The organism is Blastococcus sp. SYSU DS0539 (genome assembly GCF_054050855.1).
The window spans coordinates 1-110,880 of record NZ_JBJHAF010000015.1; the positions used below are offsets into that span (position 1 = coordinate 1).

At 74.4% G+C, this 110,880-nt stretch carries 116 protein-coding genes, 1 tRNA gene, 2 pseudogenes and 1 riboswitch (1 of these 120 only partly in view); of the genes and pseudogenes, 58 read left to right on the top strand and 61 right to left on the bottom strand.

Translation table 11 applies throughout. The annotated features are described in order from the left end of the window. Positions 1–220: 220 nt before the first annotated feature. The 3 genes from ACI790_RS17025 to ACI790_RS17035 are packed head-to-tail and all read right to left on the bottom strand — an operon-like array spanning position 221 to position 2,212. Positions 221–844 carry an alpha/beta hydrolase family protein gene (locus ACI790_RS17025; protein ID WP_456570976.1) on the bottom strand — a complete coding sequence of 208 codons (624 nt, stop codon included), beginning with the start codon at positions 842–844 and terminating at the stop codon, positions 221–223. Continuing rightward, on the bottom strand, positions 841–1,512 hold the full coding sequence (locus ACI790_RS17030) for an HAD-IA family hydrolase (protein ID WP_456570977.1): 672 nt from the start codon (positions 1,510–1,512) through the stop codon (positions 841–843). Before ACI790_RS17030 ends, ACI790_RS17025 begins: the two co-directional genes overlap by 4 nt. Positions 1,513–1,516: 4 nt before the next feature. Beyond that, positions 1,517–2,212, bottom strand: a complete 696-nt coding sequence (locus ACI790_RS17035; RefSeq protein WP_456570978.1) for a DedA family protein — start codon at positions 2,210–2,212, stop codon at positions 1,517–1,519. A gap of 72 nt (positions 2,213–2,284) precedes the next feature. On the opposite strand from ACI790_RS17035, the gene ACI790_RS17040 reads away from it, so the two are divergent. After that, positions 2,285–3,583 carry an amidohydrolase family protein gene (locus ACI790_RS17040; protein WP_456570979.1) on the top strand — a complete coding sequence of 433 codons (1,299 nt, stop codon included), beginning with the start codon at positions 2,285–2,287 and terminating at the stop codon, positions 3,581–3,583. Between the two features lie 15 nt (positions 3,584–3,598). On the opposite strand, the gene ACI790_RS17045 is transcribed toward ACI790_RS17040, so the two are convergent. Next, positions 3,599–4,402 (bottom strand): MBL fold metallo-hydrolase, encoded by an 804-nt coding sequence (locus tag ACI790_RS17045; protein WP_456570980.1) that lies wholly within the window; start codon positions 4,400–4,402, stop codon positions 3,599–3,601. A 63-nt stretch (positions 4,403–4,465) separates the two neighbouring features. On the opposite strand from ACI790_RS17045, the gene ACI790_RS17050 reads away from it, so the two are divergent. From ACI790_RS17050 to ACI790_RS17070, 5 genes are all read left to right on the top strand, one after another. Further along, positions 4,466–5,980 carry a TldD/PmbA family protein gene (locus tag ACI790_RS17050; protein WP_456570981.1) on the top strand — a complete coding sequence of 505 codons (1,515 nt, stop codon included), beginning with the start codon at positions 4,466–4,468 and terminating at the stop codon, positions 5,978–5,980. Continuing rightward, complete coding sequence (locus tag ACI790_RS17055; RefSeq protein ID WP_456570982.1) at positions 5,977–7,365, top strand: metallopeptidase TldD-related protein; 1,389 nt, start codon at positions 5,977–5,979, stop codon at positions 7,363–7,365. The genes ACI790_RS17050 and ACI790_RS17055 overlap by 4 nt, the downstream gene beginning before the upstream one ends. A 225-nt stretch (positions 7,366–7,590) precedes the next feature. Further along, a complete protein-coding gene (locus ACI790_RS17060) occupies positions 7,591–7,893 on the top strand; it encodes a hypothetical protein (protein ID WP_456570983.1) in 303 nt (100 codons plus the stop codon). A 59-nt stretch (positions 7,894–7,952) separates the two neighbouring features. Next, complete coding sequence (locus ACI790_RS17065) at positions 7,953–8,444, top strand: hypothetical protein (RefSeq protein WP_456570984.1); 492 nt, start codon at positions 7,953–7,955, stop codon at positions 8,442–8,444. 169 nt (positions 8,445–8,613) lie between these two features. Beyond that, positions 8,614–9,636, top strand: coding sequence for a C40 family peptidase (locus tag ACI790_RS17070; protein ID WP_456570985.1), 1,023 nt, complete (start codon positions 8,614–8,616; stop codon positions 9,634–9,636). A 117-nt stretch (positions 9,637–9,753) separates the two neighbouring features. Here ACI790_RS17070 and ACI790_RS17075 read toward each other — a convergent pair whose 3' ends face one another. Further along, complete coding sequence (locus ACI790_RS17075) at positions 9,754–9,885, bottom strand: hypothetical protein (protein ID WP_456570986.1); 132 nt, start codon at positions 9,883–9,885, stop codon at positions 9,754–9,756. Positions 9,886–10,069: 184 nt separating this feature from the next. Here ACI790_RS17075 and ACI790_RS17080 point away from each other — a divergent pair. Next, a protein-coding gene (locus ACI790_RS17080) for an IS5 family transposase (protein ID WP_456570987.1) occupies positions 10,070–10,862 on the top strand; the annotation gives its coding sequence in 2 pieces (ribosomal slippage) (positions 10,070–10,594 and positions 10,596–10,862; 792 coding nt in all). A 110-nt stretch (positions 10,863–10,972) separates the two neighbouring features. Here ACI790_RS17080 and ACI790_RS17085 read toward each other — a convergent pair. Further along, positions 10,973–11,728, bottom strand: coding sequence for an SDR family oxidoreductase (locus ACI790_RS17085; RefSeq protein WP_456570988.1), 756 nt, complete (start codon positions 11,726–11,728; stop codon positions 10,973–10,975). Between the two features lie 407 nt (positions 11,729–12,135). Between ACI790_RS17085 and gdhA the strand changes: the two genes are divergently transcribed. After that, positions 12,136–13,485, top strand: a complete 1,350-nt coding sequence (gene gdhA / locus ACI790_RS17090; RefSeq protein ID WP_456570989.1) for an NADP-specific glutamate dehydrogenase — start codon at positions 12,136–12,138, stop codon at positions 13,483–13,485. A gap of 10 nt (positions 13,486–13,495) precedes the next feature. Here the strand turns inward: gdhA and ACI790_RS17095 are convergent, their stop codons facing one another. After that, positions 13,496–14,530 (bottom strand): 5-methyltetrahydropteroyltriglutamate--homocysteine methyltransferase, encoded by a 1,035-nt coding sequence (locus tag ACI790_RS17095; protein ID WP_456570990.1) that lies wholly within the window; start codon positions 14,528–14,530, stop codon positions 13,496–13,498. A gap of 62 nt (positions 14,531–14,592) precedes the next feature. Between ACI790_RS17095 and ACI790_RS17100 the strand changes: the two genes are divergently transcribed. Beyond that, entirely contained in the window at positions 14,593–15,123 is a 531-nt protein-coding gene (locus ACI790_RS17100) for a gamma carbonic anhydrase family protein (RefSeq protein ID WP_456570991.1), read from the top strand. Between the two features lie 3 nt (positions 15,124–15,126). On the opposite strand, the gene ACI790_RS17105 is transcribed toward ACI790_RS17100, so the two are convergent. The 7 genes from ACI790_RS17105 to ACI790_RS17135 form a co-directional block, all read right to left on the bottom strand. After that, positions 15,127–16,332, bottom strand: coding sequence for a cysteine desulfurase-like protein (locus tag ACI790_RS17105; protein WP_456570992.1), 1,206 nt, complete (start codon positions 16,330–16,332; stop codon positions 15,127–15,129). 31 nt (positions 16,333–16,363) lie between these two features. Continuing rightward, positions 16,364–17,428 (bottom strand): threonine aldolase family protein, encoded by a 1,065-nt coding sequence (locus tag ACI790_RS17110; RefSeq protein WP_456570993.1) that lies wholly within the window; start codon positions 17,426–17,428, stop codon positions 16,364–16,366. A 4-nt stretch (positions 17,429–17,432) separates the two neighbouring features. Next, positions 17,433–18,587 carry a homoserine O-acetyltransferase MetX gene (gene metX, locus ACI790_RS17115; RefSeq protein WP_456570994.1) on the bottom strand — a complete coding sequence of 385 codons (1,155 nt, stop codon included), beginning with the start codon at positions 18,585–18,587 and terminating at the stop codon, positions 17,433–17,435. Position 18,588: 1 nt separating this feature from the next. Next, on the bottom strand, positions 18,589–19,881 hold the full coding sequence (locus tag ACI790_RS17120; protein WP_456570995.1) for a bifunctional o-acetylhomoserine/o-acetylserine sulfhydrylase: 1,293 nt from the start codon (positions 19,879–19,881) through the stop codon (positions 18,589–18,591). Positions 19,882–19,923: 42 nt separating this feature from the next. Continuing rightward, a riboswitch (SAM riboswitch) is annotated at positions 19,924–20,039 on the bottom strand. Positions 20,040–20,135: 96 nt separating this feature from the next. Then, positions 20,136–20,657 (bottom strand): hypothetical protein, encoded by a 522-nt coding sequence (locus ACI790_RS17125; RefSeq protein WP_456570996.1) that lies wholly within the window; start codon positions 20,655–20,657, stop codon positions 20,136–20,138. Beyond that, complete coding sequence (locus ACI790_RS17130) at positions 20,654–21,547, bottom strand: mechanosensitive ion channel family protein (RefSeq protein WP_456570997.1); 894 nt, start codon at positions 21,545–21,547, stop codon at positions 20,654–20,656. The genes ACI790_RS17125 and ACI790_RS17130 overlap by 4 nt, the downstream gene beginning before the upstream one ends. Positions 21,548–21,703: 156 nt before the next feature. After that, positions 21,704–22,492 carry a thioesterase family protein gene (locus tag ACI790_RS17135; protein ID WP_456570998.1) on the bottom strand — a complete coding sequence of 263 codons (789 nt, stop codon included), beginning with the start codon at positions 22,490–22,492 and terminating at the stop codon, positions 21,704–21,706. A gap of 143 nt (positions 22,493–22,635) precedes the next feature. Here ACI790_RS17135 and ACI790_RS17140 point away from each other — a divergent pair, with 143 nt between their 5' ends. Continuing rightward, positions 22,636–23,082: an STAS domain-containing protein gene (locus ACI790_RS17140; protein WP_456570999.1), complete on the top strand. Its 447-nt coding sequence runs from the start codon at positions 22,636–22,638 to the stop codon at positions 23,080–23,082. A gap of 43 nt (positions 23,083–23,125) precedes the next feature. Then, the gene (locus ACI790_RS17145) at positions 23,126–24,085 is read left to right on the top strand and encodes an EamA family transporter (RefSeq protein WP_456571000.1); all 960 of its coding nucleotides are present in this window, start codon (positions 23,126–23,128) and stop codon (positions 24,083–24,085) included. Positions 24,086–24,107: 22 nt separating this feature from the next. Here ACI790_RS17145 and ACI790_RS17150 read toward each other — a convergent pair whose 3' ends face one another. The 7 genes from ACI790_RS17150 to ACI790_RS17180 all read right to left on the bottom strand — a co-directional run bounded on the left by ACI790_RS17150 (position 24,108) and on the right by ACI790_RS17180 (position 30,003). Continuing rightward, entirely contained in the window at positions 24,108–25,127 is a 1,020-nt protein-coding gene (locus ACI790_RS17150) for an ABC transporter substrate-binding protein (protein ID WP_456571001.1), read from the bottom strand. Between the two features lie 85 nt (positions 25,128–25,212). Continuing rightward, positions 25,213–26,058: an ABC transporter ATP-binding protein gene (locus tag ACI790_RS17155; RefSeq protein ID WP_456571002.1), complete on the bottom strand. Its 846-nt coding sequence runs from the start codon at positions 26,056–26,058 to the stop codon at positions 25,213–25,215. Continuing rightward, entirely contained in the window at positions 26,055–27,164 is a 1,110-nt protein-coding gene (locus tag ACI790_RS17160) for a FecCD family ABC transporter permease (protein ID WP_456571003.1), read from the bottom strand. Before ACI790_RS17160 ends, ACI790_RS17155 begins: the two co-directional genes overlap by 4 nt. Further along, positions 27,161–28,216 carry a FecCD family ABC transporter permease gene (locus tag ACI790_RS17165; RefSeq protein WP_456571004.1) on the bottom strand — a complete coding sequence of 352 codons (1,056 nt, stop codon included), beginning with the start codon at positions 28,214–28,216 and terminating at the stop codon, positions 27,161–27,163. The genes ACI790_RS17160 and ACI790_RS17165 overlap by 4 nt, the downstream gene beginning before the upstream one ends. Positions 28,217–28,297: 81 nt before the next feature. Then, complete coding sequence (locus ACI790_RS17170) at positions 28,298–29,011, bottom strand: mycothiol-dependent nitroreductase Rv2466c family protein (RefSeq protein WP_456571005.1); 714 nt, start codon at positions 29,009–29,011, stop codon at positions 28,298–28,300. Between the two features lie 49 nt (positions 29,012–29,060). Then, positions 29,061–29,555, bottom strand: coding sequence for a glutathione peroxidase (locus ACI790_RS17175; RefSeq protein ID WP_456571006.1), 495 nt, complete (start codon positions 29,553–29,555; stop codon positions 29,061–29,063). Between the two features lie 43 nt (positions 29,556–29,598). Then, on the bottom strand, positions 29,599–30,003 hold the full coding sequence (locus tag ACI790_RS17180) for a DUF2237 family protein (protein WP_456571007.1): 405 nt from the start codon (positions 30,001–30,003) through the stop codon (positions 29,599–29,601). 68 nt (positions 30,004–30,071) lie between these two features. Between ACI790_RS17180 and ACI790_RS17185 the strand changes: the two genes are divergently transcribed. Then, positions 30,072–32,042: an acetoacetate--CoA ligase gene (locus ACI790_RS17185; protein ID WP_456571008.1), complete on the top strand. Its 1,971-nt coding sequence runs from the start codon at positions 30,072–30,074 to the stop codon at positions 32,040–32,042. Here ACI790_RS17185 and ACI790_RS17190 read toward each other — a convergent pair. Continuing rightward, positions 32,032–32,691 (bottom strand): NUDIX domain-containing protein, encoded by a 660-nt coding sequence (locus tag ACI790_RS17190; RefSeq protein ID WP_456571009.1) that lies wholly within the window; start codon positions 32,689–32,691, stop codon positions 32,032–32,034. The genes ACI790_RS17185 and ACI790_RS17190 overlap by 11 nt on opposite strands. 116 nt (positions 32,692–32,807) lie before the next feature. Here ACI790_RS17190 and ACI790_RS17195 point away from each other — a divergent pair, with 116 nt between their 5' ends. Both ACI790_RS17195 and ACI790_RS17200 read left to right on the top strand, forming a co-directional pair. Beyond that, positions 32,808–34,088: an acyl-CoA dehydrogenase family protein gene (locus tag ACI790_RS17195; RefSeq protein WP_456571010.1), complete on the top strand. Its 1,281-nt coding sequence runs from the start codon at positions 32,808–32,810 to the stop codon at positions 34,086–34,088. Positions 34,089–34,220: 132 nt separating this feature from the next. Further along, on the top strand, positions 34,221–35,021 hold the full coding sequence (locus ACI790_RS17200) for an alpha/beta fold hydrolase (RefSeq protein WP_456571011.1): 801 nt from the start codon (positions 34,221–34,223) through the stop codon (positions 35,019–35,021). Here ACI790_RS17200 and ACI790_RS17205 read toward each other — a convergent pair. The 3 genes from ACI790_RS17205 to ACI790_RS17215 form a co-directional block, all read right to left on the bottom strand. After that, positions 35,008–35,871: a DNA polymerase III subunit beta family protein gene (locus ACI790_RS17205; RefSeq protein ID WP_456571012.1), complete on the bottom strand. Its 864-nt coding sequence runs from the start codon at positions 35,869–35,871 to the stop codon at positions 35,008–35,010. The genes ACI790_RS17200 and ACI790_RS17205 overlap by 14 nt on opposite strands. Positions 35,872–35,905: 34 nt before the next feature. Next, positions 35,906–37,036: an FUSC family protein gene (locus ACI790_RS17210; RefSeq protein WP_456571013.1), complete on the bottom strand. Its 1,131-nt coding sequence runs from the start codon at positions 37,034–37,036 to the stop codon at positions 35,906–35,908. An 84-nt stretch (positions 37,037–37,120) separates the two neighbouring features. Beyond that, positions 37,121–38,833 (bottom strand): glycoside hydrolase family 13 protein, encoded by a 1,713-nt coding sequence (locus tag ACI790_RS17215; RefSeq protein WP_456571014.1) that lies wholly within the window; start codon positions 38,831–38,833, stop codon positions 37,121–37,123. Between the two features lie 237 nt (positions 38,834–39,070). Between ACI790_RS17215 and ACI790_RS17220 the strand changes: the two genes are divergently transcribed. Both ACI790_RS17220 and ACI790_RS17225 read left to right on the top strand, forming a co-directional pair. Continuing rightward, positions 39,071–39,448, top strand: a complete 378-nt coding sequence (locus tag ACI790_RS17220; protein WP_456571015.1) for an FKBP-type peptidyl-prolyl cis-trans isomerase — start codon at positions 39,071–39,073, stop codon at positions 39,446–39,448. A 38-nt stretch (positions 39,449–39,486) separates the two neighbouring features. Further along, positions 39,487–40,179 (top strand): DsbA family oxidoreductase, encoded by a 693-nt coding sequence (locus ACI790_RS17225; RefSeq protein ID WP_456571016.1) that lies wholly within the window; start codon positions 39,487–39,489, stop codon positions 40,177–40,179. 220 nt (positions 40,180–40,399) lie between these two features. Here the strand turns inward: ACI790_RS17225 and ACI790_RS17230 are convergent, their stop codons facing one another. The 4 genes and pseudogenes from ACI790_RS17230 to ACI790_RS17245 all read right to left on the bottom strand — a co-directional run bounded on the left by ACI790_RS17230 (position 40,400) and on the right by ACI790_RS17245 (position 42,687). Next, the gene (locus tag ACI790_RS17230; RefSeq protein WP_456571017.1) at positions 40,400–40,939 is read right to left on the bottom strand and encodes a hypothetical protein; all 540 of its coding nucleotides are present in this window, start codon (positions 40,937–40,939) and stop codon (positions 40,400–40,402) included. A gap of 223 nt (positions 40,940–41,162) precedes the next feature. Continuing rightward, positions 41,163–42,137, bottom strand: a pseudogene (locus ACI790_RS17235) (NAD(P)H-dependent flavin oxidoreductase); the annotation flags it as partial. Between the two features lie 10 nt (positions 42,138–42,147). Next, positions 42,148–42,390, bottom strand: coding sequence for an acyl carrier protein (locus ACI790_RS17240; protein WP_456571018.1), 243 nt, complete (start codon positions 42,388–42,390; stop codon positions 42,148–42,150). 78 nt (positions 42,391–42,468) lie between these two features. Continuing rightward, a complete protein-coding gene (locus ACI790_RS17245) occupies positions 42,469–42,687 on the bottom strand; it encodes a hypothetical protein (protein WP_456571019.1) in 219 nt (72 codons plus the stop codon). An 80-nt stretch (positions 42,688–42,767) separates the two neighbouring features. Between ACI790_RS17245 and ACI790_RS17250 the strand changes: the two genes are divergently transcribed. Further along, positions 42,768–43,610 carry a metalloregulator ArsR/SmtB family transcription factor gene (locus ACI790_RS17250; protein ID WP_456571020.1) on the top strand — a complete coding sequence of 281 codons (843 nt, stop codon included), beginning with the start codon at positions 42,768–42,770 and terminating at the stop codon, positions 43,608–43,610. On the opposite strand, the gene ACI790_RS17255 is transcribed toward ACI790_RS17250, so the two are convergent. Then, positions 43,595–44,014, bottom strand: a complete 420-nt coding sequence (locus tag ACI790_RS17255) for a hypothetical protein (RefSeq protein WP_456571021.1) — start codon at positions 44,012–44,014, stop codon at positions 43,595–43,597. The two genes, ACI790_RS17250 and ACI790_RS17255, sit on opposite strands and share 16 nt — an antisense overlap. Positions 44,015–44,293: 279 nt before the next feature. Here ACI790_RS17255 and ACI790_RS17260 point away from each other — a divergent pair, with 279 nt between their 5' ends. The 4 genes from ACI790_RS17260 (at position 44,294) to ACI790_RS17275 (ending at position 49,410) form a co-directional block, all read left to right on the top strand. Then, positions 44,294–46,108: a phosphoenolpyruvate carboxykinase (GTP) gene (locus tag ACI790_RS17260; protein WP_456571022.1), complete on the top strand. Its 1,815-nt coding sequence runs from the start codon at positions 44,294–44,296 to the stop codon at positions 46,106–46,108. A 157-nt stretch (positions 46,109–46,265) separates the two neighbouring features. Further along, complete coding sequence (locus ACI790_RS17265) at positions 46,266–47,480, top strand: MFS transporter (RefSeq protein ID WP_456571023.1); 1,215 nt, start codon at positions 46,266–46,268, stop codon at positions 47,478–47,480. Between the two features lie 11 nt (positions 47,481–47,491). Beyond that, positions 47,492–48,748, top strand: coding sequence for an alpha/beta fold hydrolase (locus ACI790_RS17270; RefSeq protein ID WP_456571024.1), 1,257 nt, complete (start codon positions 47,492–47,494; stop codon positions 48,746–48,748). Then, positions 48,745–49,410 (top strand): acVLRF1 family peptidyl-tRNA hydrolase, encoded by a 666-nt coding sequence (locus ACI790_RS17275; protein WP_456571025.1) that lies wholly within the window; start codon positions 48,745–48,747, stop codon positions 49,408–49,410. Before ACI790_RS17270 ends, ACI790_RS17275 begins: the two co-directional genes overlap by 4 nt. Positions 49,411–49,416: 6 nt before the next feature. On the opposite strand, the gene ACI790_RS17280 is transcribed toward ACI790_RS17275, so the two are convergent. Both ACI790_RS17280 and ACI790_RS17285 read right to left on the bottom strand, forming a co-directional pair. Then, positions 49,417–50,016, bottom strand: a complete 600-nt coding sequence (locus tag ACI790_RS17280; RefSeq protein ID WP_456571026.1) for a hypothetical protein — start codon at positions 50,014–50,016, stop codon at positions 49,417–49,419. Between the two features lie 39 nt (positions 50,017–50,055). After that, positions 50,056–51,066, bottom strand: a complete 1,011-nt coding sequence (locus tag ACI790_RS17285; RefSeq protein WP_456571027.1) for a zinc-binding dehydrogenase — start codon at positions 51,064–51,066, stop codon at positions 50,056–50,058. 386 nt (positions 51,067–51,452) lie between these two features. Here ACI790_RS17285 and ACI790_RS17290 point away from each other — a divergent pair, with 386 nt between their 5' ends. From ACI790_RS17290 to ACI790_RS17300, 3 genes are all read left to right on the top strand, one after another. Further along, positions 51,453–52,796 (top strand): HelD family protein, encoded by a 1,344-nt coding sequence (locus tag ACI790_RS17290; RefSeq protein ID WP_456571028.1) that lies wholly within the window; start codon positions 51,453–51,455, stop codon positions 52,794–52,796. Next, positions 52,763–53,227: an ATP-binding domain-containing protein gene (locus ACI790_RS17295; RefSeq protein WP_456571029.1), complete on the top strand. Its 465-nt coding sequence runs from the start codon at positions 52,763–52,765 to the stop codon at positions 53,225–53,227. Before ACI790_RS17290 ends, ACI790_RS17295 begins: the two co-directional genes overlap by 34 nt. Positions 53,228–53,347: 120 nt before the next feature. Next, on the top strand, positions 53,348–55,756 hold the full coding sequence (locus ACI790_RS17300; RefSeq protein WP_456571030.1) for a transglycosylase domain-containing protein: 2,409 nt from the start codon (positions 53,348–53,350) through the stop codon (positions 55,754–55,756). Here ACI790_RS17300 and ACI790_RS17305 read toward each other — a convergent pair. Then, entirely contained in the window at positions 55,700–56,590 is an 891-nt protein-coding gene (locus ACI790_RS17305) for a YhjD/YihY/BrkB family envelope integrity protein (protein WP_456571031.1), read from the bottom strand. The two genes, ACI790_RS17300 and ACI790_RS17305, sit on opposite strands and share 57 nt — an antisense overlap. A gap of 55 nt (positions 56,591–56,645) precedes the next feature. Continuing rightward, entirely contained in the window at positions 56,646–56,819 is a 174-nt protein-coding gene (locus tag ACI790_RS17310) for a hypothetical protein (protein WP_456571032.1), read from the bottom strand. 357 nt (positions 56,820–57,176) lie between these two features. On the opposite strand from ACI790_RS17310, the gene ACI790_RS17315 reads away from it, so the two are divergent. Continuing rightward, the gene (locus ACI790_RS17315) at positions 57,177–58,256 is read left to right on the top strand and encodes a C40 family peptidase (RefSeq protein WP_456571033.1); all 1,080 of its coding nucleotides are present in this window, start codon (positions 57,177–57,179) and stop codon (positions 58,254–58,256) included. Here the strand turns inward: ACI790_RS17315 and ACI790_RS17320 are convergent. Continuing rightward, positions 58,226–58,792 carry a hypothetical protein gene (locus ACI790_RS17320; RefSeq protein WP_456571034.1) on the bottom strand — a complete coding sequence of 189 codons (567 nt, stop codon included), beginning with the start codon at positions 58,790–58,792 and terminating at the stop codon, positions 58,226–58,228. The two genes, ACI790_RS17315 and ACI790_RS17320, sit on opposite strands and share 31 nt — an antisense overlap. 115 nt (positions 58,793–58,907) lie before the next feature. Here ACI790_RS17320 and ACI790_RS17325 point away from each other — a divergent pair, with 115 nt between their 5' ends. Both ACI790_RS17325 and ACI790_RS17330 read left to right on the top strand, forming a co-directional pair. Next, entirely contained in the window at positions 58,908–59,231 is a 324-nt protein-coding gene (locus ACI790_RS17325; protein ID WP_456571035.1) for a DUF3817 domain-containing protein, read from the top strand. A gap of 35 nt (positions 59,232–59,266) precedes the next feature. Continuing rightward, positions 59,267–60,589 carry a serine hydrolase domain-containing protein gene (locus ACI790_RS17330; RefSeq protein ID WP_456571036.1) on the top strand — a complete coding sequence of 441 codons (1,323 nt, stop codon included), beginning with the start codon at positions 59,267–59,269 and terminating at the stop codon, positions 60,587–60,589. A 55-nt stretch (positions 60,590–60,644) separates the two neighbouring features. On the opposite strand, the gene ACI790_RS17335 is transcribed toward ACI790_RS17330, so the two are convergent. Together ACI790_RS17335 and ACI790_RS17340 are read right to left on the bottom strand one after the other, a co-directional pair. Further along, positions 60,645–61,163: a hypothetical protein gene (locus ACI790_RS17335; protein ID WP_456571037.1), complete on the bottom strand. Its 519-nt coding sequence runs from the start codon at positions 61,161–61,163 to the stop codon at positions 60,645–60,647. Positions 61,164–61,204: 41 nt separating this feature from the next. After that, positions 61,205–61,822, bottom strand: a complete 618-nt coding sequence (locus tag ACI790_RS17340; RefSeq protein WP_456571038.1) for a hypothetical protein — start codon at positions 61,820–61,822, stop codon at positions 61,205–61,207. Between the two features lie 78 nt (positions 61,823–61,900). Between ACI790_RS17340 and ACI790_RS17345 the strand changes: the two genes are divergently transcribed. Beyond that, positions 61,901–62,152 (top strand): DUF3253 domain-containing protein, encoded by a 252-nt coding sequence (locus ACI790_RS17345; RefSeq protein ID WP_456571039.1) that lies wholly within the window; start codon positions 61,901–61,903, stop codon positions 62,150–62,152. Here the strand turns inward: ACI790_RS17345 and ACI790_RS17350 are convergent. Then, a complete protein-coding gene (locus tag ACI790_RS17350; protein WP_456571040.1) occupies positions 62,149–62,622 on the bottom strand; it encodes an Lrp/AsnC family transcriptional regulator in 474 nt (157 codons plus the stop codon). The two genes, ACI790_RS17345 and ACI790_RS17350, sit on opposite strands and share 4 nt — an antisense overlap. A 216-nt stretch (positions 62,623–62,838) precedes the next feature. On the opposite strand from ACI790_RS17350, the gene pdhA reads away from it, so the two are divergent. The 8 genes and pseudogenes from pdhA to ACI790_RS17390 all read left to right on the top strand — a co-directional run bounded on the left by pdhA (position 62,839) and on the right by ACI790_RS17390 (position 72,240). Then, a complete protein-coding gene (gene pdhA / locus ACI790_RS17355) occupies positions 62,839–63,978 on the top strand; it encodes a pyruvate dehydrogenase (acetyl-transferring) E1 component subunit alpha (RefSeq protein ID WP_456571041.1) in 1,140 nt (379 codons plus the stop codon). Continuing rightward, on the top strand, positions 63,975–64,955 hold the full coding sequence (locus ACI790_RS17360) for an alpha-ketoacid dehydrogenase subunit beta (protein ID WP_456571042.1): 981 nt from the start codon (positions 63,975–63,977) through the stop codon (positions 64,953–64,955). Before pdhA ends, ACI790_RS17360 begins: the two co-directional genes overlap by 4 nt. 3 nt (positions 64,956–64,958) lie before the next feature. Next, positions 64,959–66,485, top strand: a complete 1,527-nt coding sequence (locus ACI790_RS17365) for a dihydrolipoamide acetyltransferase family protein (protein WP_456571043.1) — start codon at positions 64,959–64,961, stop codon at positions 66,483–66,485. A gap of 524 nt (positions 66,486–67,009) precedes the next feature. Further along, on the top strand, positions 67,010–67,471 hold the full coding sequence (locus ACI790_RS17370; RefSeq protein WP_456571044.1) for an SRPBCC family protein: 462 nt from the start codon (positions 67,010–67,012) through the stop codon (positions 67,469–67,471). A 223-nt stretch (positions 67,472–67,694) separates the two neighbouring features. After that, positions 67,695–67,844, top strand: coding sequence for a hypothetical protein (locus ACI790_RS17375; RefSeq protein WP_456571045.1), 150 nt, complete (start codon positions 67,695–67,697; stop codon positions 67,842–67,844). Between the two features lie 188 nt (positions 67,845–68,032). Then, positions 68,033–68,542, top strand: a pseudogene (locus ACI790_RS17380) (GGDEF domain-containing protein); the annotation flags it as partial. Between the two features lie 286 nt (positions 68,543–68,828). Next, positions 68,829–70,085, top strand: a complete 1,257-nt coding sequence (locus ACI790_RS17385) for a diguanylate cyclase domain-containing protein (RefSeq protein ID WP_456571046.1) — start codon at positions 68,829–68,831, stop codon at positions 70,083–70,085. A 70-nt stretch (positions 70,086–70,155) separates the two neighbouring features. Next, positions 70,156–72,240 carry a diguanylate cyclase domain-containing protein gene (locus ACI790_RS17390; protein WP_456571047.1) on the top strand — a complete coding sequence of 695 codons (2,085 nt, stop codon included), beginning with the start codon at positions 70,156–70,158 and terminating at the stop codon, positions 72,238–72,240. Between the two features lie 4 nt (positions 72,241–72,244). Here the strand turns inward: ACI790_RS17390 and ACI790_RS17395 are convergent, their stop codons facing one another. The 14 genes from ACI790_RS17395 to ACI790_RS17460 form a co-directional block, all read right to left on the bottom strand. After that, positions 72,245–73,078: a tyrosine-protein phosphatase gene (locus ACI790_RS17395; RefSeq protein ID WP_456571048.1), complete on the bottom strand. Its 834-nt coding sequence runs from the start codon at positions 73,076–73,078 to the stop codon at positions 72,245–72,247. Next, positions 73,075–73,989, bottom strand: a complete 915-nt coding sequence (locus ACI790_RS17400) for a 3-methyladenine DNA glycosylase (protein ID WP_456571049.1) — start codon at positions 73,987–73,989, stop codon at positions 73,075–73,077. The genes ACI790_RS17395 and ACI790_RS17400 overlap by 4 nt, the downstream gene beginning before the upstream one ends. A gap of 24 nt (positions 73,990–74,013) precedes the next feature. After that, entirely contained in the window at positions 74,014–74,163 is a 150-nt protein-coding gene (locus ACI790_RS17405; protein ID WP_456571050.1) for a hypothetical protein, read from the bottom strand. Next, the gene (locus ACI790_RS17410; protein ID WP_456571051.1) at positions 74,160–74,411 is read right to left on the bottom strand and encodes a hypothetical protein; all 252 of its coding nucleotides are present in this window, start codon (positions 74,409–74,411) and stop codon (positions 74,160–74,162) included. The genes ACI790_RS17405 and ACI790_RS17410 overlap by 4 nt, the downstream gene beginning before the upstream one ends. 110 nt (positions 74,412–74,521) lie before the next feature. Then, entirely contained in the window at positions 74,522–76,366 is a 1,845-nt protein-coding gene (locus tag ACI790_RS17415; protein ID WP_456571052.1) for an acyl-CoA dehydrogenase, read from the bottom strand. A 196-nt stretch (positions 76,367–76,562) separates the two neighbouring features. After that, positions 76,563–76,931, bottom strand: a complete 369-nt coding sequence (locus ACI790_RS17420; protein ID WP_456571053.1) for a LapA family protein — start codon at positions 76,929–76,931, stop codon at positions 76,563–76,565. After that, a complete protein-coding gene (locus tag ACI790_RS17425; RefSeq protein ID WP_456571054.1) occupies positions 76,928–77,098 on the bottom strand; it encodes a hypothetical protein in 171 nt (56 codons plus the stop codon). The genes ACI790_RS17420 and ACI790_RS17425 overlap by 4 nt, the downstream gene beginning before the upstream one ends. Before the next feature lie 78 nt (positions 77,099–77,176). Beyond that, on the bottom strand, positions 77,177–77,602 hold the full coding sequence (locus ACI790_RS17430; RefSeq protein ID WP_456571055.1) for a hypothetical protein: 426 nt from the start codon (positions 77,600–77,602) through the stop codon (positions 77,177–77,179). A gap of 15 nt (positions 77,603–77,617) precedes the next feature. Beyond that, positions 77,618–78,244 carry a TetR/AcrR family transcriptional regulator gene (locus ACI790_RS17435; protein WP_456571056.1) on the bottom strand — a complete coding sequence of 209 codons (627 nt, stop codon included), beginning with the start codon at positions 78,242–78,244 and terminating at the stop codon, positions 77,618–77,620. A 162-nt stretch (positions 78,245–78,406) separates the two neighbouring features. Continuing rightward, entirely contained in the window at positions 78,407–78,541 is a 135-nt protein-coding gene (locus tag ACI790_RS17440; protein WP_456571057.1) for a hypothetical protein, read from the bottom strand. Between the two features lie 81 nt (positions 78,542–78,622). Continuing rightward, the gene (locus ACI790_RS17445) at positions 78,623–79,507 is read right to left on the bottom strand and encodes a metal ABC transporter permease (RefSeq protein ID WP_456571058.1); all 885 of its coding nucleotides are present in this window, start codon (positions 79,505–79,507) and stop codon (positions 78,623–78,625) included. Next, the gene (locus ACI790_RS17450) at positions 79,504–80,289 is read right to left on the bottom strand and encodes a metal ABC transporter ATP-binding protein (RefSeq protein WP_456571059.1); all 786 of its coding nucleotides are present in this window, start codon (positions 80,287–80,289) and stop codon (positions 79,504–79,506) included. The genes ACI790_RS17445 and ACI790_RS17450 overlap by 4 nt, the downstream gene beginning before the upstream one ends. A gap of 252 nt (positions 80,290–80,541) precedes the next feature. Next, entirely contained in the window at positions 80,542–80,697 is a 156-nt protein-coding gene (locus tag ACI790_RS17455) for a hypothetical protein (protein ID WP_456571060.1), read from the bottom strand. A gap of 65 nt (positions 80,698–80,762) precedes the next feature. Beyond that, positions 80,763–81,686 carry a ribokinase gene (locus ACI790_RS17460; protein ID WP_456571061.1) on the bottom strand — a complete coding sequence of 308 codons (924 nt, stop codon included), beginning with the start codon at positions 81,684–81,686 and terminating at the stop codon, positions 80,763–80,765. Between the two features lie 100 nt (positions 81,687–81,786). Here ACI790_RS17460 and ACI790_RS17465 point away from each other — a divergent pair, with 100 nt between their 5' ends. The 4 genes from ACI790_RS17465 to ACI790_RS17480 all read left to right on the top strand — a co-directional run bounded on the left by ACI790_RS17465 (position 81,787) and on the right by ACI790_RS17480 (position 84,662). Beyond that, entirely contained in the window at positions 81,787–82,128 is a 342-nt protein-coding gene (locus ACI790_RS17465; protein WP_456571062.1) for a DUF3140 domain-containing protein, read from the top strand. Positions 82,129–82,135: 7 nt separating this feature from the next. After that, positions 82,136–82,843: a methyltransferase domain-containing protein gene (locus ACI790_RS17470; RefSeq protein ID WP_456571063.1), complete on the top strand. Its 708-nt coding sequence runs from the start codon at positions 82,136–82,138 to the stop codon at positions 82,841–82,843. Positions 82,844–82,916: 73 nt separating this feature from the next. Then, the gene (locus tag ACI790_RS17475) at positions 82,917–83,945 is read left to right on the top strand and encodes a type III polyketide synthase (RefSeq protein WP_456571064.1); all 1,029 of its coding nucleotides are present in this window, start codon (positions 82,917–82,919) and stop codon (positions 83,943–83,945) included. A 72-nt stretch (positions 83,946–84,017) separates the two neighbouring features. Further along, positions 84,018–84,662, top strand: coding sequence for a response regulator transcription factor (locus ACI790_RS17480; protein ID WP_456571065.1), 645 nt, complete (start codon positions 84,018–84,020; stop codon positions 84,660–84,662). Positions 84,663–84,681: 19 nt separating this feature from the next. Here the strand turns inward: ACI790_RS17480 and ACI790_RS17485 are convergent, their stop codons facing one another. Together ACI790_RS17485 and ACI790_RS17490 are read right to left on the bottom strand one after the other, a co-directional pair. After that, positions 84,682–86,307, bottom strand: coding sequence for a GAF domain-containing protein (locus tag ACI790_RS17485; protein WP_456571066.1), 1,626 nt, complete (start codon positions 86,305–86,307; stop codon positions 84,682–84,684). Positions 86,308–86,498: 191 nt separating this feature from the next. After that, positions 86,499–86,572, bottom strand: a tRNA-Gly gene (locus tag ACI790_RS17490). A gap of 146 nt (positions 86,573–86,718) precedes the next feature. Here ACI790_RS17490 and dcd point away from each other — a divergent pair. Beyond that, positions 86,719–87,318: a dCTP deaminase gene (gene dcd, locus ACI790_RS17495; protein WP_456571067.1), complete on the top strand. Its 600-nt coding sequence runs from the start codon at positions 86,719–86,721 to the stop codon at positions 87,316–87,318. On the opposite strand, the gene ACI790_RS17500 is transcribed toward dcd, so the two are convergent. Then, positions 87,275–88,615, bottom strand: a complete 1,341-nt coding sequence (locus ACI790_RS17500) for an MFS transporter (protein WP_456571068.1) — start codon at positions 88,613–88,615, stop codon at positions 87,275–87,277. The two genes, dcd and ACI790_RS17500, sit on opposite strands and share 44 nt — an antisense overlap. Positions 88,616–88,785: 170 nt before the next feature. Beyond that, positions 88,786–91,092 (bottom strand): (Fe-S)-binding protein, encoded by a 2,307-nt coding sequence (locus ACI790_RS17505; protein WP_456571069.1) that lies wholly within the window; start codon positions 91,090–91,092, stop codon positions 88,786–88,788. A 412-nt stretch (positions 91,093–91,504) separates the two neighbouring features. Between ACI790_RS17505 and dnaK the strand changes: the two genes are divergently transcribed. From dnaK to ACI790_RS17540, 7 genes are all read left to right on the top strand, one after another. Further along, entirely contained in the window at positions 91,505–93,382 is a 1,878-nt protein-coding gene (gene dnaK, locus ACI790_RS17510) for a molecular chaperone DnaK (protein ID WP_456571070.1), read from the top strand. Further along, positions 93,379–94,095: a nucleotide exchange factor GrpE gene (grpE, locus tag ACI790_RS17515; protein ID WP_456571071.1), complete on the top strand. Its 717-nt coding sequence runs from the start codon at positions 93,379–93,381 to the stop codon at positions 94,093–94,095. The genes dnaK and grpE overlap by 4 nt, the downstream gene beginning before the upstream one ends. A gap of 31 nt (positions 94,096–94,126) precedes the next feature. Then, positions 94,127–95,335: a molecular chaperone DnaJ gene (gene dnaJ / locus ACI790_RS17520; RefSeq protein ID WP_456571072.1), complete on the top strand. Its 1,209-nt coding sequence runs from the start codon at positions 94,127–94,129 to the stop codon at positions 95,333–95,335. A 2-nt stretch (positions 95,336–95,337) separates the two neighbouring features. Next, positions 95,338–95,784: a heat shock protein transcriptional repressor HspR gene (locus ACI790_RS17525; protein WP_456571073.1), complete on the top strand. Its 447-nt coding sequence runs from the start codon at positions 95,338–95,340 to the stop codon at positions 95,782–95,784. Further along, entirely contained in the window at positions 95,781–96,254 is a 474-nt protein-coding gene (locus ACI790_RS17530; RefSeq protein WP_456571074.1) for a MarR family winged helix-turn-helix transcriptional regulator, read from the top strand. Before ACI790_RS17525 ends, ACI790_RS17530 begins: the two co-directional genes overlap by 4 nt. Positions 96,255–96,378: 124 nt before the next feature. Next, a complete protein-coding gene (locus tag ACI790_RS17535; RefSeq protein ID WP_456571075.1) occupies positions 96,379–96,861 on the top strand; it encodes a MarR family winged helix-turn-helix transcriptional regulator in 483 nt (160 codons plus the stop codon). A 53-nt stretch (positions 96,862–96,914) separates the two neighbouring features. After that, on the top strand, positions 96,915–98,597 hold the full coding sequence (locus ACI790_RS17540; RefSeq protein WP_456571076.1) for an MFS transporter: 1,683 nt from the start codon (positions 96,915–96,917) through the stop codon (positions 98,595–98,597). 104 nt (positions 98,598–98,701) lie between these two features. On the opposite strand, the gene ACI790_RS17545 is transcribed toward ACI790_RS17540, so the two are convergent. Continuing rightward, entirely contained in the window at positions 98,702–99,139 is a 438-nt protein-coding gene (locus ACI790_RS17545; protein WP_456571077.1) for an OsmC family protein, read from the bottom strand. Between the two features lie 77 nt (positions 99,140–99,216). Beyond that, positions 99,217–99,693: a MarR family winged helix-turn-helix transcriptional regulator gene (locus ACI790_RS17550; RefSeq protein WP_456571078.1), complete on the bottom strand. Its 477-nt coding sequence runs from the start codon at positions 99,691–99,693 to the stop codon at positions 99,217–99,219. 216 nt (positions 99,694–99,909) lie between these two features. Here ACI790_RS17550 and clpB point away from each other — a divergent pair, with 216 nt between their 5' ends. Together clpB and ACI790_RS17560 are read left to right on the top strand one after the other, a co-directional pair. Beyond that, complete coding sequence (gene clpB, locus ACI790_RS17555) at positions 99,910–102,495, top strand: ATP-dependent chaperone ClpB (RefSeq protein ID WP_456571079.1); 2,586 nt, start codon at positions 99,910–99,912, stop codon at positions 102,493–102,495. A gap of 110 nt (positions 102,496–102,605) precedes the next feature. After that, on the top strand, positions 102,606–103,322 hold the full coding sequence (locus ACI790_RS17560; RefSeq protein WP_456571080.1) for a hypothetical protein: 717 nt from the start codon (positions 102,606–102,608) through the stop codon (positions 103,320–103,322). On the opposite strand, the gene ACI790_RS17565 is transcribed toward ACI790_RS17560, so the two are convergent. Further along, a complete protein-coding gene (locus tag ACI790_RS17565; RefSeq protein ID WP_456571081.1) occupies positions 103,323–103,793 on the bottom strand; it encodes a hypothetical protein in 471 nt (156 codons plus the stop codon). A gap of 152 nt (positions 103,794–103,945) precedes the next feature. Between ACI790_RS17565 and ACI790_RS17570 the strand changes: the two genes are divergently transcribed. Then, positions 103,946–104,617, top strand: coding sequence for a fasciclin domain-containing protein (locus ACI790_RS17570; protein WP_456571082.1), 672 nt, complete (start codon positions 103,946–103,948; stop codon positions 104,615–104,617). Here the strand turns inward: ACI790_RS17570 and ACI790_RS17575 are convergent. Next, positions 104,586–104,825 (bottom strand): tryptophan-rich sensory protein, encoded by a 240-nt coding sequence (locus tag ACI790_RS17575; protein WP_456571083.1) that lies wholly within the window; start codon positions 104,823–104,825, stop codon positions 104,586–104,588. The two genes, ACI790_RS17570 and ACI790_RS17575, sit on opposite strands and share 32 nt — an antisense overlap. A 33-nt stretch (positions 104,826–104,858) precedes the next feature. Here ACI790_RS17575 and pyrE point away from each other — a divergent pair, with 33 nt between their 5' ends. The 7 genes from pyrE to ACI790_RS17610 all read left to right on the top strand — a co-directional run bounded on the left by pyrE (position 104,859) and on the right by ACI790_RS17610 (position 110,717). Further along, positions 104,859–105,413 carry an orotate phosphoribosyltransferase gene (gene pyrE, locus ACI790_RS17580; RefSeq protein ID WP_456571084.1) on the top strand — a complete coding sequence of 185 codons (555 nt, stop codon included), beginning with the start codon at positions 104,859–104,861 and terminating at the stop codon, positions 105,411–105,413. A gap of 24 nt (positions 105,414–105,437) precedes the next feature. Further along, positions 105,438–106,853, top strand: coding sequence for an FAD-binding oxidoreductase (locus ACI790_RS17585; protein WP_456571085.1), 1,416 nt, complete (start codon positions 105,438–105,440; stop codon positions 106,851–106,853). Next, on the top strand, positions 106,850–108,202 hold the full coding sequence (locus ACI790_RS17590) for an FAD-dependent oxidoreductase (RefSeq protein ID WP_456571086.1): 1,353 nt from the start codon (positions 106,850–106,852) through the stop codon (positions 108,200–108,202). The genes ACI790_RS17585 and ACI790_RS17590 overlap by 4 nt, the downstream gene beginning before the upstream one ends. Positions 108,203–108,217: 15 nt before the next feature. Continuing rightward, positions 108,218–108,832 carry a pentapeptide repeat-containing protein gene (locus ACI790_RS17595; protein ID WP_456571087.1) on the top strand — a complete coding sequence of 205 codons (615 nt, stop codon included), beginning with the start codon at positions 108,218–108,220 and terminating at the stop codon, positions 108,830–108,832. A 129-nt stretch (positions 108,833–108,961) separates the two neighbouring features. Continuing rightward, a complete protein-coding gene (gene fbaA / locus ACI790_RS17600) occupies positions 108,962–109,996 on the top strand; it encodes a class II fructose-bisphosphate aldolase (RefSeq protein WP_456571088.1) in 1,035 nt (344 codons plus the stop codon). A 2-nt stretch (positions 109,997–109,998) separates the two neighbouring features. After that, positions 109,999–110,421, top strand: a complete 423-nt coding sequence (locus tag ACI790_RS17605; RefSeq protein WP_456571089.1) for a DUF3151 domain-containing protein — start codon at positions 109,999–110,001, stop codon at positions 110,419–110,421. Positions 110,422–110,573: 152 nt separating this feature from the next. Next, positions 110,574–110,717 carry a GPGG-motif small membrane protein gene (locus ACI790_RS17610; RefSeq protein WP_346620395.1) on the top strand — a complete coding sequence of 48 codons (144 nt, stop codon included), beginning with the start codon at positions 110,574–110,576 and terminating at the stop codon, positions 110,715–110,717. Between the two features lie 27 nt (positions 110,718–110,744). On the opposite strand, the gene ACI790_RS17615 is transcribed toward ACI790_RS17610, so the two are convergent. Continuing rightward, positions 110,745–110,880: the end of an ATP-binding cassette domain-containing protein gene (locus ACI790_RS17615; RefSeq protein ID WP_456571090.1), read on the bottom strand. Its footprint extends 701 nt past the window's final position; the window shows 136 of its 837 coding nt (coding positions 702–837); its start codon lies off the right edge, out of view — the gene reads right to left on this strand; it ends in the stop codon at positions 110,745–110,747.

A 110,880-nucleotide genomic window follows, 5' to 3' on the forward strand; every position in this document is an offset into this window, starting at 1 on the left:
CCACCCGACATGGCCACCCTCGGCCCCCCGCCTCCCGAGGCCCCACCCCCGGCATGGCCACCCACCAGATGGCCACCAGCCGCCGCCACCACGCGGGACGCCGACCACCTCGACCCAGCCCCCTTCTGAGACCGAGTCGCGTTCGCGTGGCCATGGCGGTCCCGACGAGGGGGACGTGCGTCTGCCGTGTGTGCCGTTCATGGCCGGGCGCGGGCTGCGCTCAGGCGGGCAGTACCTCGGCCAGCCAGGAAGCGGCGGCCGCCCCGACGAGGTCCGGGTTCTTCTTCAGCGAGTGGTCACCCGGCACGGCGTACACGGACGCGTGCGACCGCCCGGCCAGCACCGCGGCCACGTCGGCCGGCGCACCGAACGCATCGGTCTCGCCCTGCACCACCACGACCGGCACGGACACCCCGGTGAGCTCGTCCGCGCGGCTCTTCTCCGGTCGGCCCGGCGGGTGCAGCGGGAAGGCGAGGGCCAGCACGCCGTCCGCGCCGACCTGGGCCGCCGTGCGGCAGGCCACCCGAGCCCCGGCGCTGCGCCCGCCCACGACGAGCGGCCCGGCCAGGTGCCCGGTGCCGGAGAGGTGGGCGAGCACCGCCCGCCAGCCCTCGTCCAGCCGCGCGGGGGCCGGCGCGATCCGCTTCCCGGCCACCCGCCACGGCTGCTCGATGCGCAGCACCCGCCAGCCCGCCTCGGCGGCGTCCCGGGCCACGGCCAGCAGGTCGGCCGACTCGACGCCGCCGCCGGCGCCGTGCCCGAGCAGCAGCGTCCCGCGGGCGCCGCCGTCGGTCAGGTGCGCGCGGGCCGGGCCGTGCGGGGTCCCGATGTCCAGGGCGGTCACCGCGGCGGCAGCGCCAGCAGCGCGTCGACGGCGGCGGCCAGGTCGCCGGCCTCGACGTGCGGCGGGTCGTAGACGGCCGGGTAGACCCGCTCGCTGCGCGGGAACCAGGCCCCGGTCAGGCCGGCCCGCTGCGCGCCGTGGACGTCCCAGCCGTGCGCGGCGACCAGCGCCAGCTGCTGCGGTTCGACGTCGCAGACCCCGGCCGCCCACAGGTAGACCTCGCGCGCCGGCTTCCACGCCCGCACCAGCTCGCTGGACAGCGAGCGCTCCACCAGCGCGCTGACGCCGCCCCGCTCCAGGGCGGCCTCGGCGACCCCGGGGCTCCCGTGGGTGAGCGTCACCACGCGGACGCCGGCCGACGCCAGCCGGCGCAGCGCGGGCTCCACGTCGGGGTGCGGGAACGTCTCGGCGAAGGTGTCGGCGACCTGCGACCGCTGCGCCTCGGACAGGTCGGTGACCTGGGCGAGCGCGGAGTCGAAGGTGGCCCGGAACGGCGCCCACGAGCCCACGGCCACGCCGGCGAACCCGGTCTGCAGGGTGCGGGCGAACACCGTCGCCAGCAGGGAACCGGGCCGGCCGGTCTCCTCGAGGGTGGCGCGCACCGGGGCCAGGTCGAGCAGCGTCTCCATGACGTCGAAGGCCACCACGTCGGGCCGGGTGCGGGTCATCCCGTCATGCTGCCGGGCGGCCGGGCTCATCGCCCGGCGTCACCGGGGTGGGCGGCACCGTCCCCGCCCGCCAGTGCCGGTGGATGTCGCGGTAGCGCTTGAGGATCAGGTACCCGACGCCCAGCGCGACGGCGGCGACGATGGCGTAGTCGACGTACTTCAGGTTCTCCTGGATGAAGTTGCCGGCGAGCACCCCGAGGCTCACCAGCACGGTGTTCCAGATCAGGCTGCCCGCGGCCGAGTAGACGATGAACTGCCAGAACGGCATCCGCACGACGCCGGCGGGCACCGAGATGAAGCTGCGCACGATCGGCACCATGCGGCCGAAGAAGACCGCCGCGCGGCCGTGCCGGGCGAACCAGTCGAAGGTCTTGTCGACGTCCTCGGTCTGCACCAGCGGCAGCCGGTCGAGGAAGCGGTGCGAGCGGCGTGGCCCCAGCGCCCGGCCGATGTAGTAGAAGAAGATCGCGCCGACCACCGAGCCGAGCGTCGCGAAGAGGACCACGGCCACGGCGTTCATCTCGCCCTGCCGGATCAGCACGCCGGCCAGGCCGAGCACCGCCTCGCTCGGGATCGGCGGGATCACCGTCTCGAGCAGGATGCTGAGCCCCACGCCGACGGGCCCGAGCGTTTCGACCAGGTCGAGCAGGAATCCGGTGATGCCACCCTCGTCGGAGGCTGCGGCGGCGAGGAGGGACATGGTCTCCACCGTATCGGCGCCCTCGGCCCGCCGCCGCGCCCCAGGGCCGGCGCGCGGCTAGGTTCGCTTCCCATGCGGCAGCGCTTCACCGCCCGGGCCGTCGTCGTCGGCGACCGTGCGGGCACCGTCGTCCCCGACGGCGTCGTCGACGTGGCCGACGGCGGGATCACCTGGGTCGGCCCGGCGGCCGAGGCCCCGCCGCCCGGCGACGCCGACGTGGTGACCGTGCCCGGCGTGCTGACGCCCGGGCTGGTCAACGCCCACTCGCACGCGCCGATGGTGCTGTTCCGCGGCCAGGGCGAGGGGCTGCCCCTGGACCGCTGGCTGCGCGAGGTCATGTGGCCGCGGGAGGGCCGGCTCACGCCCGAGGACGTCGAGGTGGCGATGACCGCCGCGTCGGCGGAGATGCTGGGCAACGGGATCACCACCAGCGTCGAGATGTACTTCCACCCCGAGCGGATCGCCGCCGCGGTGGGCACCACCGGCGCGCGGGCGGTCATCGCCACCCCGCTGCTGCCGCTGCCGGGCATGCCCCCGATGGCCGAGCAGCTCGACGCCGCCGTCGCGCTGGCCGAGGGCGCCCCCCGCGACGGCGTGGTCGAGTACGGCCTGGGACCGCACGCCGCCTACACCGTGCCGCTCCCGGTGCTCGCCGACGCGGCCCGGGCCGCGCGCGAGCACGACCTGCTGCTGCACCTGCACGTCGCCGAGACCACCGGCGAGGGGGCGGACCTGATGGCCGCGCACGGGCTGTCGGTCCCCGCGCTGCTCGCCTCCTACGACGTGCTGGGCGGCCGGGTGCTCGCCGCGCACTGCGTGCACCTGGACGACGGCGACCTGGACCTGTGGCGGGAGTACGACGTCGCCGTCGCCCACTGCCCGGCCAGCAACGCGAAGCTGGCCAGCGGGGTGGCGCCGGTGCGGCCGATGCTCGACCTGGGGATCCGGGTGGGGCTGGGCACCGACGGCCCGGCGTCCAACGACTCCCTCGACCTGTTCGCCGATCTGCGGCTGGCCGCGGGGATGGCCCGGCTGCGCGAGCGGTCGGCGACCGCGCTCACCGCCGCGGAGGCGTTCTGGCTGGCCACCGGGGCGGCCGCCGACGCGATCGGCCGCCCCGATCTGGGGCAGCTCGCCGCCGGCCGGCGGGCCGACCTGGTGCACGTCGACACCCGCCACCTGGTCTTCGAGCCGGTCGGCGACCCGGCGGACGTGCTGGCCCACCTGGTCTGGTCCGGCGCGGGCCGGCACGTGCGGGACGTGTGGGTCGGCGGGCGACCGGTCGTGCGGGACGGGTCCGTTCCATCGGTGGACGTCGCCGCGCTGCGGACCGAGGTGGCCGAGCGCGCCGCCCGCCTGGCCACGGGATGAGCGACCGGCGCCCGGTCAGGCGCGCAGGCTGATCGTCTCGCCGCGGTAGGCCGGCCGCACGGTGCCGGGCAGCTCGCGGCGGGCGACCTCGGCGACGAACTCGCCCAGCGGCGAGGCGAAGACCGCGTAGTCGTCGTAGTGCACCGGCACGGTGACCGGCGGCTTCAGCAGCTCCACCAGGTCCGCGCCCTGGCGGCCGTCCATGGTCACGGTCAGCCCCAGCACCTTCGTCCCGCCGAGGTGCGGGATGACGACGTCGAGCGGGCCGCACCGCTCCAGCACCTCGCCGAGGAACGGCCGGTAGAGGGTGTCGCCGCTGATGTAGCCCCGCCAGCTCACCTCGCCGTCGCGCAGCAGCTCGAGCACGCTGCCCATCACCTGGGGCAGCACGCGGGCGAGCGGGCCGGGGCCGTGCACCCCCGGCACGGAGGTGACCCGCAGCGTCTCCCCGCCCCGGGTGAACGCGTGCGTCTGCCAGGGCCGCAGGTCGGCGGTGGCGGTGAAGCCGCGGTCGGCCAGGCACGACGCGGCCTCCGGTGTCGTGACCACCGGGGTCTCCTTCGTCAGCTCCCGGGTGGCGATGCGGTCCCAGTGGTCGCCGTGCATGTGCGACAGCAGGATGCCGTCGAGCTCGGGCAGCTGGGTCGGCTGGAGCGCCGGCTCGGTCAGCCGCTTGCTGCGCAGCCCGTAGCCCAGGCGCGCACGCTGGCCCCGGTGCAGGAAGTTGGGGTCGGTCAGCAGCGTGAAGTCGCCGATCCGGAGCAGCATCGTCGCGTTGCCGCCGAAGGTCATCGTCACGTCGTCCCCGGGCTGTGCCATGCGCAGGCGATTACCCGGGGCGTGCCGGCTCACCCGTGCCCGAGCGCTGGTAGACAGGAGGCCGTGCCAGCACCCCGCGCCATCGACGAGGCGTTCCTCTCGCTGCCGCTGTCCGCGCTCACCGACGCCGCGCTCACCCGGGCGGTCGACCTCGGCTGCGAGCACGCCGACATCCGCGTCGAGCGCATCCGCACCCAGACGATCAGCCTCCGCGACGCCCGCCCCGAGGCGTTCGTCGACGGCGAGGACCTGGGCCTGGCCGTCCGCGTGGTGCACGAGGGCACCTGGGGCTTCGCCGCGGGCGTCGTCCTCACCGCCGCCGAGGCGGTCCGGCTGGCCGAGGAGGCCGTGGCCGTGGCCCGGGTGGCCGCCGCGCTCAACTCCGACCGCATCGAGCTCGCGCCCGAGCCGGTGTACCCCGACGGCACGTACGTCTCCGCCTACGACGTGGACCCGTTCGCCGTCCCGGACGCGGAGAAGTCCGCGCTGCTGACCGAGCTGTCCGAGCAGCTGCTGGCCGCGGACGGCGTCGAGCACGTCCAGGCGAGCTGCATGCTGGTCAAGGAGCAGAAGTACTACGCCGACACCGCCGGCACCCGGACCCGCCAGCAGCGGGTGCGCATCCACCCCGACCTCACCGCGCTCACCGTCGACCGGTCCACCGGCTCGTTCGAGAGCATGCGCACGCTCGCCCCGCCGGCCGGCCGCGGCTGGGAGTACCTCACCGGCACCGGCTGGGACTGGCGCGCCGAGCTGGCCGAGATCCCCGAACTGCTGCGCGAGAAGACCAAGGCGCCGACGGTCGAGGCCGGCCGGTACGACCTCGTCGTCGACCCGTCCAACCTCTGGCTGACCATCCACGAGTCCATCGGCCACGCCACCGAGCTCGACCGGGCGATGGGCTACGAGGCCGCGTACGCCGGCACCTCGTTCGCCACGCCCGACAAGCTCGGCACGCTGCGGTACGGCTCACCGCTGATGACCGTCACCGGCGACCGCACCGCCCTGCACGGGCTGTCCACCGTCGGCTGGGACGACGAGGGCGTCGCGGGCCAGCAGTGGGAGATAATCCGCGACGGCGTCCTCGTGGGCTACCAGGTCGACCGGAACATGGCCCGGCGGCAGGGCATGGCGCGCTCCAACGGCTGCGCCTTCGCCGACTCCCCGGGCCACGTGCCGGTGCAGCGGATGGCCAACGTGTCGCTGCAGCCGGCCCCCGAGGGCCCCTCGACCGCGGAGATCATCAGCGGGGTCGAGCGCGGCATCTACGTCGTCGGCGACAAGAGCTGGTCGATCGACATGCAGCGCTACAACTTCCAGTTCACCGGCCAGCGCTTCTACCGGATCGAGAACGGCCGGCTCGCCGGCCAGCTGCGCGACGTCGCCTACCAGGCGACGACGACGGACTTCTGGGGCTCGATGAGCGTCGTCGGCGGCCCGCAGACCTACGTTCTGGGCGGTGCGTTCAACTGCGGCAAGGCCCAGCCGGGTCAGACCGCGGCGGTCAGCCACGGCTGCCCGACGGCGCTGTTCGAGAACGTGTCCGTCCTCAACACCGTCGAGGAGGCCGGGCGATGAGCAAGCAGCGTCCGCAGGACGTCGTCGAGCAGGCGCTGGCCGCCTCCACCGCGGACGGCCAGATCACCTACGTCGTCGAGGGGTCGGAGGCGAACCTGCGGTGGGCGGGCAACAGCCTCACCACCAACGGCGCGATGCGCTCCCGCCAGGTCGTCGTCATCTCCTTCGTCGACGGCGGCGCCGGCATGGCGGTGGGCACCGTGACCCGGTCGGGGACGCCGGACGTCGCCGAGCTCGTCGCCGCCAGCGAGCACGCCGCGCGCGAGGCCGGCCCGGCCGAGGACGCCGTGCCGCTGGTCGCCGAGGCGCCCCCGGGCGCCGGCGACTGGGACGCCGACCCGGCGGAGACCTCGATCGACGTCTTCGCCGAGTTCGCCCCCGCCCTGGGCCAGGCCTTCGGCGAGGCCCGCGACCGCGACGAGTTGCTCTTCGGCTTCGCCGAACACGGCATGAGCACCACCTACCTGGGCAGCTCCACCGGCCTGCGGCTGCGGCACGACCAGCCGACGGGACGGGTGGAGCTCAACGGCAAGACGCCGGACTTCGGCAGCTCGGTGTGGGCCGGGACCGGCACCCGCGACTTCTCCGACGTGTCGGTGGCCGGGCTCGCGGCGGAGGTGCAGCGGAAGCTGGCCTGGTCACGCCGCCGGGTGGACCTCCCGGCCGGCCGCTACGAGACGCTCCTGCCGCCCTCGGCGGTCGCCGACCTGATGATCTACCTGTACTGGACCATGGAGGCCCGGGACGCCGACGAGGGCCGCAACGTCTTCGCCCGGCCGGGTGGCGGCAACCGCACCGGCGAGCGGCTGGCGGCCCTGCCGCTGACCCTGCGCAGCGATCCGTACGCGCCCGGGCTCGAGGCCGCGCCGTTCCAGCTGGTCGGTGCGTCGTCGGGGGCGGCGTCGGTCTTCGACAACGGCATGGCCGCACCGGCGGTGGACTGGATCTCCGGCGGCGTCCTCACCAACCTGATCCGCCCGCGGGCGTGGGCGCTGAGGACGACCGCGCCGGCCACCGTCGCCGTCGACAACCTGGTCCTCGAGGAGCCGGGGGCGACCGCCACCCAGGAGGAGATGGTGGCGGCCACCGACCGAGGGCTGCTGCTGACGACGCTCTGGTACATCCGCGAGGTCGATCCCCAGACGCTGCTGCTCACCGGCCTCACCCGGGACGGCGTCTTCCTGGTGGAGGGCGGCGAGGTGACCTGCGCGGTGAACAACTTCCGGTTCAACGAGTCGCCGGTGGACCTGCTCGGCCGGGCGGTGCAGGCCGGCGTCACCGAGCGCACCCTGCCGCGGGAGTGGAACGACTGGTTCACCCGCACGGCGATGCCGACGCTGCGGGTCCCCGACTTCAACATGAGCAGCGTCAGCCCGGCCAGCTGACCCCGCTCCGGATTGCCCCCGTGACAGTTCCGCCAAGTCGATCTCCGCGCCCTGGCGGATTCTGACGGCGACGAGCCGTGTCGGCCGGATTACGCTCGGTGCCGGAAGAAGAGTTGATCGGGAGCTTTACCCCAGACCTGGTTCTGCCGAAACCTCTCGTAGCTCGGAAACGCCATGAACCGTACGCGAGCCCCGCTCCCACGGGGCTGTCGAGGGGAGGACTCCGTGAGCAGGAGTCGCAAGCCGTCCGTCTTCCAGGTGGGCAAGGTCCGCGACGACGGGTACACCGTCGTCATCTCCGGCTGGGGTCTCGGCCTCTGCGCCGCCGCCTGCGCCTGCCACCGCCACCCGTCCGCCGGGCACCTCGCCATCGCCGAGGACCAGGCCGGTGGGTCCATCGGCCTGGCCAGCTTCCGCGACGGTGGGTGCGACTGCTGCGAGCCGTGGACCGCCGAGGAGCTCTCGTCGATCCTGCGCGACTTCTCGGCCGTCGCCGGCCTGGACGTCCAGGAGCCGCTCGCCGGCTGACGCCGGGAAATGCCCGCCGGGCCGTTGCCCGGCACCGCTTCCGGGGTAGGGCGCCCCCCATGTTGGGACGCGCTGCCCTGCGGGGCGCACTGGCCGGCCTCGCCGGCGTCGCCGCCATGACCCTGGGCGAGAAGGCCGAGCAGGCCGTCACCGGCCGGCCGGACAGCTACGTGCCCGCGCGCACGCTCACCGCGCTGGCGACCCGCCGGCGGCTGCCGGAGTCCGCCCGCCCGCTCGCGCGCAACCACCTCATGCACTGGGGCACCGGCGCCGCCGTGGGCGCCCTCCGCGGCATCTGGGCCGCCTCGGGGCTGCGCGGCTGGCGCGCCTCGGCCTGGCACACGTCGGTCCGGCTGGCCACCGACCAGACGCTGGAGAACGCCACCGGCGTCGGCGCCCCGCCCTGGACCTGGTCGCGCCGCGACCAGATCGTCGACGTGGGGCACAAGGCCGTCTACTCGTTCGTCACCGGGGCGGTCGCCGACCTGCTGGTGCCGCTCGCGTCCGACCGGCTGCCCGACGGCACCGCCGCCGGCCCGCGTGACGGGTGATCGCCCCTGGGGCGCGTGTGACGGGCGAAGCGGTCGGGGGCGCCCGCACCCGCGCGCCCCTCACTACTTCTCGATACCGGATCCCTACCGTCCGTGCTGACGCGCATGGTTGAGGCCCCTTCCCCGGGCCCGGCGCAGGTGATCGGAGGCTCCGGTGCAGTCGCAGCGCTTGACCACCCGTCGCCGCTCGCGCGCCGTCCTCGCGGTGGGTGCCGCGCTCGTGGCGGCCGCGACGGCGGTTCTCTCCCCCGCGATGACGACGACGGCGAGCGCCGAGCCGGGCACGGTGGCCGAGGCCGCCGCGCTGATGGCCCAGGCCGCGCAGCAGCTGACCGCCGTCGAGGCGCAGGTGCACGAGGCGGAGGAGATCGTCGCCGCGCAGCAGCAGACCGCCGAGGCGGCCGCCGCGCAGGCCCGGGCCGCGAAGGACGCCCTCGCGGTGCACGAGCCGCAGATCCGGGCCATCGCCCAGAGCAGCTTCACCGACGAGACGCAGTCCCGGGTCGCCGCCTTCCTCACCAGCGAGTCGGCGGAGGATCTCGTCCAGCAGATGACGACGCTGGACATGATCGCCACGCACACCAACTCGGTCATCGCCGAGGTCGCCGCCGCCCGCGCGGCCGCCGAGGAGGCGCAGGCCGCCGCCGACCAGGCCGCCGCCACCGCGCAGGCGGGCCTCGCCGAGCTCCAGGCGCAGAAGGCGGAGGTCGAGCGGCGGGCCGCCGAGTACCAGTCGGACTACGCGCGGCTCTCCGCGGCCGAGCAGGACCGGGTCTCCACCATCGTCGCCGGCCCCCGGCTCGAGACGCCGTCGGTCGCGGAGCTGCCCGTCGCACCGGGCACCGCGGCGGCGACCGCGATCCAGGTCGCGCTGTCGAAGGTCGGCTCCCCCTACCGCTCCGGCGCCACCGGCCCCGGCGCCTTCGACTGCTCCGGCCTGACCTCCTACGCCTACGCGGCCGCCGGCATCACGCTGCCGCGCACCAGCAGCGGCCAGTCCAGGATCGGCCCGCAGCTCTCCCGTGGTGAGCTGCAGCCCGGCGACCTGGTCTTCTACTACTCGCCGATCAGCCACGTGGCGCTCTACATCGGCGACGGGATGATCGTGCACGCCCGCACCTACGGGACGCCGCTGTCGGTGACCTCCGTCGACCAGGGCGGCTTCCGGTTCGGCGTCCGCCCCACCGGCTGACGGTCACCGCGGCCAGCCCGGGCGGCCGCATCCGGCCCTCCGCGGTCAGCCGCGCCACGGTCTGCACGTTTCTTCGGCGACCAGACGCTGCGCGGCCGCCGCGGGGTTCTTCGGCGATCAGGCGCTGCGCGGCCGCCGCGGGGTGATGCGCTGGAGGTAGGCGGAGTCGTCGAGCCGGTTGGCCCGGCCGTCGATCCAGCCGGAGCAGAGCAGCACCTCGACCAGCTGCTCCCAGTTCACCGACGGCACCGGAGTCCTTCTTGGCGATCCCCACGTGGAGCCCGGGCGCCGTGGCGGCGTTGGCCTCCGACCACGCCTCGAGGGCGGCCTGGTCGCGGAACGCCCGCACGGGCAGGTCGGTCGTCTAAGAGCTGTTTTCAGAATGACCGGCGCGCCTCCTCTGGTTGGCGGGCGACACGCAGAGGCCGTTCTGGTGATCGAGGAACTGGTGCCCGACGGAGTGTGGGAACGGGTTTGGCCGCTGCTGCCGGCGCCGAAGCCGCGCCGGCATCGTCATCCGGGGCGGCGGCCGGTCGATGACCGTGCCGCGCTGGCCGGCATCGTGTTCGTGCTCAAGACTGGAATCTCTTGGAACCAGCTGCCCACCGGGCTCGTCGGTTGCTCGGGTGTGACCTGCTGGCGGCGGCTGCGGGACTGGACCGAGGCCGGCGTCTGGCGGGCGCTGCACCAGGTCCTGCTGGCCGAGCTGCGTGCCAGCGACCATCTGGACCTGGACCGGTGCGCCGTGGACGGCTCTCACGTCCGGGCGCTCAAAGGGGGGGACCACGTCGGGCCCTCGCCGGTTGACCGCGGTCGTCCTTGCTCCAAGCACCACCTGATCCGCGACGCCGGCGGCATCCCGCTGGCAGTCACCCTCACCGGCGGCAACCGCAACGACATCACCCAGCTCATCCCGCTGCTGGATGGGGTGCCCCCCGTCCGGGGCCGCCGCGGGCGGGCCGCGTCGCAGGCCGCGCGAGGTCTACGCCGACCGCGGCTACGACCACGACAAGTACTGGCGGATCCTGCGAGACCGGGGCATCACGCCGGGCATCGCCCGCCGCGGCATCGCGCACGGCTCGGGTCTGGGCCGCACCCGCTGGGTCGTCGAGCGCGGCTTCGCCTGGCTGCACGCCTCCAAGCGGCTACGCACCCGCTACGAACGCCGCGCCGACATCCATCTCGGCCTCCTGCACCTGGCCTGTGCCCTGATCTGCTACCGATGACTTCCGTTCCTTGTGGGATGACCTGTGGAAGGGTCAGCTGCCAGAGACTTGGACTCGGCTCGTCCAGTGGTGTGGACGAGCCGTAGGGCTACCCGTGCACGCCGGCAGCCCTACGGCCATCCCTGCTCGAGCAGTGGGGTGACGGTGACCTCGTTGAGCACCACGTCCGGCGGGGCGGCGGCGATCCAGCTGATTAGGCGGGCGACCTGATCGGGAGCCAATGCGTCGGGGGGCAGGGTCCGCTCAGCAGAGCCGGTCCGATCTTCCGGTGACCAAACGCCCCAGCTAGTGTCCATGGCGCCGGGGTAAAGCACGCAGGCGCGGATGCGGTGCGGCTTGCCTTCGGCCGCGAGTGCCTGGGTGAGGCCGGTGAGCCCGAACTTGGCGGAGCAGTAGGCCGCGGCATCCGCCCAGCCGCGCCGGCCAGCCACCGAGGACACGTTGAGGATGGTTCCGCGGCCGTTCTCACGCATGTCCGGCCAGACCGCCTTGGCCAGCAAGAACGACGCGCGCAGATTCACCGCGAGCACCCTGTCCCAGGCTGCGACGTCGAGCTCGGCCACCGGACCAGGCACGTCTGTCCCGGCCGCGTTGACCAAGACGTCGACGCGGCCCAGTTCGGCGCGCACCTGGCCTACGGCTCGCTCGATCGCATCGGCATCGGCGAGATCCACCACCGCCGCGCTCGCTCGCACTCCACGGGCCCGGACCTGCTCGGCCGTCTGGTCCAGATCGGTGGATCCGCGGGCCAGTACCGCGACGTCGGCGCCGTCTGCAGCCAGGGCCAGAGCCGTTGCTCGTCCCAGGCCGCTGCTGCCACCGGTCACCAGCGCGATCCGCCCGCGCAGCCCTTCTGACCTGCTCACTTCTGCCTCCGGTCTCGCCGTCACGGCCGCCGGGGACCAGCCTGCCCGCTGCGGGCGACTGCTGCTGGGCAAGGTCGCCGAGAACACAACTCCGAAAGGGCCTGACAAGGCGGCTGCGCACGGCGGGGTGGCGCCCGGTATGTGCATCACCGAGCGGTGTTCACTGCAACTGTCTATGTGCCGTCCACCGGCGGCGCTCGGACAGCATCTACCGGCTGAGTTCGCGATGTCGGAGGCGGCCCCGATCTGCCATGGCTGACTCGCCGTTCTGGAATGAGCTCCAAGGCATGCCGGTCATGGTGGCCTCCGGGGGTGACATCCGCCGTTACGTTTCGCCCCCGTTCCGCCGAACTCCCGCGACCGACGTACGTTGCGGGGGTGAACGTCCGGCAGGAGAGGGGCACGCGGTGAGCAGCGAGGTACCGGAGTCGGTCCAGGGCATCTACGACGAGGTGCTGCACCGCAACCCCGGGGAGACGGAGTTCCACCAGGCCGTCCGCGAGGTGCTGGAGTCGCTGGCCGTCGTCCTCGACCGGCACAGCGAGTACACCGAGATGAAGACCGTGCAGCGGATCTGCGAGCCCGAGCGGCAGATCATCTTCCGGGTCCCGTGGCAGGACGACCGCGGCGAGGTCTGGATCAACCGCGGCTTCCGGGTGGAGTTCAACTCCGCGCTCGGGCCCTACAAGGGCGGGCTGCGCTTCCACCCCTCGGTGAACCTGGGCATCGTCAAGTTCCTGGGCTTCGAGCAGATCTTCAAGAACGCGCTGACCGGCATGCCGATCGGCGGTGGCAAGGGCGGCTCCGACTTCGACCCCAAGGGCCGGTCGGACGCCGAGGTCATGCGGTTCTGCCAGTCGTTCATGACCGAGCTCTACCGGCACCTGGGGGAGTACACCGACGTGCCGGCCGGTGACATCGGCGTGGGTGCCCGCGAGATCGGCTACCTGTTCGGCCAGTACAAGCGCATCACCAACCGCTACGAGTCCGGCGTGCTCACCGGCAAGGGCCTGGGCTGGGGCGGGGCGCTGGTCCGCACCGAGGCGACCGGCTACGGCGCCGCCTTCTTCGCCGAGGCGATGATGGACGTCCGCGGGGAGTCCTTCGACGGCAAGCGGGTCGTCGTCAGCGGCTCCGGGAACGTCGCGCTCTACGGCATCGAGAAGGTGCACCAGCTGGGCGGGACCGCCGTGGCGTGCTCGGACTCCGGCGGCTACGTGGTGGACGACAAGGGCATCGACCTCGACCTGCTCAAGCAGGTCAAGGAGGTCGAGCGCGGGCGGGTGGCCGACTACGCCGAGCGGCGGGACTCGGCGAGCTTCGTCCCCGGGGGCAGCATCTGGGACGTCCCGTGCGACGTCGCGATCCCCAGCGCGACGCAGAACGAGCTGGACGCCGACGCCGCCGCCGTCCTCGCCCGGAACGGCTGCCGCTACGTGGTCGAGGGGGCCAACATGCCCGCCACCCCGTCGGCGGTGAAGGCCTTCCGGGAGTCCGGCGTGCTCTTCGCGCCGGGCAAGGCCGCCAACGCCGGTGGCGTGGCCACCTCGGCGCTGGAGATGCAGCAGAACGCCTCCCGCGACCGCTGGACCTTCGAGCACAGCGAGGCCCGGCTGGCGGAGATCATGCGCGACATCCACGCCCGCTGCCACGAGACCGCCGAGGAGTACGGCTCCCCCGGGGACCTGGTGCTGGGCGCCAACGTCGCCGGCTTCATCCAGGTGGCCGAGGCGGTGCACGCCCACGGGCTGATCTGAGCCGCGCGGGCTACCGCTCCGCGCGCAGCATCGTCGCGGCCAGCGCCAGCGAGCGCATCTTGCCCGCCGCGGATTCCCGCGGCAGGTACTTCAGCCCGCAGTCGCTGGTGAGCACCAGCCGGTCGACGTCCACGTCGTCCAGCGCCCGGCGCACCCGGTCGGCCACGATCTCGGGGGTCTCGACCTCCGGGGTGGACAGGTCGAGGACCCCGAGTGCGATGCCCTTGCCGCGCAGCGGCCGCAGCGTCGCCGGGTCGAGGTGCGACTGCGCCGTCTCGACGGCGACGGTGTCGACGGGGGTGTCGGCGAGCTCGGGGAGGAACGAGTAGCCGGCGGGCCGCTCGGAGACCATCGCCGCGTAGCCGAAGCACAGGTGCAGGTGCACCGGACCCGGCGCGCCCTCCACCGCCCGGGTCACCGCCTCGGCGCCGTACTCGCGCGCGACCTCGGGGCGGGCCTGCAGCCACGGCTCGTCGATCTGCACGATGTCGGCTCCGGCGGCGAAGAGGTCGGCGATCTCCGCGCGGACGACGTCGGCGTAGGCCAGGGCCAGCGCTCGGCCGTCGCCGTAGTGGTCGTCCTGGGCCTGCTGCGCCATGGTGAACGGGCCGGGGACGGTGATCTTGACGGTCCGGCCGGTGTGCGCCCGCAGGAAGCGGACGTCGTCGGCCTGGATCGGGGCGGGTCGGGAGATCTCCCCTCGCACCCGCGGGACCGGGATCGGCTTGCCCGACCGGTTCAGCACGGTGCCGGGGTCGTCGACGTCCACGCCGGTCAGCGCGGTCGCGAAGTGGTTCGAGTACGACTCCCGCCGGATCTCGCCGTCGGTGACGATGTCGAGCCCGGCCTCCTCCTGCGCGCGGATCGCCAGCCGGGTCGCGTCGTCCTGCGCCTCGGCGAGCAGCTCGGGCGCCACGCGCCACAGCTCCCGCGCCCGCACGCGCGGCGGGAACTGGTGGGCCAGGCGGTCGCGGTCGATCAGCCAGCCCGGCTGGGGCAGGCTCCCGACGACCGACGTGGGGAAGGGGGGAAGGTGCGCGGGCATGCCGGCGAGTCTGCCCGGCCCGGCCGGTGCGCGTCGCCCGGGGCTGTGCTGTGCTGGGCGACGTGGCGGACAACTTCATCGGTGCCCTGGACTTCGGCTCGCCCCGGATCGACGACGAGGCGTTCGTGGCGCCCACGGCCGTCGTGGTGGGCGCGGTGACCATGGGGCCGCGGGCGAGCATCTGGTACGGCGCGGTGGCCCGGGCCGACAGCGAGGTCATCGAGATCGGCGCCGACTCCAACATCCAGGACGGCTGCACCCTGCACTCCGACGCCGGCTTCCCGCTCGTGGTGGGAGAGCGGGTGTCGGTCGGGCACCGGGTGGTGCTGCACGGCGCGCGCATCGACGACGACGTGCTCGTCGGCATGGGCAGCATCGTCATGAACGGCGCGCACATCGGCTCCGGCTCGATCGTCGCCGCCGGCGCCGTCGTCACCCAGGGCAAGGTGTTCCCGCCCCGCTCGCTCATCGCGGGGGTCCCCGCGAAGGTGCTGCGCGAGTGCACCGACGACGACCAGCTGCACATCCAGGGCAACGCGATCAGCTACACCGACCGGCTGGAGTCCGCCCGCCGGGTGCAGCGGCTGGGCTGAGCCTCAGCCGGCCGTCCACTCCCGCAGGCCGGCCAGCAGCCGGTCGACGTCGTCGGCGTCGCTGTAGGGCGCCAGCCCGGCCCGCAGGCCGCCGGTGGCGCCGAGCCCGAGCCACCGGCTGGCCTCGATCGCGTAGAAGGAGCCGGCGGGCGCGTTGACGCCGCGGCCGGCCAGGAAGCGGTAGGCGTCGGCGGCGTCCCGTCCGTCGAAGGTGAGCAGCAGGGTGGGGGTGCGGTGCGCCGCCCGCGACCACAGCCGGATCCCGGGCAGCCCGCCCAGCCCCGCCTCCAGGCGCTCGCGGAGCCGGTCCTCGTGCTCCTCGACGGCGGTCATCGCCGCGACCAGCCGCTCCCGGCGCGGCCCGTCGGCGTCCGGCGCGAGGGCGGCCAGGAAGTCGATCGCCGCCGTCGTCCCGGCGAGCAGCTCGTAGGGGAGCGTGCCCTGCTCGAAGCGCTCCGGGACGGCGTCCGACGACGGCAGCAGCTTGGCCGGGCGGAGCCGCTCCAGCGCGTCCGGGGCCGCGGCCAGCACGCCGCAGTGCGGGCCCAGGAACTTGTACGGCGAGCAGAGGAAGTAGTCGGCGCCCAGGTCGGCGAGGTCCACCGGCGCGTGCGCGGTGAGGTGCACCCCGTCGACCACGAGCAGCGCACCGGCGGCGTGCACCCGCTCGGCGATCGCGGCGAGCGGCGGCCGGGTGCCGATCAGGTTGGAGGCGCCGGTGACCGCGACCAGGCGGGTCCGGCCGGTGAGCACCGCGGCGACGTCGTCGGCGGTCAGCTCGCCGGTGGACGGGTCGAAGGCAGCCCACCGCACCGTCGCACCGGCCGCCTCGGCGGCCAGCACCCACGGCCGGATGTTGGCATCGTGGTCCAGCCGGGTGACGACGACCTCGTCGCCGGGCCCCCAGCCGGCCGCCAGCGTGCGGGCCAGGTCGAAGGTGAGCGCGGTGGCGCTGCGGCCGAACACGATCCCGCCCGGGTCGGCGCCCAGCAGGTCGGCGACGGCGGCGCGGGCGGCCAGCACGGTCTCGTCGGCGAACCGCTCGGCCGCGGTCACCGAGCCGCGGTTGGCGATCGGCGAGGTGAGCGTCGCGGCCACGGCCCGGGCCACCACGTCGGGCACCTGGGTGCCGCCGGGGCCGTCGAAGTGCGCCGTGCCCAAGGCCAGCGAGGGGAAGGAGGCGCGCAGCGCGGCGACGTCGAGACCCATGGTCGCCGACGCTATCCGCCGGCCGCCCCCGTCACCCGGCGAGGGCGGCGACCGCCGCCCGGATCTCCTCGACCGGCAGCGCCAGCGCCGCGTCCCCCACGGCCAGCTCCACCCGCACGACGCCGGGATCGCCGGTGCGCGCGGCCCGCGGCCAGGTCCACAGGCCCTCGTCGGTGGCCAGGCGGCGGGCGGCCGCGGTGAACGCCTCCGGTGTCGTGCGCAGCAGCAGGTGCAGCATCGGCGTCTGCGGCGGTTCGGGGACGACGGTGACGCCGGGCAGGTCGCGCACGGCGCCGGCGACCTCGCGGGCGCGCTCCAGGTAGGCCGGCATCAGCGGCAGCCGGCGGCGCAGGCAGGCCAGCGCCGACGCTGCTCCGGGCCACATGCCGAACAGCGTGCCGCCCAGCCGGCGGCGCCACTCCCGGGCCTCCGCGACGACGTCCGCCGGGCCGGCCAGGCAGCAGCCGGCCAGCGCGCCGATGCCCTTGTAGAAGCTCACGTAGACGGTGTCGAACAGCCCGGCGATCTCGGCCGGCGTGCGGTCGTAGCCGGCGGCGGCCTCCCACAGCCGGGCGCCGTCCAGGTGCGCCGCGGCGCCCCGGGCCCGCGCCCAGCCGACCTGCTCCACCAGGTCGGCCCACGGCGGGAGCTGCCCGCCCAGGTCGCGCTGCGGCAGCTCCACCAGCAGCGCGGCGGGGAGCTCGGCGACCGCGTCGAGATCGGCGCGCACCAGCAGCCGGTACCGGTCGCCGGCCGGTCGCAGCACCATGCCGTGCAGCCGCTCGAACGCCTGCTCCTCGTGCCGGATCAGGTGGCTCTCGGGGTGGCAGACCACGGTGCGCCGGCTCCGCCGGTCGGCGTGCACCCGCAGCGCCGCCTGCTGCGCCATGACGCCGGTGGGCAGGTACAGCGCCGCGGGCAGGCCGAGCAGCCCGGCGACCTCGGCCTCGAGCTCGGCGACCACACCCCCGTCGCCGTACCGGTCCGGGGCCGTGCCCGGCGGGACCGTGGCCAGCTGGTCCGCCGGCCGCCAGTCGCCGTGCCCGCTCAGGGCGCGGTCGCACGCCTCCCGCAGCGGGAGCAGGTCGTCGTCCACCCGATCAGCCCGGCCCGCCGGCCGAGCCGTCCAGCAGCTCGGTCAGCAGCGCGCCGACGGCGGCGGTCTCGATCAGGAAGCCGTCGTGCCCGTACGGGGAGGAGATGACCCGCAGCGGGACGCCGAGCGCGTCGGCCACCCGCTGCTGCTGCTCGACCGGGTAGAGCCGGTCGCTGTCCACGCCGGCCACCAGCGCGCGGGCGGTCACCCCGGCGAGGGCCGCCTCGACGCCGCCGCGGCCGCGGCCGACGTCCCAGTGGTTCATCGCCTCGGTGAGCACCACGTAGCTGCCGGCGTCGAAGCGCCGGGAGAGCTTGTCGGCGTGGTGCTCCAGGTAGGAGGCGACGGCGTACCGGCCGTCGTCCTGGAGGCGGGCGCCGAACCGGGCCTCCAGCTCCACCCCGCTGCGGTAGGTCAGGTGCGCGATCCGCCGGGCGACCCCCAGGCCGTCCACCGGCGGGTCGTCGAGGGGGTAGTCCCCGCCCGCCCAGCGGGCGTCGGCCCGGACGGCGGCCTGCTGGGTGGTCTGCGTGCCGATCTGGTCGGCCGAGGCGACGGCGCTCGACGCGAGGAAGAACAGCGCGTCGACCCGCGCCGGCTCCGCCACGGCCCACTCCAGCGCCCGCATGCCGCCCATCGACCCGCCGGCGACGGCGGCCCACCGGGCGATGCCCAGCGCGTCGGCCAGCGCCGCCTCGGCGCGCACCTGGTCGCCCACGGTCACCTCGGGGAAGCGCGCGCCCCACCGGCGGCCGTCCGGCGCCGGTGACGACGGCCCGGTGGTGCCCTGGCAGCCGCCGAGCACGTTGGCGCAGACGACGAAGAAGCGGTCGGTGTCCAGCGGCGCGCCCGGCCCGGCGATGCCGCTCCACCAGCCGGGCGTCGGGTGGCCCGGCCCGGCCGGGCCGACGACGTGGCTGTCCCCGGTCAGCGCGTGCTCGATCAGCACGGCGTTGTCCCCGCCGGGCGCGAGCGTTCCCCAGGTCTCGTAGGCGATCCGCACCGCCGGCAGGCTCCCGCCGCGTTCCAGCCGGAACGGCCCCGCCAGGTCGAGGAACCGGCGGTCGCCCGCCGGATCACCCTCGAGCCAGCCCCCGGTGCGGGCCGGGGCCCGGGACGGACCGGCGGCGGAGCCGGCTCCCTCCCGGACCCCGGTCACCTCAGGCGTCCTTGGCGGCGCGGAAGCCCGCCTCGAGGTCGGCCAGGATGTCCTCGATGCCCTCCAGGCCCACGGCGAGGCGCACCAGGCCCGGCGTCACGCCGGTGGTGAGCTGCTCCTCCGGGGTGAGCTGCGAGTGGGTGGTCGAGGCCGGGTGGATGACCAGCGAGCGGACGTCGCCGATGTTGGCCACGTGGCTGTGCAGCTCCAGCGCCTCGACGAACCTCTGGCCGGCCTCCTTGCCGCCGTGCAGCTCGAACGTGAGGACGGCGCCGGCGCCCTTCGGGGCGTACTTCTGCTGCGCGGCGTGCCACCGGTTGGTGGGCAAGCCCGCGTAGTTCACCCGCTCGACGGCGTCGTGCGCCTCGAGGAACTCCGCCACCCGCTGCGCGTTCGCCACGTGCCGGTCCATGCGCAGCGACAGCGTCTCGATGCCCTGGACGACGAGGAAGGCGTTGAACGGGGAGACGGCCGGACCGAGGTCGCGGAGCAACTGCACCCGGGCCTTCAGCGCGAAGGCCGGCGCACCCAGGTCGGCGTAGACCACGCCGTGGTACGTCGGGTCGGGCGTCGTGAACATCGGGTGCCGGCCGCCGCGCCAGTCGAACGTGCCGCCGTCGACGATGAGGCCGGCGATGGCGGTGCCGTGCCCGCCCAGGTACTTCGTCGCCGAGTGCACGACGACGTCGGCGCCGAACTCGAACGGGCGGATCAGGTAGGGCGTCGCGACCGTGTTGTCCACGATCAGCGGGACGCCGTTGCGGTGCGCGACGCCCGCGACGGCCTCGATGTCGAGGACGTCGCCCTTCGGGTTGCCGATGGTCTCGGCGTAGAAGGCGCGGGTGTTCTCCTGCACCAGCGACTGCCAGTTCTCCGGGTCGTCGGGGTTCTCGACGAAGGAGACGGTGATGCCCATCTTGGGCAGCGAGTGGTGCAGCAGGTTGTACGTGCCGCCGTACAGGGAGGCGGACGCGACGACGTGGTCGCCGGCCTCGGCGAGGTTGAGGATCGCCAGCGTCTCCGCGGCCTGCCCCGAGGCGACCGCGAGTGCGGCGACGCCGCCCTCCAGCGAGGCGACGCGCTGCTCCAGCGCGTCCTGCGTCGGGTTCATGATCCGGGTGTAGATGTTGCCCATCTCGGCCAGCGCGAACAGGTCCGCGGCGTGCTGGGTGTCGCGGAACTGGTAGCTGGTGGTCGCGTAGATCGGCAGGGCGCGGGCCCCGGTGGTGGGGTCGGGGCTCGTGCCGGCGTGGATCTGCCGGGTCTCGAAGCTCCAGTTCTGCGGGTCGCTCATGCGCCGTCTCCTCTCGCTCGCGGAGACCCGCGGCGCACGGGAGCTCCGTCGTTGCCGGAGGGCGGACGCCGCCCGGCCGGCTCTTCCCCTGGAGCACCTCAGACGGAGTAGAGGTTGCCGGGCAGCCAGCCAGGTGCTTCGCGCTGCCTCTCAGGAGCCGTGCCGATCCTAGGACGTCGGCCCCGCCACCTGCACACTGACCGGCACCGGGTGCCCGTCCGGCCGATGTCGCACGTGAAACAACCGCCCCGGGCTCAGCCCGTGGGGGACTCGGGCGCGGTGTCGTCCGTGCCGCCGGTGTCGTCCGGATCGTCGGTGCCGCCGGTGGGCGCGGGCCCGGTGGTCTCCGGGGTGGTCGGGGTGGATCCGGTGGTGCCCGGGGACGTCGTCGGGCCGGTGGTGGCCGGGGTGGTCGGCTCCGGCTCCTCGGTCGGCGGTGCGGTCTCGGTGGGCTCGGGCTCGGTCGGCTCGGTCTCGGTGGGCTCGAACGTCTCCGTCGGCTCGGCGGTCTCCTCGCGGGGGACGGGGTCGCCCGGGGACGGCGGCCGGACGTTGAGGTAGAGCGCGCCGATCGCGAGGAACAGCACGACCAGCACCACCGTCGAGGTGCGGGCCCGGCCCAGGTGCCGGGGGATGGAGGCCCACCAGCCGGTGGCCGGTGCCGGAGCGGGCTGGGCGGGCGGAGCGGCCGGCGGGGCGGTGCTCACGCTCCGGCCGGAGGGGGTGCCGTCGTCGGGGCCCGGCGCGTCGGCGGGCCGGTTCTCGGGCGCGCTCATCGGACTCCCTCCCGCACCGCGGTGGCGTCGTCGTCCGTCTGGCTGGTGGTCGGCTGCGGCACCTGCATGCCCTGGCTGCGGAACGCGTGGACCACCCGGGCGCGCAGGTCGCGGCCGACCTCGAACTGCTTGCCCGGCAGCGTGCGGGCGACCACGCGCACGTTCACCTCGTCCAGGCCGAGGGTCTCCACGCCCATGACGGTGGGCGGGTCGAGCAGCAGCGGGCGCATCGCCGGGTCGCGGAACGCCTCTCGGCCGACCTCGCGCAGGATCTCGTTGGCGCGGTTGACGTCGACGCTGGTCGGCACCGGCACGTCGACGACGGCGCGGGCCCAGTCGCGGGAGAGGTTGACGACCTTGACGATCTGCCCGTTGGGCACCGTGACGACCTCGCCGTTGGGCGAGCGCATCCGGGTCACCCGCAGCGTGACGTCCTCCACCGTGCCGGCGGCCGGGTCGCCCCCACCGACGACCTGGATGGAGACGACGTCGCCGAACCCGTACTGGCGCTCGGTGATGATGAAGAACCCGGCCAGCACGTCACCGACGATGCGCTGGGCGCCGAAGCCCAGCCCGACGCCGAGCACGGTGGCCGGCGCGACGAGACCCGTGATGGGCACGCCCAGCCGCTCGAGGACGAAGAAGACCGCGATCGAGTAGATGAGCACGATCGCCGCCCAGGTGAGCACCTGGGTGAGCGAGTGCCGGTGCTTGGCGGCCTCGCTGCGGACCAGCGCGTCGCCGCCGGTGGAGTTGCGGTCGATCCGGTCGGTGATCCGCGTGCCGGCCCAGGCCACGAAGCGGGCGAGCAGCACCGAGCCGATGACGATCAGCACGACCTCGAGACCCCTGCCGGCCAGCCAGTCCAGCAGCTCTCTCAACGCGTCCACGGGTAGCAGGCTCCGTTCGTCGGGGGGAGCGACCTTTCCACAGTGCGCACCGGTGCGCGCCGATGCCAACCGGACCTGCCGGTACCGCTGCCCGGCCATTGTCGCGGGCCGCTGACCTGGGCGGGAGTGACGGAGAGATGGGTCACCCCGGGCCGGTCAGCGCGGTTCCACGAACAACGACTGGGTGGACCGGCCGATCGGCCCGTCGGCGTCGAAGAGGACGGCGAGGCACTGCGCGGCACCGGTGCCGCCGTGGACCGTGGTGGCGTCCATGCCGAGCCACTCGCCGCGCGGCGGGCGGTGCAGCGCCACGGAGAGGTCGACGTTGGCGAACGTCGCCCGCGTCCAGTCCAGCGTCGCCGAGATGCCGCTGGCGGCGTCGGTCATGACCAGCAGGTGCTGCAGCGGGGTCATCGGCTCCCCGGCGACCAGGGCGCACTCCGGCCGGGTCCAGGCGGTGGCGGGTCCGGGCTCGTTGAACGCCCCCGCCGCGAAGCGCCACCCCAGCGCCCGGTGGTAGGCGACGTCGGTGGTGAAGAACGCCGCCTGCTCGGGCCGGCTCTCCTCCGGCCCGGCCGGTGCCGGGTGCGGCTGCGGGGTGGCCGGCGCGGCGTCGTCACGCGAGCGCATCCGCCAGGCCGACAGGCGCATGAGCGGGCGGCCGTCGCCGGCGTCGAGCACCGCCTCGACCAGCTCGATCCGGCGGCCGGGGCGCACGGTGGACGTGGTCACCCGCACCGGGCCGACCGGTACCGGCCCGAGGATGTCGTAGGCCAGGCGCACCGTCTGCCCGCCGGTGATGCCGCTCGCCTGCTCGGCGGCGCGCAGCAGCAGCGCGGCCGGCGGCCCGGCGTGCTGGTACCCGGTGTCCCACGGGCCGATGGTGAGGGCGGTGGCGGTGAAGCCGTCGCCGTCGGGCAGGTAGAGGGCCTCGGGCACGTCCATGGCAAGCGAGTCTCGCGCCGCCGCCCACCCCCGCCCTGCGCCGGGTCTCCCGGCTGCGCGGCGGGATCCGTTGTCCCGCCGAACCGAGCTGCGTACGGTCCGGCCGACGGGGGCACGGCCCGTCGGCTGCAGGGGGATCGCGCATGGTTCGAGCGCACGAGTGGGACGCCACGCGCCGGCTGGCGCGCCCCGCCGACGGGCGCCGGCCGTGGTGGGTGTCGCACCCCGCGCCCGAGCCGCCCGCCCTCCGCCTGGCGTGGGAGGCCGCAGGCGGGCGCGCCCGCGTGGTCGTCGAGGGCGACGTCGACCTGGTCACCGCCCCGCAGCTGGAGGCGTTCGTCGCCGGGCGTGCGCTGTCCGGCTGCACCGTCCTCGAGCTCGACCTGGGCGGCGTGCCGTCCATCGGTTCGGTCGGCCTGTCGGTGCTGATCACCGTCCGCCGGTGGTGCCTGCAGCGGGGCGTCGAGCTGCTGCTGCGGAACGTGCAGCCGTCGGTGTGGCGGGTGTTCGAGGCGACCCGGCTCGACGGGGTCTTCGCCGCGTCCGGCGCCGCGCCCCGCCCACCCGCGCAGGAGCTCGTGCTGTTCTGAGCCGGTAGGTGGCTCGCCGGGCCTTGCCCGCTACGTTGCCTCCGTGGCCCGCACCGTCCGCCCCGCCCTCGGGTACGCGTTCACCCTCGGCGCGGCGGCCCTCTTCGCCGTCAACGGGACGGTGTCGACGCTCGCGCTGCAGGCGGGGGTCCCGCCCACCCGGCTGACCGCGCTGCGCTGCACCGGGGCCGCGGTGGTGCTCCTGGTCGCGCTGGCGCTGGCCGCTCCGGAGCGGCTCCGGGTGCGGGTCCGGGAGCTGCCGCTGCTGGCCGTCTTCGGCGTCGTGGGCGTGGCGCTGACCCAGTTCCTCTACTACGTCGCCATCGGCCGGATGCCGGTCGGCATCGCGCTGGTCTTCGAGATGACCGCGCCGGTGTTCATCGCCCTCTACGTCTGGCTGGTCCGCCGGGAGCAGGTGCGCAGCAGGCTGTGGGCGGCGCTGCTGCTCTCGCTGTCCGGCCTGGTCCTGGTGGCCCAGGTGTGGCAGGGCGGCGGCTCGCTGGACGTGGTGGGCGTGGTGGCGGCGCTGGGCGCGGCGCTCTGCCTGGCCACCTACTACCTGGTGGGCGAGCGGGGCACGGTCGGCCGCGACCCGGTCACCCTCACCTGCTGGAGCTTCGTCGCGGCGGCGCTGTTCTGGGCGCTCGCCGCGCCGTGGTGGGAGTTCGACTCCGGCGTGCTCGCCGAGCCGGTGCCGCTGTCGCTCGGCGACCTGCGGCTGCCGCTGTGGCTGCTGGTCGGCTGGATCGTGGTGCTGGGGGCGGCGGTCCCGTTCTGGCTGTCCATCGCCGCGCTGCCGCACCTGGCGCCGACCACCGCGGGGCTGGTGGCGACGGTGGAGCCGGTGTTCGCCTCCGTCGTCGCCTGGCTGTGGGTGGAGCAGGTGCTCACCGGCTGGCAGGTGGCCGGCGGCGCCGTCGTCCTCACCGGGATCGCGCTGGCGCAGACCGCCCGGACCACCCAGCCGCCGGTGCCGGAGACCCCGGCCCCGCTGTCGTCCTGACGCGGAGCCGGGGTCACGGGCCTCAGGGAGTGACGTCCCGGGCCGCGGTGAGGTAGCCGGCCAGCTCCGCCATGTACGCCGCCTGGGAGACGTAGTCCGGGCCGATGTACTTCCAGGGGTGGAGCTGCCCGGCCTGGACGGCGGGCAGCAGCGCGGCCGTGGGCTGCGCGGCGATCTCCTCGGGGGTCATGCTGAACCGCAGCGAGTAGAGGAGCACGTCGCTGGGGTGGTCGGTGACCTCCTCCCAGCCCACGGAGTTCCAGAAGTACTCCTCGCCGCCCGGGTCCACGAAGTTCACGCCGAGGTCGGCGTACATCGTCAGCTGCGGGTCGTCGGCCGCCCTGGCCATCCACCAGCCGTCGGCCTCGGTGGCGAACACGGGCAGCACGCTCACGTCGTCCGACGCGGCCTCGCCCAGCGCCTCCGACGCCGCCTGGAAGTCGGCGCGCGCCTCGGCGACCTCGCCGCCCCCGGTGTCGACGCCGAGCGCCTCGGCCAGCTCCACCACGCGCTCGATGACGTCGGCCGCCGAGCCGGTGTAGGCGATGTGCACGATCGGCGCGATCTCGGCGACCTGCTCCTCGTGGGCCAGGTCGTTGAAGCCGTAGCCGGCCTTGCCCTCGGGGATCCCGCCGGAGGAGTCGTCCGGATAGATCGTGGTGACGACGAGGTCCGGGTCGGCGGCGGCCAGCGCCTCCAGGTCGATCTCGCCGTAGGTCGAGCCCACGATCGCCACGTCGCCGAGGTCGCGGCCCGCGAAGGCGACGTCGTCCTCGGCCGAGGTCTGGCCGAAGGTGGCGACCGGCTCGATGCCGTAGTTCCACAGCGACGCGGTCAGGTCGTTGAGGCCGGCGATCCGCTCGGGCGCCTCGTCGAGCTCGACGGTCCGGCCGAGGTCGTCGGTGAACGACCAGCCGCTCTCGGCGGCGGGCTCGGCGTCGGGAGCGGTGCCGGGAGCGGTGTCGTCGGCGCAGGCGCTGACGCCGACGGTCACGCCCAGGGCCAGGAGGCCGCCCGTCAGGCGGCGAGAGGTGCGGTGCAACGGAACTCCCTCGGGTGCGGGGATGCATGATCATCCCTGGTCGCGAGGAAGGTTAGCCTGCCCTAACTCGGAGTCGGAAGGGTGATCAGCGCAGCCGGCGGACCGGGACGACCATCGGCGTGCCGGCCACCGGGTCGGTGATCACCCGCGCCTCCAGCTCGAAGACGTCGGCCAGCAGCTCCTCGGTGAGCACCTCGGCCGGCGTGCCCGAGGCGACCAGCGCGCCGTCCTTCATGGCCACCAGCCGCTGGGCGTAGCGGGCGGCGAGGTTGAGGTCGTGCAGGACCACGACGACGGTGCGCCCGCGCTCGGCGTGCAGCCGGCCCACGAGGTCGAGCACGTCGATCTGGTGGGCCAGGTCGAGGTAGGTCGTCGGCTCGTCCAGGAGCAGCAGGTCGGTGCCCTGCGCCAGGGCCATGGAGATCCAGGCCCGCTGCCGCTGGCCCCCGGAGAGCGCGTCCACCGGGCGGTCGGCCAGCTCGGCCATGCTGGTCCACGACAGGGCCTCGGTGACGACCGCCTCGTCGTCCCGGGACCACTGGCGCAGCCAGCTCTGGTGCGGGTGCCGGCCGCGGGCGACCAGGTCGCCGACGGTCAGGCCCTCCGGCGCGACCGGCGTCTGGGGGAGGAGCCCCAGCACCTTGGCGACCTCGCGGGTGGGCGTGCGGGCGATGGCCCGCCCGTCGAGCAGGACCTGGCCCGACGTCGGGCGCAGCAGCCGCCCCAGCGCCTTCAGCAGCGTGGACTTGCCGCAGCCGTTGGGGCCCACGATCGCGGTGAAGGAGCCCTCGGTGAGCTGGAGGTCCAGGTCGTCGACGACCACCCGGTCGTCGTAGGCCAGCCGGACGTGCTCGGCGGCCAGCCGCACCGGGGCCGCCTCGGCCGGGCGGGTCGGGCGGTGCAGCAGTTCGGTCCCGCTGTCGAGCGTCACAGCGTCGATCGCCGCCTTCCACGGACCAGGAGCCAGAGCAGGTAGGGGGCGCCGATGACGGCGGTCAGGATGCCGACCGGGAGGGCTTCGGGCAGCACCGTGCGGGTGACCAGGTCGGCTCCCACGACGAGGAGCGCACCGAAGATCCCGGAGGCCAGCAGCGGCGGCCGCGAGCCGCCGGCGAGCCGCACCGCGATCTGCGGCACGACCAGCGCGACGAAGGTGACCGGGCCGGCCGCCGACACCGCGAACGCCACCAGGCCCACGGCCAGCAGCACGACGGCGCTCTGCGCCCCGGCCAGCCGCACCCCCAGCCCCCGTGCGGTCTCGTCGCCGAACTGGAGGACCGACAGCACCCGGCCGGCGGCCAGGGCGAGCGGGAGCAGCACGACGACGGCGACGGCCAGCGGAACGGCGTCGTCCCAGGTGCGGGCGTTGAGCGACCCGGTGATCCACACGTAGGCCGACGCGGCGTCGTAGATCTCGGCGTTGGTGAGCAGCCAGTCGGTCAGCGCGGTGCCCACCGACCACAGCGCGATGCCGATGAGCACGAGCCGGTACCCGTCGACGCCGGCCCGCCAGGTGAGGCCGAACAGCAGCGCGCCGGTGGCCAGCCCGCCGAGCAGGGCGGCCAGCGGGATGCCCAGCCCGCCCAGCAGGGCGCCGGTGGAGGTGCTGCCGCTGAGCACGATCGCCGCCACCGCGCCCACCGAGGCGCCGGTGGTGATGCCGAGCGTGTCGGGGGAGGCCAGCGCGTTGCGGGCGAAGGTCTGGAACAGCGCGCCGGAGACGCCGAGGGCCAGCCCGACCAGCGCCCCGACCACGACCCGCGGCGCCCGCAGTTCCCGCACGATGAACTCCTGCGGGCCCTCGCCGAGGCCGACCAGCGTGCGCAGCACGTCGGCCACGCCGATCGGGAAGTCGCCGCGGCCCATGCTGAGCGCGGCGACCAGCACGAGCGCCGCGAGACCGGCGAGCGGTACGGCCAGCTGTCGCCACCGCAGCAGCCCGGACACCGGGCCGGCCCGCAGCACCCGCCCGCGGCGGACCTGGGGCCTCCGATCGCCGTCCGTGCCGGTGGGGCGGGCCGGGGCCGCGACGCTCACAGCCCCGCCGTCCGGCGCCGGCGCACGAGCGTGATGAAGAACGGGGCGCCGATCAGCGCGAGCACGATGCCCACCTGCAGCTCGCCGGGGCGGGCGACGACCCGGCCGACCACGTCGGCGACCAGCAGCAGCACGGCTCCGGCCAGCGCCGAGCAGGGCAGCAGCCAGCGGTGGTCGGGGCCGGTCAGCGCCCGGGCGGCGTGCGGCACGACCAGCCCGACGAACGCGATGGGCCCGCAGGCGGCGGTGGCGGCGCCGCAGAGCAGGGTGATCGCGGCCAGGCCGACCGCCCGGGCCAGCCAGATGCGCTGGCCGAGCCCGCGGGCGACGTCGTCGCCCAGGCCCAGCAGGTTCAGCGCGGGCGCGTTGGCCAGCGCGAGGAGCACCCCGAGGGCGAGGAAGGGGGCGACCTGCCAGGCGACGTCGGCGTCGCGCCCGGCCAGCGAGCCGACCACCCAGAACCGGAAGCTGTCCAGCGTCTGCTGGTCGCTGACCAGGATGGCGCGCACCAGGGCGTAGAGCAGGGCGGAGAGCGCCGCGCCGGCCAGCGCGAGGGTGACCGGGGTGGCCCCGCCCCGACCGGCGGAGCCGATCGCGTACACCAGCACCGTGCCGGTCAGCGCCCCGACGAAGGCGAACCAGACGTAGCCGCCCGGGCTGGTGATGCCGAGCGTGGAGATGGCCAGGACGACGGCGAGGCTGGCGCCGGCGGTGACGCCCAGCAACCCGGGATCGCCCAACGGATTGCGGGTGTGGCCCTGCATGAGCGCCCCGGCCAGGCCGAGGGCGGCGCCGACCATGAGCCCCAGCACCGTGCGCGGCACCCGCAACTGGCGCACGATCACCGCCTCCTCGCTGCCGGGCGAGGAGTCCAGCAGCGCGCGCCAGACGTCGCCGACCCCGATCGCGCGGGTGCCGACGGCGATGCTCGCCACCGCGGCGGCGGCGACGAGCACCAACAGCAGGACCAGCGTGGCCAGCCGCCGGGCGCGCATCGGCGACGCGGGCGGTCGTGCCGCGCCCCGCGCCGGGACGTCGACCGTGGTGGCCACGAGCAGCTCCCGGGACGGACGGCAAAGGTCAGATAAGGCTTACCTTAGCTCCCGGACGCCGAGCGGGCCGCCCCGGCGAGGTCACTTCTTCTGCCGCCGACTCCCGCCGTGCCAGTCCTCCTGCGTGCCGGTCTCGCCCGGCTGGACGCCGAACGCGGGCAGCTGCGGCCGCTCGCGCAGGCTGCGCTTGAGCTCGGCGAAGCCGGGGAACGAGGCGAGCCCCACGACGTGGTCCCACAGCGCGACGGCCTCCTCGTCGCTGGGCAGCCGGCTGATGACCGGCCCGAAGAAGGCCACGCCCTCCGGGGGCCGGAAGTGCAGGATCGGCGTGCCGACGTCCTTGCCGGTCAGCGCCAGCGCCTCGTCGGTCTCCGCGCGCAGCCCGGGGTCCCGGGAGTCGTCGTCCAGGGCGGCGGCGAGGTCGGCCGGCAGCCCCAGACCGGCCAGGATCGGCTCGACGAACTCGCGGGTGCCGCGGCGCACCTCGTGGCCCGGCTCGTTCGGCGTCTCGAAGATCTCGTTGCCCAGCGCCTCGTACAGCGGGCCGATCGCCTCCGGGCCGTGCTCCTCCCGGACGCGGGCGGCCATGCGCAGCAGCCGCAGCCCGGCGGTGTGCCCGGCCTCGTACTCGGGCGGGAAGTGGGCGTCGTAGTCGACGTGCGCGTTGAGCAGTCGCAGCGAGATGAACCGCCACTCGACGGCGTACTCCCGCTGCGAGCTCACCGAGCGGACCCACTTGCTGGTCATCCAGGCGAACGGGCAGACCGGGTCGAACCAGAAGCGCAGATCGGCCATGGGGCGAACCTAGGCGCTCCCGGCCGACCTCGCCCGGGACGCCGCCGGATCAGCTGGTCAGGACCGACTCGATCGCCGCGCGCACCTCGGGGGCGTCGGGCTCGGTGCGCGGGCGGAAGCGGGCGACGACCTCGCCGTGCCCGGACAGCACCCACTTCTCGAAGTTCCACTGCACGTCACCGGCCGCGCCGTCGACGTCCGGGGTCGCGGTCAGCTGCCGGAACAGCGGGTGCGCGCCGTCGCCGTTCACCTCGACCTTCTCCGTCATCGGGAAGGTGACGCCGTAGGTGGCCGAGCAGAACTCCTCGATCTCCCCGGCGGTGCCCGGCTCCTGGCCCATGAACTGGTTGCACGGCACCCCGACGACCGTGAAGCCGCGGTCGCCGTACTGCTGCTGCAGTGCCTCCAGGCCGGCGTACTGCGGGGTGAGCCCGCACCGGCTCGCCACGTTGACGACCAGGACGGCGCGCCCGCCGGTCAGCTCCCGCAGCGTGGTGGCGGTGCCCTGCAGCGTGGTCACGGGGACGTCGAGGAGGTCGCTCATGCCCGCCGCAGCGCCGCCGGCGGGGCGTTCATTCCGGCCGGTCTCAGCCCAGGTCGCCGATGTCGTCGGGCACGTCGACGGCGTACCGGCGCAGCGCCTCCAGCGGGACGACCTCCAGCGCCCGGGCGTTCGTGGCGGCCAGCACGACCCCCGACGCCGCGCCGGCCTGGTACGCCTGGAGCCAGCGGACCGCGACGACGCACCAGCGGTCGCCCGGCCGCAGCCCGGGGAAGCCGTACTCGGGGCGCGGAGTGCTCAGGTCGTTGCCCAGCTCCCGCTGCATCGCCAGGAACTCGGTGGAGACGACGGCGCAGACGGTGTGCCGGCCCAGGTCGTCGGGGCCGCTGGTGCAGGAGCCGTCGCGGTAGAACCCGGTCACCGGGTCGGTGCCGCAGGGCTCGAGCGGGCCGCCGAGGACGTTGCGCTCGTCGGTGGGGTCGGGCAGCACGGGCCCTCCTGCAGAACGGGGACGACGGCGCCGTGGCCGGCGCGGGCTCAGGATGGCATCGTGCGAGCGTGCCCGCTCCCGAGATCCTCTGGCAGCCCACCGCCGACTCCATCGGCGCCACCCGGATCGCCGCGTTCGCCCGCTGGGTGGGCGAGCGCCGCGGCCTCTCCTTCGGCGATCCGGTCGACTACGACCGGCTCTGGCGCTGGTCGGTCGAGCACCTCGACCAGTTCTGGGGCGACCTCGCCGAGTGGACCGGCGTGCTGCCCGGCGTCCCCGACGAGCAGGTGCTGCCCTCCCGGGAGATGCCCGGCGCGGTCTGGTTCCCCGGGACCACCGTGAACTACGCCGAGCAGGTGTTCCGGCAGGCCGCCGACGACCGGCCCGCGCTGATCGCCGTCACCGAGGACGCCGAGCCGGAGGAGATCTCCTGGGCGGAGCTGCGCGCCCGGGTGGGCGCCTTCGCCGCCACCCTGCGCCGGCTGGGTGTGCGCCCGGGCGACCGGGTGGTCGGCTACCTGCCCAACGTGCCCGAGACCGTCGTCGCCTTCCTCGGCGCGGCCGCGATCGGGGCGGTGTGGTCCTCCTGCGCGCCGGACTTCGGCACCCGCGCGGTGCTCGACCGCTTCGCCCAGATCGAGCCCACCGTGCTGGTCGCCGTCGACGGGTACCGGTTCAACGGCCGCGCGCACGACCGGCGCGACGTCGTCGCGCAGCTGCGCGAGGCGCTGCCCACCGTGCGGACGACGATCGCCGTCCCCCGGCTGTTCCCCGGCGAGGTGCCCGACGGCGCGCTGCCCTGGTCCGAGGCGGTGGCCGACGCGCAGGACCCGGACTTCGAGCCGACGCCGTTCGACGCCCCGCTGTGGATCGTCTACTCGTCGGGCACCACCGGGCTGCCCAAGGGCATCGTGCACGGGCACGGCGGGGTGGTGCTGGAGCAGCGCAAGTCCGGCACCCTGCACAGCGACCTGCACCCCGGCGACCGCTTCTACTGGTACACCTCCACCGCCTGGATGATGTGGAACGTCGTGGTGTCCTCGCTGCTGAGCGGCGCCACCGCGGTCCTGCACGACGGCGCCCCGGCGTACCCGACGGTCGATGCGCAGTTCGCCCTCGCCGCGAAGGTCGGCGTCACCCACCTGGGCACCAGCCCCGGCTACCTCGCCGCCTGCCAGAAGGCCGGCGTCCGCCCCGGTGCCGACCACGACCTCTCGTCGGTGCGGGTGCTGAGCTGCACCGGGTCCCCGCTGCCGGCCGCGTCCTTCACGTGGGTCTACGACGCCGTGGGCACCGACCTGCAGCTGACGTCGGCGTCCGGCGGCACCGACGTCGCCACCGGGTTCATCGGGTCGAGCCCGCTGCTGCCGGTGACCGTGGGGGAGCTGCAGCGGCCGAACCTGGGCGTCGCGCTCGCCTCCTGGGACGAGGAGGGCCGGCCGGTGATCGGCGAGCTCGGCGAGCTGGTGGTCACCGAGCCGATGCCGTCGATGCCGCTGTACTTCTGGAACGACCCCGACGGCGCCCGCTACCGCGCCGCGTACTTCGAGCCGTGGCCCGGCGTCTGGCGGCACGGCGACTGGCTGGAGATCACCGAGCGCGGCACCTGCATCATCACCGGCCGCTCGGACTCCACGCTCAACCGCGGCGGCGTGCGCATGGGCACCGCCGACATCTACGCCGCCGTGGAGGGCTTCCCGGAGGTCGTCGACTGCGTCGTCCTCGGCGTGGAGCTGCCCGAGGGCGGCTACTGGATGCCGCTGTTCGTGCAGCTCGCGCCGGGGGAGGAGCTGACCGACGAGCTGGTCGGGCGGCTCAAGGCGGCGATCCGGGAGCAGGCGAGCCCGCGGCACGTGCCCGACGAGGTGATCGCCGTTCCCGGCGTTCCGCACACCCGCACCGGCAAGCGGCTGGAGGTGCCGCTCAAGCGGCTGTTCCAGGGCGTGGACCCGGCGAAGGCGGTCAACACCGGCACCGTCGACGACGCCTCGCTGGTCGAGCACTACATCCGGCTGGCGGAGACCCGGCTCAGCTCCTGAACGGTCCCCGCAGCGCGGCCCAGTGGAGGAGCATCACGGTCTTGGCGTCGGCGATCCGGCCGTCGTCGACCATGTCGAGCGCCTCGTCGAAGGGCAGCTCGACGACCTCGATGTCCTCGCCCTCGTCGGCGAGCCCGCCGCCGGCGGACGTGCGGTCGGCGGGGCGGTAGGGCGCGGCGAAGAAGTGCAGCCGTTCGGTGACCGAGCCGGGGCTCATGAAGACGTCGTACACGTGCTGCACCTCGCCGAGGGTCACGCCGAGCTCCTCCTCGGCCTCCCGCCGGATGGCGACCTCCGGGGCGTCGTCGTCCAGCAGCCCGGCGGCGGCCTCCAGCAACAGCCCGTCGGGGTGCCCGTTGACGTAGACCGGGTAGCGGAACTGCCGGGTGAGCAGCACGGTGCGCCGCTCGGGGTCGTAGGGGAGCAGCGTGGCGCCGTTCCCCCGGTCGTAGGTCTCGCGCTGCTCGGTCACCCACTCGCCGTCGCTGCGGCGCCGGTCGAGGGTCGTCCGCCGCAGCACGTGCCAGCCGCTGGCGAGCAGCTCCACCTCCCGGACGACGACGTCGGGGTTGCCGGTCAGGTCGCGCCCGACCTGGTCCAGGCCGATGCGGCCGCGGTGGTCGGGGACGTCGATGCCGGGGACGTTCACCGGCACATCCTCGCTCGTGAGGCCGCTCACCTCACGGATGACGACGCCGTGCGGGGGGAAGGACCAGCCGCCAAGGTGATCGGAACCATCCGCCCGACCGAGGAGGCCGACCGACGATGACGTCGAGCGCCAGCCCCGCCAGCGAGCCCGCGACCGAGATCTGGGAGCCGCAGCCCCCGGCGCTGCTCCCACCGTGGCACACCCCGGAGCGGGAGGCGCTGCAGGAGGAGGCCCGGCGCTTCGCGATCGACGAGGTCCTCCCGGTCGCCCACGAGCTCGACCCGCAGAAGGGCGAGATCCCGGCGTCGCTCCTCTCCGGCATGGCCGAGCGGGGCTGGTTCGGCATCACCGTGCCCGCCGAGCAGGGCGGCCTGGGCCTCGGCGTCTTCGAGTACTGCATGGTCAGCGAGGAGCTGGCCCGCGCCTGGATGTCGACCGCGAGCATCCTGGCCCGGTCTCAGGGCCTGGGGACGGCGGTGCTCGACGCCGACCGCCGGCACGAGCTGATGGCCCGCAGCGCCCGTGGCGACTGGATCGGCGCGATCGCCCTCTCCGAGCCCGACGCCGGCTCCGACCTCGCCGGTGTCTCCACCCGCGCGGTGCTCGACGGCGACGAGTGGGTCGTCACCGGTCGCAAGCGCTGGTGCGGCAACGCCAAGGCCGCCGACTTCATCCAGGTGCTGGTGCGCGAGCGCGACCCGGAGCCGGGGGAGTCCCGCTCGGCGGGCCTGATCAACCTGCTGCTGGAGAAGGAGCGGGGCGAGTTCCCCGAGGGCCTCACCGGGCACCCGATCGACAAGATCGGCTACCACGGCTTCCTCACCTGGGACCTCACGTTCGACGGCGTCCGGATCCCGCGCGCGAACGTGATCGACCAGGCGAAGGCCGCGCAGGAGGACAGCGCCGAGGAGGGCGCCGCCGCCGAGCAGGCCGGGTTCGCCGAGGCGCAGAAGTTCCTCAACACCGCGCGGGTGCACACCGCCGCCCGCGCCGTCGGCCTGGCCCGGGCCGCGCTGGAGGACTCCATCCGCTACCTGCAGGAGCGCGAGCAGTTCGGCCACCCGATCGCGGACTTCCAGGCGCTGCGGTTCAACATCGCGGAGATGGCGTCGCAGATCGAGCAGTCCCGCGCCTTCTACCGGCAGGTCGCGCACCTGCTCGACCTCGGGCTGCCGGTCGCCAAGGAGGCGTCGATGGTGAAGCTCGAGGCCACCGAGATGTCGATCCGGGTCACCAACCAGGCCATGCAGCTGCACGGCGGCAACGGCTACACCACCGAGCGGCAGGTGGAGCGGCACTGGCGCGACGCCCGGCTGACGACGATCTTCGAGGGCACCAGCGAGATCCAGAAGCGGATCATCAGCGACCGCCTGCTGCCGAGGAGCCCGCTGGGCTGAGGCCCCGGGGAGGCGCCGTTCGTGCATGAACGGCTCCCTCCCCGCCCCGGAAGGCGCCGTTCGTGCACGAACGGCGCCTCCACCCGGCGATCACGGGGACTCCCGGCGGCCGGGAGCGGGTAGGGGCCTGCGATGCAGCTCGCCGCGCACCGCACCGGATCCGGACCTCCGCTCGTCCTCGTGCACGGGCTGGGCGGGTCCTGGCGCACCTGGCAGCCGGTGCTCCCCGGGCTGAGCGCGCAGCGCACCGTCGTCGCCGTCGACCTCCCCGGCTTCGCCGGGGACACCCCGCCCCTGGCCGATCCCTCCCTGGCCGGGCTCACCGACGCGCTGGAGGACTGGCTGCGCGCCGAGGGGCTGGCCGACGCCCCGCTGGTCGGCAGCTCGCTGGGCGCCCGGATGGTGCTGGAGCTGAGCCGGCGGGGAACGGGTGCGGACAACGTCGCCCTCGATCCGGGCGGGTTCTGGACCGACCGGGAGGCGGCGGTCTTCCGCACCAGCATCGCCGCCTCGGTCGCGCTGCTCCGCCGGATCCGTCCCGTCCTGCCCGCGCTCCTGGGCCACCCCGCCGGCCGGACCGCCCTGCTGGCGCAGTTCTCCGCCCGCCCCTGGGCCCTGGACGCCGACGTCGTCCGCACCGAGCTCGAGGGCTACGTCGAGTCGCCGTCCTTCGGCGTGGTCCTCGACGACCTGGCCCGCGGCCCGAGGCAGCAGGGCGCGCCCGCCGGCACGCTGCCCGGGCGCCTGACCATCGGCTGGGGCCGCCGCGACCGGGTGACCCTGGCCCGCCAGGCGGCCCGGGCGGTCGAGGCGTTCCCCGACGCGGAGCTGCACTGGTTCGCGCGGTCCGGCCACTTCCCCCTGTGGGACGAGCCCGGGGAGACCGTCCGGCTGGTGCTGGACCGCACGGACGGCGGCGTCAGTCCAGCCTGATCGGCATCAGCATGCTGACGTCGCCGTCCCGGCCGGCGCCGCGCAGGACCAGCGGGGCGATCGGCCCGTCCAGGTCGAGCACCAGCTGCCCGGCGTGCTCGGCGTCGAGCGCCTCGAGCAGGAACTCCCGGTTCACGCCCACCTCGACGCCGCCGACGCCGAGCACCGCGGCGGTCTCCTCGACGCCGTCCTCCGTGCGGCGCACCGTGCGGGTGGGCGCGGCGGCCAGCTCGGCGCGGAAGCGGGCGACGTCGATCTCCACCTGCGCGGCGCCCGCGCCCCGCAGGATGCGCCGGTAGTCGGGGAAGTCGGCGTCCACACGGCGCCCCTGCAGGGTGCGCCCCGCCAGCTCCACCGTGACGTCGTTCCCCTGCACCCGCACGGTCGCCGGGCCCGACGCCGTCGTCCCGAGCAGCTCGTCGACCAGGGCGATCGGGAGGAGGGCGCTGACCGGCGGGCCGTCGACGTCGGCGGCCAGGGTGCGCACCGCCAGGCGGTAGCGGTCGCTGGCCACGAGGCGGACGGCGTCGTCGGCCACGTCGAGCAGCACGCCGGTGAGCATGGGGAGCGCCGCGTCGGTGCCGGCGGCGAAGCGGACCCCGCCGGCGGCGTCGAGCAGGGCGGCGGTCGTGGTGCGAATGCTGGTCATCAGGCTCTCCGGAGCGAGGAGGGAACGGGCGTGGCGGAGCTCACGGCGGGCGTCGGCCAGCCCGTCCTCCAGGCGCGTCAGGTGCGCCTGCAGGACGGCGTCGACGACGGCGGGGGCGGCGCCGTCGTAGAACCGCAGGGCGCTCACCGTCAGGCCCGACTCCCGGGCCAGCCGGCCGATCCCGCGCATGCGTCCCTCCACGCCCGTCACCGTCGGGCCTCGACCCGGTCGAGGGTCAAGCGTCCGGGCCGTGCGCGTCGGCCACCTCCGGCGGGCGCACCGCGGCCAGCGAGCGGCGGACGTTCTCGACGATGTTCCCCGCCTCGAACAGGTCGTCGTCGGTGGTGGCCCGGGCGCGGCGCAGCTCGGTGGTGAACTCGTCCAGCGCGGTGTAGGCCTCGCGGGTGGCGTCCGGATCGGCGGTGGCGCCGTCGACCGAGCGCAGCACCTCCGCCAGGGCGGCGAGGGCCCGGGACGCCGGCGGGCGCAGCCGTGGCCCCAGCGGCACCTTCTCCCGGTCGGCGAGCTCGGTCTCGGCGATCAGCATGGTGAGGTCCTCCACCAGCAGCGTCAGGCTCTCCAGCGCCCGGGCCTGCCGGTACTGCCGGTCGGCGGCCGGCCGGTACCGGGCCGCGCGGCGGTTGCCCCGGCGGGCCTCGTCGGTCTGCCGGACGGCGTCGCGCATCTGGGCCAGCAGCGGGTCGAGCGTGTGGATCCGGCCGCGCCATTCGTCCTGCGTCGGCGGGTGCTCCTGCCGCAGCGCGTCCACCAGGTCGTCCAGCTGGCCGGCCAGGGCCTCGCGCAGGGTCGCGAGCGTCTGCTCTGCGGGCGCCAGGGGGAGCGGCGGGAAGGTGACGGCGACAGCGACGCCGACGAGCGCCCCCAGGAAGGTCAGCCCGAGGTAGCCGAGGACGTACGCCGTGGTGTTCTCGTTGCCGATGAGGAGCACGAACAGCGCCGACGTCGGCAGCCAGCTGTAGGAGCTGCCCAGCCGCTGCCAGCCGGACAGCACCACCCCGGCGGCGACGACCACGGCGAGGGTGAGCAGCCGCTCGCCGAGCAGGGCGTCGCCCGCCAGCGCGACCCCGGCGCCCAGCGCGATGGCGGCGACCGTCTGCAGCGAGGAGCGCACCGAGCCGGCCAGCGTCGACGCGGTGGTGGCGATGACCGCGCCGAGCGGGGCGTAGTACGGGTACTCCGACAGCGGCCCGGGGACCAGGTGGGCCAGCCACCAGGCGATCGTCGCGGCGACGGCCGCCCGCAGGGCGAGGCCGAACCGGGGGTGCCGTGCCCACGTCCGACGGGCCGCGCCCCACCAGCCGGGACGGCGCCCGGCCGCCTCGGACCGCTCCGCGCGCTGCACCATCGTCCGTTCCGTCCGTCCCCCGGGTCCCGCTGCTCCCGACCCGGCATTGCACCACGCGCCCGCGACGGGCCGGATCGCCGCAGGTCAGGCCGGCAGGCGCAGCACCCGGGCCTCCCAGGGGCGGAGGTCGGCGGGGTCGTCGTCGGGCAGGTTGCCCAGCACCAGCTCGGCGGCGGGGGCCTCGGGCAGCAGCTCGGCCAGCCGGTACTCGGTGCGGGACAGGTTGCAGACGACCAGCAGCGTGACGTCGTCCAGGACCCGCGTGAACGCGTACACGTCGTCGTGGTCGGGGAGCAGCATCGTGAAGTCGCCGAGCGCCACCACGGGTAGCTCGTGGCGCAGCGCGATCAGCCGCCGGTAGTGGGCGAGCACCGAGCGCTCGTCGTCCCGCTGGGCGGCGGCGTTCCACTCGACGTGGTCGGGGTTGACCGCCAGCCACGGCGTCCCGGTGGTGAAGCCGGCGTTCGGGCCGGCGTCCCACTGCACCGGCGTGCGGGCGTTGTCCCGGCCCATCCGGCGCAGGGCTTCCAGCACGTGCGCCGGGTCCTCGCCGGCCGAGACCGCCTGCACGTGGTGGTTGAGGGACTCGACGTCCCGGAACTCCTCGAGCGAGGCGAACGGGAAGTTCGCCATCCCCAGCTCCTGCCCCTGGTAGACGTACGGCGTCCCGCGGTGCAGGTGCAGCAGCGTGGCCAGGCAGGTCGCGGAGTCGCGCCGGTACTCGGGGGAGTCGTCGCCGAACCGGGAGACCGCCCGTGGCTGGTCGTGGTTGTCCCAGTAGAGCGAGTTCCACCCCGTCTCGGCCAGCCCGGCCTGCCAGCGGCCGAACGACGCCTTGAGGTCGCGCATCCGCAGCGGCCGGACGTCCCACTTCGACGCCCCGTGGTCGAGGTTCACGTGCTCGAACTGGAAGACCATGTCCACCTCGCCGCGCGCCGGGTCGGTGAACAGCGCGGCCTCCTCCACGGTCACGCCCGGCATCTCGCCCACCGTGAGGAACGCGCCCTCCCGGCCGGCGAAGACCTCGCGGCGCATCTCGGCGAGGAACTCGTGGATCCGCGGTCCGCAGATGAAAGACGCCGACCCGTCCCCGTAGCTGCTCCCGGGCAGCGGCGGGCCGTCGTGCAGGTGCCCGTCCGGACCGACGTCCTTGCTGATCATGTTGATGACGTCCATGCGGAAGCCGTCGACCCCGCGGTCGAGCCACCAGCGCATCATCGCGTGCACCGCCTGCCGGACCTCGGGGTTCTCCCAGTTCAGGTCCGGCTGCTTGCGGTCGAACAGGTGCAGGTAGTACTCGCCGCTGGCCTCGTCGAGGGTCCAGGTGGACCCGGAGAAGGCGGCCTGCCAGTTGGTCGGCTCGGCGCCCGGCGCGCCGGCCTCCATGCCGTGCCGCGGCGGCCGCCACCAGTACCAGTCGCGCTTCGGGGAGGACCGGGACGCCCGGCTCTCCTGGAACCACGGGTGCTCGTCGCTGGTGTGGTTGACCACGAGGTCCATGAGCAGCTTCATCCCGCGGGCGTGCAGCGCGGCGATCAGCTCGTCGAGCTGCTCCAGCGAGCCGAACAGCGGGTCGATGTCCTGGTAGTCGCTGATGTCGTAGCCGTTGTCGGCCTGCGGCGAGGGGTAGACCGGCGAGAGCCACAGGACGTCGACGCCGAGATCGGCGAGGTGGTCCAGGTGCAGCAGCACGCCCCCGAGGTCGCCGATGCCGTCGCCGTCGGAGTCGGCGAACGAGCGCGGGTAGACCTGGTACACGACGGCGCGGGTCCACCACGCGGGCTGGTCAGCGGCCATGGGCCCCAGCCCAGCACGCCCGGCAGCACCCCGCACGGTCAGGACGACGGGATGCGGGGCCAGGTGGTCGGGCACGGCGGTCGGGGAGAGGGACGCGCCGGGCGCTGCTTGGATGGAGGGCGACGGCGCCGGGAGATCCCCGGCGCGGGAGGGAGAATCGGTGACCGAGCTTGTGAGGGCACGCAGAGATGGAGCGCCGTCGGGCACGAGGCCGACGTGCGCCAGCGAGGAGGTCTCGTGGCCGAGCTGACCCGACCCGAGGTCGAGCCGCCCAGCGGGCCGGCGCCCGACGACCTGGTGATCGAGGACCTGGTCGTCGGCGACGGCCAGGAGGCCAAGGCCGGTGACCTGGTGAGCACCCACTACGTCGGCGTCACCCACGAGGGCGGCGAGCAGTTCGACGCCTCCTGGGACCGCGGCGACCCGCTCGAGTTCCGGGTGGGCGTGGGCATGGTCATCCAGGGCTGGGACGAGGGCATCGTCGGCATGAAGGTCGGCGGGCGCCGCCGGCTCACCATCCCGGCGCACAAGGCCTACGGCGACCGCGGCGCCGGCGGCGTCATCAAGCCGGGCGCGACGCTGGTCTTCGTCGTCGACCTCGTCGGCGTGCGCTGACCCGGAATCGTCGGACGGGCGACGGCGTTGGGCCGGGCATGCAGGTAGAGGTCTGGTCCGACGTCGTCTGTCCGTGGTGCTACATCGGGAAGCGCCGGCTGGAGGCCGCGCTCGAGAAGTTCCCGCACCGTGACCAGGTCGAGGTCGTGTGGCGGTCGTTCCAGCTCGACCCCTCGGTCCCCGAGGGCGAGACCCACCCGACACTCCCCGCCCTGGCCCGCAAGTACGGCACGAGCGTCGAGCAGATGCGCGCGAACATGGCGCAGGTCGAGCAGGTGGCCGCCGGTGAGGGCCTGGAGTACCACCTGACCGACGCCGTCAGCGGCAACACGCTGCTCGCGCACGAGCTGCTGCACCTGGCGGCCGAGCACGGCGCGCGCAACGAGCTCAAGGAGCGGCTGCTGCACGCCTACTTCGAGGAAGGGCGGCCGGTCTTCGACGTCGACTCGCTGGTGCCCTTCGCCGTCGAGGTGGGCCTGGACGAGGCCGAGGTCCGCGAGGCGCTGGGCGACCGACGCTACCTCGCCGCGGTGCGGCAGGACGGCGCGACCGCGCAGGCGCTCGGCGCGACCGGCGTCCCCTTCTTCGTGGTCGACCGGAAGTACGGCGCCGCGGGCGCCCAGCCGGCCGAGTTGCTGCTGCAGATCCTCGAGCGGGCCTGGGCCGACGCCCACCCGCTGATCACCGTCCCGGCCGCCGACGGCTGCGACGGCGACAACTGCGCCGTCTAGGTGCGTGCGGCGCTGGATGCCGATGCAAGCAGCCCCGCGTACCTGGTCCGTCTGAGTCACTCAGCAGTGGAACGCTGATCTCGGGACGTTGCTTTTGCTCCGAGTTCGGGCATGCTTGGGTGTAGCTCGCCTCCTGAGGGTGGTGGGAAGTGAAGCCGGGACCCCCGCCGGACGACGGGACCCGGCTTTCGCGCATTCCGGGCACAGGGCCGTCGGAGAATCACCGGGTCGAGATCGCGATCTCCTCGACGTATCCGACGAGACGTAGCCACTCGACCTGCCCGCCGTTTCGCGACGCCGCCAGTGCTCCGGCGACGGCGTCGGGCAGCCACAGCATCGGTTCCTCCTTCGGCCGGGCGGTCGCCACCCGCAGCGTCGGCGTGATCAGCCGCTTCCCGCGGACCGCCGCGATCATCCGGTGGTCGGCCTGGACCAGGCTGGGGGTGCGCTCCTCCAGGACCACCTCCGTCACGCCCTTGCCCTCCAGCGTCGGCAGGAGCGTCTCCAGGCACTTGCGGCGGGCGCGCTCCTGCTTCTTCTTCGCCAAGGGGGTCCCGATCACCACGGTGGCGGAGAGGCCCAACCCACCGACCGTTTCGGCGATCTTGCTCCGCCGCGGAAGCTCTTCGTCGCGCCAGTGCAGACGCTCCTGCCGCTTGTAGAGCATGGAGCGGAGGATCTGCCGGATCTCTTCGCAACGGGCGTGCTCGACGACGACCGCGGCGAGCAGATAGGTGCCGTCGTCGCCGTCGATCCGCATGGATTCGTCGACGAACGCGAGCGACCCCTCCTCGTGGCTCGTGACGGGCGGAGCGGCTGGCACCCCACGAGTGTGACCGCTCCCCCCGACACCAGGGGACACCTCAGAAAGCCGATATCCAGGGCCGACTGCCTGTACCGGTCGGGGGGCCCACCTGTCACGACGCTTCCCGCGATCGCGTCCACGTATCGCTGTCGTGGAAGCTGTGCTCTCTCTACCCGCACTAGCCCAGCAGGTCCGGCACGCGCCGCAGCGCCTGCTCGGCGCTCGCGGTGAGGTCCCGCACGACGTCGGTGGCCGAGCGCTCCTCGGTCACCAGCCCGACGGACTCCCCGGCGTAGAGCGGCGCCTGCTCCAGGTCGTCGGTCCGCCGGGCGTCGACCACCCGTCGGGACGCCTCGGCGTCCCGGGCCAGTTCCTCCTCGCGGCCGTGCCAGGTCCGGCTGAACTCGTTGACCAGGGCGCGGCCGGGCCAGCGCTCCGGCCAGGCCAGCCCCTGGGCGACGTCGAACGAGCGGGTCAGCACGGTGTCCTCCCCGGCGGCGGCGCGCACCCGCGCGCGGGCGGCGGGGGAGTTGAGCGCCTCGGGGCAGGAGAGCAGCGGCGTGCCGATCCACACGCCGGCCGCGCCGGCGGCCAGCGCGGCGGCCACGCCGGCGCCGGTGGCGATGCCCCCGGCGGCCACCACCGGCCGGTCGGTGAGGGTGAGCACCTCCTGGAGCAGCGGCAGGGTGGCGCGGTGCCCGGTGTGCCCGCCGGCCTCGCTGCCCTGGGCCACCACGACGTCCACGCCGGCGGCGACCGCGCGGTGCACGTCGGCGACGGTGTTGACCTGCGCGGCCACGGTGATCCCCCCGTCGTGCAGGAGGGGGACGACGGGCGCCGGGTCGCCGAAGGAGACCGACACCAGGGCCGGCCGGGCCGCGACGGTCGCGTCGAGCAGGTCGGGGCGGTCGGGCAGGACCCAGGCCATCAGGCCGATGCCGAACGGCAGGTGCTGCCCCGCCGGTACGGCGCACTGCTCGGCGAGGAACTCCGCCGAGGTCGACCCGCCCACGCCGATCATGCCGAGCCCACCGGCCCGGGAGACCGCCGCGGCGAGCCCACCACCGGCCACGCCGGCCATCGGCGCACCGATGACCGGCGTGGTCACGTCCAGCAGGCGGGTGAGCGCGGTCCGGATCACCCGGTCATCCTCACCCGGACTGCTACTGCGTGGCGGGGCCGCCGTGCTCGGTGCCCTCGAGCTTGGCGAGCAGCTCGTGGCAGCGCTTCGCGCGGGCGGAGTCCTGCTCCATCACCTCGCGGAAGAAGCTCGCCACGTCGTCCAGGCCGGCGTTCTCTGCGTCCCGGACGTACTGGCCGTAGTCGTGCCCGGCCTTGAGCGAGTGGTACTGCACGGAGATCAGGTCGAACGTGACGTCGGCGAAGCCGGTCTCACCGGTGGCCATCGGTCCTCCTTCGTGGGGAGCGGTTCGGACTCCCGGCCCCTACCCCGGTCCGGGGCGGAACACTCCGTCACATCGAAGTCAGGTGGACGGCCCGTCGGAGAAGGCGCCGCCGGTGACGTCGCCCCCGCCGGCCTCGTCGGACACGGTCTGGCTGGTCGCCAGCTCCTCCTCCCCGGTAGCGGCCGGGTCGTCGACGGTGGAGGCGAGGTCGGCGCCCTGGCCGTAGGCCCCGGGGTCCGCCTGGCTCGTGCGCGGGTCGTTGAGCGGGTCGGGGACGTCGGGATCGGTGACGGTCATGGGCCCCTCCTATCCGCCGTCGTCGCGCGCCAACCCCTCGCCCGATGCGTAACTGATGTATTGCGCAAGCCGCGTGGAGGATGCAGGCGCTCGGCGACTCGACCCGGCGGGCCCTGCTCGACCTGCTCGCCGCCGGGGAGCTCCCCGCCGGGGAGCTGGCCGACCGCTTCCCCGTCAGCCGACCGGCGATCAGCCGGCACCTGCGGGTGCTGCGCGAAGCCGGCCTGGTCCGGGTGCGCAGCGACGGGCGGCAGCGGCTGTACGCGCTCGACCCCGGGCCGCTGCGGGAGATCGACGACTGGCTGGAGCGCTACCGCGACCTGTGGGCGTCCCGGCTGGACGCCCTGGACACCGAGATGCCCGCGGCCGGCGGGCACGGAGGAAGGTGGAGGGACATGGACCAGCGACGTGAGGACGTGGACCTGGAGGCGCGGCGGGGAGCCGTCACCACCGAGGCGGACGGGCGGCAGCGGCTGGAGTTCCGCCGCTCGTGGCCCGATCCGGTCGAGGACGTCTGGGCGGCGCTCACCGACCCCGACCGGATGGCCCGCTGGATCGGCACCTACGAGGGCGAGCGGGGCCCCGGCGGGCACGGCACCTTCACCATGACCCACGAGGAAGAGCAGGTCGGCGAGCCGATGCGCATCGTCGAGTGCACCCCGCCCCGGCGGCTGGTCGTGGCGTGGGTCCAGGAACCGGAGGGCTCCGGCGTGTGGCGGATCGACCTGGACCTCTCCGTCGAGGACGACCGGACCGTCCTCCGCTTCGTGCAGGTGTTCGCCGCCGACGCGGACGTCACCGACTTCGCGATGGGTTGGCACTGGTACCTGGACAAGCTCGACGCCGAGCTGGGCGGGCGCTCGGTGCCCGGCGACTGGGAGTCCTTCTCCGCCGAGGTCGGGCCCGCCTACGGCCGGGGCTGACGGCGGGCCAGCAGGGCCATGGCGACGGAGCCGCCGAACCCGAGCGCCACGATCGGCGTCTCCACCGGGTCGAGACCCGTGGGGGTCAGCCGGCGCCGGCACAGGCGCTCGGAGAGGTAGCCGCCGACCATCCCCGTGCCGAGCAGGCGCAGCGCCCGCCGTGCCCGGTCGTCCGTGGGGTCGCGCAGCAACCGGACGACGGCCCACGCCTGGCTGCCGAGCATGTAGGACGGCGCGCTGATCGCCGTGCCGAACCACCACGAGTCGCGGCCGACGTGCTCGGGGCTGCCCGTCAGGAAGGGGACGTCGAAGGAGCGGCGCCGACGGAGGGCGACCACCTGGCCGGCCAGGCCGGCGGCGAGCTGGATCGTGGCGGCGCGGACCAGCGCCGGAGCATGCGCCATGCCGGCGCACGGTAGGACCCGGGCGACCGTCGTGGGGCGTCCGGCGCCCCGCCCGCGGCAGCGGGTCCCGGAGCATGTCCGACCCCTGCGCCGGCCGCCCTGCCAGGGGCTTTCGGCCCGAGACGAAGACGTCCTAGACGTAACATCTCTCACGGTTACACCGGTGCGACGCCCCGGTAACCTCACCTGATCCGGCGCGGTGCACCAGTCGCGACGCCGGTAGACCGCACCACCGCCGGTGCAGGACTCCGCCCCGGCTACGCAGAGGATGGAGACGCCGTGACCACCGTGGCCACCGCAGGTCTGGAAGACGCCCCCACCACGCACGCCCGCCTCCTGGCGTGGGTGCGGGAGATGGCCGAGCTGACGACGCCGGACCAGGTGGTGTGGGTCGACGGCACGGACGAGGAGTGGGAGCGGCTCACCCAGAAGCTGGTCGCGGCCGGCACCTTCACGCCGCTGGCCAAGAAGCCCAACTCCTTCCACTGCGCCTCCGACCCCAGCGACGTCGCGCGCGTCGAGGACCGCACCTACATCTGCTCGGTCGACGAGGCCGACGCCGGTCCCACCAACAACTGGATGGACCCGGCCGAGATGAAGTCGGTCATGACCGAGCTGTACCGGGGGTGCATGCGCGGCCGGACGATGTACGTCATCCCGTTCTGCATGGGCCCGGTCGAGGCCGAGAACCCGATGTTCGGCGTCGAGCTCACCGACTCCGAGTACGTCGTCGTCTCCATGCGCGTCATGGCGCGCATCGGCAGCCGCATCCTCGAGGCCATGGGCACCGACCGCCCGTTCGTGCCCGCGATGCACTCCCTCGGCGCCCCGCTCGAGGACGGCCAGGCCGACGTCCCGTGGCCGTGCAGCGACACCAAGTACATCGTGCACTTCCCCGAGGAGCGGGCCATCTGGTCGTACGGCTCCGGGTACGGCGGCAACGCCCTGCTGGGCAAGAAGTGCTACTCGCTGCGCATCGCCTCGGTGATGGCGCGCGACGAGGGCTGGCTGGCCGAGCACATGCTGATCCTCAAGCTCACCAACCCGCAGCAGAAGACCTACTACATCGCCGCCGCCTTCCCCTCGGCCTGCGGGAAGACCAACCTCGCGATGCTCGAGCCGACCATCCCCGGCTGGGAGGTCGAGACCCTCGGCGACGACATCGCCTGGATGCGCTTCGGCGAGGACGGGCACCTCTACGCGCTCAACCCCGAGTTCGGCCTCTTCGGCGTCGCGCCGGGCACCGGCTGGGACACCAACCCCAACGCCATGCGCACGATCGACCAGGGCAACTCGGTCTTCACCAACGTCGCCCTGACCGACGACGGCGACGTCTGGTGGGAGGGGATGACCGACGAGCCGCCGGCCCACCTCACCGACTGGAAGGGCCGGGACTGGACGCCGGAGTCCGACGAGCTCTCGTCGCACCCGAACTCGCGGTTCTGCACGCCGATCGCCCAGTGCCCGATCCTGGCGCCGGAGTACGAGGACCCGAAGGGCGTGCCGATCTCGGCGATCCTCTTCGGTGGCCGCCGCAAGACGACGATCCCGCTCGTCAGCGAGGCCCGGGACTGGAACCACGGCGTCTTCATGGGGGCCACGCTCTCCTCGGAGACCACCGCGGCCGCGACCGGCGCCGTCGGCGTCGTCCGCCGCGACCCGTTCGCCATGCTGCCGTTCATCGGCTACAACGCCGGTGACTACTTCGGCCACTGGGTGAACACCGGCAAGCAGCACGACGCCAGCAAGCTGCCGAAGATCTTCTACGTGAACTGGTTCCGCCGCGACGAGGACGGCGGCTTCCTGTGGCCGGGCTTCGGCGAGAACAGCCGGGTGCTGAAGTGGGTCATCGAGCGCCTCGAGGGCACCGCGGCCGCCGTCGAGACGCCGGTCGGCCACGTGCCCACCGTCGACTCGCTCGACGTCTCGGGCCTGGACATGACGCCCGAGCAGGTCGAGCAGGCCCTCGCGGTCAAGCCCGAGGAGTGGCGCGAGGAGATCCCGCAGATCACCGAGTGGTTCGAGAAGTTCGGTGACAAGCTGCCCAGCACCATGTGGGACGAGCTGGAGATCCTGAAGAGCCGCCTCGCCTGAACCAGGTCGACACAGGGCCCGGACCGCAGCCGCGGTCCGGGCCCTTCGTCGTCCCCGCCCCGGGGGCGGGGGGTCGGTCGGCCGTCACGGCGTGTCGGTCGCGGGTCGGTTAGCGTGGCTGCCGCCCCCCTTCTCCTTCTCGGAGGCAACCCCACTCGTGCCGAATCCCTACCTGCAGGTGCTGCGGACGCCGCACGCCCTGCCGATGGTGCTCGCCGCCTTCATCGGCCGGCTGCCCCTCTCGATGGTCGGGCTCGGCTCGGTTCTGCTGGTCGCGTCCGAGACCGGTTCCTACGGCCTCGGTGGCGCCGTGGCCGCCGTGGGTGCGGTGACGACGGCGATCGCGGGGCCGCTGCTGGGGCGGTGGGCGGACACGTACGGTCAGCGCCAGGTGCTGCTGCCGGTGCTGGTCGTCTTCGTCCTCTCCGGCCTGGTCTTCCTGTTCTCCGTGCGCCAGGCCTGGCCGCTCTGGATCGTCTTCGCCTCGGCGGGGCTGGCCGGGGCCTGCATCCCGCCGGTCTCCTCGATGATCCGCGTCCGCTGGACCCACCTGCTCCGCGGCAGCCACCGGTTGCACACCGCGCTGTCGATGGAGTCCGTCGTCGACGAGTTCGTCTTCATCGTCGGCCCGGTCCTCGTCACGTTCCTCTCGACGACGGGGCACGCGACCTCCGGCGTCGTCACGGCGTTCACCCTCGCCACCGTGGGCAGCCTGCTGTTCGCCGCCCAGCGCCGCACCGAACCGGAGCCGCACGGGCACGCCAGCCGGCAGGGCCCCTCCGCGATCCGCACCACGGGGCTGCGCGTGCTGTTCGTCGTCGGGGCCGCGGTCGGCGCGATCCTCGGCACCCTCGAGATCGCCCTGGTCGCCTTCGCCGACGAGCGGGACGCCATGGCGCTCTCCGGCGTGCTGATCGCCAGTCTGGCGGTGGGGTCGATGGCCAGCGGCATCGGCTGGGGCGCCATCCACTGGCAGCTGCCGCTCCGGCTCCGGCTGGTCGGCGCCCTGGCGCTGCTCACCCTGCTGGTCGTCCCGCTGGTGTTCATCGACGACATCTGGGTGATGGTGCCGTTCGTGATCGTCGCGGGCATCGCGGTGTCGCCCTCGCTGATCAGCTCCTTCACCCTCGCGGAGCTCCTCGTGCCCCGGTCGGCGGTCACGGAGGCGTTCACCTGGATCGGCACCGCGCTGGGCCTGGGCGTCGCCGTGGGCGCCTCGGCCGCGGGCAAGATCGTCGACGTCGCCGGCGCCAACCGGGCCTTCGTCGTCGCGATCGTCGCCGCGGGGATCGCCGCGGTCGTCGTCGCCTCCTACCAGCGGCTGCTGCACGTGCCGGCCGAGCACGCCGCCGAGCCGGCGCTGGCCCGCTGACCGGCGACGCCGTGGAGGAGTACGCGCTCCCCGGAGCGCACGTGCGCGACCGGTCGGTGACCGTGCCGCTGCACTGGGGCGACCCCGACGCGGGCGGCACCCTGGACGTCTTCGTGCGGGAACTGGTGCACCCCGACAAGCGCGGCGACGACCTCCCGCTGCTGCTCTTCCTGCAGGGCGGCCCGGGCGGGAAGTCGCCGCGGCCGGCCCGCGGGAGCTGGATCGACCGCGCGCTGCGCGAGTTCCGGGTGGTGCTGCTCGACCAGCGCGGCACCGGGCGCAGCTCCCGGGTCACCGGCGCGACGATCAGCCGGTTCCCCGACGGCGCCACGGCAGCCGCCCACCTGCTCGCCTTCCGCGCGGACTCGATCGTGGCCGACGCCGAGCACGTGCGGGCCACCCTCTACGGCGGCCGCCCGTGGACCACGCTGGGCCAGAGCTACGGCGGCTTCGTCACGCTCACCTACCTGTCGCGGGCGCCGGAAGGTCTCCGGCGGTGCCTGGTCACCGGCGGGCTGGCCGGCCTGCACGCCGGCGGCCGGGAGGTCTACCGGCGCACGTATCCCCGCGTCGCGGCGAAGACCCGGCGGTTCTACGAGCGGTACGCGGACGACGTCGCGCGGATCGCCGCCGTCGCCGATCGGCTGGCCGCCGAGCCCGCGACGCTGCCCGACGGCGACCGGCTCACCGTCCGCCGGCTGCAGACCGTCGGGCAGGCGCTGGGCACCCGGGACGGGGCCGAGGAGCTGCACTGGCTGTTCGAGGAGGCGCTCGACGACGACGGCGGCCTGTCCGACACCTTCCTCGATCAGGTCACCCGGCGGACCTCCTACTGGGACAACCCGCTCTACGCGGCCCTGCACGAGAGCATCTACGCGCAGGGGCCGGGCGCGATCGGCTGGGCGGCGCAGGACGAGCGCGGCCCGGAGTTCGACGGCGACCGCCGCCCGCTGCCCTTCACCGGCGAGATGATCTACCCCTGGATGTTCGAGGAGATCGCCTCGCTACGGCCGTTCGGCCCGGCCGCCGCCGCGCTGGCCGCGCTCGAGCAGTTCCCCGCGCTCTACGACCCCGAGCGGCTGGCCGCCAACGAGGTCCCGGTGGACGCCGCCGTCTACTTCGACGACATGTACGTCGACGCCGGGCTGTCGCTGGAGACCGCCGAGGCGGTCGGCAACGTGCGCACCTGGGTGACCAACGAGCACGAGCACGACGGCCTCCGGGTCGGGGACGTGCTCGACCGGCTGCTCGACCTGCGGTCCCGGTGACCCGTCCGCGGCCGGCCGCCGGCGGTGGGCGCCGGCTCGGCGTGGCTCCCGAGCGGCTGGGCCGCTGGCTGGACGGCGTCGCCACCCGGCACGGCGCGTTCACCGAGGTGGCGCCGGCCGACGACGGGCTGCGGGTCACCTGCGCGGACACCACCACCGTCGTCCTGCGCGCGCCGTTCGGCTGGACGCCGGAGACCCCCCTGCTCGGCAGCTTCACCGCCGCCGCGGGCCGGCCGAGGCGGGCCGCGGTGCTGCTGGTCCGCCGCGGCCGGTGGGCGGTCGGCGTCTTCGACGGCGACCGCCTGGTCGTGTCCAAGGTCGACGCCCGGCAGGTGCAGGGCCGGACAGCGGCCGGCGGCTGGTCGCAGCAGCGGTTCGCCCGGCGCCGCGCGAACCAGACCGACGCCGTCGTCGAGCACGCGGTCGAGACCGCCGCCCGGGTGCTGCTGCCACACGCCGACGGGCTGGCGGCGCTGTTCACCGGCGGCGACCGGGGGCTGGCCGACGACGTGCTGGCCGATGCGCGGCTGCGCCCGCTGGCCGCCCTGCGCCGCGAGCCCGCCCTGGAGGTGGGGGAGCCGACCAAGGCCGTGCTGCTGGAGACGCCGAAGCAGTTCCGCGCGGTGGAGGTGCACATCGTGGAGCCGCAGGACCGCTCCTGACCGGCGTCAGCCGACGGCGCTCGCGGCGACCGGGGCGGACATCGCCTGCGGGAACAGCGGGAACCGGCTGATGACGCCGAGGTCCTCGAGGGCGTCGGCGTCGGCGCTCCCGGCGGCCGAGGGGTCGATGCCGACCGTGATGCCGTCGCCGGCGCCCCGGGGACCGGCTCCGGTGACGACGCCGGGGTGCTCCCGGACCAGGCGGCCCGCCTCCGCGACGAGCTCCGTGGTGCGGAAGGGGGTCGCGTCGATCCGCACGTCGAAGCCCGCGGCGGAGTCGGTGAGCGCGACCAGCTCGGCCGGTGGCGGGCCGTGCCAGCGCAGGATCACCAGCTCCCGGTCGCGGCTGATCTCCGACTGACCGAGGTCGGGGTGCTCGCCCCAGCGCGTCTGGACCTCTTCCAGCAGCGCGTGTACCTCCCACGGAACCGGCGGCAGGGCCAGCAGCTCCTCGGGGTGCGGCAGCGGCACCGGCTCACCGGGGACCGAGAACTCGACGAACGGGCCGCTGTCCCGCGGCTCCTCCTGGCGGGCCCCCGCCGGGGCGCAGGCGGCGAGCGCGGAGGCCAGCGCGCCGATCACCACCGCGGACCGGCCGGTTCCCATGGCGACACATTCGCGGGGGAACCGGCCGGCGCGCAAGACCTACGGCGTGATCACCAGGCGGATGGGGTCGCCCTCCTTGTTCGCCAGCCGCTCCACGCCCTCGGCGGCGTCGGCGAGCGGGAGCGTGCCGGAGATGGAGCGGCTGAGGTCCAGGCGGTGGTGGCGGATCAGGTCCACCAGCTCGACCACGTGGGCGGGCTCGGAGCCGTAGTGGCCGAGGATCCGCTGGCCGAAGTAGCTGAACTGGGTGCCGTTGCGGATCTCCAGCGGCTGGTCGGTGAGGCCGACCAGCACCAGGGCGCCGTCGCGCTCCAGGCAGCGCACCGCCTGCTCGCGCACAGGCGCGACGCCGGCGAAGTCGAAGGCGAACGCCAGGCCGGCGCCGCCGGTCAGCTCGCGGACGCGGGTGCCGATGTCCTCGGCCGGGTCCAGCGCCAGGTCCGCGCCGAAGTCCAGCGCCCGCTGCCGGGCGGCCGGCACCGGGTCGACGGCGATGATCGGCGCCGCCCCGGCCAGGCGCAGCAGCTGCACCGCGTGCGCGCCGAGCCCGCCGATGCCCCAGACGCCGACGGGCTGGGCGGCCCGCACCTGCGCCGTCCGCACGATCGAGGCCCACGGCGTGGACACCGCGTCGGGCACGATGCAGGCCTGCTCCAGCGGCAGGTCGTCGGGGATCGGGACCACCGTCTCGGCGGTCGCCAGCGCGTACTCCGCCCATCCGCCGTCGTAGTCGACGCCGCGGGTGTGCACCCAGCCGCCCTTCTCCTCGCCGGCCTGCAGCAGCACCCGCTGCCCCGCAGCAGGGCCGGTCACGCCGTCGCCCAGCTCGGCGACCGTGCCGGCCACCTCGTGGCCGAGCGTCACCTCGTCACCGGCGAGGAACAGCGGGGAGAGCTGGCCCTCGATGAGGTGGACGTCGGACAGGCAGATGCCGGCCGCGGCCACCTTGATCAGCACCTCGCCGGGGCCCGGCGCCGGCTTCGGCACCTCCTTCACCACGAACTCGCGGGTGCGCACGTTCAGCCGGCCGGCCAGCATCGAGTCAGGCATGCCCCCATCCAACGCCGTGCGCTCGCCGCCGACGACCGGGGGCCGGAGAGCCCGGTCCAGGCGTGACGTCCTCCGACCGTGTCTCCCTCCGCATCGCCCGAGACCACCGCCCCCGATCCCGTCCTCGCCGCCGAGCGCGCCCACCTGCGCCGGGCGGCCGACTGCCTGGCGCAGATGCGCGTGGCCGCGTCCGCCGTCACTGTCCCCCGCGAGCGGGAGGTGCCCCAGCCGGCGTCGACTCCTGGGCCTCCGAGCGCCTCGGCGCCGCCCGTGCCGAGCGGCTGGCCGCCCTGGCCGCCGACCCCGGCGTCCCGCCGTTCTTCGGGCGCACCGACTCGCTGCCCGCCGGCGGCGCCGCCGAGAGCTTCCACATCGGCCGCCGGCACGTGCGCGACGCCGCGGGCGACCCGGTCGTCATCGACTGGCGGGCGCCGATGAGCCGGCCGTTCTACCAGGCCAACGCCGCCGATCCGCAGGGCCTCGCCCGGCGCCGCCGGTTCGGCTTCTCCGGCGGGGAGCTCACCGGCTACCAGGACGAGCTGCTGGCCGAGCCGGGGACGGGGCATCCCGGCGAGCTGCTGCGCGCGGAGATCGAGCGCCCGCGCAGCGGCCCGATGCGCGACATCGTCGCCACCATCCAGCCCGACCAGGACGACATCGTGCGCGCCCCGCTGGCCGACTCCATCTGCGTGCAGGGCGCGCCCGGCACCGGGAAGACCGCGGTGGGCCTGCACCGGGCGGCGTACCTGCTCTACACGCACGGCGGGCAGCTGGCGCGCACCGGCGTCCTGGTCGTCGGGCCCAACCGGGCGTTCCTGCGGTACATCGAGCAGGTGCTGCCCACCCTCGGCGAGGCCGACGTCGAGCAGACGACGGTCGCCGAGCTGACCGCCCGGGTGCCCGTCCGCGCCGAGGACCGGCCCGAGGTCGCGACGCTCAAGGGCGACGCCCGGCTGGCCGAGGTGCTGCGCCGGGCGCTGTGGGGGGAGATCGCCAAGCCCGCCGACGACGTGCTGGTGCCGCTCGCGGGACGGCGCTACCGGGTACCGGTCGAGCGGCTCAAGCGCGCCGTCGACGACCTGCGCCGCCGGGCCAGGGGGACCGACGACCAGCAGCTGCTGCACTACACCGCCGGCCGGGAGCGGCTGGCGATGCTGCTGGCCGAGGACGCCCGCCGGCAGAAGGAGGAGGCCGGCGGCAGCCCGTCCGACGCGGAGGTCCGGCGGGCGGCGCGCAGCCCCGAGGTGCGCGACTTCTGCGACCGCGTCTGGCCGGCGCGGGACGCCGCCGGGCTGCTGTTCCGGCTCTGGACCGAGCCCGACCGGCTGGCCCGGGCCGCCCGCGGGATCCTGGACGACGGAGAGCAGGCGCTGCTGCGCTGGCCGGCGCCGCCCCGGTCGGTGCGCACCGCGCCGTGGACGGCGGCCGACGCGGTGCTGGCCGACGAGCTCGCCGGGCTGCTCGAGCGCACCCGCGGCCACGGGCACGTGGTGGTGACGAGGCCCAGGACCTCTCGCCCATGCAGTGCCGGGCGATCGCGCGCCGGCTGGGCGCCGGATCGCTCACCGTGCTCGGCGACCTGGCGCAGGGCACCAGCCCCTGGTCACCGGACGACTGGGCCCGCACGCTCGCCGACCTCGGACGGCCGGACGCCGGCGTCACCCCGCTCACCCGGGGCTACCGGGTGCCGGCCGAGGTGCTCGGCTTCGCCAACCGGCTGCTGCCGGTGATCGCCCCCGGGCTGCCGCCGGCCACCGCCGTCCGGTCCGAGCCGGAAGCGCTGTCGCTGCGGCCGGTGGCCGCGTTCGGGGAGCCGCTGCTGGAGGTGCTCGGCGCGCTGGCCGCCGTCCCCGGCTCGATCGGCGTGGTCTGCGCCGACGCGGCGGTGGCCGGGACGACCCGCCTGCTGGCCGGCGCCGGCATCGACGCGGCGGCGCTCACCGACGAGGAGACGGGCACGGCCGCCGTCGCGGTCGTCCCCGCCACCCTGGCGAAGGGGCTGGAGTTCGACGCGGTGGTGGTCGTCGACCCGGCGGCGATCGTGGCGGCCGAGCCGCGTGGGCTGCACCGGCTCTACGTCGTCCTCACCCGGGCGGTGAGCACCCTGGTGGTCCTGCACCGGGACGACCTCCCGGCCCCGCTGCTCCGGGACGCCGGATAGCAGTGGGACGGGCGGGTCCCGGGAGGCGGACGGGACGGTTCCGGTCGCGGCCCACGCCGCGAGGGTGGTTGTGAAAGATGATCAACCCTGCTGAGCTGGGCTTTCCGCCGGAGGAGGGTCATGGAGTCGCGCACGGGGACGGGTCGCACCCTGCTGACCCTCGCGGGCGCCGTCCTGCTGGCCGGAGCGCTGCTGGCCGGGCTGCTGCTGCCCTGGGTCGGCGGGCCGGCGCTGGCGGCCCGGCAGTCCACCGCCCTGCTCGGTGACCCCCCGCAGGAGTTCTCCGTCGAGGTGCCGGCGCGCAACAGCGTCATGCTGGCGGTCGACGGCGAGGTGATCACCTCCTTCTACCGGGAGAACCGCGCGCCGGTCGCCACCGAGGAGATCGCCGAGGTCATGCGGCAGGCCGTGATCGCCGTCGAGGACGCCCGGTTCTTCGACCACGGCGGGCTCGACGTGCAGGGCACCGCGCGCGCCCTGGTCACGAACATCGCCGCCGGCGAGGTCGAGGAGGGCGGCTCCACGCTCACCCAGCAGCTGGTCAAGCAGACCCTGCTGCAGGCCGCCCGCACCCAGGCCGAGCGGGACGCGGCCACCGAGAAGACCGTCGGCCGCAAGCTGCGCGAGGCGCGCCTGGCCCTCGCCATGGAGAGCGCCTACAGCAAGGACGAGCTGCTCACCCGCTACCTGAACATCGTCTACTTCGGGCAGAACGCCTACGGCGTGCAGCCCGCGGCGCAGGCGTTCTTCGGCGTCGACGCGGCACAGCTCAGCCTGACCCAGGCGGCCCTGCTCGCCGGGCTGGTGCAGAGCCCGAAGGACCACAACCCCTTCCTCGACCCCGAGGGCGCCACCGTCCGGCGCAACCAGGTGCTGGCCCGCATGGCCGAGCAGGGCCACATCACCCCCGAGCAGCACGCAGAGGCCGCGGCCGCCCCGCTGGGGCTCGCGCCCGCCCCCGCCCCGCGCCGGGGCTGCATCGAGGCGACCATGGGCGCCTACGTCTGCGACTTCGTGCAGAGCTACCTGGAGCGCGAGTACGGGCTCACGCAGGAGGACCTGGACCGCAACGGCTACGTCATCCAGACCACGCTGGACCCGGAGCTGCAGCGGGCCGGCGACGCCGCGGTGGTCGCGACCGTGCCGCTGGACAGCTCGCTGGCGGCCACCTTCACCGCCGTCGAGCCGGGCACCGGCCACCTGCTGGCCATGAGCGTCAACCGCGTCTTCGGTCACGACGAGGGTGACCGCACCCAGGAGTCGTTCAACCTCAACGCCGCGCCCAGCCGGGGCGCCGGGTCCACCTACAAGGTGTTCGTGGCCGCCGCCGCGCTCGCCCGTGGGTACTCCACCGAGTACACGCTGACGACGCCCAGCCGGTACGTCTCCCGCGTCTACCGGGAGGGCGACGGACCCTACGACGTCCGGAACTCCGGCACCTACCGGTCCTCCCTCGACCTGACGACGGCGCTCTACCAGTCCTCCAACACCTACTTCCTCGCGCTCGAGGACGCCCTCGGCAGCGTCGAGGAGCCGGTGCGGATGGCTGAGCGGATGGGCCTGTACGAGCACGGGCCCGGCGGGCTCGCGCAGCGGACCATCGACGAGAACAACGGCTCGTTCGCCTTCGGGCCGGAGGCGACCAGCCCGCTGGGCCTGACCAGCGCCTACTCGACGCTGGCGGCCGGCGGCACCCAGTGCGACGTCGTCCCGGTCACCGGGCTGCTGGACCGGTACGGGAAGCCCGTCCTCGGCCCGGACGGCGAGCCCCTGGTGGACGGCGACCGCTGCACGCCCGAGGCCATCCCGGCCGGGGTCGCGAACACCCTGAACCAGATGCTGCGCAAGGACGTGGAGCCCGGCTACGGGGGGCAGACCGGGCGGCGCGCGTACGTGCCCGGCCACCAGATCGCGGGCAAGACCGGCACCACCCAGGAGAACGTCTCCGTCGCCTTCGTCGGCTACACGCCCGAGATCGCGGCCGGGGTCATGGTCTTCAACCCCAAGGAGAAGGAGGACGTCGGCGGCTTCGGCGGCGGCAAGGGCGCGACCATCTGGCACGACGCGATGGCGCCGATCCTGACCGCGCGCGGCAGCAGCGACTTCCCGCCGGCCGACCCCGCGGTGGTCCGCGGGAACACCGTGCCGGTGCCTCGCTGCGACTCGCCGTTCGACTGCCAGGACGTGCTCTCCGACGCCGGCTTCCTCGACATGGTGGTGCGGGTGGACAGCGAGCTCGCCAGGGACGAGCTCGTCGGCACGAGCCCGGGGCCGGGCGGCCGGGCGGTGCCGGGGCAGGTCGTCGCGATCCTGGTCAGCAACGGCTCGCGCTACGTGCCGCCCCCGCCGGCCCCCGACCCGGCACCGCTGCCGCCTCCGCCGGTTCCCCCGCCACCGGTGGTGCCGCAGCCCGCTCCGGGTCCCGGTTCGCAGCCGGGCCCCGGCGCGCCGGAGGACCCGGGCCTGCCCGGGTCAGGGGAGATCGGGACCTGGATCGACGGCCTGCCCGGCCCGCCGCGTCCGCGCTGACCGGCCGCGCCACCGGTCGTCCAGCGACTGGGTGACCAGCCAGCCGAACAGGACGACCAGGTGCAGGGCGAACAGCCACAGCCCGACCGCCACCACCCCGCCGACGACGACGAGCCCGCCGAACGGCGCGCCGAGATCCAGCGGCAGCGCCAGGAACAGCACGAAACCCTGCAGGAAGCCCGACAGGCAGGCCGCGGTGAACAGCGCGCCCGCCGTGAGCGCCGGCCACCCCACCCGGCCACCGCCGACGACGCGGAACCCCCACGCCAGCGGCACGGTGAGCGCCGCCAGCACCGAGTAGTAGCCGACGGCGACCTGCCCGACGGTGGCGGCGACGCCGCCGCGGTCGGCAAGGTCGGCCATCAGCGAGCCGGCCAGCAGCAGGGGGTAGAGCAGGACCGGGGCGAGCAGCAGGAGGGGCAGGGCGCCCAGCCGGCCGCGCCAGCCGGTCATGCCCTCGTGCCGGGTGCCGAAGCGCAGCAGCGCCCGGCGCAGCCCCTCCCCGTACAGCGACATGGGCAGCAGGGCGAGCAGGGCGCCGAGCGGGTCCAGGCCGACGCCCGCGTCCACCAGCCGGTCGACGGCAGCCGGTGCGCCGAGCTCGTCCGGCAGCAGGTCGCCCAGCCGCACGCCCAGCTCGTGCACCCGCTTCGGGGAGGTGATCCAGGTCGTCAGGCCGAACGCCAGGACGAGCAGCGGGACGACCGCGATACCGGCGTAGAAGGTGAGACCGGCGGCGATGAGCGCCAGGTCCCGGCCCCGGAGCCGGGACTTCACGCCGGGGAGGATCCCGCGCACCAGGGCGCCCAGCCGCCTGGTGCCCCGTGGGGCCACGCCGTCGTCCGCCGCCGTCCGCCGGGAAGGGAGCGTCCGGCTCACCTGCGCGGGATCACTCGGAGTCGTCGTTGGCGCCGGTCTCCTCGCAGCTGGCGTCGTGCGGGTTGCTCGCGGCCTCGCCGCTGGCATCGCAGTTGGTCTCACCGCGCTGCAGGTCCGTGTTGTCGCCGCAGGCGACGAGGGATCCGGTGAGCGCGAGGAGCAATAGAGGCTTGCGGATGTCCATCTCCCGGTAGTGGTCCGGAGGCGGGACGCTGAAACCGCGTCGGGAGCGCCCGTCCGACCGAGCGGCCGGCCGCGTGGCCGGAGTGCCGGACGGGGCTGGTGTGCACCGTGAGCCGGCGCGCAGGCGTAATGACACGAATGTGGTTTCGGCCATTGTCACGACGCGGTCACGCCGCCTACGGTGAGTGCGCCCGCCGGGGCTTTCCGTCACTGCCTGAGTGACACCCGCCGGGCGCCGTCGAGCCGGACACCCGCACAGGCGTGGGGTGACGGACCGATCCCCCCGGACCGCGGCCGTGCGCCGTCGTGCCCGGGCCCGGTAGGCGGTTCGCGAGACAGAACGGAGAGCCGCCGCACCATGGCGACCCCCCTGCGCACGTCCGCCCGCCGCACCGGCCGGGCCGGGCTGGCCCTCGCCGGCACCGTCGGCATCCTGCTCGCGACGGTCCCCGCGTCGGCGGCTCCGGGCACGCCGGGCACGTCGGCCGAGGCGGCGCAGCTGGTCGCCGAGCGCGGACACCAGCTCGAGGTCGTCACCGAGCGGTTCAACGAGGCGCAGGACACCCTGGCCGCGCAGCAGGCCGCCGCAGCGGCCGCCGCGGCCACCCTCGAGCAGGCCACCGCCGAACTCGGGCGGGCCCAGCAGGCGGTGCGCGGCATCGCGCGCAGCGCCTTCACCGGAGAGAGCCTGGGCTCGTTCCAGGCGATGCTCACCAGCGACTCGGCCGACGAGTTCGTCAACCGGGTCGCCACGCTGGAGACGATCGCCGGGCACCAGAGCGGCATCCTGGAGCACGCGGCCCGCGCCAACGTCGCCGCCGCCCAGGCCCAGGCGACCGCGCAGCAGTCCGCCGCCGAGGCGCAGGCGGCCCACGACGCCGTCGCCGGCCAGCAGGCCGAGCTGGCGGAGCAGGTGGCCGACTTCCGGGCGCAGTACGAGCAGCTCAGCACGGCGGAGCGGCAGGCCGCCGCCGCCGCTGCCGCAGCGGCGCACGCCCAGGAGGCGCCCGCCGCCGAGCCGCAGCGGGCCAGCCGCAGCGACCGGGCGGCCTCCGCGCCGTCCACGCCGGTCGTGGCCAGCAGCAGCGCCGCGCAGGCGGCCGTCGACACCGCGATGGCGCAGCGGGGCAAGCCGTACGTGTGGGCCGCCTCGGGCCCCGGCGCCTTCGACTGCTCGGGCCTGACCTCCTACGCCTACCGCGCCGCCGGCATCAGCCTGCCGCGGGCCAGCCGCAACCAGGCCGCCGTCGGCCGGGCGGTGTCCCGCGACCAGCTCCAGCCGGGTGACCTGGTGTTCTTCTACAGCCCGATCAGCCACGTGGGCATCTACATCGGCAACGGGCAGATGGTGCACGCGCCCACGTCCGGCGACGTGGTGAAGGTGGCGAGCATCGACTCGATGGGCGGCTACAACGGGGCCCGGCGCATCGCCGGCTGATCCTCCCGGGTGACCTGCTGGAGCAGGCCCCACACGAACAGCGCCCGGGTGCCGCCGGGCAGGTGGACCGCCCAGCGGGTGACCACGCCCGGATCGGCGCTCCGGGCGCCGGGCAGGCCGACGACGTCGTCGAGCACGTGCTCCCACACCAGCAGCCGACGGCCCGTGGCCGGCGGGACCGGGGAGCCGGGGGCGCGGACCAGGTGCTCGTTGTAGACGGCGCCGCCCGGCCCGCTGAGCACCTCCCACCACAGGTGCGGCCACAGCGGCAGCGGCCAGCGGCGCACCTGGACGTCGAGGTCGCCGAAGCGTCGGTCCTCCAGCTCCTCGGGCGGCCCGAGGACCGCCGAGCGCAGCGCCAGCCCGCGCGGCGCCCGCGGCGAGTGCTGCAGCGCCTGCCAGCGGGTGTGCGCGGCGTGCGCCTCCGCCCGGGTCGCGCCCAGCCGGGGCAGGGCCGCGGCGGTGAGATCGGGCCGGACGTCGGCCATCCGGCGCAGCAGGACCAGGCAGAACTCCCGCCGGGCCAGTCCGCGCACGACGCCGACCCTGCCAGGTGGCGCCCTGCCGCGAAGGTCACACCCGCCGCGGGGACCCCGCGCCCGGCCCGCTCGTTGACGACCGGAGAGCACCCCCCCGACCCGAGGACGTCCGTTGACCCCGCGCACCGTCGCCACCGCCTTCCGCATCGTCGCCGTCGCCGAGGCGATCACCTGGGTAGGCCTGCTGGCCGGCATGTTCGTGAAGTGGGTCCTGCAGACCTCCGAGGTGGGCGTGCAGGTGTTCGGGCCCATCCACGGCGGGGTCTTCGTCGTCTACGTCGCGGTGGCCCTGGTCGCCGCCCGGGTGCTGCGCTGGTCGGCCGGCACCACGGTGCTCGCGCTCGCCGCCTCGGTGCCGCCGCTGGCCACGGTGTGGTTCGAGCGGCGGGCCACCCGCTCCGGCGAGCTGCCCGCGCGCGGGGCGCTGACCGCCTGAGCCGCGGGCGGGATCGGCTCGCTACGGTCGCCGGCATGCCCGAGCCCGTCCTGCCCAGCACCGCCCGCCTCCTGCTGGCGCGCACCGCCCGCGTCCAGCGTGACGGCCGCGCCCCCAGCCTGGTCGCCGGCGTGGTGCGCGACGGCGGGCTGGCCTGGTCGGCCGGCCGGGGGGCGGTGCCCGAGCCGCACACCGACGTCCAGTACCGGCTCGGCTCCATCAGCAAGACGCTGACGGCGGTCGTCGTGCTGCGGCTGCGCGACGAGGGGCGGCTGCGGCTCGACGACCCCCTGGAGCAGCACCTGCCGGGGACGCCGTTCGGCGACCGGACCGTCGGCCAGCTGCTGTCCCACCTCGCCGGCGCCTCCGCGGAGAGCCCCGGCGGCTGGTGGGAGCGCACCCCGGGCGGCACGCTCGACGAGCTGGGCATCGCCGGCTCCGACGTCGTGCTGGGGGCCGCCCGCCGGTTCCACTACTCCAACCTGGGCTTCGGGCTGCTGGGCGAGCTGGTCGCCCGGCAGCGCGGTCGCAGCTGGGAGGAGGCGGTGACCGCCGAGGTGCTGGCGCCGCTGGGCATGACCCGCACCAGCCCGCGCCCCGTCGCCCCGGCGGCCGAGGGCTGGGCGGTGCACCCGTGGGCCGACGTCGTGCTGCCCGAGCCCGAGCACCACGCCGGGGTCATGGCCGCCGCCGGGCAGCTGTGGGCCACCCTCGCCGACCTCGGCCGCTTCGCCGCCTTCCTGCTCGGTGACACCGCCGACGTGCTCGACCCCGCCACGCTCGAAGAGATGACCGTGCCCGCCGGGGTGGACTCCTCCGCCCCCGGCTGGTCGGCCTACGGGCTGGGCCTGCAGGTCGTGCGGGTCGACGGCCGGACGCTCGTGGGGCACGGCGGCTCGATGCCCGGCTTCCTGGCCGGCGTCTTCGTCGACCGGGAGGAGCAGACCGGCGCGGTCTCGCTGGCCAACGCGACCAGCGGCGTCGACCCGCTGGTGTTCGGGCTGCTGGCCGACCTGCGCGGCGCCGAGCCGCGGGTCGTCGAGCCGTGGGCGCCGGCGCCGTCGCCGGTGCCGCTGGAGAGCCTCGGCGTCTGGTTCTGGGGGCCGGCGCCCTACGTCGTCCGGGCGGTCGCCGGCGGCCTGCTGCACCTGGGCCCGCTGCCGGGCCGCAGCGGGCGGGCCAGCCGGTTCACCCGCCGCGACGACGGCACCTGGCTGGGTCTGGACGGCTACTTCGCGGGGGAGACGCTGCGGATCGCCGCCGACCACCTGGACCTGGACACGTTCGTCTTCACCCGCACCCCCTACGACCCGGACGCCCCCGTGCCCGGCGGCGTGGACGAGCGCGGCTGGCGCTGACCCCGGGTGGGGCAGGCGGGTGGGTGCAGGCCGGGGCGGTCTGCCCCGCCGGGGGTCAGGCGCGGTCGAACGCGTCGATGGTGAACTTGACGACGACGCCGTAGGCCAGGTGCGGCACGACGTCGCTGAGCCAGTCGGCCGCCGACCAGGTGCGGGGATCGGTGACCCCGAGCGCCGTCATGGGCCCGTTCGCCGCGACCATCGCGCCCAGGCCGGTCAGCAGCGTCCCGACCGGCTTCGCCGAGCGCAGGCCCGACGCCCGGGCGAGCCCACCGATCACGCCCACCCCGACGCCGGCCACCAGGCCCGTCATCGGGCCGAGTCCCTGCACCCGGTTCCGGCGGGTCTCGTCGTCCCCGGGGATGGGCACGTGCGCCGTCTCCGCCAGCTTCTCCACGGTCTGCTCGGGCGTCGAGCTGCTGCCCCGGCCGCGCACCACCATGTCCAGGTAGGTCACGGCGTTGAGCGCCGTGGTCCCCGCCGCACCGGCCGCCGCCCCGCGCAGCGCCCAGCCGAGGGTGCTGATCCCGCGCTTGCCCTTGCCCGCCACGCCGAACGGGGTCCGCTTCGCCATGCCGACACCGGTACCCGCAGCGGCGCGGTCCCACCCACCGTTCACGGCCGGGGCCGGCGCGTCCTCCGGCGGAGCAGCGCCACGCCACCCAGCACGACGACGGTGCCGGTGACCAGGAGCAGGGCCGGTGCCCTCCCGCCGGCGGGGAGCTCGGTGCCGGCGCCGCCGCGCCGGAGTGCGCCCGCGCCGGCCGGACCCGCGGGGGCGAGCGCCCGGAGCTCGGCCTCCAGCGCCGGCGTGAGCTGCGCCGTGCCGCCGCACAGGAAGGCGGCGTACTGGCCGTCGGCGAGGGTGGTGAACGCCGTGCCACCGAGATCCGCGTCGCGCGTGGCGAAGACGGCGACGGGGCCGTCGCCGGTCAGCTCGAGCCCGCAGCTCGCGCCGGAGGCGGGGGAGAGGACCCCCTGCCGTGCGTGCGCCGTCCCCTTGACCACCGTGTCGACCGCGAAGACGTGCAGCGCCGGATCGCCGCTGCCGACGCGGATCCCCGACGGCTCCTCCCGGGACACCAGGGACCCGGTGAAGACGACGTCGGCGCGCGCCAGGAACTCCGCCGTCGTGCCACCCGTGCAGCTGCACGCCGTCGCCGGGGACGCCACCACCAGGCCGAGGCCGGCGAACCAGCAGCTCAGCAGCAGGAACAGGGCGGTCCGGCGCACGGGCGCGAGCATCCTCCGATCGGTGGGCGGGGACCAGTACCGCTGGCGGGCCCGGCTCCGCCCACCCGCGCTGGGCGGGTGGGCGACGTCGCCGCTGCGCTCGAGCGCACCATCGGCGAGCTGCTCGCGCAGCGTCGTCCGGAGGCCTCGATCGGCCCCTCGGAGACTGCCCGAGCGGTCGATCCGGTGGGCTGGCGCGACCTGATGCCCGCGGCGCGCAGCGCGGCCGGCCGGCTCGCGGACGCGGGGGCCGTCGAGGTGACGCAGGGCGGTGCCGTCGTCGACGTCCGGACCGCCCGGGGACCGGTGCGGATCCGCCGGCCGCGCTAGTCCGTCCCGGCGGCCCGGTCCAGCAGCGGGCCCGTGCGGCGCTCGACGAAGCGGCGCATCGCCAGCGCGGTGTCCACCCGCTGGACGCCGGGGATGGCCAGCACGGCCTCGGTGATCCGCCAGAGGTGGTCGGCGTCGGTGGCGACCACGTGCACCAGCAGGTCGGTGGCGCCGGACAGCCCGGTGACCTCCAGGACCTCGGGCAGGCCGGCCAGCGCGTCGCTGACCTCGCCCAGCCCGCGCTGGGCCACCTGCACCGACATGTACGCCGCGAGGCGGTAGCCGAGGGCCTGGGGGCGCACCCGCTGGTCCAGCGGTGCCAGGACGCCGTTGCTCTCCAGGCGGGCCAGCCGGCTCTGCACCGTGTTGCGGGCCAGCCCGAGCCGCTGGGACAGCGCCATCACGCTGGCGCGCGGGTCCTCCGTCAGGGCGAGCAGCAGCCGCGCGTCTGTGGCGTCGATCTCGGGCATGCTGGGCAGTCTGGCAGGTGTCGGCTGCTTCCGGGTGTCGATCTGCGCAGCAGTCGCCGTGGGTGCTGCGCAGATCGCCGCCGCTGAGGACTGGTCCTCGCCGGGGCTGCCGTGCCAGGATGTGTGAGGGCCACCACATCTGGCGGCCGGAACGTCCAGCACCACCGCGTCGCCGGCGACCCCGGCGGGGGTGGCCGACGGCGAGGAGCGCGACCCGTGACAGCGAAGACCTTGACCACGGAGATGGTCGACCCCGTCCCGGGGGCCGCCGCGCCCCACCTGCCGTCGCGCACCCAGCTCGTCCAGCTGCTCACGCCGGAGGGCGACCGGGTCGAGCACCCGGACTACTCGCTCGAGATCGGGCACGACGAGCTGCGCGCCCTGTACCGCGACCTCGTCCTGGTCCGCCGCTGGGACGTCGAGGCCACCGCCCTGCAGCGCCAGGGGGAGCTGGGCATCTGGGCCTCGCTGCTCGGCCAGGAGGCCGCGCAGATCGGCGCCGGCCGGGCGATGGTCGCCTCGGACATGGCGTTCCCCACCTACCGCGAGCACGGCGTCGCCTGGACCCGCGGCGTCGACCCGCTGCACGTGATCAGCCTGTTCCGCGGTGTGGACAACGGCGGCTGGGACCCGGTGGGCACCGGCTTCAACCTCTACACCGTCGTCATCGGCGCGCAGACGCTGCACGCCACCGGTTACGCGATGGGCCTCCAGCGCGACGGCGCCGAGAGCGCGGCGCTGGCGTTCCTCGGCGACGGCGCGACCAGCCAGGGTGAGGTCAACGAGGCGATGATCTGGGCGGCGAGCTTCTCGGCACCCGTCGTCTTCTTCTGCCAGAACAACCAGTACGCGATCAGCGTCCCGCTGGAACGGCAGTCGCGGGTGCCGCTGTACCAGCGGGCCGCCGGCTTCGGCTTCCCCGGGGTCCGGGTCGACGGCAACGACGTCCTCGCCGTCCTGGCCGTGACCCGGGCGGCGCTCGCGGCCGCCCGGGAGGGCCAGGGCCCGACGTTCATCGAGGCCTTCACCTACCGGATGGGTGCCCACACCACCTCCGACGACCCGACCCGCTACCGGCTGGCCAGCGAGCTGGAGGAGTGGAAGCTGCGCGACCCGATCGCCCGGCTCAAGGCCCACCTGTCGCGCAGCTCGATCGCCGACGCCGCGTTCTTCGACTCCGTCGAGGCGGAGGCCGACGAGCTGGCCGCGCGCATCCGCAGCGGCACCGTCGACATGCCCGATCCGGCGCCGACGGAGATGTTCGACCACGTCTACGCCGAGCAGACCCCGCCGCTGGCGCAGCAGCGGGCCGACTTCGTCGCCTACCAGGCGAGCTTCCAGGAGGCCGGCGAATGAGCACCGAGAAGCTGACCATCGGCAAGGCGCTCAACCTCGGCCTGCGCAAGGCCATGGAGGACGACGCGAAGGTCGTGCTCATGGGCGAGGACATCGGCAAGCTCGGCGGGGTCTTCCGGATCACCGACGGGCTGCAGAAGGACTTCGGCGAGGCGCGCGTGGTCGACACACCGCTCGCCGAGGCCGGCATCCTCGGCACCGCCGTCGGCCTGGCCATGCGCGGCTACCGGCCGGTCTGCGAGATCCAGTTCGACGGCTTCGTCTTCCCCGCCTACAACCAGATCGTCACCCAGGTGGCCAAGATCCACGCCCGCTCCAAGGGCCGGCTGCCGATGCCGATCGTCATCCGCATCCCCTTCGGCGGCGGCATCGGCGCGGTCGAGCACCACAGCGAGAGCCCGGAGGCCTACTTCGCGCACACCGCGGGCCTCAAGGTGGTCGCCGTCAGCAACCCGGTGGACGCCTACTGGGGCATCCAGCAGGCCATCGCCCACCCCGACCCGATCGTCTTCCTCGAGCCCAAGCGCCGGTACTGGGAGAAGGCCGAGGTCGACGTCGACGCGACGCCCGATCCGCTGTTCGCCTCGCGGGTGGTCCGCGGCGGGGACGACGTCACCGTGCTGGCCTACGGCCCGATGGTGAAGACCGCGCTGCAGGCCGCCGAGGCCGCGGCCGAGGAGGGGCGGTCGGTGGAGGTCGTCGACCTGCGCACCGTCAGCCCGCTGGACCTCGACCCGGTGTTCGAGTCGGTGCGCCGCACCGGACGCTGCGTGGTCGTCCACGAGGCGCCGGTGACGCTGGGCCTGGGTGCGGAGATCGCCGCCCGGGTGACCGAGACCTGCTTCCACTCCCTGGAGGCGCCGGTGCTGCGGGTCGGGGGCTACGACACCCCCTACCCGCCGTCGAAGCTCGAGGAGGAGTACCTCCCCGACCTCGACCGGGTGCTGGACGCCGTCGACCGCGCGATGGAGTTCTGAGCCATGCCGCAGAGCGCCACCCTTCGCCAGTTCAAGCTCCCCGACGTCGGCGAGGGCCTCACCGAGGGGGAGATCCTCCAGTGGCTGGTCGAAGTCGGTGACACGGTCACCGTCAACCAGCCACTGTGCGAGGTGGAGACCGCCAAGGCCGCGGTCGAGCTGCCCTCCCCGTTCGCCGGCACCGTCGTCGAGCTGCTGCACGAGGCCGGGACCATGGTCGACGTCGGCACGCCGATCATCACGATCGACACCGGTGGCGGGGCGCCGGCCGACGATGCCGAGCCCGCCGACGACGCCGAGCCTGACGACGACGACGGCGAGCCGGGCGCCGGGCTGATCGGGGGCACCGCGCCCGGCGGCCGGACGGCGGTGCTCGTCGGCTACGGCCCGCGCACCACCGAGGCCCGGCGCCGGCCGCGCCGCTCCGGCACCTCCGCCGCGGCCCGCGCGACCGCGCCGCCCGGCGCCGACCACGGCTCCGGCGGCACCGCCCGCCCGGCCCTGCCCACCGACGACGGCCCACCCCTGCTCGCCACCGCTCCGGACATGCGCAGCAAGCCGATGCGGCACGGTGGGCTGGAGGTCGGCCGGCAGGCCGAGGCGGCGGCGCTGCGCGAGGATGCCGCCCCCGCCCGCGGGGCGCAGCCGGGCCGCCGCGGACCGCGGCCGCTGGCCAAGCCCCCAGTGCGCAAGTACGCCAAGGACCTCGGGGTCGACCTGACCACGCTCACCGGCTCGGGCGCCGGTGGCTGCATCACCCGGGCCGACGTCGACGCCGCCGTCGCCGCCCGCACCGCCCCTCCGGCGGAGCCGGCCACGTCCGCCGCGACCGGCGGGGAGCAGCGGATCCCGGTCAAGGGCGTGCGCAAGGCGACCGCCGCGGCGATGGTGGCCAGCGCCTTCACCGCGCCGCACGTCACCGAGTTCCTCACCGTCGACGTCACCCGGATGATGAAGCTGCGGCGCCGGCTGGCCGAGCGGCCCGAGCTGGCCGCGGTCAAGGTGAGCCCGCTGCTGTTCGTCGCCAAGGCGGTTCTGCTGGCCGCGGGGCGGCACCCGATGGTCAACAGCTCCTGGGACGAGGCGGCGCAGGAGATCGTCGTCCACGGGCAGGTCAACCTCGGCATCGCGGCGGCCACCCCGCGCGGGCTCGTCGTCCCCAACATCAAGGACGCCGGCCGGCTGTCCCTGGCCGAGCTGGCCGGTGCGCTGGCCGAGCTGACCGAGACCGCCCGTGCCGGGCGCACGTCGCCGGCGGACATGACCGGCGGCACCCTCACGATCACCAACGTGGGCGTGTTCGGGGTCGACACCGGGACGCCGATCCTCAACCCGGGCGAGTCGGCGATCCTGGCCTTCGGCGCCGTGCGGGAGATGCCGTGGGTGCACAAGGGCAAGGTCCGGCCGCGTCTGGTGACCCAGCTGGCGCTGAGCTTCGACCACCGCATCGTCGACGGCGAGCTGGGGTCGCGGTTCCTGGCCGACGTGGGGGCGCTGCTGTCCGATCCCGGCGCGGCGCTGGCGTTCTGACCGGAGGAGGCGGCGGCAGGATGGCGACCGTGCACCGACGCGTGCTCGCCCTCGTCGCCCTGCTCCTGTTCGTCGTCCTCACCGGCGCGGCGATCGGCGTCAGCGGCGCGCGGCCGGGCCTGGAGCAGGGGGCCGCGCCGTTGCTGCTGCAGGGGCTCGGCTACCTGTGCGCGGTCACCGGCGCCGTCCTCCTGCTCCTGGGGGACGCCGGTTCCGCGACCGGCAGCTCGGCCTCGTGGTGCTCGCCGGGACGGCGGTCATGGCGTCGTCGACGCGCTGACGACGGCCGACGTCGGGGCGAACATCGGCGCCGGGCTGGTGCGACTGATCTCCCTCGTCGTCGTGGGGGTGGCGACGGCGCGGCTGGCCGTCGCCCTGGTGGCGGACCGGCGGGCCGGGTCCTAGCGCGACCGGCCCGGGCCGTCGCGGCGGCGCTCCGCTGACCTGCTCCTTCGAGGTGTCAGCCTAGCGTGCGCGGGGTAGGCGGCGCGCGACCGAATACGCGACATCAAGGAGCTGAGAACGTGGCCAGCGTGCAGGAGTCCGTCGACGTCGACGTCCCGATCCGCGTCGCCTACGACCAGTGGACGCAGTTCGAGTCGTTCCCCCAGTTCATGGGTGGGGTCGAGAGCATCACGCAGATCGACGAGACGCACACCCACTGGGTGACCAACGTCGACGGCGTGAAGCGGGAGTTCGACGCCGAGATCACCGAGCAGCACCCCGAGGAGCGGGTCGCCTGGACCAGCACCAGCGGCGAGGCCAAGCACGCCGGCGTGGTGACCTTCCACCGGCTCGACGACGCCAAGACCCGCGTGATGATCCAGATCGACTGGGAGCCCACCGGGCTGGTGGAGAAGGCCGGCGCGGCGCTGGGCTTCGACGACCGCCAGGTGAAGGCCGACGCGAAGAAGTTCAAGGAGTTCATCGAGAGTCGCGGCACCGAGACCGGTGCCTGGCGCGGGGACGTCGAGCGCCCCAGCTGACGTCACCGCCCGTCGACGGCGCCCGTCCCCGTTCGGGGGCGGGCGCCGTCTGCGTCGTGGGGGCCCTGAGGCCGGTGGGTCGTCCGGGTGACGAGCCTCACCCGAAGGGAGGTGCAACCTTCGGCAAATGCGCAACACTGCCGATGTTTCGTCGGACTATCGTGGCGTCTGCCTGCGTTACTACGGGCGTAGGCACTTCACACGGACGAAAGAGGCATCAACGATGAGCAGCGTGACGGCCAGCTGGCGGCGGCGTCGGCAGGTGGCGCGTACCCGGCGGGCGCTCGACAAGGCTCTGGCGCGCAGCAGCAGCCCGGCCATGCGCGACGAGCTCCTGACCATGGCGAACAGCAGCCACTTCCTCGGTCGCTGAGCGGCGGTCGCCCCCGCGCGGCCCGCGAACATCCCGACCCCGGTCTCCGTCGAGACCGGGGTCGCATGCGTTCGGGGGACAGCAGGTGCCGAGCGCGCCGAAGAGTGCCATTGTGTAGTGGTGCGCGCACGATCCGTGGTTAGTCGAGGTCGGACCCAGCGCGTTGCCGGACGAGGGAACGGGGCTCGATGAGCCGGGCCACCGCCGCGCGGGAGACCTCCGGTGCCACCACCGGCGGCCTGCTCCGCTACGTCCGCGGGCAGGCCGGTGACGCCGCCGTGGCGGAGGTGCTGCGGCGCGCCGGCGTCGACGCGACCGCCGGGGAGCTCGGCGACCGGTCCCGCTGGTGGAGCTACGACACCCGCATCGCGCTGTTCGCCGCGGCCACCGAGGTCCTCGGCGACCCCCGCGCGATGCTCGACGTCGGCCGCGCCGTGCTCCAGGGCGGGACGGCCCACTCTCTGGTCGTCCTGCTGCGCGCGATGGGCTCCCCGCAGCAGGTCCTCGGTCAGCTGCCGCGTGCGGTGCAGAAGTTCAGCACGACCACGACCATGGAGATCGTCGAGGCCGGGCGGACCGCAGCCACCATCCGGTTCCGGCTGCACGACGGGTTCGCGCACTCGCGGCTCGATTGCGACTACACGCAGGGCCTGCTCAGCACCGTCCCGCGGATCTTCGGCCTCCCGCCGGCCCGCGTCACCCACGACGAGTGCCAGTCCGACGGGCATCCGGCCTGCACCTACCACCTGACCTGGGCCCGGCGGTCCCGCCTGCCCTGGCGTCGCCGCGGCGCGTGGCGCACCGACCCCGAGCAGCACGCCCTCCGGGGACAGCTGCAGATCCTGCAGTCGGCCGCCTCCGACCTGGTCGCCGGCGTCGACGTCGACACGGCCCTGGAGCGCATCGTCACCCGGGCCGCGGAGGCGGTGCTCGCCCCGGCGTACCTGCTGGCCGTGCACGCCCCCCGGCGGCGGTGCACCGCTGGTGCACGGGGAGGGCCTGGACCTCGAGCAGCTCCCCGAGCTCGCCGCGCGGCTGCTCGACGGGGGCGACCTCGGTCCCGGGGCCGTCGTCGTCGACGTGGCGTCGGCCCGCCGGGTGCACGGCCGGCTCGCCGCGCTCTACCCCCACGGCGACGGCGCGGTGGGGGACGAGGCGGCCATGCTCGCCGCCTACGCACGTCACGCGGCCGCCGCGCTGGACCTGATCATCGCCCTGGCGGACGCGCGCACCGAGGCCGACCGGGCCGGTGCGCTGCTGAGCCTGGCGCACGGCCTCGCCGCCACGACGGATGCCGCGGAGGTCGCCGACCTGGTCGCCGAGGCGCTGCCGGAGGTGGTCGGCTGCTCGACGGCCGGCATCCTGCTGTGGGACCCGGCCAGTGGGACCCTTCGGTCGCACTCGTCCGTCGGCCTCGGCCCGGACGGGCAGGACCTGGTGCGGTCGACGGCGCTGCGTCCCGAGGACGCGCCGGAGCTGGTCGGCATGCTCACCAGCCGCGAGCCGCAGGTCGTGCGCCGGGACACGAGCAGCCCGGCCGTGCGGCGGCTGCTCGACGGTGCCGGGACCTCCGACGCGGTGGCGGTCCCGCTGCTGGCGGACGGGGTCTTCCTCGGCGTCGCCACGGCCGGCTGGCGCCGGGGCGAGGCGCCCGTGGACCTCGACGGGGAGGTGCTGACCCGGCTGCGCGGCGTCGGCGACCAGGCGACCACCGCCCTGCAGAAGGCCCGGTTGCTCCAGACCGTCCGGCACCAGGCCACGCACGACGCGCTGACCGGGCTGCCCAATCGGGTGCTGTTCCTCGACCGGCTCACCGCGGCGATCGCGGCGGCGGGCCGGGGGTCCTCCCTCGCCGTGCTGTTCTGCGACCTCGACCGGTTCAAGCAGGTGAACGACAGCCTGGGGCACGCGGCCGGTGACGAGCTGCTGCGCCAGGTGTCGGCCCGGCTGCGGGCGGCGGTCCGGCCGGGGGACGTCGTCGGCCGGCTCAGCGGGGACGAGTTCGCCGTCGTCCTGCCCGGCCTGGCCGAGCCGTCGGACGCCGACGGCCTGGCTGCCCGGATCGTGGCGTGCTTCCACGAGCCGTTCCGGCTAGAGGGCACCGACGTGGTCGTCGGCACCAGCGTCGGGGTGGCCGTCCACCCGGGTGACGGCGGCTCCGCCGAGGAGCTGCTGCGCACGGCGGACGCCGCGATGTACCGGCACAAGCACGCCGGCCGACCCATGCCGGCCCGCGGCTGACCTGCGCTCGGCTCACCCGAACCGGGCAGTTCCGCTCAAGCGCGCCGCCCACCCGGCCGATGCTCGGTCCGTGGGCACACGAGCACCCGATGGCGGCGACCCGGCCGCCGACCTGCCGGCCGAGGCGCGGGAGACGTCCGGCGCGACGATGGGCGGAGTGCTCGGTTACGTGCGCCGCCACGCCGGGGACGACGCCGTCGCCGCGGTGCTCGCCCGCGCCGGCCTCACCCATCTCGCCGGGCAGCTCGAGGACCAGTCCCGCTGGTGGAGCTACGACACCCGCATCGCCCTGTTCACCGCCGCCACCGAGGTGCTCGGTGACCCGGACACGATGTTCCGCATCGGGGCGGATGCGACCCGCAGCGGGCTGGCGCACTCCCTGCTGCTGGTGCTGCGCGCGCTCGGTTCGCCCGGCCAGGTCTTCCGGCACCTGCCCCGCACGGCGGCGAAGTTCACCACCGTCTCCACCATGGAGCTCCGCGAGCTGACCGCCACGTCGGCGAGCCTCGCGATCACGCTGGCGGAGGGCTACCCCCACTCGGAGCTGGACTGCGCGTACGCCCGCGGCCTGGCGGTCACCGTGCCCACCATCTTCGGCCTTCCACCCGGGGTCCTCGCGCACGCCGAGTGCATGGGTGGCGGTCCGCGCACCTGCACGTACCGCGTCACCTGGGCCCGTCGCTCCCGGTTCCCGCGCCGGCGGCGCCACGCGCCGGCCACCGGGCCGGAGCTCGCCGCGCTCCGCGGCCAGCTGCGCACGCTGCAGTCGGCCGCCGGCGACCTCGTCGCCAGCGACGACCTGGACACGGTCCTGCACCGCATCGTGGCCCGCGCGGGCGAGGCCGTGCTCGCGCCGGCGCACCTGCTGGCCGTCGCGGCGCCGGACGGCGGCCCGCCGCTGGTGCACAGCGCCGGGATCCCCGATGACCGGCTCCCCGGTCTGGCCGCCCGGCTGCTGGCCGGCGAGGGCCTCGGCCCGACCGCCGTCGTCGTCGACGTCGTCTCCGCCCGCCGCCGGCACGGTCGGCTCGCCGCCATCTACCCGTCCGGTGAGGGCGAGATGACCGACGAGCACACCATGCTCGCCGCCTACGCCGGCCACGCCGCGGCCGCGCTGGACCTGCTCTTCGCCCTCGACGCCGCCCGCGCGGCGGCGGACCGGGCCGGTGCGCTGCTCGCCCTGGCCCACGAGCTGGCCGGGGCAACCGACGCCACCGCCGTCAGCTCGATCGTGGCCGACGCCCTGCCGCGGGTCATCGGCTGCAGCAGTGCCTCGGTCATGCTCTGGGACCCCGCCGAGGGGCAGCTGCGGGCCCGGTCGTCGGCCAACCTGAGCAGCGCGCAGCGCACGCACTTCCTGGAGACGCCCCTGCGCGCCGAGGACACCCCGGAGCTGGTCGGGATGCTCACCGATCGCGAGCCGCGGATCCTCCGCGCCGCCGACAGCAGCCCTGGGCTGCGCAGGCTCCTGTCCGAGATCGGCGTCTCTGACGTCGTCGCGGTGCCGCTCCTGGCGGGCAGCACGTTCCTCGGTGTGGCGACGGCGAGCTGGGAGGCCGGCCGGGCCCCGGAGGAGCTCGGCGGGGAGGTCCTCGCCCGCCTGCGCGGCGTCGGGGACCAGGCCTCCACCGCGCTGCAGAAGGCCCGCCTGCTGGAGACCGTGCGGCACCAGGCCTCCCACGACGCGCTGACCGGGCTGCCCAACCGGGTGCTGTTCCTGGAACGGCTCGAGGCGACGCTCCGCGACGAGGGCGGGCACCTCGGGGTGCTGTTCTGCGACCTCGACCGGTTCAAGGAGGTCAACGACTCGCTCGGCCACGCCGCCGGGGACGAGCTGCTCCGTCAGGTCGCCGCGCGGCTGCGGGCCGTCGTCCGTCCGGGCGACACCGTCGGCCGGCTCAGCGGCGACGAGTTCGCCATCGTGCTGCCGGAGCTGGCCGACGCCGACCACGCCCGCCGCCTCGCCGACCGCGTCGCCGGCTGCTTCGCCGAACCGTTCCGGCTCGACGGCACCCCGGTGTGGGTGGGCACCAGCGTGGGGGTGGCGGTGCTGGACGCCGACCGCGGCCGCAGCGCGGACGAACTGCTCCGCGAGGCCGATGCGGCGATGTACCGGCAGAAGGAGGGGCGCGCCCGCGCCCGCGCCGCGCGCTGAGCCGTCAGTCCCGTAGCCGGCCGCGCAGCGCGGCCTGCTCGCCGGCACCGAAGCCGTGCGCGTCGAGCCAGCCGGCGGGGCCGCCGTACCGCTCGTCGAGCAGGGTCAGCACCCGGTCCATCGTCTCCGCCCGCGGGGTGTGGCTGGCGACGTCGCGGGTGACCATGTCCTCGGCGTACGTCGGCGAGGCGGCCAGCTTGGCCACCAGCGCATCGATGATCTCCGCCGTCAGCGCGTAGTCGGCCACGATCTCCTCGTGCGGCACGCCTGCGACCGCCAGGGCGAAGGCGCAGACCACGCCGGTGCGGTCCTTGCCGGCCGCGCAGTGCACCACCGACGCGCCGTCGGTCGCCCGGCTCAGCGCCCGCAGCGCACCGACGACGTTCTCCGACCGCTGGCCGAGGTAGCCCAGGTAGGACCGGACCGCCGGCGGCTCACCCTCGTCGTGGGCAGCCACCTGCCGGGGCAGCAGCGACTCCAGCCACCCGGCCGGGAGCTCGGGCCGGTCGTCGGCCTCCTCGACCGCGAACACGTCGGTGTGGTGGCCGCGCTCGGGCAGCAGGGTGAAGTGCCGGTGGGTCACCTCCGGAACGGCGCGCAGCGGCCCGCGGCCCTCCAGCAGGATCTCCGCCGTCGTGCGCAGGTCGATCACCTGGCGCAGGCCCATCTCGGAGACCAGCCGCCGGACGTCGGCGTCGCTGAGGGTCTGCAGGTTGTCGCTGCGCAGGATCCGCCCCGCCGCCGTGCGCCCGCCGTCGGTGGTCGGCAGCCCGCCGAGGTCGCGCATGTTGGTGGTGCCGTCGAGCCGGATCCAGCGGCCGGTGTGCGGAGAGGTCACGCCTGGGACGGTACGGCCCCGCTCCGGGCGTCAGCGAGCAGCCCGTCGCACACGGAGATCAGCCGTCGACGCAGTGCCGCGCCCCGGTCGGCGAACGTCCGCTGGGCGGTTACGTACTGCGCCTTGCCCTCGGGCGTCTCGATGGCCACCGGCTCGTACCCGTGGTCGCGGAGGTCGTAGGGCGAGGCGCGCATGTCGAGCTCGCGGACGTCCACGGCGAGGGCGAGGCAGTCGGCCAGCAGCTCCCCGGGCACGGCGGGGGAGAGCTTGTAGGCCCACTTGTAGAGGTCCATCGTCGCGTGCAGGCAGCCCGGCTGCTCCAGGTCCGGCTGGGTGGCGCGCGTCGGCCGCAGGGTGTTCAGCGGCCGGCCGCGCCGGCTGAAGAAGCGGTAGGCGTCGAAGTGGCTGCACTGCACGCGGTGGCGGTCCACGACCTCGGCGGTGCCCTCGACGCCCAGGCGCAGGGGCACTCCGCCGTGCCGCACCTCGCCGTCGTCCGGGCGGTAGACCATCGCCCACTCGTGCAGGCCGAAGCAGCCGAACTGCGCCGGCCGCCCCGCGGTCGACCGGAGCAGGTGCCCGACCCGGGCCACGACCTCTCCGCGGGCGGCGAGGAAGGCGTCCGGATCGAGGCCGACGGCGCCGCCGGCGTGCTCGGTGTGGAACGGCCAGCCGAGGCGCTCCCGGGCGGCCGGGCCGGCCAGGGCGGTCCCCACCCCGGGGTGCCAGCGGGCCAGCCGGCCGGGCGTCTCGGAGTAGTAGGTGAACAGGAAGTCCAGCACCGGGTGGGCCACGCCGGCCCGGCGCCGCTCCGCGTGCGGCCCGGTCCAGCCGGCCATCCGCGCCGCGTGCGCTCCCGCCCGCGGCAGCCACTCGGCCTCGGCCAGGACGGTCAGGGGCGGGCGCGGCACGGCGTCCAGGGTAGGTGGGGCCCCTCAGTCCGCCTCGTTGCCGGGGCGGGCCACCGACTCGTCTTGCTGGGCGTCCTCGTCCGTCGTGAGCGTCACGTCCGCGCTGTCGGCGGGGGCGCCGTCGTCGGCGGTGTCGGGGGACTCGCGGTAGCCGGTCGGCTGGGACTCGGTCATCGGCCGTCGTCTCCGGATCGCTCGGTGGGGGCCTGGACCTCGCCGGACGCGCCGGCCCGCGTGGCACGGGCGACGTCGCCGTCGGCGCGGGCGGGCAGGTCGTCGCCCTGGGCGGCGTCGCGCTCGATCGCCTCGTCGGCGGTGAGGGGGACGTCGTCGAACGACGAGCCCAGGTCGCTGTTGGCGCCGGTGGCGGACGAGGTGGGGACGTCCTGCTGGATGCGGTCGCTGCCCTGCGGGTCGGTCATGCCGGCCTCCTTCGGTCGAGGGTCCTCCCGGCCATGCCCGGGAGAGCCCCCGCGAAACGGCCGAGGCCGCCTCCCGGTGGGGGAGGCGGCCTCCGGCTGTCGAAGGAGGCTCAGAAGGCCGCCTCGTCGATCTCCATGAGGGCGTTGTCGGTCGCCTCGACGATGGCCCGCTCGGAGGACAGCCGCGGCAGTACCTGGGTGGCGAAGAAGCGGGTGGCCGCGAGCTTGCCCTCGTAGAACAGTCGGTCCCGCTCGCTGACCTCGCCGGCCAGCGCGGCCAGCGCGACCTCCGACTGGCGGATCAGCAGCCAGGCGGTGACCAGGTCGCCGACCGCCAGCAACAGGCGGGAGGTGTTCTGGCCGACCTTGTACAGGTTGGCCATGTCCTCCTGGGCCGCCGTGAGGTGGCCGAACATCGCCGTCAGCATGCCCTGGACGTCGGCCAGCGCCTTCGCCAGCAGCTGGCGCTCCTCCTTGAGCCGGCCGTTGCCCGCCTCGGCGTCGATCGTGGCCTGGATCTGGCCGGCCAACCAGGTCAGCGCGACGCCGCCGTCCTTGACGATCTTGCGGAAGAAGAAGTCCTGGCCCTGGATCGCGGTGGTGCCCTCGTAGAGGGTGTCGATCTTGGAGTCCCGGATGTACTGCTCGATGGGGTAGTCCTGCAGGAAGCCCGAGCCGCCCAGGGTCTGCAGCGACTCCTGGGTGAGCAGCTGGGTGGCGCGCTCGGAGCCGAAGCCCTTCACGATCGGGAGGAGCAGGTCGTTGAGCCGCTCGGCGAGCGTGGCCTCCTCGCTGTCGGCGGTGCCCTCGGCCTCGGCGGCCGTCACCTGGTCGCGGAAGCTGGCCGCGTACAGGTAGAGGGCGCGCATGCCCTCGGCGTAGGACTTCTGCAGCATCAGCGAGCGGCGGACGTTGGGGTGACGGGTGATGGGCACCCGCGGGGCGTCCTTCGACGTCGCGGTCAGGTCGGCGCCCTGGATGCGGTTCTTGGCGTAGTCGAGCGCGACCTGGTAGCCGGCCGACAGCGTGGCGATGGCCTTCGTGCCGACGAACATCCGGGCGTACTCGATGATCTTGAACATCTGCGCGATGCCGTCGTGCACGTCACCGACCAGCCAGCCCTGGGCCGGCACCGGGCCGTCGCCGAAGGTCACCTCGCAGGTGGTGGAGACCTTGAGGCCCATCTTCTTCTCGACGTTCGTGACGTAGGCGCCGTTGCGCTCGCCGAGCTCACCGGTCTCGAGGTCCACGTGGAACTTGGGGACGACGAAGAGCGACAGGCCCTTGGTGCCGGCCTTCGCGCCCTCGGGACGGGCCAGCACCAGGTGGACGATGTTGTCGCTGAGGTCGTGCTCGGCCGAGGTGATGAACCGCTTCACGCCGGAGATGTGCCACGAGCCGTCGGGCTGCTGCACCGCCTTCGTGCGGCCGGCGCCCACGTCGGAGCCGGCGTCGGGCTCGGTGAGCACCATCGTGGCGCCCCAGCCCTTGTCGATCATCAGCCGGGCCAGCTTCTTCTGGTCCTCGGTGCCCAGCTCGAACAGCGTCTGCGCGAAGGACGGGCCGGAGCCGTACATGAAGACGGCGGGGTTGGCGCCGAGCACCATCTCGAACGCGCCCCAGGTCAGGACGGCGGGGGCGCCGAAGCCGCCGAGCTCCTCGGAGAGGTCCAGCCGGTACCACTCGCCGGCGTCGAGCGCCTCGACCGACCTCTTGAACGACTCGGGCAGGGTCACCGAGTTCGTGGCCGGGTCGAACACCGGCGGGTTGCGGTCGGCGTCGGTGAAGGACGCGGCGATCGGCCCCTCGGCCAGCTTCCGGATCTCGGCCAGCACGCCGCGCGCGGTGTCGGCGTCCATCTGCGCGAACGGCCCGGTGCCGAAGCGGTCCTTGGTGTCGAGGAACTCGAAGAGGTTGAACTCGAGGTCCCGCAGGTTCGCGGTGTAGTGGCTCATGTGCCGTTGCTCCGTTGCTCCGTGCCGATGGACGGCGAACGCCTACTCGCCAGTAACAAACGTATTACTGGTCGGTAGGAAGGAGCAAGGTCTTGAGCCGGCACGCCCACTCGGAGTGAGCCGGGGCGCACGTCCGAAGAGGGCCGTGCGTCCCGGCGGAGCCGTGCCGGAGAGCGGGAGCCACCGCCCGGCCGGGTCAGCGGCGGCGGCGCCGGGCCCGGAGCACGATGCTCGCCAGCCACACGAGCAGGCCGCCGAGCCCCGCGGCGATCAGCAGCGCGACCACCAGCGGCGCCTGCACGTCACCGAAGACGAGGCTGATCTGCACCGTCTGGCCGTTGAAGACGATGAACAGGACCAGGACGACGGTGACGAAGATCAGCAGCGCCAGCGCGAGTGTCCGGCCGATCGCGCGGCCGGTGTGCCGCTCCTTCGGCGGGGCCTGCTGCTCCTGCGGCGGCGGTGCGGCCGACCCGCCGCCGGCGGGTTCGGTCGAGCGGTTCCACAGGCCCACGCTGAGCGGGTCGCCGGCCGTACCGGACCGGTGCGGATCCGGGGCGCTCACTGCGCGTCCGGTTCGGTGTCGGCGGGCGGGTAGGCCGGGCCGGCGATGCCGTCGGCCGGGCCCTCCGTGGCACCCAGGGAGTCGCGGTCCTCGCCGGGCGCCTTCTGGGCGCCGAGCGGCTGGGCCTTCCGCTCGGATCCGGCGTTGTTCTCATCCGGCATGGTCATGGGCTGGGTGTGCCCGTCCCCGGGGTGCCGGAAACCGGCCGTGATCACGCCGGACGCCTGCGGTGGGCCCGCCGGGGGTCAGTCCCGCAGCGCCGGCCCGGCCTCGTGCGCCGGATGGCCGGAGGTGCGCTCCCGCTGCTTCATCCGCGCCTCGTGGACGTGCCGGTCCCCGCCGGACAACTCGTCGCGCGCGCGGGCGTCGTAGGCCCGGAAGGTGCCCCAGTAGTTCTCGTCGAAGTCCTCGACGATCTGGAAGGTCCACCGGTCGGCGATGACGTTGCGGCCGACGAGGTCGCGGCCGATGTCCTCGGCCAGCCGGCCGGCGCCGGCCTGCTCGAACAGCTCGACGGACTCCTGCAGCAGCCGGTCGGCCTTGCCGGTCAGCTGGTGGAACGCGTACAGGAAGCCGCGCGCCTGGTCGACGGTCTCGAGGGCCTCGGACAGCTTGCCGAGCGCCTCCACCGTCGTGTCGTCGAGGTCGGGCCTGGTGCGGTCGGTGCTCACCCGCCCATCCTGCGGTCAGCCTTGGGCGACCGCGATCTCGATCAGCCGCTCGGCCAGCTGCCGGCCGTGGGCGGCGGGGCCGTCGGGGCCCAGCAGGCCACCGGAGAGGTACATGCCGTCGATGATCAGGTGGATCTGCGCGGCGAGGTCCTCACCGCCGCCGGGGACGATCTCGTCGGCCAGGCGCTCCAGCCGGCTGTGCAGCTCGAACTTGTAGTCGGCGGCGGCGCTGCGGGCGGGGTGCTGCGGGTCGTCGTACTCGCTGCTCACGTTGGTGAAGGGGCAGCCGCGGAACCCGCTGCGGGTGACGTCCCGCTCGACGGCGTCGACGACGGACAGCAGCGCGGCGCGCGGATCGCCGTCCAGCCGGTCCAGCTCGGCGTCGATGAAGGCCAGCACGGTGGCCGCCTTGCGGGTCAGGTAGGCCCCGACGAGGTCGTCCTTGCTCTTGAAGAGCCGGTAGACCGTCATCTTGCCCAGGCCGGTCTCGCGCACCAGCTCGTCCATGCCGACGCTGCGCGAGCTGCGCCCGGCGAACAGGCGCTCGGCGGTGTCCAGGACGATCGCCTGCCGCTCGGCGCGGCTGCGGCGGACCGGTGCCGAGAAGTCGTCGGCGGCGGCGAGGGGCAGGGCGGCGGTCACGTCAGCGATGGTGCACCAGGACGTGACGGAGCAGTTCGCGGCACGCCGACGGTGATCGCTCTGGGTGACGAGAGGCGCCCGGGCTGGGCGTGGCGCCGGGGAGTGTTGGTGTTCATGTGACCACGCAGCGTCACTGAGCCCGCTCCCCGGGGCCGGCCGGGGTCAGTCCCGGCGGGTGCGGCGCGGGTTGGCCAGCAGGCGGGCGACGGCGCGCGCGGCGCTCTCGGCCGTGGACTCGTCGCGGGACGTGCTGGGCGACTCGTGGGTGGTCCGGGGGGTCTGGGCGTTGTCCTCCATGCGCTGCAGCGTGCCCTACCGGAGGCGGCGGAAACCGGCGCGTCCCCGAACGGGGCTGAGAGACGCGTCACCGTGCCGGGCTCAGTGCGCGTGATGGGTGTCGGGCAGTGGCCGGTTCACCCGCCGGGCGGCGCGTGGGCCGGTGGCGACCAGGACGACCACCCAGGCCAGCACGGCCAGCCCCACGATGAAGAAGCTCGGCGGCAGGTTCACCATCGCCGCCAGCACCAGCCCGCCCCAGACCGAGCCGAGCGCGAGGGCGACGGAGAGCGCCGCCACGCGCGCCGGCCGGGCGGTGAGGCGCAGCGCCGTCGCGGCCGGCGTCACCACGAGCGCGAACAGCAGCAGCGTGCCGACCACCTGCACGGCCATCGTGATGGTCAGCGCCAGCAGGACGACGAAGGCCAGGCCGAGCGCCCGGACGGGGACGCCGCGCGCCTCGGCCACGGCGGGGTCCACCGAGGCGAACACCAGCGGGCGGGCGATGACGGCCAGCACCAGCACGACGAGCGCGGTGAACGCCGCGTAGACGGTGAGCTGGTCGCCGGTGATGGCCAGCAGGTTGCCGAACAGCACCGCCGTCGTCGTGCTGGCGTTCGCGCTGGCCAGGGAGGCGAACAGCACGCCCAGCGCCGTCGCCAGCGCCAGGATCGTGCCCGTGGCCATCTCCCGGTCGGCGACCCGGCGCCCGAGCAGGCCGATGAGCAGCCCGCCGCCGAGGCAGAAGACGGCCAGGCCGAGGGTGACGGGCGCCCCGACGAGGATCGCCCCCGTTGCGCCGGGGAAGCCGATGTGGGCCAGCGCGTGCGCGGCGAAGGCGTTCTGCCGGGTGATGACGAAGTAGCCCAGCAGCCCCGCGGCGACGGCGACCAGCGAGCCGCCGATCATCGCGTTCTGCATGAAGGGCGCCTGCAGCACCTGCAGCCAGTTCGACTGGAACTCCACGGCGGCGAAGGCGCCGGTCATCGCTGGGGGTCCCGCCACGCGGCGCGGGTGAACAGGTCGCCCTGGGCGGTCCGCACGACGCCCACCGGGGTGCCGTAGAGGTGCGTGAGCAGCTCCTCCTGCACCACGTCGGTGATCGGGTCGTGGTGCGGGTGGCCGTCCAGCAGGTAGATCGCCTCGGTGAGCACGGGGAGCAGGGGGTTGAGGTCGTGGGCGACGACCATCACCGTCACGTCCCGCTCCCGGTGCAGCTCGCCGAGCAGCTGCACCACCTCCTGCTGGTTGCGCAGGTCGAGGTTCGCCAGCGGCTCGTCGAGCAGCAGCAGTTCGGCGTCGTCGACGATGGCCTGCGCGATGGCCACCCGCTGCTGCTGGCCGCCGGAGATCTCCGACATGCGCCGCTCCGCGAAGCCGGTGGCGCCCACCCGCTCGAGCGCGGAGTCCACCCGCGCCCGCTCCTCGGCCGACGTGCGGCGCAGGCCGAAGCGGTTGCCGGTCAGGCCCAGGGTGACCAGGTCCCGGCAGCGGATCGCGTCGCCGAGAGCGGCGGTGTAGTTCTGCGGCACGTAACCGATGCGGCGGTTCCCGCGGCGCGGCGGGGCGCCGAGCACCTCGACCCGGCCGCCGGCCACGGGCAGCAGGCCCAGCGCCACCTGGAAGAGGGTGGTCTTGCCGGCCCCGTTGGGGCCGATCACGCCGACGACGGCGCCGGCCGCCACGGTGAGCGTGCCGTCGGACCACACGGTGCGACCCCCGCGGGCGACGCTGACGTCGTCGAGGACCAGGGCGGCGGGGCGGCTCACGGTGCGATCGGGAGCGCGTCGCTGCGCCGGGAGGGCTGCCACGCGAGGGAGGAACCCCTCCCCGCAGCGCAGGATTCCGCGCCCGGGGAGGCTGCCGGTCCGGCGGTGGCGCCCGTGGGGACGCCGGCGGGTGGACGACGGACCGGCACGGGCACTCCTACGACTGACAATGATTGTCACTCGCAAGTATGGCCGACGCGTGCACCGGCCCGGCACGCGGGTGCGCGCCCGCGAGCCGGCCCGGCGCCGCGGTCAGACGTCGGGTGTGTCGGCGCCGCCGCCCGTCGCGTCGGTGCGGCCCTCGGCCGGCTCCTCCGGATGCGGGGTGCGGCCGCTGCCGGTCTCCTCGCCGGCCGGGTCGCCCTCGGCGCGCTCGGCGCTGTGCGGCGTGCGCTGGGGTTCGCTCATCGGGCTCCTCCTCGGGGATCGGGTCGGGGAACCTGTGCCCGGTCCTCCGGCGGGCGAACCGCTGGTCAGCCGACCGGGGTGGCGGCGGGGACGCGTGGGAGCAGCCGCCGCACGGCGTCGTCGTCGGGCAGTGCGCCGCGCGCTCCGGGGCCGGTCGTGGACAGCGCCGCGGCGGTGACGGCCTGCCGCACGGCGTCGGCCAGCCCGGCTCCGGCGGCCAGCGCCTGCCCGAGGGCGCCGGCGAAGCAGTCCCCCGCGCCGGTGGTGTCGACGGCGGTGACCGGCGGCGGCGCCTGCAGCAGCGCCGGCCCGTCGCCGGGCACGACGAGGGCGCCGCGGGCGCCCAGGGTGACCACGACCGCCCCCGCGGTCAGCCGGCGCGCGAGGTCCACCAGCTCGGCGGGGGAACGCTCGCCCGGCTCCGCGCCGGCCAGTTGCACCAGCTCGTGCTCGTTGGGCAGCAGGACGTCCACCCGCTCCAGCAGCGCGGCCGGCAGCGGCCGCGGCGGCGCCGGGGTGAGCACCACCGTGCCGGTGGCTGCCCGCGCCACCGCCTCGACGGTCGGCAGCGGCACTTCCAGCTGGAGCAGCACCACCCGCGCCGAGCGCACCGAGGGCGTGTCGACGTCGGCCGGCGTCAGCTCGGCGTTGGCCCCGGGGACCACGACGATCAGGTTCTCCCCGCCGGCCTCCTCGACCGGGATGGTCGCGGTACCGGTCGGCGTGCCGGTCGTGCGCAGCACCCGGCTGACGTTCACCCGGGAGCCGGCCAGCGCGGCCAGCTGCCGGTCGCCGGCCGGGTCGTCCCCCACCCGCCCGACCATGTGCACCCCGGGCCCCAGCAGGCCGGCGGCCGCGGCCTGGTTGGCGCCCTTCCCGCCGGGCGCCAGGGTGGCGGACCGGGCCACCACCGTCTCCCCGCGGCCGGGCAACCGGTCGACGGCCACCAGCACGTCCTCGTTCAGGCTGCCGACGACGGTGACGGACACGGGGACCTCCGGAGTGCGGGACGACGCACCAGCAGTACCAGACGCGGTTTCCCCCGAGCGGCGCCGCGGTACGGGGGGACGACGACCGAGCGGAGGACCGATGACCACCGAGGAACCCGACGACGTCCGGCGCGAGTTCCAGGCGGCGGTGAACATGACCGCCGGCGAGCTGGCGGAGTGGCTGGCGACCGAGGAGTCGCAGGCCGTCGGTCAGAAGGACGGCGACGAGGAGTCCACCGGCCACGCCTCGGGCCGGCGCATCGTCGAGCTGCTGCGGACGAAGGAGGACGACCTCACCGACGACGACCCCGCCCACATGCGGAAGGTCCACGGCTACGTGGCCCGCCACCTGGCCCAGCGGCCGGCCCAGGAGGACGTCGAGACCTCCCGGTGGCGGCATTCCCTGATGAACTGGGGACACGACCCGATGAAGAAGGGCTAGGCCACCCGTGCGAGATTCCGTCCGGCCGCGCAACGACCCCGCCCAGTACGAGGACCTCGTCGACCAGTGGTGGGAGCCCTCCGGCGGCTTCGCGGCCCTGCACTGGCTGGCGGCCTCGCGGGCCGAGCACATCCCGCCCGCGGCCGCGCCCGACGCGCTGCTGGTCGACCTCGCCTGCGGCGGCGGGCTCATGGCGCCCCACGTGGCCCGCCTGGGTTACCGGCACGTCGGCGTCGACCTCGGGCTCGAGGGCCTGCGGACGGCGCGTAGCCACGGCGTCCTGCCGGTGCGCGGGTCCGTGCTCGCCGTACCCCTGGCCGACGGCTGCGCCGACGTCGTCGTCGCCGGCGAGATCCTCGAGCACGTCGAGGACGACGTCGCGGTGCTCGCCGAGTGCGCGCGCCTGCTGCGGCCCGGGGGCGTGCTGGTGATCGACACGCTCGCCGACACCCGCATCGGCCGCTTCCTCACCGTGACCGTCGCCGAGCGGCTGCCCGGCGGCCCGCCGCCCGGCATCCACGACCCGGAGCTGTTCGTGGACCGCGAACGGCTGCTGGCCGCGGCCGACCGGCTGGGGCTGGACCTGCGCCTGGTCGGCCTGCGGCCCTCGCTCCGCGACGCGGTCGCCTGGCGCCTGGGCCGCCGGGGCGGTGTCCGGATGAAGCCGATCCGGTCCACGGCGGTCGTCTTCGCCGGGTACGGGCGGAAGCGGTGAGCGGGCGACGGCGCGGTCGCGCACGTACCGTCGAGCGCATGATCTCGAGCAGCTCCGCCGAGGAGTCGCGCCCGTGACCGCGGCCGTGCTCACCGGGGCCGGTGCCGCGCTGCCCACCACGCTCGACCAGGAGGACGCCTGGGAGGGCTTCTTCGCCCAGCACTACGAGGGCGTGCGCGCGGCCCGCCGGATCTTCCTGGGCGCGGGCGTCCGCCGGCGCCACGCGGTGGCCAACCCGATGGACGAGGACCTCAGCGGCTGGGGCACCGGCGCGCGGATGGCCCGGTACATCCAGGAGGCCCTCCCGCTGGGCAAGCAGGCCGTCGCCGGTGCGCTGGACGCCGCCGGTCTGGCTCCGGGCGACGTCGGGCTCTTCGCCGTCGCCACCTGCACCGGCTACGCCACCCCGGGCCTCGACATCCGGCTGGCCAGCGACCTCGGCATGCCGGCGGGCCTGCAGCGGCTGCTCGTCGGGCACATGGGCTGCTACGCGGCGATCCCGGGGCTGGCGGCCGTCGGCGACTTCGTCACCGCCCGGTCGCGGCCGGCGGTGCTGCTGTGCTGCGAGCTGACCAGCCTGCACGTGCAGCCGGCCCAGGCCGACCTCGAGCAGGTGGTCGCGCACGCGCTGTTCTCCGACGCCGCCGCGGCCGTCGTCGTCGAGCCCGGCGCCGCCCGCGGGCACCGGCTGGCCGGCATCGTCGCGCGCACCGATGCCTCCACCGCCGACCACATGACCTGGGACGTCACCGACCTCGGCTTCCGCATGGGGCTGTCCCCACGGGTCCCCGACGTGCTGTCGCGGCACGTCGGCGACGTCGTCGACGAGCTGCTGACCGAGGCGGGCCTGCGGGCCGAGGACGTCGCCGGCTGGGCCGTGCACCCCGGCGGCCCGCGGATCATCGACGTGGTCCGCGACGAGCTGGGGCTGCGCGAGGAGCAGGTGGGCGCCTCCCGCCGGGTGCTCGCCGAGCACGGCAACTGCTCCTCGGCCACCGTCCTGCTGGTGCTGCAGGAGCTCGCCGACGTCGACGGGCCCATCGTGGCGATGGCCTTCGGCCCGGGCCTGACGCTGTACGCGGCGCTGCTGCTGCCGGCCTGACCCCTGTCGGACCGGCGCGGCCGGTCCTACTCTCCGCCCTAACCGCGACGCCGCGGTGGGGGGAGGGAATCCGTGGAGCCGTCCCCCGCGCGCGTGCGGGTCTTCCTCGTCGACGACCACGAGGTGGTCCGCCGCGGCGTGGCCGAGGTGCTGGAGGACGATCCGGCCCTCGCCGTCGTCGGGGAGGCCGGCACGGTCGCCGAGGCCCTGGCGCGGGTGCCGGCGGTGCGTCCCGACGTCGCCGTCCTGGACATGCGGCTGCCCGACGGCGACGGCGCCTCGCTCTGCCGGGAGCTGCGCGGCCGCGTTCCCGGGCTGCGCTGCCTGGTCCTCACCAGCTACGCCGACCGGACCGCGCGCGACGACGCGGTGCGGGCCGGGGCGGCCGGGTTCCTGCTCAAGCAGGTGCGCGGCTCCGCGCTGGTGTCCGCGGTGCGCACCGTGGCCGCGGGCGGCACCGTCCTGCCCGACGGTCCGCCGCCCCCGGCCCGGCCCGGCCGGGACCGGCTGGCCGCCCTCACCGACCAGGAGCGCATCGTCCTGCGGCTGATCGGGGAGGGGCTGACCAACCGGCAGATCGGCGAGCGCATGGGGCTGGCCGAGAAGACCGTGAAGAACTACACCAGCCACCTGCTGGCCAAGCTGGGGCTGGAGCGCCGCACCCAGGCCGCGATCCTCGCCACCGAGCTGCGCGATCCCCGCCCCCCGGGCCGCTGATCCGGGGGTGGCGCGCGGGTCAGCCCGGCAGCGGCACCGACCACTGGATCTCGGTCCCGGAGGGCCCCGCCGTCACCGTCATCCGGCCACCCCGCCGTTCGGCGCGGTCGGCCAGGTTCGCCAGGCCGCTGCGCACGGTCACCGCCGGCAGCCCGCGGCCGTCGTCGGTGACGACGACGCAGACGGCGTCGGTGAGCGCGACCTCCACCGTCACCCGGGTCGCGCCGGCGTGCCGCACGACGTTGGTGACCAGTTCCCGGACGACCGCCGTCAGGTCGCCGGCCAGCTCCGCGGGCAGGTCCTCCACCTCGCTGCGCACCCGCAGGTCCGGGCGCAGCCCGTGCCCGTCGGTGACCGACCGCACCACCTCGGCCAGCCGCTGCCGGACGGCCGCCGCCGAGGAGTCCTGCGCCACGTGCAGCTCGAAGATGGAGGCGCGGATGCGGGCGATCGTGCCGTCGAGCTCGTCGACGCGCTGGGCGATGTGCTCGGCGGCCTGGGGCGCGGACTCCTCCAGCGAGCGGCCGAGGCGGTCCAGCGCCAGCGCGGTGGCGAAGATCCGCTGGACCACGTGGTCGTGCAGGTCGCGCGCGATCCGCTCGCGGTCGGCCTGGACCTGCAGCCGCTGCTCGCGCTGCTGGCTGCGCACCAGCTCCATCGCCACGGTCGCCTGGGTGGCGAACGCCGCGGCCGGCTCCAGCACCTCGGGGTCGAAGGGTGGTCGGCCGCGGGTCCGCAGGGCGACGAGCGTGCTCGTCGGGAAGGGCCCGCCGAGGGGGAGGAACAGCGCCGGGCCGTACCGGTGGGTGATCGCGTCGATGACCTTGGCGCGCGTCGTCCTGGACGGCGGGGTCGCGGCGTCGTCGACCAGCTGCGGCCGGCCCGACCGGTGCGCCGCTCCCAGGTGGGTGTCGGCCAGCGGGATCAGCAGATCATGGGCGTCCTCGGCGGCCGGGCCGACGGCGGCTGTGATGGTGAGGGTCTCCGCATCGCCGGGCACGGGCACCAGCAGCCCGACGGCGTCCGCGTCCGACAGCTCGGCGACGCGGGCGGCGGCGGCCTGCAGCACCTCGTCGGCCGGCACGCCCGAGAGCAGGGCCGTCCCGATCTCGGTGCCCGCCTGGGACCACGCGCGACGCTTCTCGGCGCGTTCCAGCAGCCGGGCGTTCTCGATCGCCAGCCCCGCCACCGCGGCCAGCCCCTGTGCCACCTCGAGGTCGGCCTCGGTGAAGGCGGTTCCGGTGCGCTTCTCGGTGAGGTAGAGGTTGCCGAACACGGAGTCGCGGACCCGGACCGGCACGCCCAGGAAGGACTGCATCGGCGGGTGCCCGGGCGGGATGCCCACGGACGCCGGGTGCTGCCCCAGATCGGCCAGCCGCAGCGGCGTGGGCTGCTCCACCAGCAGGCCGAGGATGCCCGTACCGGCCGGGGAGCGGCCGATCCGCTCGTGGTCGTCGGTGCTCATCCCCACGGTGACGAACCGGTCCAGCCCGCTGCCGTCGGAGGTGAGCACACCGAGGGCGCCGTAGCTCGCGTCGACGTGCCGGACCGCCGCCTCGACGATCTCCCGCAGGGTCGCCTCCAGTTGCCCGCCGGAGGCGGCGGCGCGCAGCGCGGCGGTGAGCGCCGTGGCGTCGTCGGTCATCGCGGCTCCGGAGGTCGGGCGGGGGCACGGCCCGACCGCAGGAGCGACGACGCCGGCGGGGGAAGCGCTGAGCCCATCGTGGTGCGAAACGTGGTCGTCCCAATAGGGACCAAAGACCCGGCACCGGATCGGGCACCGCCCCCCGGACGCGACGAGGCCCCGGTCGGATCGACCGGGGCCTCGGGACGTCGTGGAGCGGGTGACGAGAATCGAACTCGCACTGTCAGCTTGGGAAGCTGATGTTCTACCATTGAACTACACCCGCGAACGGCGACAAGACTACCTTGCCGCCTCCCCGCAGCGACAGCCGCCTCCGGTCGGCGGCGCATCCCCGCGCGACTCCGGTGGTCTCCGGGCGCAGCTCCTCCGCCGTCGCGGACGAGCGGTCGGGCGACACCTAGACTCCGCGCCATGCTGCTGAGCGACCGCGACATCACGGCCGCGATCGCCGGGGGACGCCTCGGCATCGAGCCCTACGACCCGGGGCTGGTGCAGCCGTCCAGCATCGACGTCCGGCTGGACCGCTTCTTCCGGGTCTTCAACAACTCGCGGTACACCCACATCGACCCGGCGGAGCAGCAGGACGACCTCACGACGTTGGTCGAACCCGAGGGCGACGAGCCGTTCGTGCTGCACCCGGGCGAGTTCGTGCTCGGCTCCACGCTCGAGGTGATCAGCCTCCCCGACGACCTGGCGGCGCGGCTGGAGGGCAAGTCCTCGCTGGGCCGGCTGGGGCTGCTCACCCACTCGACGGCGGGCTTCGTCGACCCCGGGTTCTCCGGGCACATCACGCTGGAGCTCTCCAACGTGGCCAACCTGCCGATCACGCTCTGGCCGGGCATGAAGATCGGCCAGCTGTGCATGTTCCGGCTGACCAGCCCGGCCGAGCACCCCTACGGCTCGGCGGTCTACGGCTCCCGCTACCAGGACCAGCGCGGCCCCACGCCGTCGCGGTCGTTCCGGAACTTCACCCGCGCGGAGACGCGTCGTCCCGCCTCGCCGGAGAGCTGACCGGCGGCTCCACCCCGGCGACCTCGATCGCGCCGGTGGTCCGTGCGGGTGCGCCCGGGGCGGGCAGCCACCGGCCGATCTCGTCGTCGACGTACCGGTCGCGGGTCACCAGCCAGCCCAGCGCCCACAGCCCGGCGACGCCGGCGAGCATCAGCACGAACATGCCGTCGTAGCCACCGGTGGCTCCCCGCAGCACGCCGACGATCAGCGGCCCGACGCCGGCGATGAGGTAGCCCCAGCCCTGGACGACGGTCGACAGCGCCGCCGTCGTCACCGGTGTCCGCGCCCGCATGCCGAGCAGGGTGAGCACCATCGCAAAGGTGCCCAGCCCGATGCCCAGCAGCACCATCCACAGCCACGGCGCGGCCAGCGGCGCCGTCCAGAGGCCGATCCAGCCGACGGCGTAGCAGGTCATGAAGAAGCAGAGCAGCGGCCACTGCACGCGCGGGCGCACGGTGAGGACCGGCACGATCGCGTTCACCGGGATCGCGACGATCGAGTTGATGCCCAGCAGCAGGCCCGCGGTGGCCGCGCTGAGCCCGGCGTCCCGCAGGAACTGGGGCGACCACCCGATGATCACGTAGGCCTGCATCGACTGGAGGCCGAAGAACACCAGCAGGGCGAGCGCCAGCCGGCTGTGCCGGATCGCCCGCAGCGGGACGGCGACGTGCGCGTCCCGTGACGCGCCCGGTGCCGAGGGCACGCGCAGCCAGGGCAGCGCGGCGGCCAGGGCCAGCACCGCCCAGACGCCCAGCGCCCAGCGCCAGCCCTCCGGGCCCGCGGCGTCGGCGATCGGCTGGGTGGCGACGGCGGCGACGGCCGCGCCCACGCTCAGCGCGGTGCTGTAGGCGCCCACCAGCAGGCCGGTGCGGTGCGGGAAGTAGCGCTTGACCAAGCTGGGCAGCAGCACGTTGCCCAGGGCGCCGCCGGCCATGGCCATGACCGTGCCGACGACGAACAGCCAGAAGGACCCGGCGGCGCTGCGCAGGACCAGCCCCGCGGCCATGGCCAGCATCGCGCCGGCCAGCACGTGCGAGTCGCGGAAGCGGGCCGACAGCGGCGGCCCGGCGAAGCCGAGGACCGCGAAGCAGAGCACCGGCAGGGAGGTGACCAGCCCGGCCAGGCTGCTGGAGAGGCCGAGGCCGTCCTGGATCTCCTGGAGGACCGGGCCGACGCTGTTGACCGCGGTGCGCAGGTTCAGCCCGGTGAGCACGATCGCCACGGCGATGAGCGCCGGGCCGCGGGCGGACGTCCCCTCGGCCGGTGGTGCGGGGGCGGAGGGGGCGGGGCGGCTCACCCGGAAAGCGTCCTCCATGACCGGTCGCACATCGACCCCGGGTGGGTGTGCCGGGCAACCATCCGCGTCCCCGGCGCACGCCGGACGGCGACGGCGCGCGCCCCCCGTGCGGGGGACGCGCGCCGTCGTCGTGCGGTGCGGTGGTTCGACCGGGCGTGGCGCCCGGTCGGTCAGGTGGTCGGCCCGTGCTCCGTGGCCGCCGAGCCCTCGCCGGCCGGGTCGGCACCGGGTGCGGTCCCGACGTCGGGACCGGAGTCCGCGCCCTGGGCGGAGACCGCCACCGGCTGCATCGAGCGCAGCAGGATCTGGCTGACGTCGAGCACCTCGACGTGCTCGGCCGCCTCGCCGTTCTGCTTCTTGGAGGTCAGCGCGTCGCTCAGCATCGTGATGCAGAACGGGCACGCGGTGGAGATGACGTCGGGATCGAGCTCGAGGGCCTCCTCGGTGCGCTCCATGTTGATCCGCTTGCCGATCTTCTCCTCCATCCACATGCGGGCACCGCCGGCGCCGCAGCAGAAGCCGCGGTCCTTGCAGCGGTGCATCTCCTGGGTCGACAGGCCCTGCACGGAGTCGAGGATCTCCCGCGGGGGCGTGTAGACCTTGTTGTGCCGGCCCAGGAAGCACGGGTCGTGGTAGGTGACCTTGCGGTCGACCGGCGTGACCGGGGTCAGCCGGCCCTCCTCCACCAGCTTGCCGAGCAGCTGGGTGTGGTGCACGACCTCGTACTCGCCGCCGACCTGCGGGTACTCGCGGCCCAGCGAGTTGAAGCAGTGCGGGCAGGTCGCGACGATCTTGCGGGTGCCGGGCACCCGGCCCTCGAAGACGCCGTTGAGGGTCTCGACGTTCTCCATGGCCAGCTGCTGGAACAGGAACTCGTTGCCCATGCGGCGGGCCGGGTCACCGGAGCAGGTCTCCCCGTTGCCGAGGACGGCGAACTCGACGCCGGCCGTGTTGAGCAGCTCGGCGACGGCCTTGGTGACCTTCTTGGCGCGGTCGTCGACGGCGCCGGCGCAGCCGACCCAGAACAGGTACTCCACCTCGTGCGGCAGCGGGCCGTCGGCCACGCGGACGTCGAAGTCGAGCTCCTTGATCCAGTCCTCGCGGACGTTGCCGCCCATGCCCCACGGGTTCCCGCGCTTCTCGAGGTTGGTCATCATGACGCCGGCCTCGGACGGGAAGTTGGACTCGATCAGCACCTGGTAGCGGCGCATGTCCTCGATGTGGTCGATGTGCTCGATGTCGACCGGGCACTGCTCCACGCAGGCGCCGCAGTTGGTGCAGCTCCACAGGACGTCGGGGTCGATGACCCCGCCCTCCTCGAGGGTGCCGACCAGGGGGCGGTGCGCCTGCGCGTCGTTGGTGCCCTCGATGCGCGCGTAGCCCGACGCCCAGACCTGCTCGTCGCTGGGCTTGAGGAGGTCGTAGTCCGGTGTGGTCTCGGACGCGGTCTTCTCGCCGAGCAGGTACGGGGCCTTGGCGTACAGGTGGTCCCGCAGGTCCATGATCACCATCTTCGGCGACAGGGGCTTGCCGGTGTTCCACGCCGGGCACTGGCTCTGGCACCGCCCGCACTCCGTGCAGGTGGTGAAGTCGAGCATCCCCTTCCAGGTGAAGTCCTCGATCTTGCCGCGGCCGAAGACGTCGTCCTCGCCCGGGTCCTCGAAGTCGATCGGCTTGCCACCGGAGGTCATGGCCGGCAGCGGGCCGAGCGCCGGGGCGCCGCTGGTGCCCTCCCGCTTGAAGTAGATGTTCGGGAAGGCGCTGAACCGGTGCCAGGCAACGCCCATGTTGAGGGTGCGACTGAGCACGACCAGCCAGGTCAGCGACACCACGATCTTGATGAACGCGATGATGGAGACCAGGTCCGGGTTGTCCGGGAAGAAGGTCGACAGCGCGCTGGACACCGGATGCGACCAGGTGGGCGCGTAGTCCAGGCCGGAGGCGATCTTCGCCGCGCGGATGCCCAGGATGCAGAGGCCGACCAGCAGGACGACGGACTCGACGAAGTAGGCGCGGCCCTCGTTGGATCCGGCGAACCGGCTGCTCCGGCCCTTCCGGCGCGGGTGATCGCGCTGACGGAGGGCGATCAGCACGAGGATCCCGACGACCGTGCCGGTGCCGATGATGTCGACGAAGAGGTTCCACGCGCTCCACGCACCGATGAGGGGCAGGTGGAACGCCGGGTTGAAAACCTCGGCGAACGCCTCGACCAGCGTGAGGAACAGGCCGTAGAAGCCGACGAAGACGAACCAGTGGGCGATCCCCTGGGGTGTCCACTTGAGCATCCGGGTGTGCGCCAGCGACTCGACCACCAGCGTCTTCATGCGCGGCCAGAACGGGCCGAAGCGGGTGCCGTCGGGCTGGCCGGTGCGGATGATCCGCACCATCGCCCGGACGGCCCGGTAGGCCATCACGGACGCGACGATCAGGAACAGGACGCTGATCGTCCCCAGGACGATCTGCAGCGGGCCCGTCATGTTTTCCCCTCCCGTACGCCTTGGCGGCGTCGGCTGACCCCCCGTCGGCCACACGGGCGACGGGGCTGGTTGTGGTGCGCGCGCCGATGCACCGGCGCTCGAGCCGGCGCGCGGATCGCATGCGGACAGCGCTGCCCGCACTGCGACGCACGATAGCGGGCGTGCCGACGCTCCTCGCGGGTGATGGCAGCGCGCCGCTCGCGGGTGCCCGGCCGTCACCGTGCACTGCGCCGAGGAGGGTCCGGGCGGCGGTGGTCCTCAGCGGGAACCCCCGGGAACACGATCCGGCTCCCTGCCGTTAGGGTGGGCAGGAAAGTTGAGCGAACCCGGCGCAAGGAGAGCGTGCCGCCCGGGTCCTCGGCTTCCCCCACGGACCAGTACCACCCCAGCACACGGAAGAGAGGCCATCTCCATGGCTCGAGCTGTCGGTATCGACCTCGGCACCACCAACTCCGTCGTCACCGTCCTGGAGGGCGGCGAGCCGACGGTCATCGCCAACTCCGAAGGCTCGCGCACCACCCCGTCGGTCGTCGCCTTCGCCAAGAACGGCGAGGTCTTCGTCGGCCAGTCGGCGAAGAACCAGGCCGTCACCAACGTCGACCGCACCATCCGGTCGGTCAAGCGCCACATGGGCACGAACTGGGCCACCGACGAGATCGACGGCAAGAAGTACACGCCGCAGGAGATCTCCGCGCGCATCCTGCAGAAGCTCAAGCGGGACGCCGAGACCTACCTGGGCGAGCCGGTCACCGACGCCGTCATCACCGTCCCGGCCTACTTCGAGGACGCGCAGCGCCAGGCCACCAAGGAGGCCGGTGAGATCGCGGGCCTCAACGTCCTGCGCATCGTCAACGAGCCCACCGCCGCCGCGCTGGCCTACGGCCTGGACAAGGGCGAGACCGAGCAGACGATCCTCGTCTTCGACCTCGGTGGTGGCACCTTCGACGTCTCGCTGCTCGAGATCGGCGACGGCGTCATCGAGGTGAAGGCCACCGCCGGTGACAACCACCTCGGTGGTGACGACTGGGACCAGAAGGTCATGGACCACCTGGTCAAGACGTTCAACGCCTCCAACGGCATCGACCTGTCCAAGGACAAGCTGGCCATGCAGCGGCTCCGCGAGGCCGCCGAGAAGGCCAAGATCGAGTTGTCGGGCGCCCAGTCGACCAACATCAACCTGCCCTACATCACCGCCGGGGCCGAGGGGCCGCTGCACCTCGACGTCACGATCACCCGCGCGGAGTTCCAGCGGATGACCCAGGACCTCCTGGACCGGGCCCGGGCGCCGTTCAACCAGGCGATCCGTGACGCCGGCATCTCGGTCGGCCAGATCGACCACGTCGTCCTGGTGGGTGGCTCGACCCGCATGCCGGCCGTCTCCGACCTGGTGCGCGAGCTGACCGGGGGCAAGGAGCCCAACAAGGGCGTCAACCCCGACGAGGTCGTGGCCATCGGTGCCGCGCTGCAGGCCGGTGTCCTCCGGGGCGAGGTCAAGGACGTCCTGCTGCTCGACGTCACCCCGCTGTCCCTGGGCATCGAGACCAAGGGCGGGATCATGACCAAGCTCATCGAGCGCAACACCACGATCCCGACCAAGCGCTCCGAGATCTTCACGACGGCCGACGACAACCAGCCGTCCGTGCAGATCCAGGTGTTCCAGGGCGAGCGCGAGATGGCGATGTACAACAAGAAGCTCGGCATGTTCGAGCTGACCGGTCTGCCCCCGGCGCCGCGCGGCGTCCCGCAGATCGAGGTGGCCTTCGACATCGACGCCAACGGCATCGTCCACGTCCACGCCAAGGACCTCGGCACGGGCAAGGAGCAGTCGATGACCATCACCGGCGGCTCGGCCCTCCCGAAGGAGGACATCGAGCGGATGATGAAGGACGCCGAGGCGCACGCCGAGGAGGACAAGAAGCGCCGCGAGGAGGCCGAGACCCGCAACCTCGCCGAGTCGCTGCAGTACCAGACCGAGAAGTTCCTGGCCGAGAACGGCGACAAGATCCCGGCCGAGAAGAAGGACGAGCTCGGCGAGGCGCTGACCGAGCTGCGCAGCGCGCTGGGCGGCTCCGACATCGAGGCGATCAAGTCCGCGCAGGAGAAGGTGGCCCGCGTGTCGCAGGAGGTCGGCGGGGCGCTCTACGCCCAGCAGGCCGAGGCGGCCGGCGGAGCGCCCGGTGCCGAGGCCGGTAGCGGCGCGGCGCAGGGCGGCGCGACGGCGGCCGACGACGACGTCGTCGACGCCGAGATCGTCGACGAGGGCCCGGACGAGGGCGCGGACCGCCGATGAGCGCCGGGGACGAGCAGCCGCGGGTGGTCATCCGTGACAAGCGGCGGATCGACCCCACGACTGGCGCAGTACGGACGCCGGCCGGCGAGCAGCCGGCCGGCGTCCGGCCCGGCACCGACCTCCCAGGGGAGCAGATGAGCGAGCACGAGACGCCGGTCACCGAGCAGGCGCCGCAGGAACCCACCGCACCGCAGCAGACCGCCGACGGCGGCGAGCTGGCGCAGCAGCTGGCCGAGCGCACCGAGGACCTGCAGCGGGTCACGGCCGAGTACGCCAACTACCGACGGCGGATCGACCGCGACCGGACGCTGGTCGTCGACCAGGCGGCCGAGCGGTTCGCCACCCAGCTGTTCCCGATCGTCGACGACATCGAGCGGGCCCGGGACCACGGTGACCTCACCGGGGCCTTCAAGCTCGTGGCCGACCGCATCCTGGGCCTGCTCGACGGCCTGGGCGTGGAGGCCTTCGGGGTGGCCGGCGACCCGTTCGACCCGTCGCTGCACGAGGCCGTCATGCACGACACCTCCGCCGAGGTGAGCGTGCCGACGGCGACCACGGTGCTCCGGCAGGGCTACCGCCGGGGCGACCGGGTGCTGCGGACGGCGATGGTGGCCGTCACCGAACCCGAGTCCCCGGCTCCCGCCGCGGCTGCCGAGCCGCAGCCGCCGGCACAGCCGCAGGACGGCGACGACGCCGGCCAGGCGCCCGGCTGAACCGCACGACAGCGACGAGAGGGGGCGTCCGATGAGCACCCGTGACTTCATCGAGAAGGACTACTACGGCGCGCTCGGCGTCCCCCAGGACGCCGACGCCGCCGCGATCAAGAAGGCCTACCGCAAGCTGGCCACGGAGCTGCACCCGGACAAGAACCCGGGGAACACCGAGGCCGAGACCCGCTTCAAGGAGGTCTCCGAGGCCTACGACGTCCTCTCCGATCCCAAGCGGCGCGGGGAGTACGACGAGGCGCGGCGGCTGTTCGGTGCCGGGGGCGCCGGTGCCCGGGCCGGGTTCCCCGGCGGTTTCCCCGGGGCGGGCCCCGGCGGCCAGCCCTTCGACCTCGGCGACCTCTTCGGCGCGGCCGGTGGCGGCGCCGGCGCCCGTGGGGCCGGCGGGCTGGGCGACATCCTCGGTGGCCTCTTCGGGGGTGCCGGCGGTGGCGCCCGCGCCCGCAGCCAGGCGGCGTCCGGTCCCGCCCGGGGCCAGGACGTCGAGACCGAGGCGACCCTCTCCTTCGAGGAGGCCGTCCTCGGGGTGACGGTGCCGCTGCGGATGCAGAGCCCGGGCAGCTGCCCGACCTGCGCCGGCAGCGGCGCCAAGCCGGGCACCAGCCCGCACACCTGCCCGGTCTGCCAGGGGGCGGGGGTGACCAGCCGCAGCCAGGGGGCGTTCGCCTTCTCCGAGCCGTGCCGCAACTGCCGCGGCAGCGGTCAGGTGGTCGACGACCCCTGCCCGACCTGCGCCGGCAGCGGGATCACCAGCCAGACCCGGACGATCACCGTGCGGATCCCCTCCGGGGTCAAGGACGGTCAGCGCATCAGGCTGCCCGGGAAGGGCGCGCCGGGCCGGCGCGGCGGGCCCGCCGGTGACCTGTTCGTCGTCGTGCACGTCTCCGAGCACTCGCTGTTCGGCCGCAAGGGCGACGATCTGACGCTCACCGTGCCGATCACCTTCCCCGAGGCGGCGCTGGGCACCACGCTCACCGTGCCGACCCTGGACGGCACCGTGTCGCTCAAGGTGCCGGCCGGCACCGCGAGCGGCCGCACGCTCCGGGTGCGCGGCCGCGGTGCGCCGGGGAAGAGCCGCACCGGCGACCTGCTGGTCACCGTCGAGATCGCCGTCCCCGCGCGGCTGACCCCGGCGCAGCGCAAGGCCGTCGAGAACCTGGCCGAGGAGATGACCGAGGACCCGCGCCCGCAGATCACCGCCGCGGTGCGGGCGGGAGGTGAGGGATGACCATGCCACCGGGAGGACCCCTCGGGATCGCGGGTCGGGCCGTCGCGGAGGACGCGCCGGTCTTCGTGATCTCCGTGGCCGCCGAGCTGGCCGGCATGCACGCCCAGACGCTGCGGCAGTACGACCGCCTGGGGCTGGTCAGCCCCGGGCGGACGCCCGGCGGCGGGCGGCGGTACAGCCCGCGCGACGTCGCGCTGCTGCGCGAGGTCCAGCGGCTGAGCCAGGAGGACGGCGTCAACCTGGCCGGCATCAAGCGGATCATCGACCTCGAGTCGCAGGTCGAGGCGCTGCAGGCGCGGGTGCACGAGCTGCTCGCGGAGCTGCAGCACGCCGAGAACCGGCGGATGGCGGCGGAGGCCGCGGTTCCGGCGGCCTACCGGGCCGACCTCGTCCCGCACCGGCGGCCGAGCTCCGCCCTGGTGGTCTGGCGACCGGGCGGTGCCCGATGAGCGATCCGGGAACCGGCTCCCACGCCGCGTACGTCGCGCTGGAGCGCGAGATCGGCCTGCTGCTGCGGCGCTCGCGGGCGATCTCCGCCCGCCTGGCCCGCGAGCTGCACCCGGACCTGGACGGCGCGGCGTACGGGCTGCTGGCGCTGCTGCAGGACGCCGGTCCGCTGCGGGCGAGCGACCTGGTGGCCCGGCTGGGGCTGGACAAGAGCACCGTCAGCCGGCAGCTCTCCAGCCTGGTGGACCTCGGGCTGGTGGACCGGGCCGCGGACCCGGACGACGGGCGGGCGCAGGTGCTGACGCCGTCGACGGAAGGGGCGGCCCGGCTGGCCCGCATCCGCACGGCGCGGCGCGCCCGCTGGGAGAGCGACCTGGCCGGCTGGCCCGCCGAGGACGTGGCCACGCTCGCCGCCCTGCTCGAGCGGCTCAACCGGATCGGCGAGGCGCGCGAGGCCGAGTCGAAGGGCTGATCCGCAGGGCCTGACCGACCCGGGCACCGGTGACGGGACGCACAGGCGTCAACCGTTGTAGACCGCAACCATATAGGCGTATGGTTTCGGTCTACAAGTAGTTGTCGCCCCAAGGACCTCGTCAATGCCCCTCAGCCCCGCCACCCGGGACCGCCTCATGGTCGGCGTCGCCCAGCTCATCCGTGCCGGACGGCACCTGAGCTCGCGCGCCGCCACCCAGCTGCACGGTGACCTGCCGTCGTTCGGCTGGGCCCTGCTCCTCCCGCTCGAACGCGACGGCGACCTGCGCTGCAGCGCCCTGGCGGGCCGGGCCGGCATCGCCGTCTCCGTCGCCAGCCGGCAGCTCGGCGCCCTCGAGCGCGCCGGCTACCTGCTGCGCCGCCCGGACCCCCACGACGGCCGCGCCGCCCTCTTCAGCCTCACCGAGCGCGGGGCCCAGGCGCTCGCCACCTCGCGCGCGCTCCGCTCGGAGTGGGCGGAGACCGCCCTCGGCGACTGGGCCGAGGACGACGCCCAGCGGCTCGCCGCACTGCTCGAGCGCCTGGTCGGCGACCTCGACGTCGTCACCGCCCACCCGCGCACCGAGCCCGTGGCGGCCGCCGGATGACCGCCGGGCCCCCGCTCGCTTCCCACCCCGCACCAGCACCGTTCAGGAGTCCCGTGAGCACCGTCCAGACCTCCGCGCCCGAGGCGCCCGTCGAGCAGCAGGGGAGGATGACCCACCGCCAGGTGCTGGAGGCGCTCTCCGGCATGTTGCTGGCGATGTTCGTGGCGTTCCTGTCCTCGACCGTCGTCTCGAACGCGCTGCCGACGATCATCACCGAGCTGCGGGGGACGCAGAACCAGTACACCTGGGTGATCACGGCGACCCTGCTGGCCTCCACGGCGTCCACGCCCGTCTGGGGCAAGCTCGCCGACCTGTTCAGCAAGAAACTGCTGATCCAGCTGTCGATCGTCATCTTCATCGTCGGGTCGATGCTCGCCGGGCTCGCCCAGTCGGTGGACACGCTGATCGCCTGGCGGGTGCTGCAGGGCCTCGGCCTCGGCGGCCTCCAGGCGCTGGTGCAGATCGCGATGGCCGCGATGATCAGCCCGCGGGAGCGCGGCCGCTACTCCGGGCTGCTGGGCTCGGTCATGGCGGTGGCCACCGTCGGCGGCCCGCTGCTGGGCGGCCTGCTGGTCGACACCAGCTGGCTCGGCTGGCGCTGGTGCTTCTACGTCGGCGTGCCCTTCGCCGCCGTGGCCCTGGTGCTGCTGCAGCGCACCCTGCACCTGCCGCTCACCAAGCGGGACGTCACGATCGACTACCTCGGGGCGGCGTTCCTCACCGCCGCCGTCTCCGGGCTGCTCATCTGGGTCACCCTGGCCGGTAGCAGCTTCGAGTGGGCCTCGACGGAGACGGCGATCTTCCTCGCCGGCTCGTTCCTCGCGGTCGTCGCCTTCCTGATCACCGAGACGCGCGCGGCGGAGCCGATCGTGCCGCTGCGGCTCTTCCGGGACCGCACCACGACCCTGGCGATCATCGCCAGCATCGCCGTCGGCGTCGCGATGCTCGGCTCGACGGTGTTCCTCGGCCAGTACCTGCAGATCGCCCGCGGCTACTCGCCCACCGAGGCCGGTCTGCTGACCATCCCGATGGTCGGCGGCCTGCTGATCTCCTCGACCGTGTCCGGCCTGCTCATCACCCGTTTCGGCCGGTGGAAGATCTTCCTCTCCACCGGGACCGTGCTGGTCGTCGCCGGCTTCGGGCTGCTCGCCACGATCGACCACCGGACCGACATGGTCCTGCTGTGCACCTTCCTGTTCGTGCTGGGCGTGGGCATCGGCATGAGCATGCAGAACCTCGTCCTGGCGGTGCAGAACACCGTGGCGGCCACCGACCTCGGGGCGGCCAGCTCCGCGGTGGCGTTCTTCCGCAGCCTCGGCGGCACGGTGGGCGTCTCGGTCCTCGGTGCGGTGCTCAGCAACCACGTCGCCGACCTGATCCGGGACGGTCTGGCCGGCATCCCCGGTGCGGCCGGGGCGGCCGCCGCGGGCGGCGGGGACATCGGCCTGGCCGACCTGGCCGACGCGCCCGCTCCGATCCAGGAGCTCATCCGCACGTCCTACGGCGACGCGACCGGCCGGGTCTTCCTGATCTCCGCCATCGTGGCGGCCATCGCGGTTCTCGCCGTGCTGTTCGTCCGCGAGGTAGCGCTGCGCACCGAGACCGGCGACGAGCGCTCCGCGGCCGAGCGGACCGACCGGGTCCGCATCGACACCGACGCCATCGAGGGCCGGAACCCCGACGGCGAGCGCGCCGACGAGGTGGCGCACGCCGGATCCGGGCCCGCCGCCCGCTGACGACGGCCCCGGACGGCTCCTCGTCCGGGGGGCCGGTGGACCGGCGACGGCCCGCCTCCCTGACCGGGAGTCGGGCCGTCGTCGGGTTCACCGCTGCGCGGGGGTCACCCCTCCAGCGCGGCGTCCAGGGTGATCTCGGTGCCGGTCAGGGCCTTGCTCACCGGGCAGCCCGCCTTGGCGGCCTGCGCGGCCTTGTCGAAGCCGGCGGCGTCGAGGCCCTCGACCTCGCCGCGCACGGTCAGCGTGATGCCGGTGATGGCGGGGGCGCCGTCCCGCTGGCCGAGGGTGACGTCGGCGGAGACGTCGAGGGACTGCGGCGTCCCGCCGGCCTTGCCGATCTCGCTGGACAGCGCCATCGCGAAGCAGGCCGAGTGGGCCGCGGCGATGAGCTCCTCGGGGCTCGTGGTGCCGCCGGCCTCGTCGGCGGTGCGCTTGGGGAAGGACACCTCGTAGGTGCCGATCTTGGAGCTGGAGAGCTCCACCTGCCCCGAGCCCTCCTGGAGCGTGCCGTTCCAGGCGGTACGAGCGGTACGAGTGGGCATGTGCGCCCCTTCCGGGCCGTGGCCGCCTCTGGTTCGGGCGGCGCCGTGGCCGCCCTCCTACCCGCCCGGCGGGAGCCCTACCGTCCGGAGTCCGGCCCGTCCTCGGCCGTCGCGCTGCCGTTGACCCGTTCGGTGAGCAGCCGGAGGCGGCTCTTCAGGTCGTCGAACTCGGTGGTGTCGAAGCCGATGGCGTTGATCATCTCCTCGGAGATGGCCTCGGCCTTGTCCTGCAGCGCCCGGCCGGCGCCGGTGAGTGCGATGGAGACCGATCGCTCGTCCTCGACCCGGCGGTGCCGGGTGACCAGGCCCGCGGCGGTGAGCCGCTTGAGCAGGGGGGAGAGCGTGCCGCTGTCCAGGGCGAGCCGCGCCCCGAGCTGGCCGACGGTCTGGTTGTCCTGCTCCCAGAGCAGGAGCATCACCAGGTACTGGGGGTAGGTCAGACCGATCGCGTCGAGCATGGGGCGGTACCGCGCGGTCACGGCCCGGGAGGCTGCGTACAGCGCGAAGCACAGCTGGTCGTCGAGCGCCGCGCTCGGAGCCGGCAGAACGGTCATGCCTCGAGTCTAGGCGGCCGGACGGCACCCATCGGGACCTTCCGCCCTTGTGTGGCCCGAACGGGCGGTTCGCCGGCTGAGGGCCTCGCGCGGGAAGATCCACGGACGTGGCAGAGTTGAGCGGAACAGACTCAACCTCTGGATCGTTGGGGCAGGCAGAGACGCCGGCCAGGGACGGGCGGCGTGCCGGGAAGACGAAAGGACGTGCGCGGAAGCATGGAGAGCAAGCTCACGACCCGTTCGCAGGAGGCCGTCGCCGGCGCCCAGCGCCTGGCCGTCGGCCGGGGTCAGGCGGCCCTCGAGCCGCTGCACCTGCTGGTCGCCCTGCTGGAGCAGACCGATGGCATCGCCGGCCCGCTGCTGACCGCCGTGGGTGCCGATCCGCTGGACGTGCGCAGCAAGGCCGACGCGGCCCTGCGCCGGATGCCGAGCGTCAGCGGGTCGACGGTCTCGGCGCCCACGCCGTCGCGGGAGTTCCTGCGGGTGATCAACGCCGCGGGGGAGCAGGCGAGCGCTCTCGGTGACGAGTACGTCTCCACCGAGCACCTGCTGGTCGGGCTGGCGGGCTCCGAGGGCGAGGCCGGTGCCGTGCTGACCGGCTCGGGCGCCACCCGGGACGCGCTGGTCGCCGCCTTCCGCACCGTGCGCGGCAACCGCAAGGTGACCACGGCCGACCCGGAGAGCACCTTCCAGGCGCTGGAGAAGTACGCCGTCGACCTCACCGAGCGCGCCCGCGAGGGGAAGATCGACCCGGTCATCGGCCGGGACACCGAGATCCGCCGGGTCGTGCAGGTGCTCTCGCGGCGGACCAAGAACAACCCCGTCCTCATCGGCGAGCCGGGCGTCGGCAAGACGGCGATCGTCGAGGGCCTGGCCCAGCGGATCGTCGCCGGTGACGTGCCGGAGAGCCTGAAGGGCAAGCGCCTCATGGCCCTGGACCTCGGTTCGATGGTCGCGGGCGCGAAGTACCGCGGCGAGTTCGAGGAGCGGCTCAAGGCCGTCCTGCAGGAGATCACCGACGCCGAGGGCGAGGTCGTCACCTTCATCGACGAGCTGCACACCATCGTGGGGGCCGGCGCGTCCGGCGACTCGGCCATGGACGCCGGCAACATGATCAAGCCGATGCTCGCCCGGGGCGAGCTGCGGATGGTCGGCGCCACGACGCTGGACGAGTACCGCGAGCACATCGAGAAGGACCCCGCCCTGGAGCGCCGCTTCCAGCAGGTCTTCGTGGGTGAGCCCTCGGTCGAGGACACCATCGGCATCCTGCGCGGGCTCAAGGAGCGCTACGAGGTGCACCACGGTGTCCGCATCACCGACGGCGCGATCGTCGCTGCGGCGACCCTGTCGGACCGGTACGTCACGTCCCGGTTCCTGCCGGACAAGGCGATCGACCTTGTCGACGAGGCCGCGAGCCGGCTGCGCATGGAGATCGACAGCCGTCCCGTCGAGGTGGACGAGGTGGAGCGCGCCGTGCGGCGGCTGGAGATCGAGGAGATGGCGCTGGCCAAGGAGGACGACGCGTCGTCCCTCCAGCGGCTGGCCGCGCTCCGCGAGGACCTCGCCGACAAGCGGGAGCAGCTCGCCGAGCTGACCGCCCGCTGGCAGCAGGACAAGAGTGCGATCGGCCGGATCCAGCAGATCAAGGAGGAGCTGGAGCGGGCGCGCCTGGAGGCCGAGCGGGCCGAGCGGGACGGCGAGCTCGCCAAGGCCGCCGAGCTCCGCTACGGCCGGCTGCCGCAGCTGGAGAAGGCGCTCACCGAGGCGGAGTCCTCGGTCGAGACCGGCGACTCCATGCTCAAGGAGGAGGTCGGCCCCGACGACATCGCCGAGGTCGTGCAGGCCTGGACCGGCATCCCCGCGGGCCGGCTGCTCGAGGGCGAGACCCAGAAGCTGCTGCGGATGGAGGAGGGCCTCGGCGCGCGGGTCGTCGGCCAGCCCGACGCCGTGCGCGCGGTCTCCGACGCGGTGCGCCGGGCACGCTCCGGCGTCGCCGACCCCGACCGGCCCACCGGGTCGTTCCTCTTCCTCGGCCCCACCGGCGTCGGCAAGACCGAGCTGGCCAAGGCGCTGGCGGAGTTCCTGTTCGACGACGAGCGCGCCATGGTGCGCATCGACATGAGCGAGTACTCCGAGAAGCACTCGGTGGCCCGGCTGGTCGGTGCGCCCCCCGGCTACGTCGGCTACGAGGCCGGCGGCCAGCTCACCGAGGCGGTCCGGCGCCGCCCCTACACCGTCGTCCTGCTGGACGAGGTGGAGAAGGCGCACCCCGACGTCTTCGACGTGCTGCTGCAGGTGCTCGACGACGGCCGGCTCACCGACGGGCAGGGCCGGACGGTGGACTTCCGGAACACGATCCTGATCCTGACGTCGAACCTCGGGTCGCAGATCATCGCCGACCAGTCGGTGCCCGAGGTCCGGCGGCGCGAGGCGGTGCTGGAGGTCGTGCGCTCGCACTTCAAGCCCGAGTTCCTCAACCGGCTCGACGACGTCGTGGTGTTCCGGGCGCTGGGCACCGACGAGCTCGGCGGGATCGTCGACATCCAGGTCGACGTCCTCGCCCGCCGGCTGGCGGCCCGACGGCTGACCCTCACCGTCACCGACGCCGCGCGCGAGTGGCTCGCCCTCAACGGGTTCGACCCCGTCTACGGGGCTCGGCCGCTGCGCCGGCTGGTGCAGTCGGCCATCGGCGACCAGCTGGCCAGGGCGCTGCTCGCCGGTGACATCCGGGACGGCGACGAGGTCGTCGTCGACTGGTCGGCCGGCGCGGCCGACACCGGGCTGCAGGTCACCCGCGGCTAGCGGTGGGCGCGGGGCCACCTCCGACGGGGCTGGCCCCGCGCGCCACGCTGGTCCCCCGTGCCGCGGTCGTCCATGATCGCGGCGATGACGGACCGAGGGACGGAGGCGCGATGACGGCGGGTCAGGGGGACCATCAGGGCCGGCCCGAAGGGGAGGGCGGGCAGCAGCCCGGCTGGCCTCCTCCGCCGCCGCAGGGTCAGCCTCCGTACGGCGCCGGTCCCTACGGGCAGGAGCCGCAGGGCCGGCCGCCGTACGGGCCGGGCCAGCCGCCCTACGGGCAGCACCCGTACGGCTACGCGCCCGCCCCGGCGGCGCCCGGCTGGGACCCCGACGCCCCGGCGCCCATGGAGCGCCCGGTGACGGTGCGCGCCGGGATCGGTGCCTTCGTGGCCGCGCTCGTGCTCAGCGCCGTCGGCACCGGCGCCATGCTGCTCAACTGGGACCGGTTCACCGCCTGGATGATCGCCGAGTCGGGCACGGACCTGGACAGCGCGGAGTTCGAGGGGCTGGACACCGAGGCGTTCACCCAGCTGACGCTGCAGGTGACCGTCGCCGTCTCGGTCGTCGTCCTGCTGCTGCAGGCGCTGTTCCTCTGGTTCGCCTGGCAGGGCCGCAACTGGGCCCGGGTCGTGCTGTGGGTGCTCGGCGGGCTGACGCTGCTGTCGGTGCCGTTCAGCGCCGGGAGCAGCGGGCCGCTGCCGTTCGTCACCGCGCTCACCTGGTTCCAGATCGCCCTCACCGCGGTCGGCGTCGTGCTGCTCGCGGCGAAGGCGTCCAACGACTGGTACCGCTTCCGCAAGTGGCAGTTCGCCACCGGCCGGCACTGATCAGGCCGCTGCGGCCCCTCCGTCGCGCCCGGCCGCCAGCCAGTCGCGCGTCGTGCGCGCCACCAGGCTGGTCGCGGCGGCGACCGACAGCACCAGGAGCAGCAGCGAGACGACGGTGATCCCACCGGTGGACAGGATCGCCGACACCATGAGCAGCGCGAGCAGGACCGACGCGACCAGGCCGCTCCAGCGCGCCCACGACCGGCCGGTGGACAGCGCCCAGGCCGAGACGGCGTACATCAGCCCGATCAGCCCGGGCACCGTGGTGTTGATGACCAGGTACTGCCGGGCCTGGTCCTGGGTGAGACCGGCGTCGGTGAGCGCCGTGACCAGACCGTCCCAGCCGAGGAAGGTGATCACCACGTAGAGCAGGATCAGGACGGCGAGGGTGGCCAGCAGTGCGACGGCGACCCGGACCGACGCCGGGGTCGGGGCACCGCTGGCGGGATGGGGGAGGGGAGAGGCCGGCACCGGCCCAGCCTGGCAGATCGCGCAGCCCCGCCCGGAGCGGCGCCGGTACCGGCGGTCGGATTTCCCGGTCCCGGGCGGAACCGCCGACGGCCCCGGCCGAGAATGACCGACGGGAGACCGACGTCGCACGCACGAAGGACAGGAGCACCACCATGAAGCGCCCCCTTCCCCGCGGCGTCCTGCTCACCGCCGTCCCCACCCTGGCGATCGCGCTCAGCGCCTGCGACTCCGGCGACACCGCCGGGAGCAGCCCCGCCGCGCCCGGCACCAGCAGCTCCCCGGCCGCGGAGAGCCCGGCCGCGGAGAGCCCGGCCGTGCCCGTCTCCGACGAGCCGTTCGGCGAGGGCTGCGCGGCCGTGCCCGCCGAGGGCCCCGGCAGCTTCGCGGGCATGCGCGCCGCCCCGGTCGTCACCGCGGCCGGCAGCAACCCCGCGCTGTCCACCCTGGCCCAGGCCGTCCGGGCCGCCAGCCTGGTGGACACCCTGAACAGCACCGGCGACGTCACCGTGCTGGCGCCGGCCGACACCGCCTTCGAGGCGTTCCCGGCCGACGACCTGGCCGCGTTGCTGGCCGACACCCCGCAGCTCACCGCGGTGCTGACCCACCACGTCGTCCCCGGCCGGCTGTCCCCGGACGAGCTGGCCGGCACGCACACCACGCTGAACAACGACCAGGTGACCATCGAGGGCTCCGGTGCGGACTTCACCATCGGCGCCGACGCCACCGTCCTGGGCCAGGCGGAGGCCGCGGTCATCTGCGGCAACGTGCAGACCGCCAACGCCACCGTCTACGTCATCGACCAAGTACTCGCCCCCACGGACTGATCCGCGGCGCAGCAGAGCCGTCGCCCGACGCCCAGGCGAGGCCCGCGTACAGCCCGGTCCAGACGATGCCGAAGGCCTGCGGCGGCGGGTACCAGGACGGCTTGTCCAGCGACCGGAACCACCGGCTGCCGGGATCGGTGGCCAGCGCCCCGACGACGGCGGCCGCCGCCGGCCCGGCGGCGGCGAGGAGACGGGTGCGCAGCGACATGCCCCGATCCTGGCCCTCAGTAGGGTCGGGTGCATGACGGCTGCCCCGACCCTGCCCGACCGCGACCGGCTGCTGCAGCTGATCGTCGACCTCGCCGTGGTGCACGGGAAGGTCACGCTCTCCTCGGGGCAGGAGGCCGACTGGTACATCGACATGCGCCGGCTGACGCTGCACCACGAGGGGGCGCCGCTGGTCGGCCGGGTCATGCGCCAGCTCACCGGCGACCTGCGCTACGACGTCGTCGGGGGGCTCACCCTCGGCGCCGACCCGGTGGCGGCGGCCATGCTGCACGCGGCTGCTGCGGGCGAGGGGTTCCTCGACGCCTGCGTGGTCCGGAAGGCGGGCAAGGCGCACGGCTTGCAGCGACGGATCGAGGGTCCCGACGTGGACGGTCGCGCCGTCCTGGTGGTCGAGGACGTCTCCACCACCGGCGGCAGCCCGCTCACCGCGGCGCAGGCCCTGCAGGAGGCCGGCGCCGAGGTGATCGGGGTCGCGGTCATCGTGGACCGTGGCGGTCGAGCGGCGGTCGAGGGGGCCGGCTTCGAGTACCGCGCCGCCTTCACCCTCGCCGACCTCGGCCTCGCCTGAGCGGCGAGGTCGTACGGTGTGACGGTGACCACGACGACGGCGACGTGGCTCGCCGAGCTGACTGACGACCTGGGCGCCGACGGCGTCCTCACCGATCCCGACGTCACCGCCGGCTACGCCCGCGACCAGGCGATGCTGGCGCCCGCCGGCACCCCGGCCGCCGTGGTGTTCCCGCGGCGCACCGACGACGTCGTCGCGGTGATGCGGGTGGCGGCCCGGCACGGGCTGCCGGTGGTGCCGCGGGGCGCCGGGTCGGGCCTGGCCGGGGCGAGCAACGCCGTCGACGGCGGCATCACCGTGGTGATGACCCGCATGGACGCCGTCCTCGAGGTGTCGCCGGCCGACCGGCTGGCCGTCGTCCAGCCGGGCGTGGTGAACAAGCAGCTGCGCGACGCCGTCGCCGGGGCCGGCCTGTTCTACCCACCGGACCCGTCCAGCTACGACTGGTGCACGATCGGCGGCAACCTCTCCACCAACTCCGGTGGGCTGTGCTGCGTGAAGTACGGCGTCACCACCGACTACGTCCTCGGCCTGGAGGTCGTGCTCGCCGACGGGCGGGTGCTGCGCACCGGCCGGCGCACGGTGAAGGGCGTGGCCGGCTACGACCTGGCGCGGTTGTTCGTCGGCGCGGAGGGCACGCTCGGGATCATCACCGAGGCGACGCTGGCGCTGCGCCCGGCGCCGCAGCGCCCGGTCACCCTCGCCGCCACCTTCGCCACGACGGCGCAGACCGGGCAGGTCGTCGAGCGGGTGGTGACCGCGGGCCTGGTGCCCAGCCTCCTGGAGGTCATGGACAACACCTGCATCCGCGCCGTCGACGACCTGCTGAAGGCCGATCTGGACCGGACCGCGCACGCGCTGCTGGTCGCCCAGTCCGACACCGGGGGCGCGGCCGCCGCCGCGGAGATCGCCGCGCTCGCCGAGCTCTGCCGGGAGGCGGGGGCGCAGTTCGTGCACACGACGGAGGACCAGGCCGAGGGGGACCTGCTGCTCGCCGCCCGGCGCATGGCGCTGCCCGCCCTGGCGCGGCTGGGCAGCACGCTGATCGACGACGTCGCCGTGCCCCGGTCCCGGATCGCGCAGTTCCTCGACGGCTGCGACGGCATCGCGGCGGCCCGTGGGCTGGTGATCGGCGTCGTCGGCCACGCCGGCGACGGCAACATGCATCCCACCGTCGTCTTCGACCCCGCCGACGACGACCAGCGGGCCCGTGCGTTCGGCGCCTTCGACGACATCCTCGAGCTGGGCCTGGCGCTCGGCGGCACGATCACCGGCGAGCACGGGGTGGGCGTGCTCAAGGTCGACTGGCTGGAACGCGAGATCGGCCCGGTGGCCCTCGACGTGCACCGCTCGATCAAGGCCGCGCTGGACCCGGCCGGGCTGCTGAACCCGGGAACGGTGTTCCGCAGCACGCCCGCGGGTGCCACGCTGGGGCGATGAGCAGGGAACGGTTCCTCGTCATCGGGGGCGACGCGGCAGGGATGTCGGCGGCGGCCCAGGCCCGCCGGCTCAGGACGGCCGACGACCTGGAGATCGTCGTGCTGGAGCAGGGCGACGTCGTCTCCTACTCCGCCTGCGGCATCCCGTACTGGGTGGGCGGGCAGGTCGAGGACCGGGACGCGCTGATCGCCCGGACGCCGGCGCAGTTCGCCGCCCGGGACATCACCGTGCACACCGGCACCCGTGCCGTGGAGATCGACGCCGGCGCCGGGAAGGTCCTCACCGACACCGGCGAGCGGATCGGCTACGACCGCCTGCTCGTGACCACCGGGGGGCGCCCGAACCGGCCACCGATCCCCGGCCTGGACGCGCCCGGCGTCTTCGGCGTCCACCGGCTGGACGACGGCGCCGCGATCCGGGCCGCCCTGGACGCCGGCCCGAGCCGTGCCCTGGTGCTGGGCGGCGGCTACATCGGGCTGGAGATGGCCGAGGCGCTGCAGCGGCGCGGGCTGGCGGTCACCGTCGTGCTCGCCGACCCGCTGCCGATGCAGCTGCTCGACGCCGACATGGCCGAGCGGGTCTGCGCCGGCATGGGTGCCATGGGCATGGAGATGCACCCCGACCAGGCGGTCCGCGAGATCCTGGTCGACGAGTCGGGCCGCGCGCGGGGCGTGCGCACCGACGCCGGCAGCTACGACGCCGACCTGGTCGTGCTCGGCCTCGGCATGGGTCCGGAGGTGGCGCTGGCCGAGCAGGCCGGCATCCGATTGGGCACCACCGGCGCCATCGCCGTCGACCGCACGCAGCGCACCCGCTCGCACCCGGAGATCTACGCCGCCGGCGACTGCTCGCAGACTTTCCACCGGGTCACCGGCGAGGTCACCCACATCGCGCTGGGCACCCACGCGAACAAGCAGGGGCGGGTGGCCGGCTCGGTCGTCGGCGGCCAGGCCGCCCGGTTCGCCGGGGTGCTGGGCACCGCCCTCACCAAGGTGGGAGACCTGGAGATCGGCCGCACCGGGCTGTGCACCACCGAGGCCGAGCAGGCGGGCTTCGACTACCGCACCGACACCATCGAGGCGACGACGAGGGCCGGCTACTACCCCGGTGCCGAGGAGGTCGCGATCAAGCTGCTCAGCGAGGCCGGGTCGGGGCGGCTGCTCGGTGCGCAGATCGTCGGCGGCCCTGGATCCGGCAAGCGGATCGACGTGCTGGCCGCCGCCATCTGGGCGGGGATGACCGCCGAGGACCTCGCCGGCTCCGACCTCTCCTACGCGCCGCCGTTCTCGCCGACCTACGACCCGGTGGTCGTCGCCGCGCGGGTGGTCAGCCGCATCGAGCAAGGCTGAGCGGTGCCCCGCCGGGTGCTGCCCTCGACCGACGTCCGGGGTGCGGACTGGTACGGCGAGGACCTCACCGGCCGGCAGCACGAGGGCGTCGCCTTCAGCGCGGTCGACCTCACCGAGGCCACCGGCACCGGGCTGACCTTCACCGACTGCACGTTCCACGACTGCCGGTTCACCCTCGTGGAGCTCGCCGACGCCGCGTTCGTCAACTGCGCCTTCACCGGCTGCTCGTTCTTCTCCGCGACCCTCACCGGCTGCAAGCTCGTCGGCGCGGTGTTCGACCGGTGCTCGTTCGACCAGCTCACCGTCGACGGCGGTGACTGGTCCTTCGCCGTCCTGACCGGAGCCGACCTGCGCCGGGCGACCTTCCGCGGCACCCGGCTGCGCGAGGCCGAGCTCACCGGCGTGCAGGGCGCCGGCACGACGCTGCGCGACGTGGACCTCTCCGGCGCCGAGCTGCACGACGCCGACCTCGCCGGTGCCGACCTGCGGGGCAGCGACCTCCCCACGCTGGACCCCCGTGCTATCCGGCTGGCCGGCGCGCGGATCGACCTCGGCCAGGCCGTGCAGCTCGCCACCGCGCTCGGGCTCCGGGTCGGGGACGACGAGGGCCGGCACCCGGGCGGCGGCTGAGCCGGTGTCGCCCGGTCGGGTCCCGCCGTGGCCCGCGGTGTAGCGGCCGGAAGGCATGGCGGGATACTGATCGCCGTCGTCAGCACGTACAGCGCAGTACAGCCGCAACCGATGCGAGGAGTGCACCGCATGCCCATCGCGACCCCCGAGGTCTACGCCGACATGATCAGCCGGGCGAAGGAGGGCGGTTACGCCTACCCGGCGATCAACTGCACCTCCTCGGAGACCATCAACGCGGCACTGCGCGGCTTCGCCGACGCCGGCAGCGACGGGATCATCCAGTTCTCCACCGGGGGTGCGGAGTTCGGCTCGGGCACCCGGGTCAAGGACATGGTCACCGGCGCGGTGGCGCTGGCCGAGTTCGCGCACGTGGTGGCCGAGAAGTACCCGGTCAACGTCGCGCTGCACACCGACCACTGCCCCAAGGACAAGCTGGACTCCTACGTCCGCCCGCTGATCGCCCTGTCGAAGGACCGGGTCGACGCCGGCCAGGAGCCGCTGTTCCAGTCGCACATGTGGGACGGCTCGGCGATCGAGCTGGGCGAGAACCTGGACATCGCCGAGGAGCTCATGGAGAAGGCCGCGGCGGCCAAGATCGTCCTGGAGCTGGAGATCGGCATCGTCGGTGGCGAGGAGGACGGCGTCGTCGCCGAGATCAACGAGAAGCTCTACACCGCCGACGGCGACTTCCTGCGCACCGCGCAGCAGCTCGGGCTGGGGGAGCGCGGCGTCTACCTGCTCGCGGCCACCTTCGGCAACGTGCACGGCGTCTACAAGCCGGGCAACGTCAAGCTGCGCCCCGACGTGCTAGAGCGCGGCCAGGCGCTGGTCGCCAAGGAGTTCGGCCTGGGCGAGGGCGCCAAGCCGTTCAACCTGGTCTTCCACGGCGGCTCGGGCTCGGCGGAGTCCGAGATCCGCGAGGCGCTCTCCTACGGCGTGGTGAAGATGAACGTCGACACCGACACCCAGTACGCCTTCACCCGCCCGATCGCCGGGCACATGTTCAGCAACTACGACGGCGTGCTGAAGATCGACGGCGAGGTGGGCAACAAGAAGGTCTACGACCCGCGCAGCTACCTCAAGGCGGCCGAGACCGGCATGGCCGCCCGCGTCGTCGAGGCCTGCGAGCACCTGCAGTCGGCCGGCCAGTCCCAGGGGGCGTGACCGTGAGCCACTCCCACGGCAACCTGCTGGGCGAGCCGCCGGCCACCCTGCTGCCGGCGACGCCGGAGGCCGACGCCGAGCTGGCCGAGGGCGCCACGCTGGCCGAGGTCGCCGCGCACCACCCGACGGTGAGCGCGGTGTGGGCCGGTCTGGCCGAGGAGGCGCTGCACCGCCCCGAGCGGGCCCTCGTCGACACCGTCCAGGCCTACGCCTACGCCCGCACCGGCTACCACCGCGGGCTGGACGCGCTGCGCCGCAACGGCTGGAAGGGCTACGGCCCGGTGCCGTGGTCGCACGAGCCCAACCGCGGGTTCCTGCGCTGCGTCACCGTGCTCGCGGCGGCGGCCGCGGCCATCGGCGAGACCGGGGAGGCCGAGCGCTGCACCCAGCTGCTGCGCGACTGCGATCCGACGCTGACCATCTGATTGTTCACGATCGGTAACGGGTGGTCCGCGTGTGCGGGCCGCCCGTTCCGTGCCCACCAGCACTTTCGTGGCGCCGCGTTTGGATCACTGCCGCAGTGATCACTACTCAGCGTGCACGGCGCCGTTCCGGCGCCCTACGGAGGGAGCCTCTGATGGCCACCTTGCTCTGGATCCTCGCCGTCGTCCTCGTGGTCGCCGGTGTCGTGGCGATCGTCCGCAAGGAGATCGTCTGGGGGATCGTGCTGATCGTGCTCGGTTTGCTGGTCGGGCCGGGCGGGGTCAGCATCTTCACCTGACGCGTCCCCGGGGCTCGGCAGCTGCGGTCAGCGGTCGCCGAGCTCCGGGTGGAGCGCGGTGAGGGCGTCGGTCAGCGTGGTCAGCTGGTCGCCGCCGGCCATCAGCGCGGTGAGGACGTCGGCGTCGACGTCGTCCCGGGTGAGGTTGCCGGCCACCTGACCG

Excerpts from the sequence above, each read along its gene's own strand:
- ACI790_RS17030 (WP_456570977.1), bottom strand. The coding sequence starts at position 1,512 with ATGACCCGCACCCGGCCCGACGTGGTGGCCTTCGACGTCATGGAGACG.
- ACI790_RS17035 (WP_456570978.1), bottom strand. The coding sequence starts at position 2,212 with ATGTCCCTCCTCGCCGCCGCAGCCTCCGACGAGGGTGGCATCACCGGA.
- ACI790_RS17040 (WP_456570979.1), top strand. The coding sequence starts at position 2,285 with ATGCGGCAGCGCTTCACCGCCCGGGCCGTCGTCGTCGGCGACCGTGCG.
- ACI790_RS17045 (WP_456570980.1), bottom strand. The coding sequence starts at position 4,402 with ATGGCACAGCCCGGGGACGACGTGACGATGACCTTCGGCGGCAACGCG.
- ACI790_RS17055 (WP_456570982.1), top strand. The coding sequence starts at position 5,977 with ATGAGCAAGCAGCGTCCGCAGGACGTCGTCGAGCAGGCGCTGGCCGCC.
- ACI790_RS17065 (WP_456570984.1), top strand. The coding sequence starts at position 7,953 with ATGTTGGGACGCGCTGCCCTGCGGGGCGCACTGGCCGGCCTCGCCGGC.
- ACI790_RS17095 (WP_456570990.1), bottom strand. The coding sequence starts at position 14,530 with ATGCCCGCGCACCTTCCCCCCTTCCCCACGTCGGTCGTCGGGAGCCTG.
- ACI790_RS17105 (WP_456570992.1), bottom strand. The coding sequence starts at position 16,332 with ATGGGTCTCGACGTCGCCGCGCTGCGCGCCTCCTTCCCCTCGCTGGCC.
- ACI790_RS17120 (WP_456570995.1), bottom strand. The coding sequence starts at position 19,881 with ATGAGCGACCCGCAGAACTGGAGCTTCGAGACCCGGCAGATCCACGCC.
- ACI790_RS17125 (WP_456570996.1), bottom strand. The coding sequence starts at position 20,657 with ATGAGCGCGCCCGAGAACCGGCCCGCCGACGCGCCGGGCCCCGACGAC.
- ACI790_RS17135 (WP_456570998.1), bottom strand. The coding sequence starts at position 22,492 with ATGGACGTGCCCGAGGCCCTCTACCTGCCCGACGGCGACGGCTTCACC.
- ACI790_RS17140 (WP_456570999.1), top strand. The coding sequence starts at position 22,636 with ATGGTTCGAGCGCACGAGTGGGACGCCACGCGCCGGCTGGCGCGCCCC.
- ACI790_RS17170 (WP_456571005.1), bottom strand. The coding sequence starts at position 29,011 with ATGGCCGATCTGCGCTTCTGGTTCGACCCGGTCTGCCCGTTCGCCTGG.
- ACI790_RS17175 (WP_456571006.1), bottom strand. The coding sequence starts at position 29,555 with ATGAGCGACCTCCTCGACGTCCCCGTGACCACGCTGCAGGGCACCGCC.
- ACI790_RS17195 (WP_456571010.1), top strand. The coding sequence starts at position 32,808 with ATGACGTCGAGCGCCAGCCCCGCCAGCGAGCCCGCGACCGAGATCTGG.
- ACI790_RS17200 (WP_456571011.1), top strand. The coding sequence starts at position 34,221 with ATGCAGCTCGCCGCGCACCGCACCGGATCCGGACCTCCGCTCGTCCTC.
- ACI790_RS17210 (WP_456571013.1), bottom strand. The coding sequence starts at position 37,036 with ATGGTGCAGCGCGCGGAGCGGTCCGAGGCGGCCGGGCGCCGTCCCGGC.
- ACI790_RS17215 (WP_456571014.1), bottom strand. The coding sequence starts at position 38,833 with ATGGCCGCTGACCAGCCCGCGTGGTGGACCCGCGCCGTCGTGTACCAG.
- ACI790_RS17225 (WP_456571016.1), top strand. The coding sequence starts at position 39,487 with ATGCAGGTAGAGGTCTGGTCCGACGTCGTCTGTCCGTGGTGCTACATC.
- ACI790_RS17230 (WP_456571017.1), bottom strand. The coding sequence starts at position 40,939 with ATGCGGATCGACGGCGACGACGGCACCTATCTGCTCGCCGCGGTCGTC.
- ACI790_RS17240 (WP_456571018.1), bottom strand. The coding sequence starts at position 42,390 with ATGGCCACCGGTGAGACCGGCTTCGCCGACGTCACGTTCGACCTGATC.
- ACI790_RS17245 (WP_456571019.1), bottom strand. The coding sequence starts at position 42,687 with ATGACCGTCACCGATCCCGACGTCCCCGACCCGCTCAACGACCCGCGC.
- ACI790_RS17250 (WP_456571020.1), top strand. The coding sequence starts at position 42,768 with ATGCAGGCGCTCGGCGACTCGACCCGGCGGGCCCTGCTCGACCTGCTC.
- ACI790_RS17255 (WP_456571021.1), bottom strand. The coding sequence starts at position 44,014 with ATGGCGCATGCTCCGGCGCTGGTCCGCGCCGCCACGATCCAGCTCGCC.
- ACI790_RS17280 (WP_456571026.1), bottom strand. The coding sequence starts at position 50,016 with ATGGGAACCGGCCGGTCCGCGGTGGTGATCGGCGCGCTGGCCTCCGCG.
- ACI790_RS17285 (WP_456571027.1), bottom strand. The coding sequence starts at position 51,066 with ATGCCTGACTCGATGCTGGCCGGCCGGCTGAACGTGCGCACCCGCGAG.
- ACI790_RS17300 (WP_456571030.1), top strand. The coding sequence starts at position 53,348 with ATGGAGTCGCGCACGGGGACGGGTCGCACCCTGCTGACCCTCGCGGGC.
- ACI790_RS17310 (WP_456571032.1), bottom strand. The coding sequence starts at position 56,819 with ATGGACATCCGCAAGCCTCTATTGCTCCTCGCGCTCACCGGATCCCTC.
- ACI790_RS17315 (WP_456571033.1), top strand. The coding sequence starts at position 57,177 with ATGGCGACCCCCCTGCGCACGTCCGCCCGCCGCACCGGCCGGGCCGGG.
- ACI790_RS17330 (WP_456571036.1), top strand. The coding sequence starts at position 59,267 with ATGCCCGAGCCCGTCCTGCCCAGCACCGCCCGCCTCCTGCTGGCGCGC.
- ACI790_RS17335 (WP_456571037.1), bottom strand. The coding sequence starts at position 61,163 with ATGGCGAAGCGGACCCCGTTCGGCGTGGCGGGCAAGGGCAAGCGCGGG.
- ACI790_RS17350 (WP_456571040.1), bottom strand. The coding sequence starts at position 62,622 with ATGCCCGAGATCGACGCCACAGACGCGCGGCTGCTGCTCGCCCTGACG.
- ACI790_RS17360 (WP_456571042.1), top strand. The coding sequence starts at position 63,975 with ATGAGCACCGAGAAGCTGACCATCGGCAAGGCGCTCAACCTCGGCCTG.
- ACI790_RS17365 (WP_456571043.1), top strand. The coding sequence starts at position 64,959 with ATGCCGCAGAGCGCCACCCTTCGCCAGTTCAAGCTCCCCGACGTCGGC.
- ACI790_RS17375 (WP_456571045.1), top strand. The coding sequence starts at position 67,695 with ATGAGCAGCGTGACGGCCAGCTGGCGGCGGCGTCGGCAGGTGGCGCGT.
- ACI790_RS17405 (WP_456571050.1), bottom strand. The coding sequence starts at position 74,163 with ATGACCGAGTCCCAGCCGACCGGCTACCGCGAGTCCCCCGACACCGCC.
- ACI790_RS17410 (WP_456571051.1), bottom strand. The coding sequence starts at position 74,411 with ATGACCGACCCGCAGGGCAGCGACCGCATCCAGCAGGACGTCCCCACC.
- ACI790_RS17415 (WP_456571052.1), bottom strand. The coding sequence starts at position 76,366 with ATGAGCCACTACACCGCGAACCTGCGGGACCTCGAGTTCAACCTCTTC.
- ACI790_RS17425 (WP_456571054.1), bottom strand. The coding sequence starts at position 77,098 with ATGACCATGCCGGATGAGAACAACGCCGGATCCGAGCGGAAGGCCCAG.
- ACI790_RS17440 (WP_456571057.1), bottom strand. The coding sequence starts at position 78,541 with ATGGAGGACAACGCCCAGACCCCCCGGACCACCCACGAGTCGCCCAGC.
- ACI790_RS17445 (WP_456571058.1), bottom strand. The coding sequence starts at position 79,507 with ATGACCGGCGCCTTCGCCGCCGTGGAGTTCCAGTCGAACTGGCTGCAG.
- ACI790_RS17455 (WP_456571060.1), bottom strand. The coding sequence starts at position 80,697 with ATGAGCGAACCCCAGCGCACGCCGCACAGCGCCGAGCGCGCCGAGGGC.
- ACI790_RS17465 (WP_456571062.1), top strand. The coding sequence starts at position 81,787 with ATGACCACCGAGGAACCCGACGACGTCCGGCGCGAGTTCCAGGCGGCG.
- ACI790_RS17485 (WP_456571066.1), bottom strand. The coding sequence starts at position 86,307 with ATGACCGACGACGCCACGGCGCTCACCGCCGCGCTGCGCGCCGCCGCC.
- dcd (WP_456571067.1), top strand. The coding sequence starts at position 86,719 with ATGCTGCTGAGCGACCGCGACATCACGGCCGCGATCGCCGGGGGACGC.
- ACI790_RS17505 (WP_456571069.1), bottom strand. The coding sequence starts at position 91,092 with ATGACGGGCCCGCTGCAGATCGTCCTGGGGACGATCAGCGTCCTGTTC.
- dnaK (WP_456571070.1), top strand. The coding sequence starts at position 91,505 with ATGGCTCGAGCTGTCGGTATCGACCTCGGCACCACCAACTCCGTCGTC.
- grpE (WP_456571071.1), top strand. The coding sequence starts at position 93,379 with ATGAGCGCCGGGGACGAGCAGCCGCGGGTGGTCATCCGTGACAAGCGG.
- dnaJ (WP_456571072.1), top strand. The coding sequence starts at position 94,127 with ATGAGCACCCGTGACTTCATCGAGAAGGACTACTACGGCGCGCTCGGC.
- ACI790_RS17525 (WP_456571073.1), top strand. The coding sequence starts at position 95,338 with ATGCCACCGGGAGGACCCCTCGGGATCGCGGGTCGGGCCGTCGCGGAG.
- ACI790_RS17530 (WP_456571074.1), top strand. The coding sequence starts at position 95,781 with ATGAGCGATCCGGGAACCGGCTCCCACGCCGCGTACGTCGCGCTGGAG.
- ACI790_RS17535 (WP_456571075.1), top strand. The coding sequence starts at position 96,379 with ATGCCCCTCAGCCCCGCCACCCGGGACCGCCTCATGGTCGGCGTCGCC.
- ACI790_RS17545 (WP_456571077.1), bottom strand. The coding sequence starts at position 99,139 with ATGCCCACTCGTACCGCTCGTACCGCCTGGAACGGCACGCTCCAGGAG.
- ACI790_RS17550 (WP_456571078.1), bottom strand. The coding sequence starts at position 99,693 with ATGACCGTTCTGCCGGCTCCGAGCGCGGCGCTCGACGACCAGCTGTGC.
- clpB (WP_456571079.1), top strand. The coding sequence starts at position 99,910 with ATGGAGAGCAAGCTCACGACCCGTTCGCAGGAGGCCGTCGCCGGCGCC.
- ACI790_RS17560 (WP_456571080.1), top strand. The coding sequence starts at position 102,606 with ATGACGGCGGGTCAGGGGGACCATCAGGGCCGGCCCGAAGGGGAGGGC.
- ACI790_RS17570 (WP_456571082.1), top strand. The coding sequence starts at position 103,946 with ATGAAGCGCCCCCTTCCCCGCGGCGTCCTGCTCACCGCCGTCCCCACC.
- ACI790_RS17575 (WP_456571083.1), bottom strand. The coding sequence starts at position 104,825 with ATGTCGCTGCGCACCCGTCTCCTCGCCGCCGCCGGGCCGGCGGCGGCC.
- pyrE (WP_456571084.1), top strand. The coding sequence starts at position 104,859 with ATGACGGCTGCCCCGACCCTGCCCGACCGCGACCGGCTGCTGCAGCTG.
- ACI790_RS17590 (WP_456571086.1), top strand. The coding sequence starts at position 106,850 with ATGAGCAGGGAACGGTTCCTCGTCATCGGGGGCGACGCGGCAGGGATG.
- fbaA (WP_456571088.1), top strand. The coding sequence starts at position 108,962 with ATGCCCATCGCGACCCCCGAGGTCTACGCCGACATGATCAGCCGGGCG.
- ACI790_RS17610 (WP_346620395.1), top strand. The coding sequence starts at position 110,574 with ATGGCCACCTTGCTCTGGATCCTCGCCGTCGTCCTCGTGGTCGCCGGT.